106 protein-coding genes and 2 pseudogenes (2 of these 108 cut by a window edge) are annotated in these 114034 nt (G+C 71.8%); 37 read left to right on the plus strand and 71 right to left on the minus strand.

The genetic code is table 11. The features are described 5' to 3' along the window. A protein-coding gene (locus ACIBF8_RS10050) for a ThuA domain-containing protein (protein ID WP_396782079.1) crosses the window boundary here: on the plus strand, positions 1–329 show its end. It extends 3136 nt beyond the left edge of the window; 329 of the gene's 3465 nt are visible here — the last part of the coding sequence; its start codon lies beyond the left edge, outside the window; its stop codon occupies positions 327–329. Between the two features lie 270 nt (positions 330–599). Here ACIBF8_RS10050 and ACIBF8_RS10055 read toward each other — a convergent pair whose 3' ends face one another. The 4 genes from ACIBF8_RS10055 to ACIBF8_RS10070 all read right to left on the minus strand — a co-directional run bounded on the left by ACIBF8_RS10055 (position 600) and on the right by ACIBF8_RS10070 (position 6328). After that, positions 600–836, minus strand: a complete 237-nt coding sequence (locus tag ACIBF8_RS10055) for a hypothetical protein (protein ID WP_396782080.1) — start codon at positions 834–836, stop codon at positions 600–602. Between the two features lie 313 nt (positions 837–1149). Further along, positions 1150–1521, minus strand: coding sequence for a hypothetical protein (locus tag ACIBF8_RS10060; protein ID WP_396782081.1), 372 nt, complete (start codon positions 1519–1521; stop codon positions 1150–1152). A gap of 17 nt (positions 1522–1538) precedes the next feature. Continuing rightward, a complete protein-coding gene (locus ACIBF8_RS10065) occupies positions 1539–2873 on the minus strand; it encodes a transcriptional regulator (RefSeq protein WP_396782082.1) in 1335 nt (444 codons plus the stop codon). A 368-nt stretch (positions 2874–3241) separates the two neighbouring features. Next, on the minus strand, positions 3242–6328 hold the full coding sequence (locus ACIBF8_RS10070; RefSeq protein ID WP_396782083.1) for a S8 family serine peptidase: 3087 nt from the start codon (positions 6326–6328) through the stop codon (positions 3242–3244). Between the two features lie 250 nt (positions 6329–6578). Here ACIBF8_RS10070 and ACIBF8_RS10075 point away from each other — a divergent pair, with 250 nt between their 5' ends. Beyond that, a complete protein-coding gene (locus ACIBF8_RS10075) occupies positions 6579–6710 on the plus strand; it encodes a transposase (RefSeq protein ID WP_396782085.1) in 132 nt (43 codons plus the stop codon). 281 nt (positions 6711–6991) lie between these two features. On the opposite strand, the gene ACIBF8_RS10080 is transcribed toward ACIBF8_RS10075, so the two are convergent. Then, entirely contained in the window at positions 6992–7267 is a 276-nt protein-coding gene (locus ACIBF8_RS10080) for a hypothetical protein (RefSeq protein ID WP_396782087.1), read from the minus strand. An 87-nt stretch (positions 7268–7354) separates the two neighbouring features. Between ACIBF8_RS10080 and ACIBF8_RS10085 the strand changes: the two genes are divergently transcribed. Beyond that, entirely contained in the window at positions 7355–8155 is an 801-nt protein-coding gene (locus tag ACIBF8_RS10085) for a GntR family transcriptional regulator (RefSeq protein ID WP_396782476.1), read from the plus strand. Positions 8156–8157: 2 nt separating this feature from the next. Further along, on the plus strand, positions 8158–8877 hold the full coding sequence (locus ACIBF8_RS10090; protein WP_396782478.1) for a PP2C family protein-serine/threonine phosphatase: 720 nt from the start codon (positions 8158–8160) through the stop codon (positions 8875–8877). Between the two features lie 16 nt (positions 8878–8893). Here the strand turns inward: ACIBF8_RS10090 and ACIBF8_RS10095 are convergent, their stop codons facing one another. The 9 genes from ACIBF8_RS10095 to ACIBF8_RS10135 all read right to left on the minus strand — a co-directional run bounded on the left by ACIBF8_RS10095 (position 8894) and on the right by ACIBF8_RS10135 (position 17830). Continuing rightward, positions 8894–10426, minus strand: coding sequence for a hypothetical protein (locus ACIBF8_RS10095; protein WP_396782088.1), 1533 nt, complete (start codon positions 10424–10426; stop codon positions 8894–8896). Next, positions 10419–11222 (minus strand): sugar phosphate isomerase/epimerase family protein, encoded by an 804-nt coding sequence (locus ACIBF8_RS10100; protein ID WP_396782089.1) that lies wholly within the window; start codon positions 11220–11222, stop codon positions 10419–10421. The genes ACIBF8_RS10095 and ACIBF8_RS10100 overlap by 8 nt, the downstream gene beginning before the upstream one ends. Then, a complete protein-coding gene (locus tag ACIBF8_RS10105; protein ID WP_396782091.1) occupies positions 11219–12370 on the minus strand; it encodes a dihydrodipicolinate synthase family protein in 1152 nt (383 codons plus the stop codon). Before ACIBF8_RS10105 ends, ACIBF8_RS10100 begins: the two co-directional genes overlap by 4 nt. After that, positions 12367–13518, minus strand: a complete 1152-nt coding sequence (locus tag ACIBF8_RS10110; protein ID WP_396782092.1) for a Gfo/Idh/MocA family protein — start codon at positions 13516–13518, stop codon at positions 12367–12369. The genes ACIBF8_RS10105 and ACIBF8_RS10110 overlap by 4 nt, the downstream gene beginning before the upstream one ends. Positions 13519–13556: 38 nt before the next feature. Then, positions 13557–14312: an ABC transporter ATP-binding protein gene (locus ACIBF8_RS10115; RefSeq protein WP_396782480.1), complete on the minus strand. Its 756-nt coding sequence runs from the start codon at positions 14310–14312 to the stop codon at positions 13557–13559. 43 nt (positions 14313–14355) lie between these two features. After that, a complete protein-coding gene (locus ACIBF8_RS10120) occupies positions 14356–15360 on the minus strand; it encodes an ABC transporter substrate-binding protein (protein WP_396782094.1) in 1005 nt (334 codons plus the stop codon). Between the two features lie 23 nt (positions 15361–15383). Next, on the minus strand, positions 15384–16346 hold the full coding sequence (locus tag ACIBF8_RS10125; RefSeq protein WP_396782095.1) for an ABC transporter permease: 963 nt from the start codon (positions 16344–16346) through the stop codon (positions 15384–15386). Between the two features lie 430 nt (positions 16347–16776). Next, positions 16777–17493, minus strand: a complete 717-nt coding sequence (locus ACIBF8_RS10130; protein ID WP_396782097.1) for a cupin domain-containing protein — start codon at positions 17491–17493, stop codon at positions 16777–16779. Continuing rightward, positions 17486–17830 (minus strand): cupin domain-containing protein, encoded by a 345-nt coding sequence (locus ACIBF8_RS10135; protein WP_396782098.1) that lies wholly within the window; start codon positions 17828–17830, stop codon positions 17486–17488. Before ACIBF8_RS10135 ends, ACIBF8_RS10130 begins: the two co-directional genes overlap by 8 nt. A gap of 93 nt (positions 17831–17923) precedes the next feature. Here ACIBF8_RS10135 and ACIBF8_RS10140 point away from each other — a divergent pair, with 93 nt between their 5' ends. The 3 genes and pseudogenes from ACIBF8_RS10140 to ACIBF8_RS10150 form a co-directional block, all read left to right on the plus strand. After that, entirely contained in the window at positions 17924–18997 is a 1074-nt protein-coding gene (locus tag ACIBF8_RS10140) for a LacI family DNA-binding transcriptional regulator (RefSeq protein ID WP_396782100.1), read from the plus strand. Beyond that, positions 18994–20013, plus strand: a complete 1020-nt coding sequence (locus ACIBF8_RS10145; RefSeq protein ID WP_396782102.1) for a phosphotransferase family protein — start codon at positions 18994–18996, stop codon at positions 20011–20013. Before ACIBF8_RS10140 ends, ACIBF8_RS10145 begins: the two co-directional genes overlap by 4 nt. A gap of 72 nt (positions 20014–20085) precedes the next feature. Continuing rightward, positions 20086–20211 (plus strand): annotated as a pseudogene (locus ACIBF8_RS10150) (GNAT family N-acetyltransferase); the annotation flags it as partial. 48 nt (positions 20212–20259) lie between these two features. Here ACIBF8_RS10150 and ACIBF8_RS10155 read toward each other — a convergent pair. Continuing rightward, positions 20260–21543: an MFS transporter gene (locus tag ACIBF8_RS10155; protein WP_396782104.1), complete on the minus strand. Its 1284-nt coding sequence runs from the start codon at positions 21541–21543 to the stop codon at positions 20260–20262. A gap of 129 nt (positions 21544–21672) precedes the next feature. Continuing rightward, positions 21673–22233, minus strand: coding sequence for an NADPH-dependent FMN reductase (locus tag ACIBF8_RS10160; RefSeq protein ID WP_396782106.1), 561 nt, complete (start codon positions 22231–22233; stop codon positions 21673–21675). Between the two features lie 139 nt (positions 22234–22372). Here ACIBF8_RS10160 and ACIBF8_RS10165 point away from each other — a divergent pair, with 139 nt between their 5' ends. Then, positions 22373–22846, plus strand: a complete 474-nt coding sequence (locus tag ACIBF8_RS10165) for a MarR family winged helix-turn-helix transcriptional regulator (RefSeq protein ID WP_396782108.1) — start codon at positions 22373–22375, stop codon at positions 22844–22846. 11 nt (positions 22847–22857) lie between these two features. On the opposite strand, the gene ACIBF8_RS10170 is transcribed toward ACIBF8_RS10165, so the two are convergent. The 7 genes from ACIBF8_RS10170 to ACIBF8_RS10200 all read right to left on the minus strand — a co-directional run bounded on the left by ACIBF8_RS10170 (position 22858) and on the right by ACIBF8_RS10200 (position 30718). Next, positions 22858–23358 (minus strand): DUF1772 domain-containing protein, encoded by a 501-nt coding sequence (locus tag ACIBF8_RS10170; protein WP_396782110.1) that lies wholly within the window; start codon positions 23356–23358, stop codon positions 22858–22860. A 49-nt stretch (positions 23359–23407) separates the two neighbouring features. Next, positions 23408–25246: an IucA/IucC family protein gene (locus ACIBF8_RS10175; protein WP_396782112.1), complete on the minus strand. Its 1839-nt coding sequence runs from the start codon at positions 25244–25246 to the stop codon at positions 23408–23410. Beyond that, the gene (locus ACIBF8_RS10180) at positions 25243–25821 is read right to left on the minus strand and encodes a GNAT family N-acetyltransferase (protein WP_396782114.1); all 579 of its coding nucleotides are present in this window, start codon (positions 25819–25821) and stop codon (positions 25243–25245) included. Before ACIBF8_RS10180 ends, ACIBF8_RS10175 begins: the two co-directional genes overlap by 4 nt. Beyond that, positions 25818–27095: a lysine N(6)-hydroxylase/L-ornithine N(5)-oxygenase family protein gene (locus ACIBF8_RS10185; RefSeq protein ID WP_396782482.1), complete on the minus strand. Its 1278-nt coding sequence runs from the start codon at positions 27093–27095 to the stop codon at positions 25818–25820. The genes ACIBF8_RS10180 and ACIBF8_RS10185 overlap by 4 nt, the downstream gene beginning before the upstream one ends. 89 nt (positions 27096–27184) lie before the next feature. After that, the gene (locus ACIBF8_RS10190; protein WP_396782116.1) at positions 27185–28723 is read right to left on the minus strand and encodes a pyridoxal phosphate-dependent decarboxylase family protein; all 1539 of its coding nucleotides are present in this window, start codon (positions 28721–28723) and stop codon (positions 27185–27187) included. 98 nt (positions 28724–28821) lie between these two features. Next, positions 28822–29682 (minus strand): siderophore-interacting protein, encoded by an 861-nt coding sequence (locus ACIBF8_RS10195; protein WP_396782118.1) that lies wholly within the window; start codon positions 29680–29682, stop codon positions 28822–28824. Positions 29683–29686: 4 nt separating this feature from the next. Then, positions 29687–30718 carry an ABC transporter substrate-binding protein gene (locus ACIBF8_RS10200; protein WP_396782120.1) on the minus strand — a complete coding sequence of 344 codons (1032 nt, stop codon included), beginning with the start codon at positions 30716–30718 and terminating at the stop codon, positions 29687–29689. 73 nt (positions 30719–30791) lie between these two features. Between ACIBF8_RS10200 and ACIBF8_RS10205 the strand changes: the two genes are divergently transcribed. The 4 genes from ACIBF8_RS10205 (at position 30792) to ACIBF8_RS10220 (ending at position 35923) form a co-directional block, all read left to right on the plus strand. After that, positions 30792–31904: a FecCD family ABC transporter permease gene (locus ACIBF8_RS10205; RefSeq protein ID WP_396782122.1), complete on the plus strand. Its 1113-nt coding sequence runs from the start codon at positions 30792–30794 to the stop codon at positions 31902–31904. Positions 31905–31971: 67 nt separating this feature from the next. Next, a complete protein-coding gene (locus ACIBF8_RS10210; protein WP_396782124.1) occupies positions 31972–33000 on the plus strand; it encodes a FecCD family ABC transporter permease in 1029 nt (342 codons plus the stop codon). 29 nt (positions 33001–33029) lie between these two features. After that, positions 33030–33854, plus strand: coding sequence for an ABC transporter ATP-binding protein (locus ACIBF8_RS10215; protein WP_396782126.1), 825 nt, complete (start codon positions 33030–33032; stop codon positions 33852–33854). Beyond that, the gene (locus ACIBF8_RS10220; protein ID WP_396782128.1) at positions 33851–35923 is read left to right on the plus strand and encodes a penicillin acylase family protein; all 2073 of its coding nucleotides are present in this window, start codon (positions 33851–33853) and stop codon (positions 35921–35923) included. The genes ACIBF8_RS10215 and ACIBF8_RS10220 overlap by 4 nt, the downstream gene beginning before the upstream one ends. Positions 35924–35984: 61 nt before the next feature. Here ACIBF8_RS10220 and ACIBF8_RS10225 read toward each other — a convergent pair whose 3' ends face one another. The 4 genes from ACIBF8_RS10225 to ACIBF8_RS10240 all read right to left on the minus strand — a co-directional run bounded on the left by ACIBF8_RS10225 (position 35985) and on the right by ACIBF8_RS10240 (position 42715). Beyond that, positions 35985–39698, minus strand: coding sequence for a S8 family serine peptidase (locus ACIBF8_RS10225; protein WP_396782130.1), 3714 nt, complete (start codon positions 39696–39698; stop codon positions 35985–35987). A gap of 371 nt (positions 39699–40069) precedes the next feature. Next, entirely contained in the window at positions 40070–40678 is a 609-nt protein-coding gene (locus ACIBF8_RS10230; protein WP_396782132.1) for a bifunctional 4-hydroxy-2-oxoglutarate aldolase/2-dehydro-3-deoxy-phosphogluconate aldolase, read from the minus strand. Between the two features lie 67 nt (positions 40679–40745). Next, positions 40746–41771 carry a sugar kinase gene (locus ACIBF8_RS10235; protein ID WP_396782133.1) on the minus strand — a complete coding sequence of 342 codons (1026 nt, stop codon included), beginning with the start codon at positions 41769–41771 and terminating at the stop codon, positions 40746–40748. An 86-nt stretch (positions 41772–41857) separates the two neighbouring features. Then, complete coding sequence (locus ACIBF8_RS10240) at positions 41858–42715, minus strand: S1 family peptidase (protein WP_396782135.1); 858 nt, start codon at positions 42713–42715, stop codon at positions 41858–41860. A gap of 170 nt (positions 42716–42885) precedes the next feature. On the opposite strand from ACIBF8_RS10240, the gene ACIBF8_RS10245 reads away from it, so the two are divergent. Then, positions 42886–44073, plus strand: coding sequence for a low temperature requirement protein A (locus tag ACIBF8_RS10245; protein WP_396782136.1), 1188 nt, complete (start codon positions 42886–42888; stop codon positions 44071–44073). Between the two features lie 3 nt (positions 44074–44076). On the opposite strand, the gene ACIBF8_RS10250 is transcribed toward ACIBF8_RS10245, so the two are convergent. Further along, positions 44077–44649 (minus strand): nucleosidase, encoded by a 573-nt coding sequence (locus tag ACIBF8_RS10250; protein WP_396782137.1) that lies wholly within the window; start codon positions 44647–44649, stop codon positions 44077–44079. A 151-nt stretch (positions 44650–44800) separates the two neighbouring features. Here ACIBF8_RS10250 and ACIBF8_RS10255 point away from each other — a divergent pair, with 151 nt between their 5' ends. Then, the gene (locus ACIBF8_RS10255) at positions 44801–45232 is read left to right on the plus strand and encodes a Rieske (2Fe-2S) protein (protein ID WP_396782138.1); all 432 of its coding nucleotides are present in this window, start codon (positions 44801–44803) and stop codon (positions 45230–45232) included. A gap of 32 nt (positions 45233–45264) precedes the next feature. Here the strand turns inward: ACIBF8_RS10255 and ACIBF8_RS10260 are convergent, their stop codons facing one another. The 3 genes from ACIBF8_RS10260 to ACIBF8_RS10270 all read right to left on the minus strand — a co-directional run bounded on the left by ACIBF8_RS10260 (position 45265) and on the right by ACIBF8_RS10270 (position 49240). Then, a complete protein-coding gene (locus ACIBF8_RS10260; protein WP_396782140.1) occupies positions 45265–47838 on the minus strand; it encodes an Hsp70 family protein in 2574 nt (857 codons plus the stop codon). 102 nt (positions 47839–47940) lie between these two features. Then, on the minus strand, positions 47941–48399 hold the full coding sequence (locus tag ACIBF8_RS10265; RefSeq protein WP_396782141.1) for a GNAT family N-acetyltransferase: 459 nt from the start codon (positions 48397–48399) through the stop codon (positions 47941–47943). 10 nt (positions 48400–48409) lie between these two features. Further along, positions 48410–49240 (minus strand): TetR/AcrR family transcriptional regulator, encoded by an 831-nt coding sequence (locus ACIBF8_RS10270; RefSeq protein ID WP_396782143.1) that lies wholly within the window; start codon positions 49238–49240, stop codon positions 48410–48412. 63 nt (positions 49241–49303) lie between these two features. Here ACIBF8_RS10270 and ACIBF8_RS10275 point away from each other — a divergent pair, with 63 nt between their 5' ends. Further along, positions 49304–50833, plus strand: coding sequence for an FAD-binding oxidoreductase (locus tag ACIBF8_RS10275; protein WP_396782145.1), 1530 nt, complete (start codon positions 49304–49306; stop codon positions 50831–50833). 23 nt (positions 50834–50856) lie between these two features. Here ACIBF8_RS10275 and ACIBF8_RS10280 read toward each other — a convergent pair whose 3' ends face one another. The 11 genes from ACIBF8_RS10280 to ACIBF8_RS10330 all read right to left on the minus strand — a co-directional run bounded on the left by ACIBF8_RS10280 (position 50857) and on the right by ACIBF8_RS10330 (position 59170). Next, positions 50857–51408 (minus strand): DinB family protein, encoded by a 552-nt coding sequence (locus tag ACIBF8_RS10280; RefSeq protein ID WP_396782146.1) that lies wholly within the window; start codon positions 51406–51408, stop codon positions 50857–50859. Between the two features lie 74 nt (positions 51409–51482). After that, positions 51483–52193, minus strand: coding sequence for a RibD family protein (locus ACIBF8_RS10285; protein ID WP_396782147.1), 711 nt, complete (start codon positions 52191–52193; stop codon positions 51483–51485). Further along, a complete protein-coding gene (gene ribA / locus ACIBF8_RS10290) occupies positions 52190–52882 on the minus strand; it encodes a GTP cyclohydrolase II (RefSeq protein ID WP_396782149.1) in 693 nt (230 codons plus the stop codon). The genes ACIBF8_RS10285 and ribA overlap by 4 nt, the downstream gene beginning before the upstream one ends. 58 nt (positions 52883–52940) lie before the next feature. Beyond that, positions 52941–53879: a lysylphosphatidylglycerol synthase transmembrane domain-containing protein gene (locus ACIBF8_RS10295; RefSeq protein WP_396782150.1), complete on the minus strand. Its 939-nt coding sequence runs from the start codon at positions 53877–53879 to the stop codon at positions 52941–52943. Between the two features lie 66 nt (positions 53880–53945). After that, positions 53946–54764 carry a class I SAM-dependent methyltransferase gene (locus tag ACIBF8_RS10300; protein ID WP_396782152.1) on the minus strand — a complete coding sequence of 273 codons (819 nt, stop codon included), beginning with the start codon at positions 54762–54764 and terminating at the stop codon, positions 53946–53948. Next, positions 54761–55807: a glycosyltransferase family 4 protein gene (locus tag ACIBF8_RS10305; RefSeq protein WP_396782154.1), complete on the minus strand. Its 1047-nt coding sequence runs from the start codon at positions 55805–55807 to the stop codon at positions 54761–54763. The genes ACIBF8_RS10300 and ACIBF8_RS10305 overlap by 4 nt, the downstream gene beginning before the upstream one ends. Continuing rightward, positions 55804–56202, minus strand: a complete 399-nt coding sequence (locus tag ACIBF8_RS10310) for a 6-carboxytetrahydropterin synthase (protein ID WP_363613396.1) — start codon at positions 56200–56202, stop codon at positions 55804–55806. Before ACIBF8_RS10310 ends, ACIBF8_RS10305 begins: the two co-directional genes overlap by 4 nt. A gap of 2 nt (positions 56203–56204) precedes the next feature. Then, on the minus strand, positions 56205–57188 hold the full coding sequence (locus tag ACIBF8_RS10315; RefSeq protein ID WP_396782156.1) for a zinc-binding alcohol dehydrogenase: 984 nt from the start codon (positions 57186–57188) through the stop codon (positions 56205–56207). A 219-nt stretch (positions 57189–57407) separates the two neighbouring features. After that, the gene (locus tag ACIBF8_RS10320) at positions 57408–58253 is read right to left on the minus strand and encodes an alpha/beta hydrolase fold domain-containing protein (protein WP_396782157.1); all 846 of its coding nucleotides are present in this window, start codon (positions 58251–58253) and stop codon (positions 57408–57410) included. A 38-nt stretch (positions 58254–58291) separates the two neighbouring features. Continuing rightward, positions 58292–58474, minus strand: coding sequence for a DUF1905 domain-containing protein (locus ACIBF8_RS10325; RefSeq protein ID WP_396782158.1), 183 nt, complete (start codon positions 58472–58474; stop codon positions 58292–58294). A gap of 102 nt (positions 58475–58576) precedes the next feature. Next, positions 58577–59170, minus strand: coding sequence for a helix-turn-helix domain-containing protein (locus ACIBF8_RS10330; protein WP_396782159.1), 594 nt, complete (start codon positions 59168–59170; stop codon positions 58577–58579). Positions 59171–59246: 76 nt separating this feature from the next. Here ACIBF8_RS10330 and ACIBF8_RS10335 point away from each other — a divergent pair, with 76 nt between their 5' ends. From ACIBF8_RS10335 to ACIBF8_RS10370, 8 genes and pseudogenes are all read left to right on the plus strand, one after another. After that, positions 59247–60821, plus strand: a complete 1575-nt coding sequence (locus tag ACIBF8_RS10335; RefSeq protein WP_396782160.1) for an FAD-dependent oxidoreductase — start codon at positions 59247–59249, stop codon at positions 60819–60821. A 195-nt stretch (positions 60822–61016) separates the two neighbouring features. Continuing rightward, a complete protein-coding gene (locus ACIBF8_RS10340; protein ID WP_396782161.1) occupies positions 61017–61976 on the plus strand; it encodes a carbohydrate ABC transporter permease in 960 nt (319 codons plus the stop codon). Further along, entirely contained in the window at positions 61973–62818 is an 846-nt protein-coding gene (locus tag ACIBF8_RS10345; protein WP_396782163.1) for a carbohydrate ABC transporter permease, read from the plus strand. Before ACIBF8_RS10340 ends, ACIBF8_RS10345 begins: the two co-directional genes overlap by 4 nt. A gap of 29 nt (positions 62819–62847) precedes the next feature. Next, positions 62848–64254 (plus strand): ABC transporter substrate-binding protein, encoded by a 1407-nt coding sequence (locus ACIBF8_RS10350; protein WP_396782165.1) that lies wholly within the window; start codon positions 62848–62850, stop codon positions 64252–64254. A 486-nt stretch (positions 64255–64740) separates the two neighbouring features. Beyond that, positions 64741–66423 carry a hypothetical protein gene (locus ACIBF8_RS10355; RefSeq protein WP_396782167.1) on the plus strand — a complete coding sequence of 561 codons (1683 nt, stop codon included), beginning with the start codon at positions 64741–64743 and terminating at the stop codon, positions 66421–66423. 242 nt (positions 66424–66665) lie between these two features. Continuing rightward, complete coding sequence (locus tag ACIBF8_RS10360) at positions 66666–67229, plus strand: DinB family protein (RefSeq protein WP_396782169.1); 564 nt, start codon at positions 66666–66668, stop codon at positions 67227–67229. 469 nt (positions 67230–67698) lie between these two features. Then, positions 67699–68428 (plus strand): annotated as a pseudogene (locus ACIBF8_RS10365) (FAD-dependent oxidoreductase); the annotation flags it as partial. Next, positions 68319–68738: a hypothetical protein gene (locus tag ACIBF8_RS10370; RefSeq protein WP_396782484.1), complete on the plus strand. Its 420-nt coding sequence runs from the start codon at positions 68319–68321 to the stop codon at positions 68736–68738. The pseudogene ACIBF8_RS10365 and the gene ACIBF8_RS10370, both read left to right, overlap by 110 nt. Before the next feature lie 111 nt (positions 68739–68849). Here the strand turns inward: ACIBF8_RS10370 and ACIBF8_RS10375 are convergent, their stop codons facing one another. Genes ACIBF8_RS10375 through ACIBF8_RS10385 form a run of 3 tightly spaced genes read right to left on the minus strand, consistent with a single transcriptional unit; the run spans position 68850 to position 71476 of the window. After that, positions 68850–69617 (minus strand): nucleotidyltransferase domain-containing protein, encoded by a 768-nt coding sequence (locus ACIBF8_RS10375; protein WP_396782171.1) that lies wholly within the window; start codon positions 69615–69617, stop codon positions 68850–68852. A gap of 39 nt (positions 69618–69656) precedes the next feature. Beyond that, the gene (locus ACIBF8_RS10380) at positions 69657–70997 is read right to left on the minus strand and encodes a hypothetical protein (protein WP_396782173.1); all 1341 of its coding nucleotides are present in this window, start codon (positions 70995–70997) and stop codon (positions 69657–69659) included. A 5-nt stretch (positions 70998–71002) separates the two neighbouring features. After that, on the minus strand, positions 71003–71476 hold the full coding sequence (locus tag ACIBF8_RS10385; RefSeq protein WP_396782175.1) for a hypothetical protein: 474 nt from the start codon (positions 71474–71476) through the stop codon (positions 71003–71005). 124 nt (positions 71477–71600) lie between these two features. Here ACIBF8_RS10385 and ACIBF8_RS10390 point away from each other — a divergent pair, with 124 nt between their 5' ends. Both ACIBF8_RS10390 and ACIBF8_RS10395 read left to right on the plus strand, forming a co-directional pair. Then, positions 71601–72446 carry a copper resistance protein CopC gene (locus tag ACIBF8_RS10390; protein ID WP_396782177.1) on the plus strand — a complete coding sequence of 282 codons (846 nt, stop codon included), beginning with the start codon at positions 71601–71603 and terminating at the stop codon, positions 72444–72446. 247 nt (positions 72447–72693) lie between these two features. After that, positions 72694–75099: a ricin-type beta-trefoil lectin domain protein gene (locus tag ACIBF8_RS10395; protein ID WP_396782179.1), complete on the plus strand. Its 2406-nt coding sequence runs from the start codon at positions 72694–72696 to the stop codon at positions 75097–75099. A gap of 70 nt (positions 75100–75169) precedes the next feature. Here the strand turns inward: ACIBF8_RS10395 and ACIBF8_RS10400 are convergent, their stop codons facing one another. After that, the gene (locus tag ACIBF8_RS10400) at positions 75170–76138 is read right to left on the minus strand and encodes a hypothetical protein (protein WP_396782485.1); all 969 of its coding nucleotides are present in this window, start codon (positions 76136–76138) and stop codon (positions 75170–75172) included. A gap of 175 nt (positions 76139–76313) precedes the next feature. Beyond that, positions 76314–76700 (minus strand): DUF2267 domain-containing protein, encoded by a 387-nt coding sequence (locus ACIBF8_RS10405; RefSeq protein WP_396782181.1) that lies wholly within the window; start codon positions 76698–76700, stop codon positions 76314–76316. 181 nt (positions 76701–76881) lie between these two features. Between ACIBF8_RS10405 and ACIBF8_RS10410 the strand changes: the two genes are divergently transcribed. After that, positions 76882–77214, plus strand: a complete 333-nt coding sequence (locus ACIBF8_RS10410) for a nuclear transport factor 2 family protein (protein ID WP_396782183.1) — start codon at positions 76882–76884, stop codon at positions 77212–77214. A 244-nt stretch (positions 77215–77458) separates the two neighbouring features. Beyond that, positions 77459–77836, plus strand: coding sequence for a nuclear transport factor 2 family protein (locus ACIBF8_RS10415; RefSeq protein ID WP_396782185.1), 378 nt, complete (start codon positions 77459–77461; stop codon positions 77834–77836). Position 77837: 1 nt separating this feature from the next. On the opposite strand, the gene ACIBF8_RS10420 is transcribed toward ACIBF8_RS10415, so the two are convergent. The 4 genes from ACIBF8_RS10420 to ACIBF8_RS10435 all read right to left on the minus strand — a co-directional run bounded on the left by ACIBF8_RS10420 (position 77838) and on the right by ACIBF8_RS10435 (position 82075). Further along, positions 77838–78365, minus strand: a complete 528-nt coding sequence (locus ACIBF8_RS10420; RefSeq protein WP_396782187.1) for a hypothetical protein — start codon at positions 78363–78365, stop codon at positions 77838–77840. A 40-nt stretch (positions 78366–78405) separates the two neighbouring features. Continuing rightward, complete coding sequence (locus ACIBF8_RS10425) at positions 78406–78888, minus strand: molybdenum cofactor biosysynthesis protein (RefSeq protein WP_396782189.1); 483 nt, start codon at positions 78886–78888, stop codon at positions 78406–78408. A gap of 102 nt (positions 78889–78990) precedes the next feature. Then, positions 78991–81090, minus strand: a complete 2100-nt coding sequence (locus tag ACIBF8_RS10430) for a PQQ-dependent sugar dehydrogenase (protein ID WP_396782191.1) — start codon at positions 81088–81090, stop codon at positions 78991–78993. Between the two features lie 37 nt (positions 81091–81127). After that, positions 81128–82075: a LamG-like jellyroll fold domain-containing protein gene (locus ACIBF8_RS10435; protein WP_396782193.1), complete on the minus strand. Its 948-nt coding sequence runs from the start codon at positions 82073–82075 to the stop codon at positions 81128–81130. A gap of 132 nt (positions 82076–82207) precedes the next feature. On the opposite strand from ACIBF8_RS10435, the gene ACIBF8_RS10440 reads away from it, so the two are divergent. Next, positions 82208–83242, plus strand: a complete 1035-nt coding sequence (locus ACIBF8_RS10440; protein WP_396782195.1) for a LacI family DNA-binding transcriptional regulator — start codon at positions 82208–82210, stop codon at positions 83240–83242. Between the two features lie 86 nt (positions 83243–83328). Beyond that, complete coding sequence (locus ACIBF8_RS10445; protein ID WP_396782197.1) at positions 83329–84204, plus strand: alpha/beta fold hydrolase; 876 nt, start codon at positions 83329–83331, stop codon at positions 84202–84204. A gap of 15 nt (positions 84205–84219) precedes the next feature. On the opposite strand, the gene urtE is transcribed toward ACIBF8_RS10445, so the two are convergent. From urtE to ACIBF8_RS10475, 6 genes are all read right to left on the minus strand, one after another. Next, positions 84220–84912 carry an urea ABC transporter ATP-binding subunit UrtE gene (gene urtE, locus ACIBF8_RS10450; RefSeq protein WP_396782199.1) on the minus strand — a complete coding sequence of 231 codons (693 nt, stop codon included), beginning with the start codon at positions 84910–84912 and terminating at the stop codon, positions 84220–84222. Then, a complete protein-coding gene (gene urtD, locus ACIBF8_RS10455; RefSeq protein ID WP_396782200.1) occupies positions 84912–85802 on the minus strand; it encodes an urea ABC transporter ATP-binding protein UrtD in 891 nt (296 codons plus the stop codon). The genes urtE and urtD overlap by 1 nt, the downstream gene beginning before the upstream one ends. Further along, complete coding sequence (urtC, locus tag ACIBF8_RS10460; protein ID WP_396782202.1) at positions 85799–86986, minus strand: urea ABC transporter permease subunit UrtC; 1188 nt, start codon at positions 86984–86986, stop codon at positions 85799–85801. The genes urtD and urtC overlap by 4 nt, the downstream gene beginning before the upstream one ends. Next, the gene (gene urtB / locus ACIBF8_RS10465; protein ID WP_396782203.1) at positions 86983–87870 is read right to left on the minus strand and encodes an urea ABC transporter permease subunit UrtB; all 888 of its coding nucleotides are present in this window, start codon (positions 87868–87870) and stop codon (positions 86983–86985) included. The genes urtC and urtB overlap by 4 nt, the downstream gene beginning before the upstream one ends. 75 nt (positions 87871–87945) lie before the next feature. Next, positions 87946–89190: an urea ABC transporter substrate-binding protein gene (urtA, locus tag ACIBF8_RS10470; protein ID WP_396782205.1), complete on the minus strand. Its 1245-nt coding sequence runs from the start codon at positions 89188–89190 to the stop codon at positions 87946–87948. Between the two features lie 422 nt (positions 89191–89612). Then, positions 89613–90695, minus strand: coding sequence for a substrate-binding domain-containing protein (locus ACIBF8_RS10475; protein ID WP_396782206.1), 1083 nt, complete (start codon positions 90693–90695; stop codon positions 89613–89615). A 96-nt stretch (positions 90696–90791) separates the two neighbouring features. On the opposite strand from ACIBF8_RS10475, the gene ACIBF8_RS10480 reads away from it, so the two are divergent. Beyond that, positions 90792–91256, plus strand: a complete 465-nt coding sequence (locus tag ACIBF8_RS10480; protein WP_396782207.1) for a MarR family winged helix-turn-helix transcriptional regulator — start codon at positions 90792–90794, stop codon at positions 91254–91256. Between the two features lie 112 nt (positions 91257–91368). Here the strand turns inward: ACIBF8_RS10480 and ACIBF8_RS10485 are convergent, their stop codons facing one another. The 6 genes from ACIBF8_RS10485 to ACIBF8_RS10510 are packed head-to-tail and all read right to left on the minus strand — an operon-like array spanning position 91369 to position 95889. Then, entirely contained in the window at positions 91369–92085 is a 717-nt protein-coding gene (locus ACIBF8_RS10485; protein WP_396782209.1) for an urease accessory protein UreD, read from the minus strand. Further along, complete coding sequence (gene ureG, locus ACIBF8_RS10490) at positions 92085–92867, minus strand: urease accessory protein UreG (protein ID WP_396782210.1); 783 nt, start codon at positions 92865–92867, stop codon at positions 92085–92087. The genes ACIBF8_RS10485 and ureG overlap by 1 nt, the downstream gene beginning before the upstream one ends. Continuing rightward, positions 92857–93549 carry an urease accessory protein UreF gene (locus ACIBF8_RS10495; protein ID WP_396782211.1) on the minus strand — a complete coding sequence of 231 codons (693 nt, stop codon included), beginning with the start codon at positions 93547–93549 and terminating at the stop codon, positions 92857–92859. Before ACIBF8_RS10495 ends, ureG begins: the two co-directional genes overlap by 11 nt. Beyond that, positions 93549–95252 (minus strand): urease subunit alpha, encoded by a 1704-nt coding sequence (locus tag ACIBF8_RS10500; RefSeq protein WP_396782213.1) that lies wholly within the window; start codon positions 95250–95252, stop codon positions 93549–93551. The genes ACIBF8_RS10495 and ACIBF8_RS10500 overlap by 1 nt, the downstream gene beginning before the upstream one ends. Then, complete coding sequence (locus ACIBF8_RS10505; RefSeq protein ID WP_396782214.1) at positions 95249–95590, minus strand: urease subunit beta; 342 nt, start codon at positions 95588–95590, stop codon at positions 95249–95251. The genes ACIBF8_RS10500 and ACIBF8_RS10505 overlap by 4 nt, the downstream gene beginning before the upstream one ends. Beyond that, positions 95587–95889, minus strand: a complete 303-nt coding sequence (locus ACIBF8_RS10510) for an urease subunit gamma (protein ID WP_030335444.1) — start codon at positions 95887–95889, stop codon at positions 95587–95589. Before ACIBF8_RS10510 ends, ACIBF8_RS10505 begins: the two co-directional genes overlap by 4 nt. 318 nt (positions 95890–96207) lie before the next feature. Between ACIBF8_RS10510 and ACIBF8_RS10515 the strand changes: the two genes are divergently transcribed. Next, a complete protein-coding gene (locus ACIBF8_RS10515; protein WP_396782216.1) occupies positions 96208–96597 on the plus strand; it encodes a hypothetical protein in 390 nt (129 codons plus the stop codon). Between the two features lie 61 nt (positions 96598–96658). Then, positions 96659–97675, plus strand: coding sequence for a methyltransferase (locus ACIBF8_RS10520; protein WP_396782217.1), 1017 nt, complete (start codon positions 96659–96661; stop codon positions 97673–97675). Between the two features lie 90 nt (positions 97676–97765). On the opposite strand, the gene ACIBF8_RS10525 is transcribed toward ACIBF8_RS10520, so the two are convergent. Next, a complete protein-coding gene (locus ACIBF8_RS10525; protein WP_396782218.1) occupies positions 97766–98617 on the minus strand; it encodes an alpha/beta fold hydrolase in 852 nt (283 codons plus the stop codon). 174 nt (positions 98618–98791) lie between these two features. Between ACIBF8_RS10525 and ACIBF8_RS10530 the strand changes: the two genes are divergently transcribed. Genes ACIBF8_RS10530 through ACIBF8_RS10540 form a run of 3 tightly spaced genes read left to right on the plus strand, consistent with a single transcriptional unit; the run spans position 98792 to position 100316 of the window. Beyond that, positions 98792–99112, plus strand: a complete 321-nt coding sequence (locus ACIBF8_RS10530; RefSeq protein WP_396782219.1) for a hypothetical protein — start codon at positions 98792–98794, stop codon at positions 99110–99112. Further along, positions 99106–99393 carry a hypothetical protein gene (locus tag ACIBF8_RS10535; protein ID WP_396782220.1) on the plus strand — a complete coding sequence of 96 codons (288 nt, stop codon included), beginning with the start codon at positions 99106–99108 and terminating at the stop codon, positions 99391–99393. The genes ACIBF8_RS10530 and ACIBF8_RS10535 overlap by 7 nt, the downstream gene beginning before the upstream one ends. A gap of 56 nt (positions 99394–99449) precedes the next feature. Beyond that, positions 99450–100316, plus strand: coding sequence for a metallophosphoesterase family protein (locus tag ACIBF8_RS10540; RefSeq protein WP_396782221.1), 867 nt, complete (start codon positions 99450–99452; stop codon positions 100314–100316). Between the two features lie 249 nt (positions 100317–100565). Here ACIBF8_RS10540 and ACIBF8_RS10545 read toward each other — a convergent pair whose 3' ends face one another. Further along, positions 100566–102941, minus strand: coding sequence for a discoidin domain-containing protein (locus ACIBF8_RS10545; RefSeq protein ID WP_396782223.1), 2376 nt, complete (start codon positions 102939–102941; stop codon positions 100566–100568). Between the two features lie 372 nt (positions 102942–103313). Between ACIBF8_RS10545 and ACIBF8_RS10550 the strand changes: the two genes are divergently transcribed. Further along, positions 103314–104144 (plus strand): hypothetical protein, encoded by an 831-nt coding sequence (locus ACIBF8_RS10550; protein WP_396782225.1) that lies wholly within the window; start codon positions 103314–103316, stop codon positions 104142–104144. Positions 104145–104289: 145 nt separating this feature from the next. Here ACIBF8_RS10550 and ACIBF8_RS10555 read toward each other — a convergent pair whose 3' ends face one another. Further along, a complete protein-coding gene (locus ACIBF8_RS10555; protein WP_396782226.1) occupies positions 104290–106164 on the minus strand; it encodes an adenylyl cyclase in 1875 nt (624 codons plus the stop codon). Positions 106165–106475: 311 nt separating this feature from the next. Continuing rightward, positions 106476–107243, minus strand: coding sequence for an alpha/beta fold hydrolase (locus tag ACIBF8_RS10560; protein WP_396782228.1), 768 nt, complete (start codon positions 107241–107243; stop codon positions 106476–106478). 59 nt (positions 107244–107302) lie between these two features. On the opposite strand from ACIBF8_RS10560, the gene ACIBF8_RS10565 reads away from it, so the two are divergent. Next, complete coding sequence (locus ACIBF8_RS10565; RefSeq protein ID WP_396782230.1) at positions 107303–110341, plus strand: BTAD domain-containing putative transcriptional regulator; 3039 nt, start codon at positions 107303–107305, stop codon at positions 110339–110341. Between the two features lie 7 nt (positions 110342–110348). Here the strand turns inward: ACIBF8_RS10565 and ACIBF8_RS10570 are convergent, their stop codons facing one another. The 4 genes from ACIBF8_RS10570 to ACIBF8_RS10585 form a co-directional block, all read right to left on the minus strand. Further along, the gene (locus tag ACIBF8_RS10570; RefSeq protein ID WP_396782232.1) at positions 110349–110897 is read right to left on the minus strand and encodes a dihydrofolate reductase family protein; all 549 of its coding nucleotides are present in this window, start codon (positions 110895–110897) and stop codon (positions 110349–110351) included. A 73-nt stretch (positions 110898–110970) separates the two neighbouring features. Next, positions 110971–111525 carry a hypothetical protein gene (locus ACIBF8_RS10575; RefSeq protein WP_396782233.1) on the minus strand — a complete coding sequence of 185 codons (555 nt, stop codon included), beginning with the start codon at positions 111523–111525 and terminating at the stop codon, positions 110971–110973. 17 nt (positions 111526–111542) lie between these two features. Then, a complete protein-coding gene (locus ACIBF8_RS10580) occupies positions 111543–113390 on the minus strand; it encodes a S9 family peptidase (protein WP_396782235.1) in 1848 nt (615 codons plus the stop codon). After that, positions 113391–114034: the end of an N-acetylglutaminylglutamine amidotransferase gene (locus ACIBF8_RS10585; RefSeq protein ID WP_396782236.1), read on the minus strand. Its footprint extends 1135 nt past the window's final position; the window shows 644 of its 1779 coding nt (coding positions 1136–1779); its start codon lies beyond the right edge, outside the window; it ends in the stop codon at positions 113391–113393. It abuts the gene before it with no gap.

Here is a 114034-nt window from a genome sequence, read left to right on the forward strand (position 1 = left end):
CGCCGGACCTGCTCGCACTGGACTGGCTGCGCTTCAACGGTGCCGGGGTCAAACAGGAGCCGGGCGGGACGCTGTCCCTGGCCGCCAACCCGACCAGCGGCACCGGCACGCTGAACACCACGCTGACGGCTACCGCGACGGCGCCATCCGGGCAGAGCATCACCGACTACGCGTGGGACTTCGGCGACAACAGTGCCGTCGCCCACGGGGCGACACTGCGGTCGATCGCCCACACCTACCCGCGTAAGGGAACCTTCACCGCCCGAGTGACAACCACCTACACCAGCGGAGAGACCCGCTCGCTCAACCTCACCATCACGGTCACCTGACCGCCGCGCGGGTGGCGGGCGGAGATCCACCCGCCCGCCACCGGTCGGCGTCAAAGAACACCACGCCACACCACGCCACACCACGCCACGCCACGCCACGCCACGCCACACCACGCCACGCCACGCCACGCCGATCTTGCACTTTCGGTTGCCGAAAAGCGTGGAATGCACCCTATGCCGACGCCGTAAGTGCAAGATCGCGGAGGGCGCGGTCCGGCGATGTCGGGCAGGTTGACGAACCGCCGGTCCACCCGACTGATGGCGTTGCTTCTAGATGTCTTGCCGAACTCTCGCGATGTCCAGCTCCAATAAGGGGCCGAAGAACCTGGTGAACTCTTCCAGGGAGTCCGATCGGAAGATCTCCCTAGCACCGTCCAGGATGGCTACCGCACCCGAAGGAAGGTCGAACAGGTAGCCGACCGTCGCCTCTCCCCTGATGAGGACGAAGACCTGTGGCACTTGCGCCACGACAACCGTGGGGATCTCGGGCATTGGTGGCCCGGTCATCGCCGCAACTCCTCTGGTTCTCGAAGACAAGTAAGCACGTACACCCCTCCCTGAGGCACGGCCCTGGTGCCGCTCATCGGTCCCACGCTCGTGCCCGGTTGGGGTGGGATGGTGGCTGACAGGTGAGCGGGCCAGCACTCCTACGGATGCCGCCGCCCCGACACAACAAGACATCACCGACGGCGCTTCCATCATCACGAAACGTGAGGCGCGCTGGGAACGTCGCTTTAGAGGGAGCGTTATGGGGAGACCTGGGGGTTGGCGGGAGCGTCGCTAGCCCCGCCAACCAGACGACGTCGGCTACACCGCGTCCTCAGGAGGAGATGACAAGCCGCTCGATGTACTCGAAGATGTCCGCGTCTGTCTCGCGTTGCCATACCGGCATGTCCGGCCAGTCGGCGACGTAAGAGGGTTTAGGGCTTGGGAGGTGCCGGAAGATCTGCGCGATCCAGCACAGGGCGACGAAGCGGCCCTTCTGCTCCCGGGTCAGGTTTGTGGTAGCTCCCTCGGCCAGCTCAATGAAGTGGCGGACCTGCTCGAAGCAGGCTGCGGCACTCGCTCGTTCCCACTCGGGCGTATCAGCCCAGGGCGCGATGTAGCCCGGTTTCGGCTCGCCGGGGTAGTACCTCTGAACTCCAGCAACCCACGCCTCACGGAAGATCCGTCCCGCTTCCTCAACCTGCACCTGGTCCCCTTGATCGATCAATTCGATGCCCTTGTCAAGACACTGATCTGTCTGTCGAGGTGCTGCACATGACTGTCCTGGAGAAACGGCCGGAGGTGGCGCTGAAGCCGATTCAGCTTGGCGCCGACCACTCCTGAACGGCTTTGCCGTGCAACATCAAGGACGGCGCCACCGTAGAGCACTACCTGGTGCACGTCGCCTCGCTGGATTCCCACCAGGGCGAGGTCTGCCAGAACGGTTCCGCGCCGCCGAACGGAGAGTTCTTGCGACAGCGCAGCGGACAGAACTGGTTCGGCCAGGTCTGGGCGCCCCAGTTCGACGTAGCAGGCTCCACTCTCCTCGGCGAGGCGCGAGCCGTCGAAACGCAACCATCCGCCGTTCTGGACCCGCCCCGACAGGGCCTCGACTTCCTTGGCTTGGTCGAGTGCCCGCCGACAGTCACCGAGGTCACCGAGACCCGCGAGCGCCTGCGCCCGCACGGCATGCGCCCACTGCCGCGTCGACAACCCGCTGTCACCGTTCACGGCCAAGCCAGCAGCGGCCTCAAGCATCGGCACGGCCTGCCGGAAGGCGCGTTCGTAGACGCTGATGAAAGCGTGGCGGATCATCGCGCACGCCCAGAGGTCGTAGGCACCCGCCTCACGAGCGGCCGTCCCGGCCAGGGTGTAGCAGTGGGACGCCTCGCCATAATCGCTCTTGTCGAAGGCGATCTCACCGGCGAGCTGAAGCAGGTTTGCAGTGATCTCGCACAGCTGACGGTGTATTGCGCTCGTCTGGGCGCCGCGGAGGTTAGCCGTGAGCGTTGTGAGCTGACTGTTCACCAGCGGCGCCACCGCAGTCTTGGACCCGGCCGCGCCGAAAGCTGCCCACAGGTGGGCGTTCAACCCCTCATACTCCCGCAGAGTGGCAGAAGAAAGACGCTTGGATCCATCTCTGGAAGACTCGATGCGCGCCCAATCGAGTTGGCCGCCAGAGCCAGAAGCGGCGAGGAGCGTTCCCGTCAGGCTCAGCAGACGTAGCAACTCACGGCGGTTCATATCGCCAGTGTCCGTGATCTCTGCGCCGACCGGCGACCCCTCGCCGCAGTTTTCACCGCCGACGACCGCCGGACCCGGTGGCGCCCAGTTCGCGAAGCTGTCAACGTGACGTTCCCTGCGGGTGATGTAAAAGCCCAGGTCTGCATCGCGGGCTGCCTTCAACACCACGCGGAAGGCCTCGCGGGTCGCGGCTTGCGGCCATCGATATTGCCCGCGTTCAAGCTTCCCAACGTGGTTGCCGTTCAGACTGGTTCGAATGCCATGGGTAACCCACAGGTAGTTGTTGACCGCCTCGGCGACCTCCTGCCGAGACATCCGCCGTCCGGACCCACTCGGTGACAAAAGTCGGCGTCGGGCGTCGCTGAGCAGCGTGTTGGGGACAACCGGATCACCCAACCTCGGCATGTTCCCTCACCGCCTACCGAGCCTCATCACGGTCCACGTGGCAGCCCTGAAACCGCCCGTGCGCGCTACCCGCTCCGGCAGGTCTGCCGGACACGCGGTGGTCCGGAATGCCGGATTGTCACGCCATGATGCCAGCGCGCTTGGATGATCACAAGGCGCATCCTCGGCGCAACGGAGGGTCGACAGTTGAAACCCGACCGTCCTATGTCACCACCACCTGACTGATAAACGAGCGTGGGACGGTGCACATCGGCACCGCCCCACCTCGGTCAACGGGGTTACTGCCAGGAACTCTGTTGGGTGTAGACGAGGTTGCCAGGGATCACCGTGCCGTTGGTGCTGTACTCGGTGTACGCCCAGAAGTCGCCCTCGGCCAGCGGCTTCTTCGGCTTCAGCGTGAAGTTGAAGCCCTGACCGCGCTCTGCCGTGGAGGGCAGCGTCAGCGTGGCACCCGCATACTTGGCGTTACGGCCGATGATGGCGTAGCGCAGGTCGACATCGACCACCGGACCACCGGGCAGCTGCGCGAAGACGTAGGCGGTGTAGCGCCCCGGCTCGGGCAGGAACTTGTACGCCTGCTCCGCGCTGGTCCAGAACCTGTCACTGCTGTAGATCAGGGTGTCGCCCTTGTACAGGTAGAGATCGAGGTTCGTGTTCGGGTCGTCGGTGTTGGCTTCGACGACGATACCGGCGGTGTTCGCTGGCACGGTGAAGTCGACCTTCTTCACGCCGGATGCCTTCGGGTCGAACACCCCGCCGTAGACGCCGGCCGGAATCGAGTACGACTCCCGCTGCATCGGCGTGTAACCGGTGCTGCGACCGGCGAGCGGCCCGGTGAAGCCCGGCTGGACCAGACCGAAGGCGCCGTTGGCCATCCGGCCGAACTCCTCCCCGTCGTCACCGTACGGCCGGGCGGTGATCCCCCACGGACGGGCCGCGACCGGGATCCGGGCGGTGTGGGTCCGGCCGTGCCAGGTGATCGACCCGGTCACGAACCGGTCCCAGGGGGCGCTGCCCCGACGCACGGTGATGGTCACCGTCGCGGACTGGCCGGGCGCCAGCGTCACCGATGCCGGCGTGACGCTGACCTTCATGCCGGCGAGGCCGGACACCACCGAACGGTAGGTTTCCCGCGCGCCGCCCACGTTGGTCAGGGTGCGGGTGAGGGTCACCGGGCGGGTGCCGTCGTACTCCCGCAGTGAGATGGCCGGCAGGTTGAGTTCCTTGCCGTCGGGCTCGGCCGTCTCGCTGAAGGCGACCAGTTCAGCCGCGGTCGGCTCGATGACCAGTCCCGGGTCGGTGGCTCCGGCCAGGTTGATGAAGCCGCTGCCCTGGTCCAGGGGACTGGTGGTGCCAACGGTGTCGGTGGCGGTGGTCCGCAGCGCCGAGGCGACCCGGCCCGGCGACCAGTCCGGATGCGTGGCATGCAGGATCGCTGCCGCGCCGGCCACGTACGGCGACGCCATCGAGGTGCCCGAGTACGCGTCGTACTGCCGCCCGAAGTTGCCCGCCGGTGACACCGCGGCGATGATGTCCGACCCCGGCGCGACCAGGTCCGGCTTGAAGACGCCGTAGGTCACCTTGTCCGGGCCGGTGGAGGAGAAGTCGGCGACGCTGGGTATGCCCGGGACGCTCGAACCGTCACCGCCGGTGCGCACGGACGCCGTCGCGTCGGTGGGGTGGCGCATCAGGTAGTTGAACAACGTGCCGGCCTGCTTCTCGGTCGGCAGGTAGACCACCGGGAAGTTGTAGATGGAGTTGACCCGGTAATTGCCGACCGGGTCGAACAGCACCATGGCCACCCCGCCCTTCTCCTTCACCTCGGCCGCAGAAGCGAAGGTGTCGGACAGCGCGCAGGCAACAACCTTGCCCTTGATCTTGGCAGGGTCGAGGCTGCCCGGCTCGCAGTACACCGCGCCCAGGTCCAGCGATCCGGCCTGGTCGCCGAAAACCATCGGCCGTGCGTCGCCACCGGGCAACGCGTCCAGTGAACCGCCGACCAGCTTGGTGCCGTCACCGAGCTTGATGGTCGCCTCGTCGAGGTTCGTCACCGCCGCGCCGACCGTGGTCACCCAGGGCGCCGCGTTGCTGATGGCCCCGCTCACGATGCCGGTGTTGCCCGCCGACGCCGCCACGAACACCCCGGACAGGGTGGCGTTGAGGAACGCGATGCCGATGGGGGTGTTGGCCTCCCAGTCGCCGAGCTGCGAGCCGATCGAAAAGTTGATCACCTGCACGCCGTCGGCCACGGCCGCGTCGATGCCGGCGATGATGTCGGCGTCGTAGCCCATGCCACCCCAGAGCACCTTGTAGACGGCGATCTGAGCATCCGGCGCCACCCCGGAGACGGGACCGAACCGACGACCGTCGATCGTGACGTTCGAGATCGGCAGGCCGGCCGCCGTGGACGCGGTGTGCGTACCGTGCCCGCTCATGTCGCGGGGGGACAGCACCTCACCCTCGGGGACCGATCCGCCGCCGACGAGCCACGAGTCGGCGAAGTACCGGGCACCGACGATCTTGCCGTTGCAGTGCTCGGCCACGAAGCCCACACCGGTCTGGCAGGTGCCGTGCCAGTTCGCGGGAGCGGGCATCGTCTTGGCGAACGAGGCGCTCTCCGGCCAGATGCCGGTGTCCAGAACGCCGATCACCATGCCGGCGCCCGTCCCGGGGCCGGGCTTGGCCGGCCGGCCGGCGCGGTCCGTCGCCGCCGACTGGTCCGCTCCGGTCGGCTTGGCGGGCGTCGGGTTGGCGGGCGTTGACGTGACGGGCGCCGAAGTGGTCGCGGGGGGCGGCGTCGACGGGGTGCCGAGCGCCTGCGAGGCGGTGACGGCGCGGACGCGCTTGTCCGCTCGCAGCTTGGTCGCCTGCTGGGCGGTCAGCTTCGCCGAGAACCCGTTGAAGGCGGTCGTGTAGGCCGCGTTGACCTTGATCCCGGCCGCGGCGGCCACGGCGGTCCGCTGCGCGTCGAGGTGTCGGCGGTACGCCTGCGCCGGCGTGGACGACACGTCCAGCCGGTTGCCCGCGGCCGGCCGGGTTCGGGCCAGCCCGGACACCCCACCGGCGTACGTGGTCAACGGCTCCTCGGCCAGCTCGACGACGTACACACCGGAACCGGTCTCGTCGACGGCCGTCTTGGGGGTGGTCGCGCGCTTGCCGCCGGGCCGGCGGTCGGTGCCGTCGGTCAGGGTGACCTTCTGGTCGGACCCGGCGGTGAAGTAACCGGCGCCTGCGCCGGTGCCCGCCGGCCCCGTGGGTGCCGCCGACGCCGTTCCCGCCACCCCGGTGGTACCGGTGATCAGGGCGACGACCAGCGTCGGTATCGCTAGTCTTCGCAGCCTGTTTCCGCTCGTGCCTGTAGCCACGAGGCTCCTTTCGGTTGCTCCCTTGTGGAGCTTTTTCATCGATCGCGACCCGCGTATGGGAGCGCTCCCCCACCTAAGCCGCCGACGGTTAATCGATGGTTTGCACGGTGTTACGGATCGCCGGTGCGTATAAGATCACGTTCTGCCGCCCGCGCCTAGGCAGTGCCTTCAAAGGATGTCGCGGTATCTGCCGTGACCGATGGTCGGTGGTCGGGAGGCGGGTTGATGACCGGCGGGTGCTAACGGGATCGTGTGGAAGATCCGGGCCGGGGCGGCGTGGCAAGACGTGCCAGCGCGGGACGGGTCGTGGCAGTCGACCTACGCCCGTTTCCGCAGATGGGCCCCGAACGGCACGTTCGGGCGGATGCCCACCGGAGTCTAGGCCGACGCGGACGCGGCCGGGGATATCGACTAGCTGGTGTCGGTCGACTCCACGATCGTGCGGGCTCAAGCAGTGCCGCAGCGGCGCAACCGCCCGGCACCCAGACCACCACCGCGAGCAACTCGCGGAGCAGTTCCGCCCCGGCGCTGGCCCGGCCCGGCACACCTCATCGACGCCGCCGTCCCGCCCGCCGCCTGGGTCGCCGTCCAGCAGGACGATCCAAACGAGACCCGGGAGTACGCAGCGGACATCTCTGCCCCGCGAAGGCTGGAGGCGCCTGTTCAGGGGTCTTGCCTGACCTTCACGATGTCCAGATCCAGCAAGGGGCCGAAGAACCTGGTGAAGTCTTCCAGAGAGTCCGATCGGAAGATTTCCCGCGCACCATCCAGGATGGCCACGGCTCCGGATGGAAGGTCGAAGAGGTAGCCAACAGGCTCCTCGTCCCTGATGAGAACGAAGACCTGTGGCACTTCTGCCACGACAACCATTGGGATCTCTGGCATCGGCGGCTCGCTCACCAGCCGCAACTCTTCGGGCTCGCCACGAGTTTCAGTCATCTACATCTCTTCGAGATAGTGTGGGGACAATCTGGCTCCGAAGTCAAGGATTGTCATGGGACAATCGGGAGAGGTGTGGACGTGCCGGTGTACTCGCGCTACCTGGACATCGCGTCCAGGATCCGAGAGCGGATCGAAGCCGGGGAGTGGTTGCCCGGCGCGCGGCTGCCAACTCTCAACGACCTCGCCGCCGAGTACGACGCCAACCGCGACACCATCGGTCGGGCCATCGCCCTTCTTGAGACAGAGGGCTATGTGTGGGCCGTCCAAGGTCGGGGCATCGCCGTTCGGTACGGCACTATGCGCCCACGTCGACCCCGCGGTGACCTCGTCAAACGCAACGAGCAAGCAACCGGATACTCGTTCCCCTCGGCAAGCAGCCAGGAGGTATGGGTTCGCCACGGCGAGGCCGTCAGCGCGCCGGCCCGGCTGGACAATCCCCGCGTCGCCAAGCTTCTCGGCGTAGACCCTGGCACCGAAGTGCTTCGCCGGTTTCGGGTCACCGGGCCCGCGTCCGAAGCCCCATTCCAGATCAACGTCTCGTGGATTCACCCGCGTGTCGCCGACATCGTCGCCGACCTGGACGCGAAACCCGCTGCCGGCGAGTGGCTGCACCACATTGAAAACGCTGGCCACTGGCCCATCAGTTGGATGGAGATTCACCGCGCCCGGATGCCCAGCAAGGACGAAGCCGCTCTCCTGGAGATCCCCACAAACCTGCCCGTACTGGAGATCGTGCGGGTCGGGACCTCGGGGGCCGACAACAAGCCAGTCGAGGTGACCGAGTACGTCGTGGCGAGCGACCGGGTCGAGACGGTCCACGTCTTGCACCGCGCCGACAACGCCCAGCAGCCCTGGCCCGACTCCGGATCGAGAGGTGACTCGTGACCGTGGCCCTTGCGGTCGAAGCCGCAAGCCGAACACACCAGGGCCTCGTCCGTAGACGAAACGAGGACTCCCACAGCCAAGGGCAGTGGCTCTATGTCGTCGCGGACGGTCTCGGCGGCCACGTCGCCGGTGACATCGCCAGCAGCACGGTGACAAACGCCTTGGCGGAGTATGACCGTCCTGTGCAAGCGAAGGATCTTGCCAGCTTCTTGGGGCAGGCGATTTATGAGGCAAGCGAGGCGTTACGCCGGAAGATCCGCGCGGACCCGGAGTTGGCTGGAATGGGGACCACGTTGGTCGCTCTGCTGCGCTCCGGCGGCGAGGCGGTCGTGGCGAACGTCGGGGACTCCCGCGCCTACCTGATCCGACGGCACGGCTCCCGCGGCAACGCGATGCTCCTGATCAGCGAGGATCACACCTACGAACACCTCGTCGCCAACGCTGACAAGGTGCCGAACCTGGGCGAGAAGCTGGCCCGCTTTCTCGATGGCCGAAACGACGGCCGATCGCCCGACCTGACGCCTCTCCAACTCCATCCCGGCGACCGAATCCTGTTGTGCTCTGACGGTCTGAGTTCGTACGTACCACGCGAGCAGATACGAGCTGCACTCGATTCCGACGGTCGTCCAGGGGATATCGCCGACCAGCTCGTGGCCTTGGCGGTCAACCAGGGCGGGCACGACAACATCACTGTAATTGTCATTGACGTGGCCCAGCGCTAACGCTCCGCCTCACGCCTCATTGCTTCCTCGGCAACGCCTCGATCGAGGCAGCCAGCTCGTACGGGAGCCGCGACAGAAAGGGCTGTGCCGTTCGGCGGACGAGCCAGACTGCGGCGACGAGATCCGCCCCGGTCAGTCCGTCCTCAAGGGTTTGGCCGAGGATCCCCAACGTGGGCACCAGGGCGGCTTCGACGTCTTCCGGCAAGGAGTCGAGCAGTTCGTCGTCGCCTGGGAACACCAGGTCCAACAGTGCAGCTGCCTGGTCACGAAGGTCGTCGAGGTCGAGAGCAGTTGCCGCGTCGCTCGCGCCGTCCCAGTCTGGGAGCCAAGGCGGCAACAGGCTCGACGACATCGGACGCTCCCTTGCCGAGGGCTCATCGATGATCGGCATCAGCGCTGGTGTCAGGCGCCAGCTTATGGTGAGCACCCCGGCGAGAGCCAGCCCGAGCAGCGGGGCGACGCCCACCCCGGCGAGCGTGCAGGCCACCGCGAGCAACGCCGGCGGCACCCAACACCAGGCGGGAACGGTACGCGGGACACGACCGCGCCGACGAGCCGCCGCTTCCACGGCCATCGGCACCACCAGCACCGGCAACGCGGCGGCCAGCAGGGTCAGCCAGGGCAGCACCAGACGGTCGAACCGCGCCACGGCGAGGATCCCGCCGAGCACCGCGACGGCGAGCATCGCCACCCGGGCCGGCACCCGCGGCGCAAGGCCGCGGATCGCCAGCGCTCCGGAGTACGTGGTGGTCAGCGCCGCCGCGAAGACCGCCACCGCGACGAACAGATTGGCGTACGCGGCCAGCCCCGAGCCGGCGGCGAGCAACGCCACCACGTCGGCCGAGCCGGTCCGCAGCCACAGGCCGGCACCGGCGAGCACCCCGAGCAGCGCCGGCCCGACCAGCAGTCCCACGCACCAGGCCAGGTCCCGCCTCCGGGCAAGACCCACGCTGAAGTCCGGCGCGCGCAGCGCGAACACGGCCGCGTACCCGATCAGCGCGGCGGCGTCGGCGAGCCCACCCGCGGCCAGGCGGACCGGCGCGCCGGGCGGCGGCAGCACGGTCAGGCACCACCCGACCAGCACCACCGCGCTGAGGGTGGTGACCACCGCGACCCGGTTGCCGAGCCGGGCCGGCGCCCAGGAGACGGCGAGGACCGCCGCCTCCAGCAGCACCGGCCCGGCCCAACCTGGCAGGTGTGTCAACGCAGCCAGGGAGGCCCCACCGAGCCCGACGTTGAAACCGTTCCAGCCGACCATCGAGACGGCCAGCACCGCCGCCAACAGCAACCGCGAGGCGTCCCCCAGGTACGCGGGCAGCACCGCGGTCAACGTGCCGCCGTCGCCGAGCGGCCGGCGCAGACCGATCCGACCCTGCCCCCAGAGCAGCGCCGCCATCAGCGCCCCGCCGACCAGCAGCCCGGCCACCGGCACCGCGCCGCGGTGCCGGGCGGCCATCGCCGCGCCGAGCACCAGCGTGGCGGGTGCCGTGCCGATGCCCAACCAGGCGCCGACCGCAGCCGGCCACCGCCGCTCGGAGGCGTCAGACAACGTGCCGCAGGTAGCCGGCGATCGCCGCGTCGAGCACCTCCGCACCGGGACGCGCCCACACCTCGGCGGAGAAGATCTCCACCTCGATCGGGCCGACGTAACCGGCCGCGTCGACCGCCTCGCGCAGCCGGCGCAGCTCGATGCAGCCGTCACCGGGCAGCGCCCGGCCGAGCAGCACCCCCTCCGGCAGCGGGGTCACCCAGTCGCAGACCTGGAACGCGGCGATCCGGGTGCCGGCCCGCGCGATCTGCGCGTACACCGTGTCGTCCCACCAGACGTGGTACGCGTCCACGACCACGCCGACCACCGTGGGATCGAACCGCTCGGCGATGTCCAACGCCTGGCCGAGGGTGGCGATCACGCACCGGTCGGCGGCGAACATCGGGTGCAGCGGTTCGATGGCCAGCCGCACCCCGGCCGCCGCCGCGTGCGGGGCCAACTCGCCGATCGCGTCGGCGACCCGACGCCGGGCACCGTCGATGTCCCGGCTGCCGGCCGGCAGCCCACCGGACACCAACACCAACTCCGGGGCCCCGAGCGTGGCGGCCTCGTCGATGGCCCGCACGTTCTCCGCGCGCCAGTCGTCGGCGGAGAAGAACCCGCCCCGGCACAGCGACGTGACGGCGAGGCCGGCGTCGCGGACCAGTTTCGCCGAGCGGGCCAACCCGTAGTCGGCCACGGGCTCCCGCCACAACCCGACGCCCGGCACGCCGGCCGCCGCGCACCCGGCCACCACGTCGGGCAGCGGCCAGCGCTGGGCGGTGGCCTGGTTGAACGAAAACCGCGCGATGCTCATTGGGCCACACCGGCAACTGTGAAGAAGGCCCGGGCGCGGGCGGCGGCCAGGTCCGCGTCGGGCAGCAGACCGGCCGCGTCGGCCAGGGTGAGCAGGGTGGCCAGGTGCGCCGGCGACCGGCCGGACTGCGCGCCACCGACCATCGTGAAGTGGTCTTGGTGCCCGGCCAGCCAGGCCAGGAACACGATCCCCGTCTTGTAGTGCCAGGTCGGCGCCGCGAACAGGTGCCGGGCCAGCGGCACGGTAGGTGCGAAGACCTCGTCGTACGCCGTCAGGTCGCCCCGGTCCAGGGCGGCCAGCGCGGCGGCGGCGGCCGGCGCGATGGCCGCGAACACCCCGAGCAGCGCGTCCGAGTGACCCACCTCGTCACCGCGGATCAGCTCCGGGTAGTGGAAGTCGTCACCGGTGTAGAGGCGCACCCCGGCCGAAAGGCGGCGGCGCAACGCGATTTCCCGGTCGGCGTCCAGCAGCGACACCTTGATGCCGTCCACCCTGGACTGGTGCGCCTTGATCAGCTCGATGACCGTGTCGGCGGCCAGGTCCAGATCGGCCGCACCCCAGTAGCCGGTCAACGCCGGGTCGAACATCGGACCCAGCCAGTGCAGCACCACCGGTTCGTCGGCGGCGCGCAGCAGCTCGTCGTACACCCGCAGGTAGTCCTCCGGGCCGCGCGCGGCGGCGGCCAGGTGCCGGCTGCACATCAGCACCGGCCGGGCCCCGGCGGCGCGGACGTCGTCGAGCTGTTCGGCGTACGCGTCGGTGACCGCCGCCAGCGTGGCCGGTCCGGCCGGCAGCTGGTCGGTGCCGACCCCGGCGACGATTCGCCCGCCCACCGCGCGGGCCTCGGCGGCGCTGCGCCGGATCAGCTCCCGGGTGGCCGGGTAGTCCAGCCCCATCCCCCGCTGCGCGGTGTCCATCGCCTCGGCGACCCCCAGCCCGAACGACCAGAGGTGCCGCCGGAAGGCGAGAGTGGTGTCCCAGTCCACCGTCGCCGGGGCACCCGGCACGTTCTCCGCGCTCGGGTCGGCGACCACGTGGGCGGCGGCGTACGCGATCCGGCTGGTCGCCGGCGCGTCCGGTCGGGCGAACCCACTCCCTCCGACCAGCCGGTGCCGCCGTCCACCCGGCAACACCACCTCCGCGCTCATGAGCAGAGCTCCGGCACCTCGACCCGACCGCCCTCGCGGGCCGCGCGCAGCCCCAGTTCGGCGAGCTGCACGCCGCGCGCGCCGGCCAGGAAGTCCCACCGGAACGGCTCACCGGCCACGACGTGCCGCAGGTACGCCTCCCACTGCACCTTGAAGCCGTTGTCGAACTCCTCGTTGTCGGGCACCTCGGTCCACTGGGCGCGGAAGTCCTCGGTGATCGGCAGGTCCGGGTTCCACACCGGCTTCGGGGTGACCGCCCGGTGCTGCACCCGGCAGTTGCGCAGGCCGGCGATGGCGCTGCCCTCGACGCCGTCGACCTGGAACTCCACCAGCTCGTCTCGGTACACCCGCACGGCCCAGGAGGAGTTGATCTGCGCGATCACCCCGCCCTCGAGTTCGAAGACGGCGTACGCGGCGTCGTCAGCGGTGGCCAGGTATGCCTGACCGGCCTCATCGACCCGCTGCGGCAGGTGGGTGGCGATCACGCAGGACACCGCCGTGACCCGACCGAACAGCTCCTCCAGCACGTAGTGCCAGTGCGGGAACATGTCGACGACGATGCCGCCGCCGTCCTCGACCCGGTAGTTCCACGACGGCCGCTGAGCGGGCTGCCAGTCGCCCTCGAAGACCCAGTACCCGAACTCGCCGCGCACCGAGAGGATCCGGCCGAAGAAGCCGCCGTCGACGAGACGCTTGAGCTTGCGCAGACCGGGCAGGAAGAGCTTGTCCTGCACGACACCGGTGCGTACACCGGCCGCGTCCGCCGCCCGGGCCAGGTCGAGTGCGGCGGCGGTGTCCTCGGCCAGGGGCTTCTCGGTGTAGATGTGCTTGCCGGCCTCGATGGCCTGCCGGATCGCCTTCTCCCGCTGCTGGGTGACCTGAGCGTCGAAGTAGATCTCGACGTCGTCGCGCGCCAGCGCCGAGGTCAGGTCGGTGGTCCAGTCGGTCAGCCCGTGCCGCGCGGCGATTTCCCGGAGCTTCGTCTCGTTGCGCCCGACCAGGACCGGTTCCGGCCAGATGGTCGTGCCGTCGGCCAACGCCACGCCACCGGACTCACGGATGGCCAGCAGCGAGCGGACGAGGTGCTGCCGGTAGCCCATCCGTCCGGTCACGCCGTTGACGATGATGCCGATCGACCTGCGGGTCATGGTGTTCCTTCCGTCGTGCTGGTCGTGCCGATCCGCGCTCAGTGGTTGGCGGCCGCGCTGCCGAGCAACCCACGCAGATCGGTGGCGAGCCGGTCGAAGTGGGAATCCGACATCACCTGCGCGTAGTCGCGGTGCGTCGGCAGCTCGACCGGGAAGGTGCGGATGATCCGGCCGGGCCGGGGACTCATCACCACGACCCGGGTACCGAGGAAGACCGCCTCGGCGATGGAGTGGGTGACCAGCACCACCGTGGTGCCGGTCTCCCGCCAGATCCGGTGCAGCTCGGCGTTCATCTGCTCCCGGGTCAGCGCGTCCAGGGCGCCGAACGGTTCGTCCATGAGCAACACCGGCGGGGAGTGCAACAGCGCCCGGCAGAGCGCCACCCGCTGCTGCATGCCACCGGACAGCTCGTGCGGCAACGCCTTCTCGAAGCCGGTCAGGCCGGTCATCTCGATCAGCTCGTCGGCGCGGCGGGCCGCCTCAGCTCGATCCATTCCGCGCATCTCGGCCTGGAGCAGGATGTTGGCGCGGGCGCCGCGCCACTCCAGCAGCGCCGCCTTCTGGAAGACGAAGCCGATCTCCTTCTGCGGGCCACGCACCGGACGCCCCAACAGCGACACCGCACCGCTGGTCGGCGTGACCAACCCCGCGACGATCTTCAGCAGGGTGGACTTGCCGCAGCCGGACGGACCGACGATGGTGACGAACTCCCCGGGCTCGATGTCCAGCGACACGTCGTCCAGCGCGGTGGTCTGCGACCGTCGAGTGGTGAACCGGACGGTCAGCCCGGACATCCCGATGGCGGTGCCGGTCGCTGCCGGCGCGGCGGTCACCGGGTCACCCCTGGGCCGCGTACGAGGAGTCCCAGTACGCGTTCGGCGCGCCCGGGTCCTTCAGCTCCGCGTAGCGGGACATCAGGTCGATGGTCTCGGTCCACTGGGCCTCGGTGTTCACCCCGGGCGGGCCGTCCGCGCCGATCAGTGGCAGGTTGAGGGTGAGCTGCTTGGTGAGCACCTCGGGCGCCGGCTCGTTCTCGGCCAGGGCCGTCATCGCGCTCACCGCGCCGGCCGGATCCCGGGCGGCGTCGGCCCAGGACTTCTGGGTGGCCCGGACGAACTTGCGGGCCAGCTCCGGGTCCTTCTGCAGGGTCTGGGTGTTGGCGATCAGGCCGGTGCCGAGCAGGTTCATCCCGTAGTCGGCGAACAGCAGCACGTCGACCTTCTTGCCGGTCTTGCTCTCGATGGTGGGCGCCTGGTCGTGGAAGAAGCCCATGATGGCGTCGACCTTGCCCTCGGCCAGGGCGGCGATCTTGCCGGCGGCGTCCACGTTGACCACCTTGACGTCGTCCTTCTTCAGGCCGTTCTTCTCCAACCACGCCGGGAAGGTCGCGTAGAGGGCGTCGCCGGGGGTGCCACCGACGGTCTTGCCCTTGAGGTCGGCCGGGGTCTTGATGTTCTCCTCGGTGAAGAACTCCACCGAGGATGGACCCTTCTCCAGGTACGCGCCGAGGCTGCGCACCGGCATTCCGCTGGCCACCGACTTGAGCAGCACCGGGCTGTCCGCCCAGCCGAAGTCGGTCTGTTTCTGGGCGACCTGTTTGACCGTGTTGCCCGAGCCGTTGCCGGGCAGGATCTTCAGGTCGATGCCCTCGGCGGAGTAGTAGCCCTTCTGCAGGCCGTAGTAGAAGGGGGCGTGCTCGCCGTAGGGCACCCAGTTGAGGGTGAGCGTGACCTGCTTCTTGCCGTCGGCACCGGTCTTGCCGGCGGGGTCGTCCCCACCGCAGCCGGTGGTGGCGAGCAGCAGAGCGGCGGTGGCCAGGATGGTGGTGGCGGTGCGTTTCATCGGTGCCTCCGTGATGGGGTCGGTCAGGAGGTGGTGAGGGACACGCCGGCCCGGCGGCTGGCGTGCCACGGGATGAGCAGTGCCTCGGCGATCTCGACCAGGACGAACAGGACGATGCCGATGGCGGACATCAGGATCAGGTCGGCGAACAGCAACGGGGCGTCGAGGTTGCCATTGGCCAGCAACAGCACGTAGCCGAGCCCTTCGCTGGCGCCGACGAACTCACCGACCACGGCACCGACCACCGCGAGGGTGACGGCCACCTTCAGACCGGCCATCAGGTGCGGCAACGCGTTCGGGAAGCGGATCTTGCGGAAGGTACGCCACGGCCCGGCGCCCATCGTGGCGGAGAGGTCGAGCAGCTCCGGGTCGGTGGAGCGCAGCCCGGCCACCCCGGAGATGACCACCGGGAAGAAGGCGATGAGCACCGCCAGGATGATCTTCGGGGTGAGGCCGAGGCCGAACCAGACCACCAGCAGCGGCGCGATGGCGATCTTCGGGATGACCTGTGCGAACAGGACGATCGGGTAGAGCGCCTTGTCCAGGGTGCGGGAGTAGGCGATGGCGACCGCGGTGACCAGACCCAGAGCGGCGGCCAGCACGAAGCCGAGCACCGTCTCGTAGAGGGTGACCAGGGTGTGCCGGGCCAGCTCGGACCACTGACCGGTCATCGTCTCCCAGACCTGGCCGGGTGTGGGCACCAGGTAGTTCGGGACGTATTCGCGGGCCGCCACGAACCACCAGGCGGCGAAGAAGACGGCCAGCACCAGCGCCGGGCGCCAGAGCGAGTCGGCGAAGGCCGCGGCCCGGCGACCGAGCGTCGGTCGGGGTGGGCGGCTGCCGCTGCCGGGTGGTGGACCCACCATGGTGGACGGAATCGAGCTGTCGGCGACGCCCGGCGCGGGCGCGGAGACGGCTGACCGCTCACCACCCACCGCCTCGGCGGCGGCCTGCCGGCCCGCCGTGTCCAAAGAGTTCTCGGTCACGCGGAACCTCCTCGGGGCCCGGCACGGCACTAGTGGAGCGGGCCGGTCGGCGGATCAGGCAAACGCTTTCCTGGAGCGTAGGCGGCGCCTCGATGCCGGGCAAGGCCTTTCCTCGATCTATTCGTCGATAGCCGGCGCCGGAGGTGCCGCGCCGCGCCGGAGGTGCCGTGCCGCCGGAGGTGCCGTGCCGCGCGCGCTGGAGGTGCCGCGCCGCGCCGCCGGTGTCATGCCGCGCCGGACGTGCCGTGCCGCGCCGCCGGTGTCATGCCGCGCCGGACGTGCCGCGCCGCGCCGCCGGTGTCATGCCGCGCCGCGATCAACTCGGCATCCTGAAAACCGGGCTGTCGGCGGCCGTCGGACACCCCGGCGTCAATGAACCCGAGTCGATCAACCGACGGTCCAACCGGGACCGACGGGGCAATGCGCGTCGTCAGCCGACGGCCGGATAGGTGTCGAGGAGGCCGCACATGCCCAGCCGGCCGCGCTCGACCGGCTCGTGCACCGCGTACACCCCGGCGTCGCCCAGGTGCCCGGGATCCCCTCGCTCCAGGGCGTCGAGCTGGGCGGCGGTGGCGGCGGCAGCCCGGCCCGCCCCGGCTTCCCAGCGCCGCCGCCACCGCGCCAGCAACGGCTGACGCAGAGCGATCGCGGCGGCGTGGAACGCGGCCAGCGCCGTCGGCCCACCGGACCGCAACGCCTGGAAGCCGCTCACCGCCAGATCCCGCCGGCGGTACGCGGCGTGCACGTCCGCGCCCGGCGCTCCCCCGCCGGGCAGGGCCGCCGCGGCATCGTAGGCGGCCGGGTCGGCCAGCACCTCGGGTGGAAAGGTCAGCACCGCGTCGCCGGCCTCGGGCAGGCCGCTGTTCTGCATGAGCACCACAATGTCCAGCCCACCGCCGTTGACCAGCCGGTGCACGGTGCCCGGTTCGAACCAGACCACCACCCCCGGGCGCAGCGGCGTCTCCTGGTAACCGGCCGTCGTCAAGGTCTGCACCGCGCCCTCGCCGTCGGTCACCACGTACCCCTCGGTGCAGCACAGGTGCACGTGCGGAGTGCCGCCGACCAGGCCGTCCGGGGCCACGGTGTCGTAGACGCGCAGCCGGGACACCCCGATCCCGCCGGGCAGCGGCACCGGCCGATCAGGCATCGAAGTACTCGTCGGTGTCGTCGGCAGCGGGCAGGGACACCAGCAGCACGGTGAGGTCGCCGATGGCCCGGTGCCGGCAGCCCGGCTTGATCAGGAACGCGGACATCGGCCGGGCCGGGTGACGTACGCCGTCCAGCTCGATCTCGCCCTCACCGGCGAGCACCACGTAGTACTCGGTGGCGATCCGATGGTGGTGGGTCACCGCGTCCTGCACCTGGAGCAGATGCACACTGGCCTGGCCATCGCTCTCGGCGATGAAACCCCGGCGGGTGGTCCCACACGAGCAGCGCCTGGCGGGCAGCTCGTCGAGTTGAAGTACCGCGAAGCGATCGGACACGGCCGGGCCTCCCTGCGGGAAAGGGCTTTCTCTGCGGTACGGTGACGCTAGCCGGCACGACGAAACGCCGTCAACAGATCGAGGGGGCGGGCCATGGCGACCCTGTCCGATGTGGCCCGCCGGGCGGGCGTCTCACCCGCCACCGCCTCCCGCGTCATCAACGGCAGCAGCAAGCCGGTCACCGACGAGCTGCGTGAGCGGGTGCTCGCCGCCGTCGCCGAGTTGCAGTACGTGCCGAACGCGCACGCCCAACTGCTGGCCCGCTCGCACCGCAGCGCGGTCGGCGTGATCGTGCACGACGTCTCCGACCCGTACTTCGCCGAGATCACCCGTGGCCTGCAACGGGTCGCCACCGACCAGGGTCGGCTGCTGATGATCTGCAACAGCTACCGGGACCCGGACCGCGAGTTGGAGTACGTGGAGCTGTTGCGCGGCCACCAGGTGGCGGCGCTCATCCTGGCCGGCTCCGGCTACCACGACGAGGCGTTCACCCGGCAGCTCAACGAGAAGCTCGCCGCGTACGAGGCCACCGGCGGGCGGGTGGCGGTGATCGGCCGACACGAGCACTCGGGCGATGCGGTGATGCCGGACAACCGGGCCGGCGGCTACCTCGCCGGGCGGGAGCTGTGCGGTCTGGGGCACCGGGCGATCGGCGTGGTCGCCGGCCCGCGCATCCTGACCACCACCACCGACCGGCTCGCCGGCCTCCGGCAGGCCCTCACCGAGCAGGGCCGTGAGCTGCCCGAACGGCGCATCCGGTACGCGGAGTTCGACCGCGACGGTGGCGCCGAGGCGACCACCCGACTCCTCGACGCCGACCCGGATCTGACCGCGATCGTGGCGCTCAACGACTCGATGGCCATCGGCGCGCTCGCCACCCTGCGTACGCGTGGGCTGGCCGTGCCGCAGCAGATCTCGGTGCTGGGTTTCGACGACATGCCGATCGCCCGGGACGTGACCCCTGCGCTGACCACCGTGCGACTACCCTTGGTCGACATGGGAGTGCGGGCGATGTCCCTGGTGCTCGGCGTCGGTGCCCCGACGCCCCGGGTCGAGGTGCTCCCCGCCGAGCTGGTCCGCCGCGACACCGCCGGCCCCGTCGCACAGCCCACCCGCGCCACCGCGGGCTCCGCGCCGCGCGCCCGGCGAGGTGACACCTCGTCATGACCGGCGCCAGCCCGACCCAACGGCCCCTCACCGGCGCCGATGTGGCGTACCTGGTGGGCGCGTCGTTCGGTTCGCACACCCGGGTCCGGGACGCCGGCCCGCTGGCCGGCGGCGGGTTCGCGACGGTCTGGTGGGTGCTGCTCGACGACGACCGTCGGGTGGTGCTGAAGCTGGCTCCGCCGGCCGGTACGCCGCTGTTGCGCTACGAGCGCGGGCTCTGCGCCGCCGAGGAGCGGTACTTCCGGCTCGTCGCGGAGCGGGCGCCGCAGGTGCCCGTCCCCCCGGTGCTGTGGCACGGCACCGACCCGGCGTACGGCGAGTGGTTGATCACGGCGATGCTGCCCGGCCGGTCGCTGTTCGACCTGGCCGAGGCCGGTGTCGCGGTCGACGACGGTCCGGCGCGCTACGACCTCGGGGTGGCCCTCGCCACCGTGCACCAGGTGACCGGTGACCGGTTCGGGTACGACGGCGACCGGGCCGCCGGGCCGACCTGGCGGGCGGCGTTCACGGCGATGCTCGACGAACTGCTGGCCGACGCGGCCGACTGGGACGTCCGACTGCCGGTGACCTCGGACCACCTGCACGCGCTGGTGGGGCGACACGCCGATGTGCTGGACGAGGTTCGCCGCCCGGCGCTGCTGCACTTCGACTGCTGGGACGGCAACGTGCTGGCGGCGCCCGACCCGGACGGCCGGCTGCGGCTCTGCGGCCTGGTGGACGGCGAACGGTTCTTCTACGGCGACCCACTGCTGGATCTGGTGTCACCGCTGCTCTTCCGGCGCGTCGAGGACGAGCCGGAGCACCCACTGCTGCGCGGCTACCAGTCCGCCGCCGCCGAGCCGCTGGTGCTGGACGCGTCGGCACGCCGCCGGCTCGGTCTCTACCGGTTGCACCTGTACCTGCTGATGACGGTGGAGATGCCCAGCCGCGGCATGACCACACAGACCCACCCCGGGCGGTACGCCCGGCTGGCCGCCCTGCTCGACGAGGAGATCGCCGCCCTCGGGGCTGGCTGACACCGAATCTCCGTTGCCGGTGGGCGGCCACCGTTCGTAGCCTGCCCTGCGTGCGGATTCGGGAGTTCGTCGAGCAACCGGTTCGCGGTGCGGTTGTACCGGCGGGAGGGCTTCGAAGTGGTCGGCACCGTGCCGGGCGCGTTCCGTCACCCCACCCTCGGCCGGGTCGGCCTGCACGTCATGTACCAGGAGTTCTGACCGCGCCGATCCGCCCAGTCAGGATGCCCTGGTGGTCGCCGGCGCGCCTCAACCACCGACGGTGCCGCCGGCGGGGGCCGCGTGCAGCCCGGGCCGCGCAGCGGAGGGCTCGGAGCCGGCGCGGCGGATCGGGGTGAAGAGGCCACCGGCCGCGACGAGTAGGCAGCCCGCGCCCGCCACCAGCATCACCGCCTGCGCGCCGTAGCGGCTGGCGGCCCAGGTCAGCACGACGGCACCGGCCGGACCGAGGGCGTAGTGCGTGCTCCAGAACGCCGACGTGACCCGACCCAGCAGGTGATCGGGGGTGATCTCCTGGCGCAGCGACATCGAACAGATCCCACCGACGCTGAGGCAGCACAGGTACACGGCGGTCAACACGGTGAGCGCCGGCACGCTCGTGGCGAGCCCGACGCCCGCCACCGCGAAACCGCAGATCGTGTGTGCGCCGATCCAGGTGGCGCCGAAGCCGCGACGGCGACGCAGCGGGGCCACCAGCAGCGCGCCGGCGACCGTGCCCAGCGCCGCCACGCCGAGAACCGCGCCGACGGTGCCCTCGGATCCGCCGAGGTCGTGCGTGACGTGGTAGATCAGCACGTCGGTAAAGCCGTAGGTGAGGAAGATGAAGACCGACAACAGGACGGTCAGCGCGCGCAACACCGGCTGTCGCCACAGGAACCGCGCTCCGGCCAGGAACTCGGCCACCGGGCGCTGCCGGGCCACCCCCTCGTCGACCTGGACAGGGCGCAGTCGGATCAACCACAGGCCGGCCGCGGAGAGCACGAAGCTCGCCGCGTTGACGGCGACCGCGGTCGCCGGGCCGAAGCGGGCCGCCACCACACCGGCGAGCAGCGGCCCGAGGACTGCCGCCGCCGCGTACGTCGCCTGCAACCGGCCGTTGGCCTCGGTGATCCGGTCGGCGTCGACGAGGTTGCGCACCGCGGTCACGGCGGCGACCTGGAACACCATGCCGGCCGCCTCGCAGATCGGCAGTACGACGAAGAGCAACCAGACCTGCGGGCCGGCGAGCCACGCCAGTGGCACCAGGCCGTAGAGCACCAGCCGGGTCAGGTCCGCGACGATCATCAGCGTCCGGCGGTCGTACCGGTCGACGAGCACCCCGCCGAAGATCCCGGCGACGACGGACGCCGCACCCGCGACGGCGGTGAGCAGCCCCATCTGTGCCACCGACCCGGTCGCCTGGAGCACGAGCAGCGGCACCGCCAGGTAGGCGAACGAGTCGCCGGCCGCCGAGAGCGACTGCGCGACCCAGTACGTGGCGAAGCTGCGGTCCCGCCAGAGCCGCGCTCGACCAGCGGTGGCAGATCGGCTCATCGCGCCAAGGGTAGTGAACGCGCCCGTCCGACGCTGGCCGTGGCGCGTCGACCGCACCATCCGGGCTGCCTGGACACCCGGAAACGGCCGCGGGAATCCCCGCGACCGTTTCCAGAAAGTGCGAGACGCTCAGCCCTTGCGCAGCGGCGCGAGCGCGGTGCTCCAGGCGACCACCTGGTCGAGCGTGGTGGTCAGCGAGTCCTGGTGGAACTGGTTGGGCTTGAAGACGCTGAAGTTCTCGAAGTCGGTGAAGAGCGACAGCGCGACCTGCGAGCGCACGTCGGCCATCTGCAGCTCGCCGGAGATCAGACGCAGGTGCTCCACGGCGCGCGTACCGCCGACCGAGCCGTAGCTGACGAAGCCGACGGCCTTGTTGTTCCACTCGCCGTAGAGGAAGTCGATCGCGTTCTTCAGGGCGCCCGAGGTCGAGTGGTTGTACTCGGGGGTGACCATGACGAACCCGTCGAACGAGGCGATCGTGTCGGCCCACCGCTTGGTGTGCGGCTGGGTGTACTGGCCCATCGAGGGCGGGTACGCCTCGTCGAGGTGCGGCAACTGGTAGTCGAGCAGGTCGATCAGCTCGTACTCCGCGTCGGAGCGCTGCTTGGCGATCTCGAGCACCCAGCGCGCGACGGCCTCGCCGTTACGCCCCGGGCGGGTGCTTCCGAGGATGATCCCGATCCTGGTCATGTGTGTGGCGCCTTTCAGAGGTCCCTGCCTTGACGCCGGAACGCTAACCGGAGCTTGATTGGTCAAGCAAATATCTGCCCTATGGGCGTGATCACACAGGGGGTAAGCATTTGCTCGGTCAAACAAGTATGATATGAGGATGTCCATGCCCTCCGCAGCGACTCCGCAACCGCTCACCCCGGATGAGGAAGCCCTGGTCCGCGCCCTGGGCCAGGTGATGCACATCCTGCCCCGCGCGATCGACGCCGACATGGTCGCTGACCGTCAGCTCCCACTCACCGAGTACACCGCGCTGATGAACCTCTCCGAGGCACCGACCCGGCGGATGCGCATGAACGAACTCGCCGCGCTCTGCCACCTCTCGCTGAGCGGCATGACCCGCACGATCATCCGGCTGGAGACGCAGGGTCTGGTCCGGCGGGAACGGTGTGCGGAGGACGCCCGCGGCTGGAACGCCGTCCTCACCGACGCGGGCTTCGCCCGCCTGGAGGAGTCCTGGCCCAGTCACCTGGCTGCCGTCCGCCGCCGCTTCCTCCAGCACTTCGCGGGCTTCGACCTCGCCCAGTTGGCCCGCGCGTTCCAGCGGGCCGGCACGGCAGAGACGACCGACTGAGCCGCGACCGCTCAGCCGGAGTGCCGTCCGGCCACCACCAGGGCCCAGGCCAGCAGCCCGAACGCGCCTGTCGACGCGACGGCCCGGACCACGTTGGCGCGTACCCAGGTGGCCTCGAAGCGCTCCCGCAGGGCCGCGAGGTCGGTGACCCCGTCCACGTCGCCAGCGCGGGCCAACACGTTGTTGAGCGGCACGTTGACCACCCCGGTGACACCGAGCACCACCAGGTAGAGCAGTAGCGCGGCGACGACCCACGGCAGCGCCGCCCGGCGGTCGCCGCTCAGGTGCAGCCCCGCCGCCAGCACCGTGAACAGCAGCGCACCCCCGAAGCAGACCGCGAACCACCCGTTGAGGATGGATTCGTTGATCCGTTGCATGGCGAGCACCAACGTCCGGTCGTCGGCGCGGCCCAGCCCTGGCATGACCGCGTACGCGAATGCGGCGAACAGCCCGGCGGTCAGGCCGGTGGTCAGGGTGGCGGCGAGCAGGCTCACCGTACTCAGCAATCCCATGGCCCCCATTGCACCCGCTGGCGCATCTCCTGACCAGACCCGAGAACGATCACCGGGCCGGGGCGTGGGCGGCGAGGGGGTTGGTGAGGGTGCCGACGAACTGCAGAGCCGCCGACGGGTCGGCCAGGTCGATCATCTGCTGGTTGTCCCGCAGCTGCAGCCGGTTGAGGCAGGACAGGGTGAACTCCGGGGCGAACAGGTCGTAGTGGCGGACCCGCTCGGCCAGGTGCGGGACCCGGTCGAAGTAGTCGGCGGCGCAGGCCGCGACCGTACGCCAGAAGTCGTCCTCGGCGAGCACATCGGCCTCGACCAGGACCGCGTTGAGGTGCCGCAGGAAGCAGTCCACCACGTCGGTGAAGATGGTCAGCAGCTTGGTGTCGTCGGGCACCTCGACGCGGATCCGCTCCACCGCCGCCGGCAGCTCGACCTCGTCGCTCATCACCGCGATCTCCTCGGCGATGTCCTTGAAGATCACCCGCTGGACCGTGTCCTGCTCGTCGAGGACCAGGATGACGTTCTCGCCGTGCGGCATGAAGGCCAGGTCGTGGGCGTAGAAGCTGTGCAGCAACGGAGTCAGGTAGGCGTCCAGGTAGCGGCGCAGCCACACCTCGGGTGCCAGGCCGGACCGGGCGATCAGCGCCGCCGCCAGTGAGCTGCCGTCGCTGTCGACATGCAGCAGCGCGGCCATGGTGGACAGTCGCTGCCCCGGCGCCAGGTCGGGCACCGGGCTCTCCCGCCACAGGGCGGCCAACATCTTCCGGTACGGGGAGGTGCGGTCGGTCGCCGCCTCGTACTGCCGGTGCCGGTAACCCACCGCGGCCCGCTCCCGGATGACGGTCAGGCCGGTGCCGGTCAGCACCTCGTCGCCGGCGATCAGGTCGGCCAACCAGTCGTTGATCGCCGGGGTGGCCGCCATGTACGCGGCCGACAGCCCCCGCATGAAGCCCATGTTCAGCACCGACAGCGCGGTCTTGACGTAGTGCCGACCCGGCTCGCTGACGTTGAAGAAGGTGCGGATGGACTGCTGGGCGAGGTACACGTCCGGCCCAGGGCCGAGGTGCACCAGTCGGCGCTCGGCCAACTCCCCGGCGAAGGTGACCGCCAGCTTGTTCCACCACTGCCACGGGTGCGCCGGGATCAGGTGGTAGTCGGCGAGGTCCAGCCCGAGATCGGCCATCGTGGACGCGAACCGGGCCCGGGTCTCGGCGTCCAGCTCGCTCTCGATGAGCGCGTCGTAGTCGAGGTCGGCGGCGCTGCTGAACGTCGAGTGGTCCCGGTGCGCGGCCAACCACTCCAGCCGCACCGGCGCGGCGGCCTCCGGGGCGTACCGGTGGTACTCGTCGACACCGAAGCCGAGCCGGCCGTTGTTGGCCACGAAGCAGGGGTGCCCCTCGGTCATCGAGGTCTCGATGGTCTGGAAGTCCGCCTCGGCCAGCTCGGCGGCGCTCGGCGCGGCCTGGGCCAGCTTGTACGCCGTACCCGCCAGCGTCGAGGTGATCTCCTCCAGGTAGACCGGGAGCACCCGCGCGGAGAGCCCGAGGGTGTCGCGCAGTTCGACGATGAGATCAACCGCGTCCGGCGCCAGCGACGTGCCGTCGCAGTGTCGGGTGATGCTGTCCGCGTCGATCTGCCAGTGCGCCAGGGCGAGCACCCGCGCCGCGAACCGGTAGCTGACCGTTCCGTCGTCGCTGCGGACCTCGTACCACTGCCGGTCGTCGGGGCCGGACACGGCCTGCGGGGCGAGCAGCCGCTCGTGGGTGAACTCCGCGAGCGCCTTGCGGACCAGCAGCCGGTTGGCCCGGGCCCACCGCTGCGGGGTGAGGTGGCCGACCGGGTCGCCGGAGGCGGCGGGAACGGACGTCGTGGGGGAAACGGCGGTGGCGGTCACGCCTGGGCTCCTTCAGAAACGGTGGCGGCGGCCTGGAACTGGGCTCGGGTGCAGACGCTGAGCAGCGCGTCCTTCTCCGGTTTGGCGATCGGGCCGACGACCTCGAACCCGACGGCGGCGTTCAGCGCGTGCACGGCGGTGTTGCGCACGTCCGGTTCGACCACCACCCGTCGGGTCGTCGGGTCGTCGAAGAGCCACGCCATGACGGCGCCGATCACCGCCCGGGTGAAGCCGTGCACGGGCGTGTCGACCGGTGCGCAGAGGAAGTGCATGCCCACGTCGCCGGGCTGGTGGTCGTACAGGCCGACCAGCTCGACGTGGGCCGGGTCGTAGCGTTCGGCGAGGAAGGCGGGTCTCCCCCGCCACAGCCCGAGGTACGCGTCGTGGTGCGGGTGCTCGGCGATCCGCCGGTACTCCTCGGCCACCTGGGCCTCGTCGGCGTCCTGCATCAGCCAGAACGCCGCCTTCGGGTGGGTCACCCAGGTGTGCAGCAGCGCGGCGTCGGCGGCCGGGTCGAGCGGCCGCAGTGCGAACTCGCCGAGCCGGTCGTCGACGCGGGTGAAGACGGTGGTCACGACGACACCCCGAACTCCTGGAAGGTGATGCTCTTCTCGATCGGGTAGTGCTCCCGGCCGAGCAGCTCGCGGATGATCCAGGAGTTGCGGTAGGCGCCCATGCCCAGGTCCGGGGAGGTGATGCTGTGCGTGTGAGTGCCGGCGTTCTGCAGGAAGATGCCCCGCCCACTGTGGTCGATGCTGTAGTTGCGGGCCACGTCGAAGCGGCCGTGCGCGTCCCAGCGGATCCGGTCCCGCACCGGGCTGAGGAACTCCGGCACCCGGTAGTGGTAGCCGGTGGCCAGGACGAGGCCCTCGGTACGCAGGGTGAGGTCTCGCTCCTGCTCCACCTGCCGCAGCCCCAGCGTGTACTCGCCGTCCTGGTAGCCGGCGCTGACCAGTTCGGTGTTGGTGAGCAGGCGGGTGTTGACCGGCCCGTCGACGCTGTGCGCGTAGAGCAGGTCGAAGATGTCGTTGATCAGGTCGGCGTTGATCCCCTTGAACAGGCCCTTCTGCTCGGACTCCAGCCGGTAGCGGGTCGCCTCCGGCAGCGCGTGGAAGTAGTCCACGTAGTCCGGTGAGGTCATCTCCAGCGTCAGCTTGGTGTACTCGAGTGGGAAGAACCGTGGTGAGCGGGTCACCCAGTTGAGTTGGTAGCCGTACCGGTCGATGTCACCGAGCAGGTCGTGGTAGATCTCGGCGGCGCTCTGCCCGCTGCCCACCACGGTGATGCTGCGCTTGGTGCGCAGCGCTGTGCGGTGCTCCAGGTAGTGCGAGTTGTGTACGGCGTCGCCGGGCAACTCGGCGACGGCCGGCGGCAGGTGCGGCGGGGTCCCGGTGCCGAGCACCAGGTGCCGGGCTCGGTATTCGACGGTCTCCCCCGCGCCCGCGCTGGCCCGCACCACGTACCGCTCGTCCGCGGGGTCGTACTCCACGCTGGTCACGGTCTGACCGAAGCGCAGGTTCGGCAGTTTCGCCGCCGCCCACCGGCAGTACGCGTCGTACTCGCTGCGCAGTGGGTAGAAGCTCTCCCGGATGTAGAACGGATAGAGCCGGCCGATCTCCTTGAGGTAGTTGAGGAAGGAGTACGGCGATGTCGGGTCGGCGAGGCTGACCAGGTCGGCGATGAACGGGGTCTGCAACCGGGCCGACTCCAGCAGCATGCCGGGGTGCCAGGCCAGGCTGGGCCGGGCCTCCAGGAACACCCCGTCCAGCTCGTCGATGGGCGCGGTGAGGCAGGCCAGGCCCAGGTTGTACGGGCCCAACCCGATGGCGATGAAGTCGTGGGTGGACATCGGGGTCTCCAGGCGCGGGTTCGTGGTCACCGGCGTCAGCCGACGGGGCAGGTTCATCGGCGTCAGCCGACGGGGCAGGTTCATCGGCGTCAGCCGACGGGGCAGGTCAGGTCGGCGGCGACGTGGTCGTGCACGTACCGGCCGGCGTGGGTGGCGATCAGGTCCAGCACGTAGCCGACGTCGTCGACGGTGGTGGCCGGATTGAGCAGGGTGAACTTCAGGAAGTGCCGACCGTCCACCCGGGTCCCGGCGACCACGGCGAGACCGGATGCCGCGAGGGCCTCCCGGGCGTGCAGGTTGGCGGCGTCGGCCAGCTCCCGACCGGAGCCGGTGGGCAGGTAGCGGAACACCACGGTGCTCAGCTCGGAGCGCGTCACCACCTCGAAGCGCGGGTCCTCGCTGACCAGTTGCCAGGCGTCGGCGGCCCGGTCGACGACCTCGTCGAAGAGCGTGCCGAGCGCGTCCGGGCCCATCACCCGCAGGGTGAGCCAGAGCTTCAGCGCGTCGAAGCGGCGGGTGGTCTGCAGGCTCTTGTCGACCTGGTTGGGGATGCGCTGCTCCACCATCCGGGCCGGGTTGAGGTAGTCGGCGTGGTAGGTGACGTGCCGCAGCGTCCGCCGGTCGCGGACCAGCAGCGCGCTGGAGCTGACCGGCTGGAAGAACGACTTGTGGAAGTCGACGGTCACCGAGTCGGCCCGCTCGATGCCGTCGAGCAGGTGCCGGCGCGTCGGTGAGACGAGCAGCCCGCAGCCGTACGCGGCGTCCACGTGCAGCCAGACGCCGGCCGCCGCGCAGATCCCGGCCAGCTCCGTGAGCGGGTCGATCGAGCCGAAGTCGGTGGTGCCGGCGGTGCCGACGACGGCCATCACCACCAGTCCGGCCTGGTGGCACCGGGCGATCTCCTCGCGGACGGCGGCCGGACGAAGCCGTCGCCGGGCGTCGGTGGGCACCGCGATCACCGCGTCCGGGGCGAGGCCGAGCAGCTTGGCCGACTTCTGGACGCTGAAGTGGCCGGCGGCGGAGGTGAGCACGCGCAGCCGGGGCAGCAGCTCCGCGCGCGCCGCCGGGCCGATCGCGTCGACGCACGCCTCCTCCCGGGCCAGCAGCAGCGCCTGGAGGTTGGACTGGCTGCCGCCGCTGGTGAAGATGCCGTCCGCGTCGGGGCCGAGGCCGATCCGTTCGGCGGTCCAGTCGATCAGCCGGCGCTCGATGAGGGTGGCCCCGGCGCTCTGGTCCCAGGTGTCCAGTGAGGAGTTCACGGCGGTGAGCACCGCCTCGCCGAGCAGCGCCGGAATGGCCACCGGGCAGTTGAGGTGGGCGAGGTAGCGCGGGTGGTGGAACCAGACGGCGTCGCGCAGGTAGACGTTCTCCAGCTCGTCCAGTGCGGCGCCGGTGTCGCCCAGCGGCCGGTCCAGGTCGACCCGGTCGACCAGGGGCGCCAGCTCGGCAGGGGTGATTCCGGTGCCGGGACGATCCACGGCGGCGACCCGGCGGGCAACCCGGTCGACGCCGTCGGCGATCGTCCGGCGGTACTGCTCGACCGAGCCGCCGTGCAGCAGCTGGGCCCGCGCGGCGGTGGACGCCGGTGGCGGCGCGATGGTCTCGACGGGGTACGTCGGCACGGTCACGGGATGTCCTTCCACGTTCTCGACGAGGGCAGCCGGAACCCGGCCCCGGCGCGGCGGTGCGCCTCGGGGCAGTGCTGCCGATCGGATGGGGTCGCCAGTCAGGCGGTGGCGCCGGCCAGCGCCTCGGCGCGCAGATCCTCCTCGGAGAGTCCGCGTCGCCAGTAGCCGGCGAAGGTCACGCGGCGTCGGTCGAAGCCGCGCTCACCGAGGAGGTGCCGCCGCAGCGCCCGCACCACGCCGGACTCGCCGGCGATCCAGGCGTACGGGGTGCCGCCCGTGGGGAGCCGGGCGGCACGCAGGGCGCTGACCAGCAGGTCACTGCCGGGCGGGGTGCTGCCCCGTACGATCCACCTGATCTCGGCGTCGGCCGAGGTCGGCAGGTCGGTGATGTCGGCGGCGTCGGGCACCTCGATCCAGGCGCGGACCCGGGTGCCGGCGGGGAGCCAGGCCAGGATGCCCTCGGTGGCCGGCAGGGCGGTCTCGTCGGCGGCGAGCACCACGAGGTCGGTGCCCTCCGGCGGGCGGAAGCAGACGCTGCGGTTGTCGAGCACCGCCGGGCCGAGCAGCAGCACCCGGTCGCCGGGCCCGGCGAGGGCCGCCCAGCGGGAGGCGGGGCCGCCCTCGCCGTGGCTGACGAAGTCGATGTCGACCTCGGTGTCGGCCGGGCGGTGCTCCCGGATGGTGTACGAGCGCATGACCGCCCGGACGTCGGCCGGCAGTGCCCGCCAGCTGCCGAACCAGTCCTCGCCCTGCTCGACCGGGACCACCGGGGCGTCCTGCCCGGGGTGCGGCAGGAACAGCGACACGCTCTGGTCCCGGCCGCCACCGGCGAAGTCGGCCAGCTGCGCGCCGCCGAAGGTGACTCGGATCAGCGAGGCGCCGACCCGGCGGGCCCGGACGACGTGCGCGGCGTAGAAGCGGTACTGCAAGGCGATCGGTGCGGTGGCGCTCGTCCTCATGGCGTCAGCTGACCTTCTTCGCGTTCCGGATGGCGGCGGCGAGGTTCTCCAGCAGCGGCGCGGAGCCGGCGTACGAGAAGCGGGGTACCGCGTCCCAGGGGCTCACCTGGTTGGCCTTGACCGCCGGCAGTTGCTGCCAGGTCGGCTTGGCGGTGAGGTCCTTGGCCTGCAAGGCGGTGCTGCGGTTGTCCAGCAGGATCAGGTCGGCCGGGAACTTGCCGGCGCTCTCCCAGCTCAGCGCCTCGAAGTAGTCGCCGGCTTCGAGCTTGGTGGGGACCACGATGTCGACGCCCAACTCGGCGAAGTACATCAGGTCGGTGCTGACCTTCGGGTTGGAGACGTAGAAGAGGTCGGGGCTGCCGGAGCAGGCCATCACCTTGATGCCGGGGTTGGCCTTGACCGCCTGGCGGACCGCGTCGGCGGCGGCGTCGAAGCGGGCCTTCGCGTCGGTGACCTTCTTGGCGGACAGGTCCGCGCCGAGCGATTCGGCCAGTGCCGCGTACCGCTCGATGGGCTTGATCATCGGCACCCGGGCGGTGGTGATCGCCACACTGGGCGCGAGCGGGAGGATCTTGGCCTTGCTCTCGTCCGGGACGTACCAGAGCGCGTCCGGGTCGTACATGTGGGTGACCAGCAGTTCGGGGCGCAGGGCCGCGTACTTCTCCAGGCTGAACTCGCCCCACACGTTGCCGAGGATCTCGACCGCCTCGACGTTCAGGTCGCCGGCCTGTGGGTCGGCCGTACCGTCCGTGCGCTTGGTCTCCCCGAACACGCCCACCAGCTGCTTGTCGAGACCGAAATCGATCAGAGCCGCCGCCACGCCGGTGAAGGCCACCACGCGGGTCGGACGGGCCGCCGCCTCGACCTTCGTGCCACGGTCGTCGGTGAACGACCAGGGGCCGCTTCCGTTGCCGGCGGCGGGCTTCTTGGTGTCGTCCTGGCCACAGGCGGCGAGCAGGGTGGCCAGCGTGGCGGCGCCACCGGCGGCCAGGAGGCCACGGCGGGAGAGGCGACGAGCGGACAGGGCATCGGGCATGGTGTTGTCTTTCGATCAGGGGTTGGCCGGTGTCGACCGGGGCAGCGGGGTTAGGTTAGCCTAACCTCGGTCATTGTCAACAGCGGTTCGCCGTGTCGCCACCACCCCGGAGCCCACACTGGACGCCACACCCACCGTCACCCGACCGGCACGGCCCGCGCCGGCGAGGGGCACGGCCGCACCCCCGAGCCGGCGTGGCCGTCGGGCGGCCCGCGCCGCCGGCCTGGTCATCGCCGTGGCACTGCTCGCGGTGATCGTGGTGCTCAGCATCGCGGTCGGCGCGAAGGCCATGCCGCTCCCCGACGTCTGGTCCGGGTTGCTACACCGCGACGCCAGCGAGTACGCCGTGGTGCACCGGATGCGCCTGCCCCGCACCCTGCTCGGGCTGCTCGCCGGGGCCGCCCTCGGGGTGGCCGGCGCGGTCATGCAGGCCCTCACCCGCAACCCGCTCGCCGATCCCGGCCTGCTCGGCATCAACGCCGGCGCGTCCGCGGCCGTCGCCACCGCCGCCGCGTTCCTGGGCGTCACCGCCGTCGGCGGGTACGTCTGGTTCGCGCTGCTCGGCGCGGCGGTCGTCACCGCCCTCGTCTACGCCATCGGCGGCGGACGGGGCGCCACCCCGGCCCGACTCGCGCTGGCCGGCGCGGCGCTCAACGCCACCCTCTACTCGTACGTGAGCGCGGTGATGCTGCTGGACACCGCCTCGCTGGAGCGGCTGCGATTCTGGACGGTCGGCTCACTCGCCAGCGCGGACTCCGCGACCGTGAGCCGCGTACTGCCGTTCATCCTCCTCGGGCTGCTGGTCGCGCTCGGCGCCGCCCGCCCGCTGAACGCGCTCGCGCTCGGCGATGACGCGGCGCGGGCCCTCGGCGCTCGACCCGCGCTGATCCGCGCCGCCGTGATCATCGCGGTCACCCTGCTCTGCGGTGCGGCGACCGCCGCGTGCGGCCCGATCGTCTTCGTCGGGTTGCTGGTGCCGCACCTGGTCCGCGCCCTGACCGGCCCGGACCTGCGCTGGCTGCTGCCATACTGCGCGGTGCTCGCGCCCGCCCTGCTGCTCGGCGCCGACGTGCTCGGCCGGGTGCTGGGGCGGCCCGGGGAACTCCAGGTCGGCATGGTGACCGCCGTGCTGGGCGGTCCGCTCTTCCTGTGGCTGGTCACCCGTCGACGGGTGGCCCAACCGTGAGCGAGCGAACCAACAAGCTCAGCAGCGTGGCCGGTCGCGCCGGCGCGGAGCGAAGCGGAGCGGTGGCATGACTGTTCTGCGTACTCCTGGCGGGTTGTCGGTGCGGTTCCGCCCCCGCGCGTTGGGCGTCGGGGCCGGTGCGGCGCTGCTCGCGGCCGGGCTCGGCCTGGTGGCCCTGGGCAGCGGTGACTACCCGATGGGGCCGGCCGACGTGCTACGCACGCTGACCGGCGGCGGCACCGCGGCGGAGCAGTTCATCGTGCACGAGCTACGCCTGCCCCGGCTGGTCACCGCCCTGTTGGTCGGTGCCGCGCTGGCCCTCGCCGGCACGGTGTTCCAGTCGCTGGTCCGCAACCCGCTGGGCAGCCCGGACATCCTCGGCTTCACCCAGGGCGCGTCGACCGGCGCACTGGTGGTGGTCGTCCTCGGCGGCAGCAGCCTGGCCCTCGCGGGCGCGGCGGTCGTCGGTGGGCTCGGCACCGGCCTGATGATCTACGCGCTCGCCTGGCGGCGCGGAGTGCACGGCTACCGGCTCATCCTGGTCGGCATCGGCGTGGCCGCGATCCTGACCGGCGTCAACGGCTACCTGCTCACCCGGGCGCCCCTGATGGACGCCGCCCGCGCGGTGCTCTGGCTCACCGGCAGCCTGGACGGGCGGGGCTGGGCCAACGCCGGGCCGCTGCTCGCCGTCCTGGTCGTGTTGGCGCCGCTGGTGCTCGTCGTCTGCGCCCCGGCGCTGCGCACGATGGAGCTGGGCGACGACGCGGCCAGCGCCCTGGGCGTGCCGGTACGCCGGCTGCGCCTGGTGCTGCTCGCCGCCGCCGTGCTGCTGGTCTCGTTCGCCGCGGCGGCCGCCGGACCGGTGTCCTTCGTGGCGCTGGTCGCCCCGCACCTGGCGAAGCGGTTGACCCGGGCACCGGGGCCGAACCTGCTGCCGTCGATGACCGTCGGCGCGGCGCTGCTGGTCGGGGCCGACCTGCTGGCGCAACGCGCGTTCGCCGGGCACCAGCTTCCGGTCGGCGTGGTGACCGGCGTGATCGGCGGCGGCTACCTCGTCTGGCTGCTGGCGATGGAACGCCGGGCGGGCCGGCTGTGAACACTCGTGACGCCTTCGAAGGAGCACCCATGCGACCCGGCGATTCCCGGCTCGGCGGCACCGCGCTGACCCTCGCCTACGATCAGCGCACCATCGCCGAGAACCTGACCGTGGCGGTGCCCGACAACTCGTTCACCGTGATCATCGGCCCGAACGCGTGTGGCAAGTCGACGCTGTTGCGTGCGCTGTCGCGGATGCTGCGCCCCAGCATCGGCGCGGTGCTGCTGGACGGACGGGACATCCACGACCAGCCAGCCCGCAAGGTGGCCCGTACGCTCGGCCTGCTGCCGCAGTCGTCGATCGCACCGGACGGCATCAGCGTCGCCGAGCTGGTCGCCCGGGGCCGCTACCCGCACCAGGGGCTGCTGCGGCAGTGGTCGCGCGAGGACGAGCGGGTGGTCGAGGAGTCGATGGCCGCAACCGGCGTCGACGACCTCGCCGATCGGCCGGTGGACGAGCTGTCCGGCGGGCAGCGGCAGCGGGTCTGGATCGCCATGGCGCTGGCCCAGCAGACGCCCCTGCTGCTGCTCGACGAGCCGACCACGTACCTCGACATCGCCCACCAGATCGAAATCCTGGACCTGTGCGCGCGGCTGCACGAGGAGCAGGGCCGGACGCTGGTCGCGGTGCTGCACGACCTGAACCACGCGGCCCGCTACGCCACCCACCTGATCGCCATGCGCGACGGCCGGGTGGTGGCCGCCGGGGAGCCGGCGTCGGTGGTCACCGCCGACCTGGTGGCGGAGGTGTTCGGGCTGCCCTGCCGGGTGATCGACGACCCGGAGACCGGCACCCCGCTGGTCGTCCCCGCCGCCCGACGCCGCGCCACCACCCTGGCCCCGGAGCCGGTGTGAGTAAGCGCAGCGAGCCAACCGGCACCGCCCAGCGTTTCCGGGACCCGTGGGGGGTGCCGCACCTGCGGGCCGACGACCCGCTCGCGCTGGCGGCGGCGCAGGGCCGGGTGACCGCGTACGACCGGGCCTGGCAGATCGAGGTGGAACGGCATCGCGCCCGAGGCACCAGCGCGGCGTTCCTCGGTCCCGACGCGCTCGGCTGGGACCGGCTCGTCCGGCAGGTCCGGCTCGACGACACCGCCCGCCGCTGCCACGCCGCGCTCGACCCGGCGACCGCCGAATGGGTGGGTGCCTACGTGGACGGGGTCAACGCCGCTCTCGCCGCCGGGGCGGCCCGGTCGCCGGAGTTCACCGCCACCGGGCTGCGCCCGGGCCGGTGGGAGCCGTGGACGCCGCTCGCGGTCTGGCTGGGCCACCACATCCTGTTCGCGGGCTTCCCCGGCAAGCTCTGGCGCGAGCACGTGGCACAGCGACTCGGCCCGGACGCGGTCGAGGCGTTCGCCACCGACGGCCCGGCCGTCGCCGGCAGCAACGGGTGGCTGCTCGCCGCCGAGCGCACCGGCACCGGGGCCGCGCTGCTCGCCGGCGACCCGCACCGGTTCATCGAGGATCCCGGCGTCTACCAGCAGATCCGGCTGGCCTGCCCGGAGTACGACGTGGTCGGCCTGGCGGTGCCGGGAGTGCCGGGCATCGCGCACTTCGGGCACACCGGCGCGGTGGCCTGGGCGATCACCAACGCGATGGCCGACTACCAGGACGTGTACGCCGAGCGGCTGCGCCGCGACGGCCCCCGGGTGCAGGCGCTCGGTCCGGACGGCTGGCGGCCGGCGCACCGCCACGTCGAGACGATCGAGGTGGCCGGGGCGGACCCGGTCGAGATCGAGGTGGTGGAGACCGACCGCGGTCCGGTGATCGCCGGAGGGCCGGACGACGACACGGCGCTCAGCCTGCGCTACCCACCCCGGGTCCGTGGCGACCTCGGCTTCGCGACCCTGCCGGAGCTCCTGCGCGCCCGCACCGTGGCCGATGTGGACCACGCGCTGCGGCACTGGGTGGAACCGGTCAACGTGGTGCAGGCGGCGGACACCGCCGGAGGACTGCTGCACCGGGTCGCCGGGGCGGTGCCGGTGCGGCACCCGGACAACGGCCGACGGGTGGTCCCCGGGTGGGACGCCGCGCACGCCTGGCAGGGCTGGTACGCGCCGATGCCGCGCGCCGAGGTGACCGGTCGGGCGGTGATGGCCAACGAGCGCGGACTGGCGGCGCCGCTCGGGGTGGAGTTCGCCCCACCGCACCGGGCGCACCGCATCGCCGAGCTGCTCGACGCCGGGTCGGGCTGGACGGCCGACGAGATGGCCACCGTGCACACCGACACGTACCTGGCCGCGGCCGGGCCGCTGCTGGCGGTGCTGGCCGAGTCGACGGGGCTCGGCCCGGCCGCCTCCGCGCTGCGCGAACAGCTGCTGAGCTGGGATCGCCGGATGGCCGCCGACAGCACGGACGCGGCGGCCTTCGCCATCCTGCGGGCCGCCGTCGTACGCCGGATCGCCGCCCACCCGGCGCTGGCCGCGCTGGACGAGCCGCCCGCGTACCCCGAGGTGTTCGCGCCCTGGCTGGCGCTGACGCCACGCGTCGGCTACGCGCTGGAGCACCTGCTCGGCGCGACCGGACTGCCCGGTGTGGACATCGCCGCGCTGGTCGGCGCGGCGGCCGAGGAGGTCGCCGACGCGACGGCCGGGCAGGTGCCCTGGGGGGACCTGCACCGGCTGACGCCGTGGCGGGCCCTACCCGACCCGGACGCCGGCCCCGGCCCCCGACTCGACGGTGACCACGACTGCGTGCTGGCCACCTCCAGCGTGCCCGGGGTCACCCACCGGTGCTTCCGGGGGCCGGCGGCGCGTTTCGTCTGGGACCTGGCGCGACGGGAGGACAGCCGCTGGGTGGTCCCGCTGGGCGCCTGCGGGGTGCCCGGCGACCCGCACCACGACGACCAGAGCCCCGCCTGGCTGGCCGGACAGCTGCTTCCGGTGATCACGGACTGGGAGCAGCTGACCGAGGAACGGGACTGACGCGAGCCGGCCGCCGCCGGGATGCCCGAGGCACCCCGAACGGCGGCCGGCCACGGTGGCGTCAGCGCAGGCCGAACGCCCGGTTGATGCGCTGGCTCACCGTGTTGCCGGCGGTGTCCCGTGCGGTGGTGCGCAGGCTCACGAAGCTGGCCTTCGCCGGTGCGGCGAGCGAGGTACGCCAACCGTCGCCGTGCCGGGCCAGCCGCTGCTTCTGCCAGGTCTTGCCGTCGTCGTAGGACACCTCGACGGTCACCGCGCCGACCGACGTCGTGACACCGGGCAGCTGGGAGGCGACCACGGTGAGTGGCGCGCGCCGCGACGCCCTGCCCTCGCGGTCGATGTCCAGGTGGTAGTCCAGCTGGATCATCGGCAGCACCTCCGACGACTCCTCCCCCGTGGCCGCCGAGCTGAAGCCCCACTCGGTGCGGGTCTGCCGGGAGTACGGGTTGGTCCAGGCCGCCCGGTCGTTCTCCACCACCAGCCGGTACGGCAACCGCTGCTCCGCCAGGCCGGAAACCTGGAGGTACTCGGCGTTGCCCCAGTTCAGCTCCTTGTCCCCCTGGTAGAGGGTGGTCCGGTTGACCATGTCGAAGTTGGCGTACGCCTCACCGATGTGCCCGCCCCCGTCGCCCCACCCGGGTGCGGGAAGGTAGACGGTGTCCAGGTACCGGACCGGCACGTAACTCCCACCCATCCGGGGGCGTTGGATCGGCCCGAACCAGGTGACGCTGCTCGGCTTGCCCGCCGGGTACGTGGTCACCGCCTGCAGGTGCTGACCGGTCTCACCGGCGATGAACGCGTCGTCGATCCACCGCTGGTCGGCGCTCACCCAGTCGGTTCGCCGGCCCTGCGCCGGGGCCGACTCCTGGTTGCTCGACGCCCAGCCGCGCCAGATGTCGGTGCGGAACTCCAGCGCCTTGCCCTGCCGGTAGTTGCGGAACTCCACGTCGACCCGGGCCAGCTGCCGCTTCGTGGGCCGGTAGGTGGGGTCGGCGGGCACCGTGCCGGTCCAGTGGTGCGCCACGTCGTACAGGTAGGTGGTCTCCGGGTGCGACTCGACCGACAGCCGCACCGGGCCGCGCTCCACCGCGGCGATGAGCTGCGCGCCCTCGTCGGCCGTGAGGGTCGCGACGGTCACCGGGGCCGGGCTCTCCGGGCCCCACACATACTCGTCCCACGGCTGGAGCCGACCGACGCCGTCGTTGACCACGAGCAGCAGCTTCGCCCCGGCCGCCGCGGCGGCCTGCGCCTGGGCGGCGATGTCCACGCTGTCACTGCGCCGCACCACCACGGCCCGGTCCCGGACCGGCCGCTTGGTCAGCGCCGCCGCCGAGGCGTCGGCGACGTAGACCGCGTCCAGCTGGCGACGACCCGCCGGCAGCGCCGGGGTCGCCCGCTTCACCAGCAGATCGTCGTACGACCGGTCGCCCGTCGAGACGGTCAGCGCCGGCTGCTCCAGCCGCCACCGGGCGCCGAACTCGAACTCGCCGTCGGTGACCGCACGGCTCGTCGGCAACGCCCACATGCTGTCGTACGAGTCGTCGGGCAGCACCTGACTCTCGGTGAGGCTGGCCCCGAAGGACCGGTGGATGTCCATCCGCAGCGACGTGGCGGTGGCCTCCTGCGGCACCTTGGCCTGCACCTGCCGGGCGGCCCGGGCGTCCAAGGTGACGGTCCGGTCCCGGTCCAGGTGGACGTCGGTGAAGCTGAGCATCGCCATGCCCTTGGAGTGCGGCCCGTGCGTTCCACGCACATCCGCGGAGATCCAGCCGTTCCAGCTCGCCACCGGCAGCCGCAGCGTCGCGGTGCCACTCTCGGGCAGGTCCACGGCGGTGAACAGGCCGTCGGCGGTGAGGATGACCTTGCCGACGAGCGGCTTGCCGTCCCGGTCCTTGGCGACCATGGTCAGGTTCTGCCGCTGGCCCTCCTTGGCGGCACCGATCAGGGTGCGACCACGCACCGCACCGGCGTCATCGGTGGCGACGATCATGCCGCTGACCTGCTTCTCCACCGGCAGCTTGTCGTACGCCGCGGTCACCGTCACGGTGGCGGTGCCGCCCGCCGGCACGGTGACCCGGTCGGCGGAGAGGGCGAAGAGGCCGGCCGGCGCGCTGGCCGCGTCGAGGGCCAGTTTCAGGGCGACCGGCGCGCCGCCGACGTTGGTGTAGGTGACGGTCCGGTCGACGGTCATGCCCGGCTGCTGCGGCCACGCCTGGAAACCGGAGTAGGCGCTCGGGGTGGCGAAGACGGTGGCGTGCGCGGCGGCGACGGCGTCGACCCGGCCAGCCCCCGCCTGGTACGGGGTGTACTCAGGGGTGGCCTTGACCGTGCTGACCAGCGCCTCCTTGATGCGCTGACCGGTCCAGTCGGGGTGCGCGGCGGCGACCAGCGCGGCCGTGCCGGCCACGTGCGGGGTGGCCATCGACGTGCCGCTCATCAGCGTGTAGTCACCGGAGCCGCCACGCACCAGGTGGGAGCGGGCGGCCAGGATGTCCACGCCGGGCGCGGTGATCTCGGGCTTGAGCCCGCCGTCGCCGGCCCGCGGGCCCTGGCTCGAGAAGTCGGCCAGGTGATCGGTGGCGTCGACAGCGCCCACGGTGAGCGCGGAGTTGGCGGCCCCCGGGCTACCGATGCTGGCCGGGCCGCCGTTGCCGGCGGCGATCACGAAGAGGGCGCCGGTCTCGGCGCTGAGCCGGTCGACCGCCTGGCTCATCGGGTCACTGCCGTCGGTGGACTCGCCACCCAGGCTCATGCTGACCACCCGGGCCTTCTGCTCGCGGGTCGCCCACTCCATGCCGGCGATGATCCAGGAGTCCTGCCCGCTGCCCTCGCTGTTGAGCACCTTGCCGATGTGCAGCCGGGCGCCGGGGGCAACACCCCGCTCGGCACCACCGGACGCGGCGCCTGTGCCGGCGATCGTCGAGGCGACGTGCGTGCCATGCCCCTTGTAGTCGAGGATGTCGGGCTCTTCGGGCACGAAGCTGCTCGACGCGGCGATCTGCCCGGCGAGGTCCGGATGCTCCTCGTCCGCCCCCGAGTCGAGCACCGCGACGTCGACACCGGCGGCGGTGTTGCCCTCGGCCCACAGCTTCGGCGCGCCGATCTGCGCGGTGGACTCGGCCAGGTCGGCGTGCACCCGGCCGTCCAACCAGACCTTGGCGATGCCGTTGGCCAGGGTCGGGGCGTCGCCCGTCCGGCGGCTCGAGCCGGCGGTGAGCGCGGTCCAGAACCGCTCGGCGGTGGCACGCTGACGGGTCAGCGCCGCGCCCTGCACGCTGTCCAACGGTCGGACCAGCTGGGCGCCGTCCACCGCCGGGCGGGTGCGGTTGCGAGCCGCCGCGTCGGTCATCGTGACGATCAGCGGAAGCACGTCGGTGTGCGCGTCGTCGTAGCCGTCGGCGATGAGGTCGGTGACGTTGAACAGTTGCCGGTCCAGCAGACCGCTGGTGACATAGGACAGCGCCGCGTCCGGGTAGACGTAGGTGTCGCCGTCGCGCACGGTGCGGTGGAAGCTCGGGGTGCTGCCGTCCGGCCGGCGCACGGTCGACACCGTACTCCCGTCGGCCGCGGTGGTGACCGTGACCGTGTCACCGGTGATCAGGGTGACGGTGGACGCACGTCCGGCGGCGGCCGGGGGTTGGCCCGCCGAGCGGTCGGGGCTGTTCGGCGGGGCGGCGGCCGCGCCCGCACCGGGTGGGGTGAACCCGGCCGCCAGGGTGAGGGCGGCGCCGAGGGCGATCAGCCCGGATCGGCGGCGCCGGTGGGACAAAGCCACGATGACCTCTTTGTGTCGAGAAGTGGTACGCAGCACAGCATCGACGCAAAGCCCACCCCAACCACACTCCGCACCCCCGACGCACTTACGCCATGGCACAAACCCGCCACCCCACCCCCCGCCTACGCCCCACCCGCCCTCCCCGCCCCTCCCTCCCGCCCGCCCTCCCTCCCGCCCGCCGATCTTGCACTTACGGATGCCGATGCATCCGGATCCGCGACTTTTGTCGGGACAGGAAGTGCAAGATCGACGGCGGAGGATGGGGGCGGGGGGCAGAGGGGCGGGGGGAGGGCGTGGGGTGGGTGGGTTAGTCCCTGTCGCTCCGCTGCGCGAAGCGGCCCTAATCGGGAGGAAGTAGGTCTATCTCCGAGTTAGGGGGTGGGGCGGGTCAGGTCGGCCAGGGCGTCGAGTTGGGTGGGGTCGGAGAGGGCTGAGCCCACCGCCACCACGCGTACGCCTGCCTGGAGGAACGCGCCCGCGTTGCTGGCGTCCAGACCGCCGGTCGCGACGAAGCGCAACTGTGGCAGCGGGCCGGCCACGGCCTTGAACCAGGCCGGCCCGAGGGAGATCGCGGGGAATGCCTTGAGCCAGGTGAGGCCGTGCCGCAGCGCCTGCTGCGCCTCGGTGGGGGTGGCCACGCCGGGCAGGTGCGGCAGACCACGCGCCGCGGCGGCGTCGGCGACCGCGAGGTCCAGGCCGGGCGCGACGGTGAACCGGGCGCCCGCGTCGGCCGCTGCGGCGACCTGTTCGACGTCGAGCACGGTGCCGGCACCGACGATCCGGTCGCGTTCGGCCCCCGCCTCGACGGCGGCCCGCAGCGCCGGCACCGCGTCGGCGGTGGCCACCGGAACCTCCACCACGTCGATGCCGAGGTCCCAGGCACGCTCGGCGAGCCGAACGGTTTCGTCGACCGGCAGGCCGCGCAGGATCGCCATCACCCGGGCGCCGCCGAAGATGTGGTCGAAGTCCGGTGTGGTCATGGTGCACTCCATCCGAGATCGCGGTGAAACTGTTGCTGGTGGCCGGATCGGAACCCGCCGGCCCGACTCAGGTCGTCGCCCCCGGGTCGGTCAGGTCGAGCGGTGACCAGGCGTCGGCGGGGGCGTCGATCAGCTTCTCGAACCAGGCCCACGGCGGCACCGGGGCGTTGTCGCCGCTACTGGCCAACGCCTGCGCGGCGACGAGGTGGCCGAGGCGCAACCGTCGTACGGAGTCGAGGCCGCGCAGCAGCCCGGCCAGGTAACCGGCGGCGAACGCGTCTCCGGCACCGACCGGCTCCACCACCGTCACCCGAGGGGCCGGCACGAAGACCGGTTCGGCGTCGCGGTCCAGTGCGGTGGCACCCACCGCGCCGTCCTTGACCACCACCGTCGCCGGCTCCGGTAACAGCTCGCGTACGGACGTCGGGTCGGTGACGCCCCACAGGGTCTCCGCCTCGTCCTGCCCGACGAAGACGAGGTCGCAGCGGTTGGCGAGGTCGCGCAGCACCGGCGCGGCCTGCGCAGCGGGCCACAGTCGGGCCCGGTGGTTGACGTCGAAGCTGACCAGCGCCCCCGCCAGCGGCCGGTCGGTCACGGCGTGCTCGACCAGCGCCCGGCAGGAGGGCGACAGCGCCGGGGTGATCCCGGACAGGTGCAGCACCCGGGCGCCGACCAGCCCCGGGTCGGCCAGCGTGGCGGGGTCCATCCGGGCCGCCGCCGACCCGGCCCGGTAGTAGTGCACGGCGGTCCCCTCCGGGCCCGGGTCCTTGACGTACAGGCCGGTGGGGGCGGCCGGGTCCACGCGCACCTGGTCGACACCGACGCCGGGGGCTGCGACGTGCCGGACCACGGCCCGACCGAAGGGGTCGTCGCCGACGCGGCTCACCCAGGTCACCTCGTGCCCCAGTCGGGCCAGGTAACCGGCCACGTTGGACTCGGCACCGCCGACCGAGATGGCGACCCGTTCGGCCTGCTCCAGCGACTCACCCGGCGCGGGGCAGAGCACCACCATCGTCTCCCCCACCGCGACCACCTCGATCGGCGGGATGCCGGCCGGGACACTCGTCGGGTCGGGTCGCGGGTCGGTCGGCATCGGGCACACGTCCTCGCGGTGGGGGTGCTGGGGCGCCGACGAGCCTAGGTGTCCCGCGCGGGGCGGGCAACCCGGTGTCCCGCCGGTCAGGGCAGCGTCAGCCCATACGCGGCCAACACCTCCGCGATCGGCTGGTAGTAGGTGGTGCCGCCGGCCGTGCAGTTGCCGGTGCCGCCGGAGAGGATGCCGAGGATGGTGCCGGTGGAGGCCACGTAGAGCGGCCCGCCGCTGTCCCCCGGTTCGGCGCAGATGTTGGTGCGGATCAGGCCGTAGATCACGCCGGTGGCGTAGTTGACGGTCTGGTTGAGGCCGGTGACGGTGCCGCAGCGCACCCCGGTGGTGCTCCCACTGCGGCACACCGCCTGACCGATGTACGCGTTGCCGGGGCCGTTGATGGTCAGCAGGCCGGGATAGGTGTAGACCGCGCTCGGATGGGCGATCGGGCCGGTGTAGCGGATCAACCCGTAGTCGTTGGTGGGGTAGCTGGTAGCGGTGCGGGTGCCGAGCACGGTGGTCTGGGCACTGTCGGTGTACCAGGTGGTGGCGGCGGTGGTGCAGTGCCCGGCGGTGATCACGTAGTAGGTGCTGCCGCTGCGCGCGTTCGCGCCGAGCGAGCAGCGCGCGCCGGCGCCGTAGATGCCCTGCCCGCCGGCGATCAGGGGGCGCAGCGTTCCGGGTTCGCGGCGCAGCAGCACGCCGGCCCGGTCGGCCACCGCCCGCAGTGCGGTCAGTTCGATGCGGGCCACGGTGTCGTCGACGGTGAGGGTCATCCGGCCGGTGGCGGGGTCGAGGCCCCAGGCGGTGCCCGGGGTGCGTACCCCGGCCAGCACGGCCGCCGGATCGGCGGCGGGCCCGGCGGCCCGGTCGGGGACGGCGGCCTGCGCCGCGCCGGGCGCGACGAGCAGCAGGATGGTCAGGCTGAGGACCAGCGGCGAGCGGCGCATCCGAACCTCCGAAGAGATCGAGATTGATGGATGCAGTTAAGCATCGCCCGGCGTCCGATGCCGTGACAACCTCCGGCCGTCCTCTTCCCCGACCGGCGGGAATCGTCGATCCGGGGACGGGCCGCGCCGCTGCCACCGATAATCCTCGGAGACACAGCGGGAGGCCGGCCATGACCACCGGAGGCACCTCGGCGCTGGTACGCCGGATGGAGGGGTCGACCCGGGCCACGCTGCTGGAGTTGCTCTTCGACGTGGTCTTCGTGGCCGCCCTCGCGCTGACGTCGGCACTGTTGACCGAAGAGCACTCCTGGTCCGGCGGCGCCAAGGTGCTGCTGATGCTGACAGCCATCTGGTGGACCTGGTCGCTCACCGCGATCACTACCGAGTTCTACGACCCGCAGCAGCGCCCGATCCAGGCCATCCTGATGATCGCCATGGTCGGTTCGGTGGGGATGGCGGTAGCGCTGCCGATGGTCACCATCTCGCACCTGCTGCTCTTCGTGATCTCGTACGTCGGCACGCACCTGATTCGCTGCATCATCCTGGTCGCCGCCCTGCGCCGGCAGGGGCACCAGACGGCCAGGGAGCGGGCCACCCGGTTCCTCTTCTGGTTCACGGTGTCCGGCTTCTTCTGGATCGCCGGTGCGCTGATGGGCACCCCGAACTGGGGGTTCTGGACCGCCGCCATCACGATCGACCTGGTCGCTTCGGCGGCCCGCTACCCCACGCCCCGGCTGGGCCAGGTGCCCATCGCCCAGTACACGCAGATCACCGAGCACCTGGGCGAGAGGTACCAGCAGTTCCTCATCCTGGCCCTCGGCGACATCATCCTGTTACCGACCCTGCAGGTCAGCCGGAGCGGGCTCGACTCTTTCCGGGTCGCCGCCCTGCTCTGCGCGTTCGCCACCATGCTGCTGCTCTGGCAGGTCTACGCCTTCCACGCCAGCGAGTTGTTGCGGGCTGCCGGGTCCAACAGGGGTCGGCCGGCGCGGCTGGCTCCGTACACCCATCTGGTGCTACTGGCTGGTGTGGTCGCCACGGCGGCCTCGTTCGAGATGGTCGTCGAACATCCGACCGGAACGACGCCGGCGCGGTGGCTCGTGCTGATCATCGGCGGCCCGGCGCTGTTCGTGTTCGGCCGCGTCCTGTTCGTTCTGCTGGTGTCCTGGGCCGTGACATGGCGGCGAGTGGCCTGGCAGCTCACGCCACTGCTGGTGCTGCCGTGGGCCGGCGGCTGGCCACCACTGCTGGTCACCGCCGTCGTGGCGCTCGGGCTGGCCGGTCACGTCCTGGTCCCCCCCGGCACCGACCGGGAGACCACGCCGGGGCTGGACGTGCGGCGAACCGACGACGACTGACCCTCAGGCGAGGTGTCGTCCGGCCCACTCGGCGAGATCCCGGGCGCACGCGTCCACCGACTCCTGCCAGGTCCGGGCCGCGCCGTCGCCGGCCTCGTCGCTGACCTGCTTGACCAACCGACACGGCACGCCAGCCTGCGCGGCGGCCCACGCCACCGCGTACCCCTCCATGTCGACCAGGTCGGCGCGCTGCGCCAACCGGTCCCGCTGCTCGTCGTCGGCCACGAACGTGTCGCCGGTGGCCAGCACCGCGCCCTCGGCGGCCAACGCCAGCGGCGCCCCGTACGTCTCGCCGGTGAGCGTGCGCAGCAGGTCGGTGTCCAGGTCGTGCTGGAGCACGGTGGCGACCTCGTGGATGCCGGCCAACCCGGGGCGCAACGCGCCGGCCGTACCCAGGTTGAGCAGCAGGGCGGGGCGCGGTCCGGCGGCCAGCACCGCGGCCACCGCGCTGGCGGCGTTCACCTTGCCCATGCCGGTCAGCAGGACCGGCAGCTCGGGCGGCAGGTAGCGGGCCTCCTCCCCGACGGCGAGCACCACCAGCGGACGATCGGGGCGGACCGTACCTCGAAGATTCACCGGAGCATCGTACGAGCCGGCCTCTCCCCCCACCGACCGCACCCAGCGATCGTTCAGCGCGGTCGCATGGCGCGTTCAGGCACATGGGGCAGGCTGGTCGGGCGAGCCACCGGACGCCGCGGTCCGGGGCCGCGACGAAAGAGGTGACGAGGTGTACGACGGGCAGGAGTTCCTCCGCGACAACCGCTGGTGCCTGAGCCGGCGTGCCCTGCTGACCGGGGCCGGCGCGGTCGGCGCCGCCGGTCTGCTGAGCGCCTGCGGCGCCGGTGACAGCCCAGCCGGTCAGGCGGCCGCGACGCCCGGCAGCGTGCTGGCCAGCACCGCTGACGTACCGGTAGGCGGGGGCACGGTGACCGGCGGCGTGCTGGTCGTCCAACCGGAGGCCGGCACGTTCAAGGCGTACGACGCGACCTGCCCACACCAGGGCGTACGCGTCGGCGTGCCCCGCGACGGCGTGATCACCTGCCCCGCGCACAACTCCACCTTCGCGGTCAGCGACGGCTCCCGCCAGGGCGGCCCCGCCACGAACGGCCTGACGGAGATCCCCATCAGGGTCGACAACACAACGATCACCCGAGCTTGACCCGCCGCCCCTGCCCGCAAGATCGCGGATCGTCAGTCGTCGGTGAAGCGGTACAGCACGAAGTCCTTCTCGGCACCGCAGGCGATGACGTGGGTGTTCCACGAGCAGGACGAGCTGCGCACATCCTTCAGCTCGCCCAACTCGTCGACCTCGCCGGACTCGGCCCACACCCCGGCCAGCACCCGGTTGTCCGCGACCACGCTGGGCGTCTTGGCGAACACCAGCAGGTTGCCCTCGTCCAGGCGGACCGCCACCCCGCCCCGATCCCGCAGCACCGGCTTGCCGGCGGCGTCGAAGACGGTGACGGTCGGCTCCGGGGACTCCCGCTGGGCGAGCACCTGCTCACCCAACGGGACCAGGTCGGTCACGCCCGGCGCCGACCACTGGATCGCCCGCTCACCCTCGGTGGCCGCCACCACCTCGGTGCGCTCGACATTATGGTCCGGCACCTGCAACAGGCAGGCCCGGCGCGCACCGCAGGCCACCAGCTCCGACGGGCGGTACTCGTCGTTCCCGGACCGGTGCAGCACCACCGGCTCGGCGTCGGAACCGAGGTCGTAGGCCAGCAACTGGTAACCCCCCTCGTTGGCGGCCACGTACAGGCGGTCCTCGTGGGCGACCACCAGGTCGTCGAGATCGGCGACGCTGCCCCACTGGCGCAGCACCGCGCCGGTTGCCATGTCGAGCAGCCGCACCGACCGGTCCGCACCCACCTGGACGAGTCGCCGCCCCTTGCTCGTCCACGGGTTGCGGGGCGTGCCGTCGAGGAAGGCCGGCCCGCCCGCCGCCGCGTCGGTGCCGACCGGCCGGACCACGGTACGGCCCCCGGCGTACTGGTCGCGGGGATTGGGCTGGGTCCACTTCGGCGAGCCGTCGGTCAGGCGCAGGCCGACCAGCTCGTCCGCAGCCCGATCCACCAGCACCGCCGTGTCGTCGGCGAAGTAGACGTCGTCACCACGCAGAACGCGCTGCCAACGCTGCTCGCCGGTACGACCGTCGAGGACGGCCAGTGGTCGGGGGTTGCTGCCGCCCGGTGGGTCGGCGAGGACCGCGACCGCCCCGGGGACAGCGATGATCGCCTCCCACTTGTCGGCCCGCACGTCGGTCGGCTTGCGCCATAGCTCGTCACCGGTGCTGGCGTCGACGGCCACCACTTCCAGCCGGTCGTCCGGCAGTGGGAACGCGAGGTAGGCCCGGTCGTCGAGCACCGCCGTCCACATGTCGACCGGCCGTTCGGCGCCGGCCGACGGCCGGGACAGCTCGTGCAGCGATGCGAACTCCAGATCCGGGTAGCGGTCCCGGGTCAGGTAGAGCGTCGCCGCGGTGGCCATCCCGACCAGGGCGAGCACCGCACCGAGCACCATCCAGCGCGCCCGCCGCCAGCGGGTCGCGCCTGCCGCCGCGCGGACGGGCCTCGGCGCGGGCGGTACGAGTGGCGGTCCCGCATACGCCGGGGCGGACAGCGGTTTGCGCAGCGGCAGGTCGGTCAGGGCACCCTCGGCCACCGGTAACTCCGGCTGGTCCAGCACCGTCGGCGCGATCCCCAGCTCGGCGTGCAGCATGCGGGCCACCAGCGGGATCCGTGACGACCCGCCCACGAGGAACAGCCCGGCGAGCTGATCAGGCGTACGGCCGGCGACGGCGATGACCTCCCGGGTTTGCTGCACCGCCCGGCGCAGCAGCGGTGTGGCCACCCGCTCGACGTCCGCCCGGGTCAACTGGATCGTCTCGGCGACTCCCGGCACCGCGACCGGGGCGACCGCAGACCGGGACAGGGTCTCCTTCGCACCTCGTACCTCGTCCCAGAGCCGGAGCTGGTCGCGGCGCTGCGCCGGATCCGCCGGTCGGGTGAGCCGGGCCCACTGCGCGGCGTGCCGCTCACCGACCAACTCGCCGACCCGGCGCACCAGCGCGGCGTCGAGGTCCAGGCCGCCCAGGTCGGGCAGGCCACCGTCGGCGACCACGCTGAAGCCGGAGTCACCCCAGGGGTCCGCGCCCTCGTTGCGCAGCACCGCGACGTCGAGCGTCCCGCCACCGAAGTCGAACACCGCGATCGTCCCGCCGACCGGCACCGGACGGTGCAGCACCTGCGTGTAGTAGCGGGCGGCGGCCACCGGCTCCCGCAGCAGCCGGGTGCCCGGCGGCGTCGGCCCGGCGAGGGTGTGCTCGGCCGCCTGCGGCCAGCCCGCGCGCAGCAGCGCTTCGGCGAGGACCTGCCGCCGCGTCGCGTCCCAGGCCGCCGGGCAGGTGACCACCGCCGGTGGCAGGAAACCCACCGCCCCCACCGCGGCCCGTGCGACCGCCGCCAGCACCGCGGCGAGCAGGTCGGCCGGCGGGTACGCGCGGTCGCCGAGCCGCACGGTCGGCTCGTCCACCCGACGCTTCGGGTTCGGCTCGAACCGGGCCGGGTCGGCTTGCGCCAACCGGCGGGCGTCCCAGCCGGTGTGCAGGGTGCCGTCCGGGTCGGCGTAGACGGCGGACGGACTGAGCGGTTGACCGTCCATCAGCAGCGGGCGGGTCCGCCCGTCCGGCCAGCGCAGCACCGCGACGGTGTTCGACGTGCCGAGGTCGACGCCGAGGGCGAAACCCTCGTGCTGGCCTGCCATTGCCCGGTACCTCCGCCGCGACGAGGGGAACTCGACCCCGCATCGTACGCAGGCCCCGCCGCACTGCTGATCACTCGGTCCGGGGTGGTCGGTGGCGTCCGGTCAGTGGGTGGAGTGGACGCCCACCACCTCGTCCTCGCTGGTCTCCCCGGTCAGCTGGAAGCCGAGCTTCAGGTAGAACCGCTCCGGGCCGTCCGGCCCCGGCTTCCACGTCGTGTAGATCCGGTCGTGCCCGCGTCGACGGGCCTCGTCGCGGACGGCCTGCACCGCGAAGCGGCCGTACCCCCGGCCCTGGTGCTCGGCGGCGATGTTCAACCGCCACAGGCCCGAGCGCAGGTCGTCCGGGTGGGCCGGGTCCCACACGATGTCGAAGAAGCCCATCAGGAAGCCGACGATCTCGTCATCCTCGACGATCAGACGCGGCCACGCGATCTCGGGCTGCGCGTACGCCTCGGCGAGGGACCAGGCAACCGGCGACGAGAACTTCTCCTGGTCGGGCCGCACGCTCAACCGGCACGCGGCCTCCACATTGTCCTGGGTGATTGTCACCAGTCGCGGCACGCTGGCCACCTTACCGAGCGGGCCACCCCAACAGGCCGTCGAGCAGCCCGCGCAGGCCGAACTGGAACCAGGTGTCGAGGTCGGTGTCGGGCCGGGTCTGGCCGGCCGCGGCCAGCCACTGTCGTTCCCGGGTACGGCCGGTCCGCTCCAACCGGTTGCGGGTCGCCGACCACCAGGCGTGGTAGGTGCTGTCGGCGGGATCGCGCGAAATGAGCAGGGCCATGCCCTGGATGTAGCCGCTGAGCGCCAGGTAGGCGCGGAACGCCTCGGCGGGGTCGTACCCGGCGCTGGTGAACGCCGCCACGACCCGGTCGACCATGGCGAGGACCGCCGGCCCCGTCGGCGGCCGGTCGGTGGCGAGGACGGCCAGCAGCCAGGGGTGGCGGCGGTACATCGCCCACTCGTCCCCGGCCAGCCGTTCGAGCCGTTGACGCGGCTCACCCGACAGTGGCGCGGTGCCGGGCGCGCGGGTGGAGGTGATCTGCTCGGCCATTGCGCCGAGGAGGTCGGCCCGGTTGCGCACGTGCCGGTACACGGCGTGCGCGGGCATGCCGGCGCGCTGGGCGAGGACCCGCATGGAGACGGCGTCCAGACCCCCGGAGTCCGCCAATTCGACCGCGACGGCGACCAGCCGGTCGCGCGGGTCGCCGCCGGTGGGCGCGGGCAGGTCGGGGACGCGGCGCGGTGCCGCGCCGGGGCCGTGCTCGCGACGCCTGCGGTACGCACGGGCCTGGCAGCGCCGTGAGCAGTAGCGGCGCGGGCGCCCCCGGCCGGAGCCGGCAGGTAACTCCGCCGCGCACTCGACGCACCGGACGCTGAGCAGGGCTGCCTCCACTTTCATCACGGCACATCGTGTGACGAAACTACTGCACGCCGCCTGCCCGTCGGCGACAGCATCGAGGGCATGAATCCGCCCAGTCGCAGAGATGTGCTTCGCGGCGGCGCAGTCGCCTCCGCAGCCGTCCTCTATCCGTCACCGGTCTCCGCCGCCGCACCACCGGGGACCGGCGCGCCCCCACTCGGCCCGGTCCGCGTGCGGCCGAACGACCCCCGGTACCCGGACCTGGTCCGCCGTGGCAACCAACGGTTCGTGGGCACGCCGGACGAGGTGCGGGTGGTGGGCTCGACCGACCAGGTCGTCGCGGCCGTCCAGGACGCCGTCCGCACCGGCCGGCGGGTGGCGGTTCGCGGCGGTGGGCACTGCTTCGAGGGATTCGTGGACGACCCCGCGGTCCGGATGGTGATCGACCTGTCCGGGTTGACCCAGGTCTACCACGACCCCCGACGGTTCGGTTTCGCGGTCGAGGCGGGCGCCACCCTCGGCGAGACGTACCGCAGGCTCTTTCTGGGGTGGGGGCTGACCCTCCCCGGTGGATCCTGCCCGGGAGTCGGCGTCGGCGGTCACATCGCGGGTGGCGGCTACGGTCGGCTTTCCCGCCGGCACGGACTCGTGGTCGACCACCTGTACGCGGTGGAGGTGGTCGTGGTCGACCGCGGTGGTACCGCCCGTGCGGTGCTCGCCACCCGGGAGCCGACGGACCCGCACCGCGACCTGTGGTGGGCGCACACCGGTGGCGGCGGGGGCACCTTCGGCGTCGTCACGCGCTACTGGTTCCGCTCGCTCCCCACACCACCCGCGCGGGTGCTCGACTTCACCGTCAGCTGGCCCTGGGCCGACCTGGACGAGACGGGCTTTCGCCTGCTCGCCGGCAACTTCGGCCGCTGGTGTGCCCGCAACAGCGCACCCGACTCCCGGGGCAGCCACCTGTACGCCGAGCTGATCCTGTCCCGCCCGCAGGCCGGCGGTCACACCCTCGCTGGTCAGGTCCCGCACGGCAGTCGACACCTGCTCGACGACCTCGTCGGGGCGCTCGGCGACGGCGTCGACGTCACCCCGACCGTCGCGTCGGAGACGCTGCCCTGGCTGGCCGCGACCCTCGGCGGCGACAGCGACGACGGCAAGGGCTGGCGGTTGAAGGTCAAGTCGGCCTTTCATCGTGCGCCCCTGACCGAGCGGCAGTTGCACGTGGCCTACCGCCACCTGACCCGCGACGGTGACCTGCCCGCCGGCTCGCTGAGCCTCAACACCTACGGCGGGGCGATTAACGCCGTGCGACCCACCGCCACCGCCGCCGTCCACCGGGACGCGTCCATGCTGCTGTTCTACCTCGCCGGCTGGGGCGATCCGGCCGCGGACCCCCGGCACCTGGCCTGGATCCGCGAGTTCTACCGGGACATGTACGCCGACACCGGCGGCGTCCCGCCGGACGGCGCCTACATCAACTATCCCGACGTCGACCTCACCACCGCGACCCGACGGTGGTCGGAGGTCTACTTCGGGCCCAACTACCGACGGCTGCAACAGGTCAAGGCCCGCTGGGACCCCCGCAACGTCTTCCACCACGACCTGTCGGTGCGACCACCCGGCCACTGACCCGGCACCTTCCTCGCGTTGGCCTAGGGTCGAGCGGCCGGGCCGTCCCGTTCGGTCCGTGCGGCGCGGAGCAGTCGGAGCTGACCGATCTCCGCGACGTTCTTCATCAGCTCGGAGTTGACCCAACCGATCGTGTGCGTGACGGTGTGGTCGGTCTCGTCCGGCCAGGGGAACGTCGCGATGCGGTCGAGGTCGCGGTCGCTGAGCTGGTCGAGAAGACCCAGCCATTCGGTACGCAGGCCACGCAGCCAGGCGACACTCGGTTCGCCCGCGCCCGGCCAGACAACCGCCGTGCGCTGCCGCGCTGATCCACCCCGGAGATGATCCATCGCCACGGTCCACCACCAGCCGACGTGCCAGGTGAGCCAGCCGATCGTCGGCACCGGGACCGGGTCGGGTTCGGTGTCGGCCCAGTCCGGGGTCCAGGTGCCGTCGGTGCCCTGCCGCACCGACCAGCAGTGGGTCGCCGGCTCCCAGAGGAAGTCCGCAGGATCGAGTCGCTCAAGGTGGTACTCGAACAGCGACCAGGTCAGGTCGAACTGCCAGCGCAAGAGGGCAAGAGGTGCTACGGACATCCGGGAATCCTGTCGGAACGCGACCCCCACCGTCCACAAATTAACCCACCCGCCCAGCCTCCCAAACGGGGTGATCATGAGTTGGCGGGGCAGCGGGTGGAGAGCGCGTAGCGGAGCAAAACCACGTCGCCGATCTGGCGGGCCTCGGCCAGGCGCGCGCGGCGGCCCGGGTGCCAGGGGAAACGACCCTCCCCGACGAACCGGGGCGCCCGACCGTCACCGACGAAGAACGGGGCGACCACCAGGTGCAACTCGTCGGCGAGACCGGCGGCGAGGAACTGGGCGTGCACCGTCCCGCCGCCCTCCACCATCAACCGCTGGACGCCCCGCGCGGCCAGGTCGGTCAGCAGCCACCCCGGGTCGACGGGCTCACCCGCGTCGATCACGGTGGCCAGGTGGCCGACCCGCTCCCGGGTCTTCTCCAGCGCGCCCGAGGCGCAGTAGACGAGCCGGACCGAATCACCGGCGGTGAAGAAGCGGGCGGTCGGGTCGAGGTCACCGCGGGCGGTCAGGGTGACCTTGGTGGGCGAGGCGGGCCGACCGGCCGCCACCCGCTCGGCGCGGCGGCTCGGGGAACGCACCAGCAGCCGAGGGTCGTCGCGGCGGACGGTGGCGGCACCGACCAGGATCGCGTCGCAGCCGGCCCGAACCGCGTCGACGCGGTCCAGGTCGTCGTCATTGGACAGCAGCAACCGCTGCTCGGTGGCGTCGTCGATGTACCCGTCGATGGAGGTGGCGCAACTCAGCAGCACGTACGGCCGCGTCGTCTCCGGCGGGCAGCTCATCGGGGGCCAGGCCACTCGGGAGTACGACCTGCGAGCACATCCATCGCCTCGGCTGCCTCGATCTCCGCCGCCTTGGCCGCCTTGGCCGCCAGGTAGTCGGCGTTGGCCGGCGAGAGAAAGACGCTGGTGAGCACGCGTTCGGCGACGTCCACGCCCAGCCGGGTCAACTGTTCGGCCTTGTCCGGGTTGCTGCTCAGCAGTCGGATGCGTGGCACACCCAGCGTGGCCAGCATCTGCGCGGCGGCGGTGTAGTCCCGCTCGTCCTCGCCCCGGCCCAGCGCGACGTTGGCCTGGTAGGTGTCCAACCCGGCGTCCTGCAGCGCGTACGCGTCGAGTTTGGCGTACAGGCCGATGCCACGACCCTCCTGGCGGAGGTAGAGCAGGAAACCGCCGGTCTCGGCGATCCGCTGCACCGCCTCGCGCAGCTGCGGCCCGCAGTCACAGCGTTGGCTGCCGAACACGTCGCCGGTCAGGCATTCGCTGTGCGGACGGACCAGTGGGGCTTCTCCCCCGGCGGCGAGCCGATCCAGCGCACCCGCCCAGTCGCCGAGGCCGAGGGCCAGGTGCTCTCGACCGTCCACCAGGCCCTTGAACGTGAACACCCGCACGGTCGTGGTGTAGCCGTCCGGAAACGCCAGCGGCACCGTGACCTGGGTGCGGATCGTGGCAACCGGCAATGCTTCGGGCATGGGACTCCTTTGTCCAGCGCCACCACTCTCCGGCGGCGGGTACCGTCTCACAACCGACTCAACAGCCGCCGCCGGACGCGGCTTCCCGGGCGGCCACCGGAATCCGCCGCCGACGGGCCAGCAGCACCGCGGCGCCGGGCAGGCTGGCCACCAGGATCAGTGCACCATAGACGGTGGCGGTGGCGACGCCCTCGGCCGCGCTGAGCCCGGCCGCACCGAACACCCACGCCGCCACACCCTCGCGGGGCCCGAAGCCGGCGACGTTCAACGGCAGGCCCATGGCGAGCAGGGCGAGCAGCGTCAACGGCAGCAGTCGGGACAGCGGGGCGTCCGACCCGGCGGTGCGCGCCGCCACCAGGAAGGTGGCCAGGTGGCCGGCGACCATCACGGCCGAGGCGACCAGCACACCGAACCAGGTACGCCGCGCCAGCAGGCCCGACCGCACGTCCGCCACCGCGGTACGCAGCGGCGTCGCCCAGCGTGACCCGCCGGCGTTCGGCAGGCCCCTGGCCACCAGCACGGCGACCAGCCCGGCTGCGACGAGCAGCGCGGCGGCCACCGGCAGGTACGGCCGCACCGGGGACGGGAAGGCCGCGAGCACCACCAGGGCGACTGCCAGCAGGACGACCTGCCCGGCGGTACGCTCCCAGACCACCGCACGGATGCCCCGGCTGACGTCACCGGCGTCGCGGCCGTGACGGACCGCCCGGTGCACGTCGCCGAGCACACCGCCGGGCAGGGTGGCGTTGAGGAACACGGCCCGGTAGCAGTGCGCCACCGCGGTCGCCAGCGGCAGGCGTACGCCGAGGCCACCGGCGACCAGGCTCCACCGCCACGCCGCGCAGACCGTGGTGAGCACCCCGATGACCAGCGCCGCGGCCAACGCGGGCGCGTCGATCAGTCGTACTCCGGCGAGGAACGGGCCACTGCCCACCTGCCACAGCAGGACGGCGAGCAGACCCACCCCGCCGACCACTCGTGCCCAGGCCCAGAACATCGGCGCCGGCCCTCCCGTTGAAGATCGTCCACTTGCCCTAGTGCACGTACCCAGGGCGTGAACGGTTCATCCACCGGCGAAGAGGTCAGTGTGTTCGACCAGCACGGTGAGCCGGCCGGCCGCCGCGTCGGCCAGCCGGTGCCGGGCGTACGCCTCGGCGGGGCCGGCCAGGTCGGGACGCTGCTCGCAGGCCGCCGCGAGCCAACCCCGCAACCACTCGGCGGTCAGGTCGGCCTGCTCCGGGCCGAGTCGCCACGGGCTGGGCCGTTCCCGCACGTCGACGCCGTGTCGGGCGAACGCGGCGGCGGTGGCGGCGGCGGCGTCCGGGCCGAGCAGCCGCCGGCCGTCGACGGTACGCCGCTGGTGGTCGTTGAACGCGGCCTCGACCGCCTCGTCGAGCGGGTCGGCCGGGGTGAGCCGGACCCGGCCGGTCACCGAGATGGCGAACAGGGCGGGCCGGCCGACGCAGGCGGCCACCACCCGTTCGATCTCCTCGGCGCTGAGCATGTCCAGCAGCGCGGACGCGGTGATCAGGGCGCCGTCGGCGAGGTCGGCGGCGGTCAGCCGGGTGAGGTCACCGCAGCGGGTGCGGACGGTGACCGGGGCGCCGTCGGCGGCTCTCACCCCCGTCATGCCCTCGGCGGCGCGGGCCAGCAGGTCGGCGTCCCGGTCGTGCAGCACCCAGTGCTGTGGCCCGGGCAGTCGGGCGGCCAACCAGCGGCTCATCGAGCCGGTGCCGCTGCCCAGGTCGTGGATCACCGTCGGGACGTCGCCGGTCAGCCGGGGGCGGACGGCGTCCAACAGGTCCTCGGCGCGCGCCGCCGCGTCGGCCGGTTCGCGCAACCGCAGCCAGTCGGCGAACGGCAGGGTCTCCTCGGCGGTCACTCCGCCACCTCCTCCAGCACGGCGGCCAGCAACGCGGTGGTCACCGGCCAGTCGGTCAGGGTGTCGCGCCGGGCGAGGGCCGCACGCCGCAGTCGGGCCCGCAACTCGTCGTCGCCCAACCACCAACTCAGTGCGCCGGCCAGGGCGGCCGGGTCGTCCGGTGGAACCAGCAACCCGGGCAGCTCACCGTCCGGGGTACGGCCGAGCGCCTCCGGTACGCCGCCCACCTCGGTCGCCAGCACCGGCAGGCCGCGGGCCAGCGCCTCGGTGACGACCATGCCGTACGTCTCGCCTCTCGACGGCAGCACCAGCAGGTCGGCGGCGGCGTACGCGTCGTCCAACGCCGTACCGGTCAGCGGGCCGGCCAGCCGCACCCGGTCGGCGAGACCCGCGCCGGCGAGCCGGACGCGCAGCCGGTGTACCAGCTCGGGCTCCCGGGTCAGCGTGCCCGCGCAGACCATCGTCCAGGGCCGGCCGACCAGCGTGGCCAACGCGTCGACCAGCACGTCGTACCCCTTGTGGTGGGTGACCGCCGCGACGCAGAGCAACCGGTCGCCGGCCGCGGAGCCGACAGCGGGCGGCGCGGGCCGCACCCCGGGCGGCGCGGCCGAGATCCGCTCGACGAGCGTCGGGTGCCGAGCCATCAGGGTGCGACGGGTCCACTCGCTGGTGGTGACGACGGCCCGCGCGGTGGCCAACGCACGGGCCTCCACCTCGTCGTCGAACGGCAGATGCACCAGGACCACCAGGCGCAGCCGACGGGCGTGCGGGGCGAGCAGATCCGGCACGGTCGAGGCGATCAGGCCGTCGATCAGCACCACGGCGTCGTCGGGCACGGCGGCGAGCACCCCGGCCAGCGTCGCCAGGTCGGCCGGGTCGGCGTGCGGCCACGCGCCGGGCACCGGATGCTCGTGGACCGACCAGCCCCGCTCACCGAGCCCGGCGCAGATCCGCCGGTCGTAGGAGTTGCCGCCGCTGGGCGTTGCCGGGTCGTCGATGTCACCGGGCAGAACGACGTGCGCCGCCCGGCCCGCATCGGTCACAGCGACCGCTCGTAGCTCGCCCAGGCGATGTGCGACTCGTGCAGGGTGACCGTGATGCCGGTCAGGTCGCGCGCCCCCGCGCCCAGCTCACCGGCGTGCACCCGGTCGACCAGCCGGTCCGCGACCGTACGGGCCAGCACCTCGGTGGTGGTGTTCACCCCGGCGAAGGCCGCCTCGTCGTCAAGGTTGCGGTAGGTCAGCTCGGCCAGCACGGCCCGCAGTTGCTCGGTGGCCAGGCCGATGTCCACCACGATGCCGTCGGCGTCCAGGTCGGGCCGGCGGAACGTCGCGTCCACCACGAACGTCGCGCCGTGCAGGCGTTGGGCGGGCCCGAACACCTCGCCCCGGAAACTGTGGGCGATCATCATGTGATCCCGAACGGTCACGCTGAACACGGTCACTCCCCGTCGTCATAGGTGATGAGGTGGCAGAGGGCGGGCAGGTCACCCGAACTCAGTCGGGCGAGCACGTCGGGCAGCTCCGCGAACCGGGACGCGCCGGTGATCAGCGCGTCGAAGGCCGGGTCGTCGAGCAGATCCAGGGCGAGCGCCAGCCGATCGGCGTAACTGCGCCGCCCCCGTCGGGCGGGGGCCACCGTGCCGACCTGACTGCTGCGCACGGTGAGTCGACCGGAGTGGAACGCGCCGCCCAGCGACACCTGCACCGCGCGGTCGCCGTACCAGCTCAGCTCGATGACCGTGCCCTCCGGCGCGAGCAGGTCCAGCGCCTGTTGCAGGCCAGCGGCCGTGGCGCTGGCGTGCACGACCAGGTCCCGGTCACCGCGGGCGTCGGCCGGGCTCGCGAAGTCGACGCCGAGCGCCCCGGCCACGCCGGCCCGGCGGGCGTCGGTGTCGACCAACTCGACGTGCACGCCGGGGAACCGGGCGAGCAGCGTCGCGACGCAGCAGCCCACCATGCCCGCGCCGATCACGGTGACCCGGTCACCGACCAGCGGCGCTGCGTCCCACAACGCGTTGACGGCGGTCTCCACCGTGCCGGCGAGCACCGCTCGGGCGGCCGGCACTCCGTCCGGCACCGGCACCACGGCGCTCACCGGCACGACGTACGCGCTCTGGTGTGGGTGCAGGCAGAACACCGTCCGTCCGCGCAACTCCGACGGGCCCTGCTCGACCACGCCGACGCTGAGGTAGCCGTACTTCACCGGGCCGGGGAAGTCGCCCTCCTGGAACGGGGCGCGCATGGCGGCGTACTGGTCGGCGGGCACCCGGCCGGCGAAGACCAGCGTCTCGGTGCCCCGGCTGACCCCGGAGTAACTGGCTCGGACCAGCACCTCGTCCGGCCCCGGTTGGGGCAGTGACACCGGCCGGATCTCGGCCGCGCCGGGCTCACGCACCCAGCAGGCGTACGCCTCGCGGATCACCGTCGCGCACCTCACCTCTGCTCCGGGCCAAGCCGATCGGCCATGTCGGGGTCCCCCGGTCGGGGTCGTCGATCATAAACACGGACGTACGGCACCCACGGTTCGACGTGGTTCGGTGCTCGGGCGGTAGCGCCCCGGCACCAGCCCCTGACCCGTCTCGGGCACCTGGCGCGACGCCACCATCAGCCAAGACCACCCGGCCGCAATCGCGTCGTTCCGCTAACGCCCAGGGGCGAGGAACCGGGTGAAGAACGCCAGAGTGTCCCGGATCAGGGGCTCCAGCGGCGCTCCGGTGAAACAGTGGTCGGCGCCCGGCACCACCGACAACTCGACCTCGGCACCCACCGCGGCCAGTGCTACGGCCAACTCCTCGCTCTGCCCGACCGGGACGACCAGGTCCTGATCGCCGTGGATCAGCAGCATGGGTGGGGCCTGGTCGGTGACGTAGGTGATCGGACTGGCCGCCCGACCGAGTCCCGGGTTCTCGGCCAGTGGGCCGCCGATCAGCAGGGACTCGGGTGAGTCGGCCGCCTCGTGGTCGATCGTTGCGGCCGGATGGGCCTGCGGCTGCATGGTCAGCAGGTTCGACGGTGCGTACCAGCAGACCGCCGCCCGGACGCGGCTGTCGTCCTCGTCGCTGCCGGTCAGCGCGACCAGCGCGGCCAGATGCCCGCCGGCCGACTCGCCCCACACCCCGATCCGCTCCCGGTCCACGCCCACCGTGTGACCCTCCCGGCGGAGCCAGCGCACCGCAGCCCTGACGTCGTCGAGTTGCGCGGGGAAGTGCGCCTCACCGCTGAGCCGGTACTGCGCGGAGGCGACCGCGAATCCGGCACGGATCGCGGCGGTGAACGGATCCGCCTGCATGAGCCAGTCCGCCGGGTGCTTGGGCGAGCCGAACAGCCACGCACCGCCGTGGACCCACACCAGAACCGGGACCGGATGGGCAGCGTCGACCGGCACGACAAGGTCCAGCGTCAGCGGGCGGAAGCCCGGGACTTCGTGCACGACGATGTCGCGGTGCGCTGTCCGGTCGCTGCTGCCCTGGGCTGCCACATCGATCATCGGGCCATCCTCGCACCGCCGGTCCCCGGAGCGCCCGCTCATGAGCGCACCGGTCGACACATATCGATGATTTCGACGGTCACGGTCTCGATGTCGCCCACGTCGAACGCTTCGGCCTTGCGGACGGCACGCTTGATCGGCAGCACGAAGGCTCCGCCACCACTGCCTGGGAAGATCGAGGTCGCCCACGTGCTGCCACCGACGGTTGCCCGGACCCGCACCGCACCGAACCCACGGCGCGATCCGCCCGTCAGCTCACGGATCTCCTGGGATGCCGCTCGGTGGCGAGTGGCCGAACAGCGGCCTCACGTGCGCCACCGCGACTACCCCTTGTCGGGTGCGGCCGGGCGGGCGCGGACGTGCAGCCGCTCCCCCTGCGGCCCGAACAGACTGAGCGCTTCGGCGGTGCCGGGGCCCGGGTTGAAGAAGAGGTGCGGTATTCGGGTGTCGAACTCGGCCACCTCGCCCGGGGTCAGCGTCAGATCACGGTCACCGAGCAACAGGCGCAGCCGGCCGGAGAGCACGTAGAGCCACTCGTACCCCTCATGGGCCTGCGGGATCCGACCCCCGGCGGACGGGTCCGGCGGGAAGATCTGCTTGAACGCCTGGACACCGCCCGGTCGGCGGGTCAGCGGCAGGTACGTCACGCCGTGGATGACGATCGGTTTGGGACGGACCCGTGGGTCGCCGGTGGCGGGGGCGTCGACCAGTTCGTCGAGCGCCACCTGGTAGGCCCTCGCCAATGGGAGCAGCAGCTCCAGGGTGGGCCGGCGGCTACCGGACTCCAGCCGGGACAGGGTGCTCACCGAGATGCCGGTCAGGTCGGCGAGCTGGGTCAGCGTGGTCCCGCGTTGGTGACGTAGGGCACGCAGCCGGGGGCCGACGGCCGCCAGCGCGGCGCTGTCCTCGTTTGCCATAACGGCAAGGATAGTTGCCACTTCGCCGACGGCGACGGATGGTGGGCGCAGCCGACGAAGCAAGAGGGAGAGACCGGTGGACGAGACGTACGACGTGGTAGTGGTGGGCGGCGGCGCCGCGGGGCTCAGCGGAGCCCTGGCGTTGAGCCGGGCCCGACGGTCGGTGCTGGTGATCGACTCCGGTGAGCCGCGCAACGCGCCGGCCGACCGGGTACACAACTACCTGGGCCGGGAGGGGACGCCGCCGGGCGAGCTGCTGGCCGTCGGCCGGGCCGAGGTGGCCGGGTACGGCGGGCAGTTCCGGACCGGGCGGGTGCAGGCCGCGACCCGGGATGACGACGGGTTCCGACTCAGCCTCGGCGACGGGGAGTCGGTGCGGGCTCGACGACTGCTGGTGACCACCGGTCTGACCGATGAACTGCCCGACGTGCCCGGCCTGGCGCAGCGGTGGGGTCGCGACGTGCTGCACTGCCCGTACTGCCACGGTTGGGAGGTTCGGGACCGACGGATCGGCATCCTGGCGACCGGGCCGTTGGCCGTGCACCAAGCCGAGATGTGGCGACAGTGGAGCTCGGACGTGCTGCTCCTGCTGCACGACGCCCCGGCGCCGGACGCGGAGACCGCCGAGCGACTCGCCGCTCGCAGCATCGCGGTCGTGCCGGGCCCGGTCGCGGCGGTGGAGGTGAACGACGACGCGCTGACCGGGGTACGGCTCGCCGACGGCCGGGTGGTGGCGCTCGACGCGATCGTGGTGGCGACGCGGCTGACTGCCCGCGCCGACGTGCTGGTGGGACTGGGTCTGACCCCGGAGGAGGTGACGATGGGTGAGCACGTCATCGGCGCCCAGATCCCGGCCGACGCCACCGGCGCCACGGCTGTCCCGGGTGTCTGGGTGGCCGGCAACGTGGCCGACCTCCGTGGTCAGGTGATCACGTCCGCCGGGGCCGGCCTGAACGCCGCCGCGGCGATCAACGCCGATCTCATCGCCGAGGACACCCGCGCCGCGGTCGCCGCGTATCGGCAGTTGCGGGCCACGGCGTTCGAGGAGCCGGCGTGGGAGGAGCGCTACCAGTCCCGGCCCTCGGTGTGGAGTGGACGGCCGAACCCGCAGTTGGTCGCCGAGGTCGCGGACCTGACCCCGGGACGCGCGCTGGACGTGGGCAGCGGCGAAGGCGCGGACGCGGTGTGGCTGGCCGAGCGCGGCTGGCGGGTGACGGCGGTGGACATCTCCACTACCGCACTGACCCGGGCCGCCGCGCACGCCGAGACCGCCGGCGTCGGCGACCGGATCGAGTTCACGCACGCCGACCTGCGCGACAAGCCGCCCACCGAGGCGGCGTACGACCTGGTGTCCGCGCAGTTCATGCACCTGCCCCCGGAGCAGCGGCGGGAGTTGTTCGGCCGGCTGGCGGCGGCGGTGGTACCGGGTGGCGTCCTGCTGATCGTCGGACACCACCCGTCCGATCTGTGGGGGTCGGCGCACCGGATGCACATGCCGGACATGATGTACACCGCCGAGGACGTGGCCGCCGACCTGGACCCGGCCGACTGGGAGGTGCTGACGGCGGAGGAACGCTCCCGCCTCGCCACCGACCCGGACGGTGAGCAGATCACTTTGCACGACGCGGTGCTGCTCGCCAAGCGACGCTGAGCGCGGTGCCGGTGGCGGCTCGCCCGCCACCGGCACGCACAGTCACGATGGTTCGGGCAGGGACGGGGCATTGAGCTGCGCATTCAGGTTGATCTTTGCCTGATGTGACGCTGAGTAGGCACTGTCATTGCCACGTCAACCATCCGCCACCTAAATCACCCCAGCCGGACGTACGGCCTGTGCAGGCTGCCCGATGTGACAGCTCCAACTCTGCCCGCGGCCAGCCGCGCCGCGCCCACCGACCGGCCGCTCAGCCGGACCCGCCGGGCCGCCGCCCGGGGGCGGACGCGGGAGACGGCACTTGGCCTGCTCTTCGTCCTTCCCGGCCTGGCGGGCCTGGGCATCTTCGTCATCTTCCCGCTGTTCCAGGCGGTGTATCTGGCCACCCGGGGCAACGACATCCTCGGCAACCCGACCAGGTCGGTGGGGTTGGCGCACTTCCAGGAGCTGCTCACGCCGGAATTCGGCACGGTGCTCTGGCAGACGCTGGTCTTCACCGTGCTGGTCGTGGTGCCCGGCGTGCTGCTGCCGCTCGCGCTCGCCGCGCCGATGACCCAGCGCCTGCCCGGCATGCGGATCTTCCGGACCGCCTTCGCCCTGCCGTTCGCCTACTCGGTCTCGGCGGCCAGCGTGGTCTGGCTGATCATGCTGAACCCTGGAATCTCGCCGGTGAACTGGGCGCTGGGTCTGATCGGCGTACCCGCGCCGAACTGGACCACCGAGCCGGGCTGGGCGATGGCCACCGTCGTCGGCGTCACCGTGTGGATGGTTTCCGGGTTCAACCTGCTCGTGCTCGCCGCCGGCCTGGCCGGCGTCGACGAGGAGGTGTTGGAGGCGGCCCGGATGGACGGTGCCACCGGCCCTCGGCAGTTCGTCAGCATCGTGCTGCCGATGATCTCGCCGAGCCTGTTCTTCGCCGTGGTGACCACCACGCTGGCCGCACTCCAGGCGCTCGGCCAGGTGCAGATCATGACCGACGGTGGACCGAACGGGCACACCCGCACGCTGGTCTATTCGATCTTCGACAACGCGTTCCACAACAACAACAGCAACTTCGGGCTGGCCAGCGCGCAGGGCCTGGTGCTGCTGGTGATCGGCGTGCTGATCGCCGTGGTGCAGTTCGGCGTCCTCGAGAGGCGGGTGCACTACCGGTGAGCAGGAGCGTGAACCGACCCGGTCCGGTACCGACCGTCCTGACCTACCTGTGGCTGGGCATCGCCGCGGTGGTGCTGCTCTTCCCGGTGCTGCTCACCGTGCTCGGTGGCTTCCTGCCGTCGAACGCGCTGCTGCACCAGCCGCCGCAACTCTTCGACGGCGGCTGGACGCTGGAGAACTACCGGGCCGCCTGGCGACAACCAGTGGTGCCGCTGGCCCCGGCCTTCCTGAACTCACTCTTCGTCGGGCTCAGCGTGATGCTCGGACACCTGATCACGTCCTGCCTCGCGGCGTACGCCCTGGTCTTCATGCGCAGTCCGTTGCGCAGGCCGGTCTTCTGGCTGTTCCTCGCCACGATCATGGTGCCGTACGAGTCGATCGTGGTGCCGAACGCGCTCTTCATCCGCTCGCTGGGCATCAACGACAGCCGACTCAGCCTGATCCTGCCGTTCCTGGCCACCGGCTTCGGCGTCTTCATGCTGCGTCAGGCGTTCGCCCAGTTTCCCCGGGAACTGCGCGAGGCGGCCGTCATCGACGGCTGCGGTCACCTGCGGTTCCTGGTCACCATCCTGTTGCCGGCGAGCCGGCCGGCACTGATCGGGATCGCCGTGTGGTCGTTCCTGCAGGGCTGGAACATGTACTTCTGGCCCTTGATCATCTCGTCCAGCAACAACTCGCTGAACACCCTGCAAACCGCGGTCTTCGCCCTCAAGGACAACGAGGGCGGCAGCCCCGCCGTGCTCCTGGCCGGCATCACCATCACGCTGGTGCCGACGCTGCTGCTGGTCATTTTCGGTCAGCGCTGGCTCGTCCGGGGCTTCACGGCCGGCGCGGTCAAGTAACTCCCTCAACCCAGTAGTAGGAGGAAACAGTGCGTACCACTCTGCGCCGAGTGGCGGTCGGGCTCTCGCTCGCCGCCCTCACGGCCACCGCCGCGGCCTGCGGTTCGGCCACGGCGAACAGCAGCGACGCCAGCAGCGGCACGGATGCCCCGGCCGCCAGCGCGCTGGACGGCAAGGGCGAGGTGTCGATCGACTTCTGGCACGCGATGACCGGCAAGAATGGTGAGGCGCTCACGCAGCTCACCGAACAGTTCAACGCGAAGAACAAGGGTCGCGTCAAGGTCAACCTCCAGTTCAAGAACACCTACGACGACACGCTGTCGGCGTACAAGGCCGCGCTGAACAGCGGTCAGGCGCCAGACGTGGTGCAGGTGTACGACATCGGCACCCGCTTCATGATCGACTCCAAGTCGACGGTGCCGGTGCAGTCGTTCGTGGACGCCGACAAGACCACGACCGCGGACATCCAGCCGAACATCGCCGGCTACTACTCGGTCGACAACAAGCTCTACTCGATGCCGTTCAACACGTCGATGCCGCTGCTCTACCTGAACAAGACGGCGTTCACCAAGGCGGGCCTCGACCCGGCGAACCCGCCGAAGACGCTCGACGAGATCACTGAGGCGGCCCGCAAGCTGACCGTGAAGGACGCCAACGGCCGGGTCACCCAGTACGGCTTCGGCGCCGCGCTCTACGGCTGGTTCCTGGAGCAGTGGACCGCCGTCGGAAACCAGGAGTACTGCGACCAGGGCAACGGCCGTGACGGCCGGGGCACCACCGTCAAGCTGGCCACCGACGACCACGTCAAGCTGCTCGCCTGGTGGAAGAAGATGGTTGACGAGGGCCTGGCGCCCAAGCTGGACAGCAACACCACCACGGCGGACAACGCGTTCACCGCCGGCACGGTCGCGATGACCCTGGAGTCGACCGGCTCGCTGAGCGGCTTCCTGAAGAGCTCCGAGGGCAAGTTCGACATCGCCACCGGCAACTACCCGAAGATCAACGCCACCGACGCGGGCGGCCCGATCATCGGCGGCGCTTCGCTCTGGGTGGTCGGCAAGGGCAAGGACGACGCGCACAAGCGCGCTTCCTGGGAGTTCGTGAAGTTCCTGTCGGACAAGGACTCGCAGGCCACCTGGCACACCTCGACCGGGTACTTCCCGATCAGCAAGGGTGCCCTGGAGACCGAGGTCGACAAGCAGTGGGTGGCCCAGCGGCCGCAGTTTCAGACCGCGATCACCCAGCTGCAGAACACCCCGTTGAGCAAGGCCACCCAGGGTTGCCTGCTCGGTGCGATGCCGCAGGCCCGTAAGGCCGCAGAGCAGGCCATGCAGGCAGCTGTGCTCAGTGGCAGCGACCCGCGCGCCGCGCTGGAGCAGCAGCAGTCAACCCTCGCCGGCCCCATCAAGGACTACAACCAGTCCGTAACAGGCTGACCCCGTACCCCACACCACGTCGGGGGGGGGGCCCCCCCCCCCCCCCCCCCGGGGGGGTAGCCCCCCCCCCCCCCCCCCCCCCCCCCCCGCCCGGGGGGGGGGGGGGGGGGCCCCCCCCCCCCCGGCCGAACCCGCCCCCCCCCCCCCCCCCCCCCCCCCCCCCCCCCGCCCCCCCCCCCCCCCCCCCCCCGCCCCCCCCCCGCCGCCCCCCCCCCCCCCCCCCCCCCCCCCGACGTGGTGTATCCCCGCCCCGCCCCCACCCACCCGCGTCGATCATGCAGTTGTGCGGGGGGACAAGAGCCGCGGATCGGAATCACCCGGGCACCACGACTACATGATCGACATAAGCCCTGGGGGTTTGCGCGGACGGCGGTGGGAGGGGCCTACGCTCGGCGCGGGCTCGGCGGTAGCGTTGCGCCACACTGACGGCCCGCGGGGCAGGCGACCGCCGCTCCCTGACGCCCCCGATCGTACGGAGGATGGTGCATGTCCATCGGCGCTGAGCCGCACGCAGCACGCGACGATGCGGCCTCGCGGCCGAGCTTCGAGCTCGCCCTGCGCGGCTACGACAAACGCCAGGTGGACCGGCACCTGGAGCAGCTCGACGGTCAGATCGCGATGCTCAGCGGGGAGCACGGACGCTCCGCCGTCCGCGTCCGTGAACTGACCGCGGAGGTACAGCGGCTGCGCGCCGAGTTGGCCGAACTTCAGGAGCAACCCGTGCAGGTGGACCGCGCCTCGTTCCACGATCTGGGCCCGATGGTCGGCGAAATCATGGCACTCGCCGAGAAGCAGGCCGCGATGATCACCGAGTCGGCCACCGACCGGGCCAACGAGCTGCGCAGCGAAGCGGAGCGGATCCTCGCCGACACCCGTGAGCGGTCCGCGCAGGCACGTCAGGACCTGGCCGAGGAGCTGGCCGCCCGGCGGGCCGAACAGGAGCAGGCCCACGAGGAGCGGCGCACCCTGGCCGAGGCCGAGTTGACCGCGATCCGCGAGCACGCCGAGCAGCTACGGGCCGACGGTGAGGCCGCGCACGAGCGCGCCCAGCACGAGGCCAAGCGGATCACCGAGCAGAGCGCGCAGCAGCTCAACCAGACCCGGGTCGCCGCCGACGCGCTGATGAAGTCGGCCCGTACCCAGATCCAGCAGGAACTCCAGTCGGCCCGCGCCAAGAACCAGCAGGAGATGGCCCAGTGGCAGGCCAACGTGGAGCGAGAGGTCAACGAACGGCGTACCGCCGCCGAGCAGGACATCGCCGAGCAGCAGGCCGCCGCCGAGCAGGAGCTGGCCGAGCAGCGCAGCGCGACCGAGCAGCAGATCGCCGCCCTGCTGGCCGAGGCGCAGCAGCACGTGACCGAGCTGCGCAACCGCGCCGACGAGCAGGCCGCCAGCCAGCAGCAGCAGCTCGCCGCCCTGCAGAAGGAGCTTGAGGAGCGCCGGCAGGAGGCCGCGGAGCTGCACGCCGAGCTGGACACCGGCCGCCAGCAGCTCGCCGAGATCCGCCAGGAGGGCGAGGCGCTGGAGAACGAGCTGTCCCGGATGCAGCAGCGGCTCAGTGAGGTTCGCCGGGATCTCACCGCCGAGAACGCCCGGTTGGATGAGGCCCGCCGGGCCGGGGACTCCGCCGAGCGGCACGCCAAGGAGGTTCGGGCCCGCGTGCAGCGGGAAGCGAAGCGGGTCGCCGACCTCGCCGCCGCCGCGGTGATGGCCGCGGCAGCCGGCGGTACGGAGACCGCCGAGTACCCGATGGTCGGCTCCCGCTCCAGCGCCGACCGACCCGCCCCCGAGCGGGCGACCGTCGAGCGGCTCACCCTGGATCGTGCCAGCGTCGACCGGCCGGTCACGGAGCGAGCCACCCTGGACGATGCGGACGCCGACCGACCCGCTCTCGACCACGCCCCGGTCGACAGTGGCCCTGCCGACCGCACCCCGACCGAGCAGGCGAACGGCGACCGGACCCCGACCGAGCAGGCGAACGGCGAGCACGGTGGCACACCGGCGATGGCGGACGAGCCGGCCCCGGCCGACCGTACGACGACCGGGGACGTAAGCGCCGACGACGCCGAGCCCACCTTCCCTCGGCACATTGGCACGGACGCACCGACGCCCGTGCCGTTCCTGGCCTTCGGACAGCCGGTCAGTGAGAACGGCGCCGCCCGACACTGACCGCCGCAGCGGTTGCACCCGGGCCCGGAGCGAAACCGCGCGGGCCCGGGTCGACCGCCCGGTCGTCGTTCAACGAGTCTTCGCCATCCTCGAAATGCAGGTCCGAGGCTCGCGGCGGCGCGGCCCGAAGAACACATCAGCCCCTGGAGTCATCTCCCGGTTCGCTGCGCTTTCGCGGCCCCCGGCTGGCGAGGCGTCCGCGAGGGTCGCCGCCAGGTCTCCGTTGTACGTAGGGTGCGGAAGTGACAAGAAGCGAGCGACTCGCCGACCAGTTGGACCGGCACTGGCGCAAGAACCTGCGGCCGCGGCTGGCTGGTCTTACGGATGAGGAGTACTTCTGGGAGCCGGTGCGCGACTGCTGGAGCATCCGCCCACGGGGCACGTCGGCCGCACCGATGTCGGCAGGTTCGGGGGAATGGACGGTGGACCACGCGTCCCCTGACCCGGCGCCGGCGCCGGTGACCACGATTGCCTGGCGGCTGGCGCACATCATCGTCTCCTGCCTGGGCTACCGGGTCGGCTGGCACTTCGGCGGCCAGGACGTCGACTCCCAGACGTTCGCCTACGCGGGGACCGCTGACGAGGCGCTGAAACAGCTCGATGAGATGTATGGCAGATGGAACGCGGGGGTCCGCGAGCTCTCGGACGCTGACCTGGAGAATCCGCCCGCGGTGGGTCCCGAGCGGTTTCCCATGGAGGGCATCGTCCTGCACGTCAACAGGGAGCTGATCCATCACGGCGCCGAGATTTCCCTGCTGCGCGACCTCTACCGCTGGCAGGACGAAGCCCTACCGCGCCGGATATGACGCTCCGGTGACCGGCGATCGCGCCTCGGAAACCTACCTGGACTCCGTGACGCTCCGGGGTGGCGAGCTTCAGTGCAGCTGCGCCCTCTTGACGTAGCTGGTCCCCAGGCCGCCGAGGAACCCGCTCGCTGGGGTAGATGACGGTGCCAGAGCCGGCCACCGTGACGTGCCACCCTGCCCACCTCCATCAGCGGTACGCGAACGACAGCACGGACCCGGGCCGGCCGGCGGTGATCAAGTGATGAAAAATAGGTCGTAGAAGGTCCGGAGACCTACTTCTCATCACCTGATCAAGGTACGGGCGGTGGCCGGGGCGGATTCTGGGTGGAACCAGGTCACCGCTGCCGTCTGAGCTGGCAGGCTGGGCTGGCCGCCGCGCACCAGCGGTGGCCGCCGGCCTGGCCGGTGACCGAGAGGAGCGCCCGGCGGCAGTTGCATCAACGTCGCGTGCATCCCGACGAAGGCGTTGGTGACCAGCGCGCGGGCGGCGCGTCAACTGCGGGACGCCTCGGCGCTCGGCCTCGTGGTGGAGGGCGGTCGGGTCGACGTGGACCTGGTGCGCGCGCACAAGCAGGACGTGGTCGAGGGGATGGTCTCCGCGAACCGGCAGCAGTTCCTCGACTCCGGCCTGCACCTGGTGATCGGCGAGGCCCGGTTCGTCGGTCCACGGACCGTACGGGTGGCCCTCGCCGACGGCGGTGAGCGGCTGCTGCGCGGCGCCGACGTCGTGATCAACACCGGTACCCGCCCCCATCTGCCGTCGGTCCCCGGGATGGCGGAGGCCGGGATGCTCACCAGCGACGACTTGCTGCGCCTGGACCAGCTGCCGGCCCGGCTGGTGGTGCTCGGCGGCGGCACCGTCGGCGTGGAGTTCGCGCAGATGTTCGCGTCGTTCGGCAGCGGTGACGCTGGTCGAGGGGGGTCCACGGCTGCTCACCCGGGAGGATCCCGACGTGAGCGACGCGGTGATGCGGATCTTCCTCGACGACGGCATCGACGTACGCGTGGGTGTCGCGGTCGCACGGGTCGACCGGGACGCCGACGGCTCGCTCCGGGTGACGCTGGACGACGGCAACGCGGTGATCGGGGATGACGTGCTGGTGGCGGCCGGCCGGGAGCCGGTCACCGACGGGCTCGGCCTGGACGTGGCCGGGGTACGGCTCAGCGACCGGGGCTTCGTGCAGGTCGACGAGCACCTGCGCACCAGCGCGGAGCGGACCTGGGCGGCCGGAGACGTCGCCGGCAGCCCGCAGTTCACCCCACGTTTCGCTGGACGACTACCGGATCATCCCGGCGAATCTCGCGGGAGGCCAGCGCAGCACCGCCGACCGGCTGATCCCGTACACCGTCTTCACCACCCCGGAGCCGGCCCGGGTCGGGCTGACCGAGACCGAGGCGCGCCGCGCCGGGTACGACGTCCAGGTCGCCCAGCTGCCGGTCGCCGCCATCCCCCGGGGCCGCACCCTGCGCCCGACCCAAGGCATGTGGGGGGCAGCCACCCGACCATGACCGAGGGGCTCAACCTGCTCTTCGCCTCGCTGCGATCCCGCCCGGTCCGCTGAGCGCCGCAAGCCCGCGAACCCACAAGCCCGCAAGCCCCCAAAAGCAACGGCGCGACACCTACCCGACGATCTCGTCGCGTACCCGTTGTTGGAAGGCGCGGGCCTGCGCCCCGGTGGGCGGCGGCCCGCCGTGGCGCGCGGCGACCGCCCGAGCGATCACCTCGGCCCGATCACCGGTGTCGATGAGCCGCTGGCCGGCGGCCACCTTCGCGAGCCAGACGCCGTCGCGGTGGCGCACCAGCGACCGGCAGGCGCCGAGTACCGCGTCCTCCGTGCCGGCCGCGGGTTGGTCGTCCGGCGGTGTCGGCAGGGCCAGCCACCAGGTCAGCGCCTCGACGAGCAGCCGGCGCAGGTCTTCCGGGGCGAGGTCGGCGAAGGCCTCCCCCGCTGGCGGCCCGAGCAGCGGCAGCCCGCTCTGGTGCAGGATGCTACGGTCGAGGCCGTACCAGAACCGGCCGTCGGCGGCCGGGCGGTCGGCGGGGTCGAGGGTACGGCGGAACGGCATGCCGGCCCCCGTGTTCAGTTCGACCTCGAAGCCGGGCTCCGGCGAGCCGGAGGCGGCCACCTTCCGGTCGTAGGCGACCAGCTCCAGCCCGCGCGCCGGGCAGGGCAGCGCCTCGTGCCGCAGTCGCGCTACCAGCGCCCGCTTGGCCGCGTCGGTGAGCGGCCCGGCGCTGACCAGCGCCACGTCCACGTCGCTGCGGCCGGCCTGGTACGCCCCCAGCGCCACCGAGCCGGCCGCGTACGCGCCGACCAGGTCCGCGCCGAGCACGCCCTGGGCGGCGGTGACCAGGTCGTCGAGGTAATGCCGAAGATGGGAGTCCACGACGGGCCATCATGACGTACGGGTCGCGACCAGGCGGGACTACCCCGCGTAGAGCAGCAGCAGACCGGCGACGGTGTACACGACCATCAGTGCCAACAGGGGAAGTTGGCCGGCCACCGCCCGAGCCCGGGGGAACAGGTACAGGGCGCGGTCGTGGGCGAGCAGTGTGCCGAGCAGGTGCCCGAGGATGATGACGGTGATCTGGAGGGTGGCCACCCCGGACGGTGTGACCAGCCCGGTGTGCGGTTCCCAGTCGGCGGTGCCGAGCCAGTTGGCGCCGGTGCCCAGCGGGTCGGAGAGCAACGCGACGGTGCGTTGGCCCTCCAGGATCAGCAGCGAGTAGTAGTGCGCCGCCACGTACCCCACGGCGATCGGCACGATCGAGTGGGCGATCTCGCCCGGTACCCGACGGGCGCCGACCCCGTCGGTGCGCCCGATGCGCGCCGCGGCGCCAGTGGCGGCGAGGTACGCCACGGCGACGGCGGCGATGACGAGGCTCAGACCGGCGCTGCCGGTGACCGCCGGATGCAGGCCGTTCTCCTGGCTGAAGCGCAACCAGCCCGGCGCGTTGGAGAGGCTGTCGTACATGGTCGAGCCGAGCAGCACGATCACCACGGCGACCAGCCCGGGGCGGGGCCGCAGGCCGGCGATCCCGTCGAGCGGGTTGCGCCACACCAGCACGCCGTCGGCGGCTCGGCCGAGCGGGGCGAGCTGACCGACCAGGGTGCTGTACGCCTCGAACGGGTCGGCCCGGTCGAACCAGCCGGCGCCGAACACCACCGCCCCGGCCAGCAGGACCACCGCGTACGCGGCCAGCCAGGTGGCGATGACCGGCAGGGTGGCCCGGTCCGGGGCGACCAGTTCCAGCCAGACGAAGCCGAACAGGGTGACGGCGGCCGGCCACCATCCGACACCGTCGGGCAGCGCACGCAGCCCTCGGTTCGGATCGCGTCGCGCGGCCAGCGTCGCGAGCAGGTGCACCGTCCGCAGCGGGTTGACCGCCCTCCAGACCGGGCCGAGCAGCAGCGACAGCGGGGCCAGCCCGACCCAGAGCAGAACGTAGAACGCACCGGCGGTCGGGTTGTCGGGGGTGTCCGGCCCGCCCAGCAGACCGAGGCAGAACCAGGCGGCGGCGAGCAGGCCGAGCCCGCGCAGCGCCCACCGGAACGTGGGCGCGTCGACGAGTCGGGCGAGCCAGCGCGGCACCGGGCGACCGCCGGTCGCGTCCCGGTCGAGTCGGGGTTCGCGCCAGAGCAGGCCGAGGGCGAGGAACGTGACGACGAGGGTCAGCGCGGCGGCGACAACGAGCTGCGGCAGCGTGATCGGCAGGTCCTGGCGGCCACCGACGCCGTGTGCCAGCAGCGTGGGAGCGGTCGTCATGCCGCTCAGCGGACGACGAGCTGGAACAGCACCAGCTCGGTCTCGTGCGTCTCCACCTCGAACAGTCCGGTCTTGTCGGCCCGGAACTCCACCGAGCCGGGCGTGCCGGCCGGCAGTCGCGCGCCCAGGTCGTAGCCGTGGACGTGCAGCTCGTCGGCCACGTCGGAGGTGACCGTGATCCGGACCAGCTCGCCCTTACTGACGGTGACCCGCCCGGTCGGCGGATCGACCCGCCGTTTGGCGATCGTCACGGTGATCTGCTGGTCGACGGCCGGGGTGCTGGCGGCGGCGCTGGGGGTACCGGTGGCCGTCGGGGTCGGCGCGGTGGCGGCGCTCGACGAGGCGGCGGACGTCGGCACCGCCGAGGGGGTGGCCACCGAGGGGTCGTCGTCCTGCCCACATCCGCTGAGGAGCAGGGCGGCGAGGGCGGCGGAGGCGAGGGTGGCGCCGGTGCGGGCGGCGGGGGTACGGACGAACACGGGCGGACTCCGAACGACGCGAGGGGGACGGGTGTCGAGTTGATCGTCGGGGAGGAGAACTCTACGTCTTGTTCGGCGACGGGGAAATGACCATGATGAACGAATGCGATCGAGGCTGGTCACTGTGCGTAAGGTGCTGAGTCGCGGCGTGGTGGCGCTGGCGGCGACCCTGGTGGTGTCGCTGTTGCTGCCGGTCGCGCCGGCGTCCGCGCACGGTCAGCTGGCGACGTCCACCCCGCTGACCGGCACCGTCGTACGCGAGCCGTTGACCCAGCTGGCGTTGTACTTCACCGAGAAGCCGGCCGCGAACGCGCACTTCGCCATCACCGGGCCGAACGGGTCGCGAGTGGACAATGGCTGGTCCTTCGGGGAGCCGAAGCGACTGGACAAGCCGGTCACCGAGTACTTCATGGTCAACGGTGTGTTCGAGCCCCGGCTGTACCACACCGGCTTCCCGGCCATGGTGACCGTCGCACACTGGCCGGCGAAGGGCCGCTACACCGCCAGCTACCTCTCGGTGGCCTCCGACGGCGAGGCGGTGCGGGGCACCGTCACCTTCGACTACCAGGGGCCGGGCACGGCGGCGCCGGCCGGCTGGTCGGCGCCCACGGCGGGGCCGGATCCGGCTCTGCTGGCCCAGGCCGAGGGCGAGGGCACGGCGAACCCGGGCGCCACCGGCAGCCCGGTCGGCCCTACCGGCGCTCCGGCGAGCGGCCCGGCGGACGCCACGAAGGAGCAGGGTGACGGCGGTTTCCCGGCCTGGCTGCTGCCGGCCCTGATCGTCGTCGTGGTCTCCGCGATCGTGCTGGTGGCGGCCCGCCGTCGGCCCCCGGCGCGGGGGGCCACCCCGGCGAGCCGCCGGCCCGCCGACGCGGCGGGCAGGGGCGGCGCTGCGGCCCGCAAGGCCGCCATCCCGACGCGGAAGACGGGCAATCGGGCCGGTGGTCCAGCGCGGCGCGGACGGCGGTAAGCCGCCGCAGCATCCGGCATTCTTCGCGTACCGTCCCGAACTTTCGCACGGACATCGGGAACTTTTGATGTATCGAGGCGAAGCCATGGACAGCTCAATCGAAACGCCTTAATGTCTCGACCCATCCACCCGGTGTTTCCGCACTGTCACTCGTCGGCGTCGAGGACGTTACGGAGCCGGGCCGACGGCCATCCTCACCGCTGCTCCACGCCGGCCGTCGGACACTCCACTGCCTCCTGGAGGAACGATGGGCACACGCCTGCTACGCCGACTCCACCATCCCGTCCTGGGTGCGCTGGCACTCGTCCTCGCCGCCGGCATCTGGGCCGTCCCCGCCACCGCCGCCCCCGCCCAAGAACCGGGCGTCACGCTGCGAGTCTTCGACGTGCAGGTGCCGCTCTCCGAGCTGTGCACCCTCAAGCCCGCGCAGACCCCGAACGTGGACAAGCTGATGTCCACCATCAACTGGACCTCGGCGGCCGACTTCGGCTTCGAGGACAACTTCGTCTCGCAGGTACTCGGCAACATCACCACCACCCAAGCCGGCAGCTACACGTTCCGGCTCAGCAGCGACGACGGATCCAAGCTGTCGATCGACAACGCCGTCGTGATCAACCATGACGGTCTGCACGGCGCGACCCCGCCCAAGGAGGGCACGGTCACCCTCACCGCCGGCCTGCACCCGCTGCGCATCGATCACTTCGAGCGCGGCGGCGGTCAGCAGATCACCCTGGAGTGGAAGACCCCCGGTTCGTCGACCTTCGTGGTCGTGCCGAACTCGGCACTGAGCACCGATGCCGGCGTGGTCCGGGTGACCGCACCCGGACGCAAGGAGTGCGAGGGGGTCGCCGACTCCCCCGGCGACGGCCTGCCGCTGACCGGCGTGCACCCCGGTTACACCCTGACCAACCTGCGGCCCAGCGGCTTCCAGCCGAAGGTCACCGGCATGGACTGGCTGGCCGACGGCCGGCTGGTCATCTGCACCTGGGGCGGCAGCGACCAGTCCGGCACCTCCCAGGACGGTGAGGTCTGGATCCTCGGCAACACCGGCGGCTCGACGAGCCCGGGCACCGTGACCACCAAGAAGATCGCCGGTGGGCTGAAGGAGCCGATGGGGCTCAAGGTCGTCGACGGCGTGGTCTACGTGACCGAGAAGCAGCGGTTGACCCGGCTGGTGAACACCGGCGGTGACGAGGTGGCCGAGCGCCTGGAGACCGTCGCCACCTGGCCGTATGGTGGCAACTTCCACGAGTTCGCGTTCGGCCTGCTCTACCAGGACGGGTTCTTCTATCTGAACCTGTCGGTGTCGATCAACTCCGGCGGCGCCACCACCAACCCGCAGCCCGCCACCAACCGGGGCACCACCCTCAAGGTCAACAAGGACACCGGCGCGGTCAGTTACGTCGCCGGCGGCCTGCGTACGCCGCACGGCATCGGCTGGGGCCCGGAGGGCGGCATCTTCGTCACCGACAACCAGGGCGGCTGGCTGCCCTCGTCGAAGTTGGTGCACATCAAGCAGGGGCGGTTCTTCAACCACTACACGAACCCGGCCGGTCCGTTCGACACCGCCCTGGTGACGCAGCCGGTGCTCTGGATGCCGCAGAACGAGATCGCCAACTCGCCCAGCACGCCGATGTACCTGACCAGCGGCCGTTACGCCGGCCAGTTCGTCATCGGTGACGTGACGTACGGCGGCCTGCAACGGGCGAATGTGGAGAAGGTCAACGGCGAGTACCAGGGCGCCCTGTTCCGGCTCACCCAGGGACTCGAGGCGGGCGTCTCCGAGGTCAACGTCGGCCCGGACGGCGCGATCTACGTCGGCGGGCTCGGCGCGGGCGGCAACTGGGGCCAGACCGGCAAGCTGTCGTACGGCCTGCAGAAGCTCACCCCGAACACCTCCACGACGTTCGAGATGCTCGCGATGCGGGCCACCACGACCGGCTTCGAGGTGGAGTACACGCAGCCCGTCTCCACGGCGACCGCCGCCGACCTGGCCGCCCGCTACAAGATCAAGCAGTGGCGGTACGTGGCGACGTCGAACTACGGCGGACCGAAGGTCGACGAGGAAACGCTGACCGTCACCTCGGCCACCCTCTCGGCGGACGGCAAGAAGGTCACCCTCGCGGTGGCCGGCCGCAAGGCCGGCCGGGTGGTGCACCTGCGTTCGCCGCGCCCGTTCACCTCGGCCAGCGGCCAGTCACTGTGGAGCACCGAGGCGTGGTACACGCTCAACTCCATCCCGGGTAGCCCACCGCCGCCGGCCGGCGGCACCATCACCGGCGTCGGCGGCAAGTGCCTGGACGTCGACAACGCGGGCACCGCCGACGGCACGAAGATCCAGCTCTGGACCTGCAACGGCACCGCCGCGCAGTCCTGGACCCGGGTCGGCGACACCTACCGGGTGCTCGGCAAGTGCCTGGACGTGGACAACGGCGGCACCGCCAACGGCACGAAGGTGCAGCTCTGGACCTGCAACGGCACCGGCGCGCAGGTCTGGCAGCCGCAGTCCGACGGGTCGATCCGCAATCCGCAGTCCGGCAAGATCCTGGAGGCAGCCGGCGGCAGCACCGGTGACGGCACCCAGATCCAGCTCGGCACGTACGCGGGTGGCGCGCACCAGAAGTGGGTGGTCAGTAGCGGGGTAACCGGCTGACCTCGGACGAGGGGGCGTGGTCTGACCGGCGGGTCAGGCCACGCCCCGGCCGCCGTGCGAAGCTCGCCGGTCAGCGGAACATCACCGGCCGACTTCCCCGGGCGCCGACGAGCTGACCCCAGATGTTGATGTCCTCGATCGAGTCGGTCTCGCGCACACCCCGGGTGGTCAGGTCGGTCAGCACCCCGTCGCGCCACAGGAACGGGCGCCACTGGGCGGTGGTGCTGCTACTGCTGAAGCCCAGCACCACGCCCCGGTCGTTGATCGCGGTGGCCCGGCTCCAGCTGCCGGCGGGCGTGCCCAGGTCGGTCAGCGTTCCGTTCTGCCACCGGAACGCCCGCCCGTTCGCCGAGCCCACCACCTGGCCCCGGTTGTTGACCCCGAGGGCCTCGCTGCCGATCTGGGTGAGCACCCCGTCGCGCAACCGGCCGCCGACGCAGGTGCAGGGGTAGTCCTGCGGCGGCACGTTGAAACCGCCCACCACGTCGCCCGCGTTGTTGAAGTCGCTGGTGAACTCGTAGAAGTACTCGCGGCCCAGGTCGGTGAAGACGCCGTTGCGCCACAGGAAGCGATGCGGCATGTCGCCGGCCGGCTCGCTGGTGCCGAGCACCTGACGCCGGTCGTTGACGCCGATCGCCACGCTGTTCTCCCCGCCAAGCGTTCCCAGGTCGTGAAGCTGACCGTCGCGCCAGAGCACCGCACGGGCCAGGAAGTCCGAGCCGAAGGAGGTGATGGCCACGTCGCCGAACTCGTTGACGTCCACGGCGACGGAATCCGTGTCGCCCGGCAGCACGCCCAGGTCGGTGATGACACCGTGGCGCCAGCGCACGGCGTGCCGGGCACCGCTGGCGACGGTGCTCCAACCGACGACGTCGCCGCGGTCGTTCATCGCCGTGGCGGCACCGGCACCTCCGCTCAGGGTGCCGAGGTCGACGACCCGGTAGCTGCGCGGGGACGCGACGGCGGGAGCGGAGGTGAGGGTGATCAGCGCGACGACGCTCGTCGCCGCGGCGGTCAGCGGGAGGCGCGGGAACACCATGGACGCCAAGGGGGACGCTCCTCGGATTGGAGCGGCGACGACCCGGCGGGCGGGCACGGCAGGTCGACACCACTGCGCGTTCGATCGGTAACGCACAGTAGACCCGGTGTCGCGGCGGTACGCCAGGGACCGAACGGTCATCGATGCCCCGGCGTTCCGTCGGCGCAGGTGTCGGTCAGGGACCGTGCGGCAGCGGTTGCGCCAGTTCCCGCAGGTCCGCCGGAAGCTGGGCCAGGGCGTCCTCGAACTCCCGGTGCCCGACCACCCGGTGCATGGTCTGGAGCACCGCGCGGGCGCCCCGCTCGGCGGCCGGTCGATCGATCCCGGCGCGGTCGGCCACCCGCCGCAGGAACTCGTCGTAGCCGAACGCCTCCGGCGGCTCGGCGGCCTTGACCAGCAGCGGGCTCAGCTCGTCGGCCAGGTGAGGGGCCAACGCGCCCGCCTCGCCGCCGGAGAGCCGCTCGCTGAGGGTCCGCAGAACCGCCTCGGTCAGTGGACGCGCCTGCTCCGGCGGCACACCCGCCCGTGCCGCAACCTTGTCGACGAACCCCAGCTCGGCCATGCCCCCCGCCCTTCGCCTTCGGAAACGCGTGGCTACCCGGGGCCACCGGCAGCAAACCCGGCAGCCGGAGCGGGATGGTTCTGCTGGTTGCTCCGCGCGGTGCGGTTCGCTTCTCGTACGGTGAGGTCGGACCGGGAACCCGACGGCTGCCCGACGGCGGCCCGTGCCGCAGGAGGAGCAGATGGCCCTCGACCTGCCCGACGTGATCGACCGGTACTTCCGGGCCGTCAACGACCGGGACCTGGACGCCTTCGTCGCCTGCTTCGCGGACACCGCGAGCGTCGCCGACGAGGACCGGCTGTACGACGGGCGGCCCTCGATCCGGGCCTGGCGGCAGAAGACGATGGACGCCTACTCGTACACCGCCGAGCCGGTCCGGGTGACCCCGCAGGCAGGCGACTCGTACCTGGCTCTCACCCGGGTGTCCGGCGACTTTCCCGGCAGCCCGATCGAGCTGCGGTACCGGTTCACGCTGCGCGACGGCCTGATCGGCGCCCTGGACATCCGCCCCTGAGCCGTGACGGCCGAGGCCCTCGCCGCGTCGGACGCGCGGTGGCGGCAGTTGAGCGAGTTCGGCGCTGCGTCCTGACCGGCTCTCCGCCGCCGGTTTCGACGAGGTGTGGTCCGTCGTGCGGATCCGACTGGGCCTGTGACGGTCGGCGGCGATCCGCGCCCGCACAGGCCACGCTGGCTGCCACAATGCGGACAGCCCGGGGCGACGGTGACACCGGGTCGGACCCGACCGGGAGGACGGCACGATGCCGGACAGCGCACGCGAGGCAGAGCTGCTCGACGCCGAACGCACCCTGCAGGCCGCCCAGCGGGCCGGTGACGTCGCCGCCCTCGACCAACTGCTGGTCGACCAGCTGCTCGCCATCGGCCCGGACGGCCGGACGTACACCAAGCAGGATGACCTGGCCGCGCACCGGGACCGCCGGTCGGTCGTGGAGGAGTTGGTGGAGGAGGAGCTGGACCTGCTCGTCGTCGGCACGACGGGGGTGACGTTCTTCCTGGGTCGGGTGTCCGGTGTCTTCGAGGGGGCGCCGTTCGCGGCGCGACTGCGCTACACCCGGACCTGGGTCCACGACGACCCGCACGGTTGGCGGGTCCTGGCCGCACACGTCAGCCCGGTCTGACTCAACTCTCATCCTCGTCGTCCTCGTCGAGCAGGCCCTGCTCGTCGAGGAACGCGAACCACCGGTCGTCCGCCGGGGTCAGATCGGCGTAGCCCGGCCCGAGCAGGTAGTAGTCCACGAAGGATTCCAGGTCGGGGGCGAGCTCCTCGAACGCGTCGGACATGAACCACTCGGTGCCGTTCGGTGGGAAGTACCAGATCGCGCCGGTGCCCCGGTCCATGAAGATCGGCTCGTCGCTACGGGTGCCGACCACCAGCCAGCCGGCCCGGTCCTGCGGGATGGACGAGAAGTCCGGCGCGTAGTCGAGGTGATATTGCACCCCGGGGAGAGTCGACGAGGACGCCAGCTCGATCCGACCGGCCCGCAGCCCGTCGGCCACCAGCAGGAGATCCCGCAGGTCGGCCGGGAGTCCCGGCGGTACGGCGTCGATGGCCGCGCCCTCGCCGAACTCGGCGTACGCCAGGCTCTCCGGCAGATCGGCCAGATCGGCCCGCAGCTCCTCGATGAGCTGCCGCAGCTCGGGGTTCACCGCCCACCTCCGCACGGACGTGGACCGCCCACGGCCGGCCTCATGCGGGCACCCGCTCGACGCTGACCTCGATCGGGCCGACGCGCAGGGTGCCGTCGTTGAGGGGGGTGCAGCGGATGCCGCCGGTGGTGCGCAGCGCCTTCCACGCCCCGGGGCCGACCGTGACGTCCATCCAGGCGCACGGCCGGGCCGCCCGGTTGACCCGCAGGCTGACCGGGCCCGTGCCGGAGTCCAGCACGAGAACCCTGCCGATCAACTCGTCCACGGCGATCCCGGTGGTGAGGATGTTGCGCCGCACCTCCGCCAGGCCGATGCCGACCGGCAGGGACTCCTGGGCGATGACCGTGACGCTGGCGTCGCGGTGCGCCTGCTGGCCGAAGTACCGGTCACCGACGATGCCGAGATCGGCCCGGATCCGGACGGTGTCGACCAGCTCACCAGGTGGCGCCGGTGCCGGGCCGTCGGCGGGCCGGCCCAGGAAGCGGTGCACGGGCGAGGCCAGTAACTCGACGATCTCCGGCATGGCAGGAATTCTACGAAGTGGACAGGGTCCTCCGGGGCAGGTCGGCGGATGACCCGGTGGGGACGGCGGCGCGACCGTCGCCGTCCCCACCGCTACACCGACTCAGGCCGGCGCGCCGGTGACGGTCAGGTGGCGCAGTCGGCCCACATTGTCGAACGAGCCGAAGCCGACCCGTCCCGAGCCGAACGTGGTGTCCTTCGCCGTGAGCAACGGGTCCCGGTTTCCGTCGACATAGACGGCGATCTCGCCGGTGGCCGGCAGGTGCACCACCCGGACGCGATGCCAGTTGGCGTCGGTGATCGCCGGGTTGGCGCCGCGGGACCGGCCGTTCCACTGGTGGTCGATGCGCTCCCGGTCGGCGTTGTCGACCTTGAAGATGCCGTTGTGCGGATAGATGGTGTTGTCGGTGGAGAGGTGGGCGTAGTAGAACTCGGTGTCCGAGCGCCAGCCGAAGACGATGATCACGTCCCGGTTGCTGACCTCCACCGGTGTGTCGAGGCGTACCTGAGCGTCGACCTGCACCGACGACCAGGCCGGGCCGTTGGTCAGCACGGCGTATTCGAAGGGCCGGCGCGGACCCGGCCGGCTCTCCCCGGCCTCGGCGAGGATGACCTGGTCGCGGGTGAACTGCCACTTCGCCGGGGTCACCGGCGACCAGTTGGCGGCCCCGGCGGTGCGACGCAGGGTGACGTCCCCGACGTCACCGTTGGCGAACTCCCTGGTGCCGGTGACCTTCCAGACCTTCCCGTTGGCCTTCGCGACGAGGTAGAGCTCCCCGGCCGCGTCCGTGCCGAAGCGCAGGTCCACCCGGTTGGGGTCGCCGGGTGCGCCCGGCGCGGACAGGTCCCGCATCCGAACCGGGGTGCCGGCCGCGTCGAAGAGCGCGAGCTGGTGGATCGTGGCCAACTCCCGGCCCCGGCGCATCTCGTTCGCCTCGGTGTAGAGCACCCGGCCGTCGACCAGGTCACCGAAGACGTACTTGCCGCGCAGCGCGGGCAACGCCCGACCCCGGTAGACGAACCCGCCGGCCACCGCGACACCGACGTCGTCGGTGCAGTTCCAGCCGGCGGCCGGGTCGTGGTCGTACGCGGCGACCGGGTAGGTGTAGCCGTACCGGTCGTCGTCGGCGGGCAACGGGAGCAGTCGGTCGCAGGGGTTCGTGGCCGTCTTGTCGAAGACGAACGATCCCTCGCGCTCGCTCCAGCCGAAGTTGTCCCCGGCGCGGACCTCGTAGATCGCCTCGACGGCGTGTTCGCCGATGTGCCCGAGGTACATCCGGCCGGTCGCCCGGTCCCAGCTGAACCGGTGCGGGTCCCGGAGGCCGACGGCGTAGATCTCGCCGAGCGCGCCGGCCCGGCCGACGAACGGGCCCGCCGACGGGATGCCGTAGTGCCCGTTGGCGGAGTTGGTGCCCCGGGGGTCGATCCGCAGCAGCTTGCCGTGCGGCAGGGCGAGGTTCTGCGGGTCGGTGTTGCGGGCGCCCTGGCCACCGTCGCCGACGGCGAGGTACAGCAGGCCGTAGTCGCGGTCGTGACGTTTGGCCGTGGGATTGAAGTTGATCTCCTGGATGCCGTGCACCTGGCCGCCGAAGCCGATGCGCAGCACCTCGCGGCGCGTACCGGCGAAGGTGGCAGCGCCCGGGTCGGTCGCCGTCCACTCGGTGATGACGCCGTGGAAGAGCGTGTTGGGCTGGGCGAAGTCCGGTGTGGCGGTCGTCGTCGACGCCAACTCGGTGTGGATGGTGTAGAACCGGCCGTTCACCCCGAACTCCGGGTGGAAGGCGACGTAGCCGAAGCCCTGGCCGAGCCCGCGACCGGAGAAGAACTGCGGCGCGAACGTCGCCGCCACGTCCAGGTAGACGTGCGGTACGCCGTCCTCGACCAGGTAGAGGCTGCCGTTGAGGTCGGGCACCGCCCGCCGGCCGGAGCCGTCGGGCAGTTCCATGATGGTGTTGATCCGCGCGGTACGCATGAGCCGCGGATCGGTCGGCGCCGGCGTGGGGTACGACTGCGGGAAGCTGGCGTACTCGCTGAGGACCAGCCCGAGTCGGGACTGGACCGGCATCTCGGGGATCGGGTCGTCGACCGCCTCGGCGGCCCGCGCGGGCGCGGCGACCATGGACAGGATCAGCACGAGGGCGGTGAGGCCGGCGCTCAGGGCGGGCCGGCGGATTCCGCCGGCGCGGCGGTGCAGGGTGCGCACGCGTGTCTCCTTCTCGGTGGGACGGTGCCGAGGGTGGTCAGCGGGCAAGGTGGCGGTACTGCCTCCGCACGTCGTTCGCGGAGACCACACTGTCGAGGAACATCAGGCCGTCCATCCGGCAGTCGCACGGGTTGCGCTCCAGGGTGTCCTGGGGGAAGCTGCCGCCGATCTTGATACCCCGGGGGTCGGACGCGGTGGTCAGGTGCGGGCCGGGCCCGGACACCAGCCAGGGGTCGTCGGTACGGGTGTAGAAGCCGTCCACCGGTTCGCCGTTGCGGTAGAGGGCGAGCGCTCCGGTGTCGAAGTCGAAGGTGGCGGCCAGGTGCACCCACTCCCCCGCCGGCAGCAGCTCGCGCCAGTCCCGGCTGGCGGCGAAGGTCTGCGAGTTGCCGCCGTCGAGCCGCCGGCCGAGCGCGACCAGGCGCAACTCCCCGTCGACGTCGATCAGCTCCAGCAGGGCGCGCACGCCGTGGCCGTCGGAGTCGCCGGTCAAGACTCCCGCCAGACCGATGGCGTTGTACCGGTCGTCCGGGTCGGCGGTGGTGGAGTTGGGCAACGGGCTGTCCATGTTCAGCTTGAACCAGCCCAGCACGCTGGTGCCCGCGGTGGCGCTGAACGCGCGCAGCGTCCGCACCCCGCTGGCCGACCAGGTGCCGGCCTTCCAGTCGTCGTTGCCGGCGACGGTGGGAGCCACCTGCCGGGTCTGCACCGCGTTGCGGCTGCCCCGGTAGGCATGGTCCGGCACCCGCATCGCGGCAGCACCGTTGATCAGCTCGATCTCGGTGCCGGAGCGGCCCTGGTCGCGTTCCAGGGCGGGGTCGCCGGGCACCGGATGGTCGAAGTCGTACGCGGCGATCAGGTGCGCGCGGAGCGCCGGGTGGACGTCGCGAGCGACGCTCCGATCCGCCTGCGCCGGTGGCACGCCTGCGCCGCTCAGTGCGCCGATCGCCAGGAGGGAGACGGCGACTCGTCGGGCCCTGGACATGGCTGTCACCTCGTTTCGCGGCACATTGGTGCCGGTCACGTAAGCGCTTACGTAAGCGCTTACGTACCCTAGGCTTCGATCAACGTCGCTAGCAATAGATCAGGTGACGTAAATGTTTCCAGGGGGTTGCGGATGCCCAGGGCCAGCCAGCGGCCGCGCCTCGTGGACGTCGCCGAACACGCCGCCGTCTCGCTGGCGACCGCCTCCCGAGCCCTCGCCGGCCGCGAGGGGGTCAGCGCCGAGGTGGCCGACCGGATCCGGCAGATCGCGCGGGAGCTGGGCTACGTGGCCAACCCGTACGCCCGCACCCTCGCCGGCGGGGCCAGTTCCACCGTCGGACTGATCGTCCACCAGATCGACGACCCGTACTTCGCCGAGATCGCCGCCGGCGTCATCCAACTCGCCGCCGAGCAGGGGCTGCTCGTGCAGATCTGCCAGTCCGGCCGCGGCCCCAGCTACGAGTTGCAACAGCTACGCCACCTGATCGCCCAGCGGGTCGGCATCGTTCTGATCAGCGGTTCCGGCTACGACGACCCACGGATGGAGGTCGCCGCCCGCGCCGAGTTGGCCGCGTTCCAGGACCACGGCGGCCGGGCCGCGGCCATCGGACGGCACGCGCTCGGCATCGACGCCGTCCTACCGGACAACGAGGCCGGCGGCTTCGCGCTCGCCCAGCATCTGATGGATCTCGGGCACCGACGGCTCGCGGTCGCCGCCGGCAGCGCCGGCCTCACCACGGTCGCCGACCGGCTGGCCGGAGTGTCGTCGGCCCTGCGGCAGCGCGGGCGGTCCCGCACCGACCTCGCCGTCGTGCACAGCGACTTCACCCGAGCCGGCGGGCGTGCCGCCGCCGAGCAGATCCTCAACGATCACCCCGAGACGACGGCCATCATCGCGCTCAACGACGCGATGGCCATGGGCGTGCTGTCGACGCTGCGAGCCCGGCGCGTGCCGGTGCCCGACCGGATGTCCGTCGTCGGCTTCGACGATGTCTCGGTGGCGGCCGACCTCGCACCCAGCCTCACCACCATCCGCCTGCCGCTGACCGAGATGGGGCGTACGGCACTCACCCTCGCGCTGAAGCCGCGCACGACCCGCCCGCGCCGCCGCCCCACCGGGCACCTGCTGGTCGTCCGCGACTCGACCGGACCCGCCCCGAAGACCTGACCGGCCGCGGCGATGCCCCGTCACGGCGGCCCGACTTCTGGCACGGTCAAGGGAGCCCACCAACCCGGGACGTGTCAGGAGAGGTCATGGCCGAGATCGCTGTGCGGCACCGGACGGTCGAGATCGACGGCATCACGATCTTCTACCGCGAGGCCGGTCCCGCCGACGCGCCGGTCGTGCTCCTGCCACACGGGTACCCGTCGTCGTCGTTCCAGTTCCGCCACCTGCTGCCCGCGCTGGCCGACCGGTGGCGCGCCATCGCCCCCGACTACCCCGGCTTCGGCTACAGCGACCTGCCCGACCCCAACCGGTTCGCGTACACCTTCGACGCGCACGCCGACCTGCTCCAGCGCTTCGTCGACACGCTGGGGCTCACCCGCTACGTGGTCTACCTCCAGGACTACGGCAGCCAGTTCGGGTTGCGGCTGGCGATGGCCGCACCGCAGCGAGTCGCCGGCCTCATCATCCAGAACGGCGACATCTACCCCGACCAGCACGGCCCCAAGTACGAGCCGCTGAAGCGATTCTGGCGTGACCCGACCGACGAGGGCCGGGAGCAGTTGGCCGCCGCGATCAGCGAGGAGGGTTTCCGGGGTGAGTTCCTGGGCGAGCTGCCGGACCGGCTGACCGACCGGGTCAGCCCCGACCTGTGGCGGCTCTCCGGCGCGCTGATCACGGACCCCCGGCGGCGCGACGCCTGGCTGCGCCTGCTCGCCGACCAGGGCAGCACCGTCGCGTGGTTCCCCCGCCAGCAGGAGTACCTGCGGACCCACCGGCCGCCCACCCTGATCGTGTGGGGACCGCACGACGGCTACATGCCGGAGGGCGCGGCCCGCGCGTACCTGCGGGACCTGCCCGACGCGGACCTGCACCTGCTCGACGGCGGGCACTGGCTGCTCGAGACGCACCTCGACGAGGTCGTCCGGCTGGCCCGTGCCTTCCTCGACCGGGTCCAGCCGTGACCGGCGGAACGCCGATCAGACCGCCAGGGCCGCCCGGACCTCCCGTTCCGCCGTGACACCCCCGTCGCCGTGCGAGGTGACCCGGCCGGACTCCAGCACGTGGTAGCGATCCGCCACCCGCAGCGCGAAGCCCAGGTGCTGCTCGACCAGCAGCACGCTGAACCCGGACTGCCGGGTCAGCTCGACGATCCGCTCCTGGATCTCCGCGACCACCGACGGTTGGATGCCCTCGGTCGGCTCGTCGAGCATCAGCAGCCTCGGCCGGGTGATCAGGGCACGGGCGATGGCGAGCTGCTGACGTTGCCCTCCGGAGAGCAGCCCGGCCCGTCGCCGCAGCAACGGGCGCAGCGCCGGAAACAGGTCCAGCGCCTCCGCCGTGGCCACCGCACCGTCGCGCCGGCCGTCGGCGACCAGCCGCAGGTTCTCCGCGGCGGTCAGGTGCGGGAAACACTGCTGACCCTGCGGGACGTACGCCATCCCCCGCGCCACCCGCTCGTGCGGCCCGGCGCGGGTGACGTCCTCGCCGTCCAGCTCGACGGTGCCGGCGCTCGGACGCAGCAGCCCGGCCGCGACCCGCAGCAGGGTGCTCTTGCCGGCGCCGTTGTGCCCGAGCACGGCGGCCACCCCGTCGGGCGGGACCGCGAGATCGACCCCGTGCAGCACGCGAGAGCGCCCGTACCCGGCGTGCACCCCGCGCAGCGTCAACATCATGCCTCCTCAGGGGTGCGGGCCGCCCCGGCGTCGACCGGGTGGCCAAGGTAGACCTCCTGCACGCGCGGGTCCGCCTGGACCTGCGCCACGGTGCCCTCGCTGAGCACCCGGCCGGCGTGCAGCACGGTGACGCTGCGCGCGAACCGGCGCAGGAAGTCCATGTCGTGCTCGATCACGACGACCGTGCGATCCCGGCTCACCGTCTCCAACAGGGCGCCGGTGGCGTCGCGTTCCTCGTGGCTCATCCCGGCGACCGGCTCGTCCAGCAGCAGCAGCCGCGCGTCCTGCACCAGCAGCATGCCGATCTCCAGCCACTGCTTCTGGCCGTGCGCGAGTGTCCCGGCGAGGTGCGCGGCCCGCTCGGCCAGACCGATGGTCTCCAGCGCGGCGGCGACCTCGTCGGGGACACCCCGGCGGCGGCGGGCCAGGGTCGCCCAGCTGCGCCGGGCGCCGGCCGCGATGTCGAGGTTCTGCAGCACCGACAGCTCCTCGAAGACCGTCGAGGTCTGGAAGGTCCGCCCGATGCCGAGCCGGCTGATCCGGTGCACCGGCCGGCCGAGCAGCTCGTCGTCACCGAACCGGACCGAGCCGGTGGCCCGGACCAGGCCGGTGATCGCGTCGACCAGGGTGGTCTTGCCGGCGCCGTTCGGCCCGATCAGGAACCGGATGTCCCCGGCGGGCACGTCCAGGGAGACGCCGTCGACGGCGGTGAACCCGTCGAAGCTGACCCGCACGTCCCGGACGGACAACCCGTCCAACCGCTCGCCGCTCATGCCGTGCTGGCTGGGCATGCGCTCACGGCCCTCGCTGCGCTCGGTGCGTTCGCTCATGCCGTGCGGGCTGGGCATGCGCTCACGGCCCTCGCTGCGCTCGGTGCGTTCGCTCATGCCGCCGGCACCTCCGTTCGCTCGGTGCGTCGTCGCGACAGCGGCGACCACCAGTGCCGGACCGGTTCCCCGCCGTCGTCGCGGCGGCGGGCCAGCGCCCACAGCGATGCCAGACCGCCGGGCAGGAAGGCCACCACGACCACGAAGAGCAACCCCTGCAGGTACGTCCAGGTGCCCGGGAAACGCTCGGAGAGGGCGGTACGCGCCCAGGCCACCGCCACCGCGCCGAGTACCGGGCCGAGCAGGGTCGCCCGGCCACCCACCGCGACACCGATGACGAACTCGATCGACGGGACGATGCCGATCAGCGCCGGCGAGATGATGCCCACCGCCGGCACGAACAGCGCCCCGGCCAGCCCGGCCATACCCGCCGCGACGACGTACGCCACCAGCTTGACCGACGCCGGGTCGTAGCCCAGGAAGCGGACCCGCTCCTCACCGTCGCGGACCGCCACCAGCAGTTCGCCGTAGCGGCTGTGGATGAGTTGACGGGTCAGCGCGAGCAGCGCCAACAGCGTGCCGGCGATGATGAAGTACACCATCCGCTGGTTGACCGGGTCGTCCAGGTCGTAGCCGAAGAAGCCCTTGATGTCGGTGAGCCCGTTGGTGCCGCCCGTGGTGCCCTGCTGGCCGATCAGCAGGATCACCATCGCGGCGGCGAGCGCCTGGCTGAGGATGGCGAAGTACGCGCCCCGGACCCGGCGGCGGAAGACCAGTGAGCCGAGCCCGAAGGCGACCGCCATCGGCAGCAGCACCGTGGCGGGCAGCGCGAACCACGGGCTGGCGAACGGTCGCCACCACAGCGGCAGCTCGTCGAGTTGCCCGTACAGCTGCATGAAGTCGGGCATCCCACCCGGGCCCGCGTCGGCGAGCTTGAGGTGCATGGCCATCGCGTAGCCGCCGAGGCCGAAGAAGACGCCCTGGCCGAGGGTGAGCATCCCGCCCCGGCCCCAGGCGATCCCGATGCCGACCGCGACCATGGCGACACAGAGGTACTTGGCGAGCAGGGCCAGCCGGAAGTCCGACAGCACCAGCGGCGCGACAGCGAACAGCAACGCCGCGCCGAAGGCGAAGCCGGCCGCCGTCCGCAGCCGCGAGCGGCCGGCGGGCCGGCCCGGTGGTACGGCGCCGGCGGGCGCCGGTGCGACGGCGGTGTCGGGCGGCGCGGGGGTGACGGCGGTCATGCGAGGCTCCTGGTCCGCAGGGTGAACAGGCCCTGTGGCCGCCACTGGAGGAACGCGACGATCGCCACGAACACGATCACCTTGGCGACGCTGAGGGTGGTCAGGTACTCCCCGGTGGCCTGGAGCACGCCGAGGGCGAAGGCGACGATCACACTGCCCTTGAGCTGGCCGATCCCGCCGACCACGACGACCAGGAAGGCGTCGATGATCAGGTTGGTGCCCATGGTCGGGCCGATCGGGCCGAGCAGGGTGAGGGCCACTCCGGCCAGCCCGGCCAGGCCGGAACCGATGAAGAACGTCGTCCGGTCGACCCGGGAGGTGGCGATGCCGGACACCGCGGCGAGGTCGCGGTTCTGCACCACCGCGCGGATGCGGCGCCCGAGCGGGGTCAGTCGCAGCGCCAGGGTGAGCGCCGCGACGGCGGCCAGCGCCAGGGCGAGGATGAACAGCCGGTTGTTGGCGATGGTCAGCCCCCCGGGCAGTGCCACGTTGCCGGTGAGCAGCTCCGGCGCGCGGGTCTGCACGTTCGGGCTGCCGAAGATGTCCCGGGCCAGTTGTTGCAACATCAGCGACACCCCCCAGGTGACCAGCAGGGTGTCCAGCGGCCGGGCGTAGAGCCGCCGGATGAGCAACACCTCCAGCAGCACGCCCATGGCGCCGGCGACCACGAACGCCACCGGCAGCGCGACCACCAGCGACAGACCGGCACCGGTGATGCTCTGCTGCAGAACGTAGGTGGTGTACGCGCCGGCCATGATGAACTCACCGTGCGCCATGTTGATCACGTTCATCTGGCCGAAGGTCAGCGCGAGGCCGAGCGCGATGAGCAGCAGCACCGCGCCGATGCTGATGCCGGTGAAGAGTTGACCGAAGAGGACTGTCACGGTGGGTACTCCGAACTGCTGGTCGGGTGGCCCGGGCGGGGCGCGTCGCCGCGCAGCCCGCCCGGGCCGGCGTCGTCAGCTCAGGCCGCTCGCCCACGGGTAGGTCTTGAGGTACGGGTCCGGCGCCACCGGCTTGCCGGAGTTCCACACCTCGGTGATCAGACCGTCCGCGCCGATCTTGCCGATCCGGGCGGTCTTGGCGATGTGCTGGGTCTTGCCGTCGACGGTGACCAGGCCCTCCGGCGCATCGAAGGTGATCCCGTCCGAGGCGGACCGGACCTTCTCCACGTCGAAGGCGCCGGCCTTCTCGACCATCGCCTTCCACAGGTACACGCCGACGTACGCGGCCTCCATCGGATCGCTCGTCGGCTTGTCCGCGCCGTACTTCGCCTTGTACGCGGCCACGAACTTCGAGTTCGCCGCGCCCGGAGTCGTCTGGTAGTAGTTCCAGGCGGTCAGCTGGCCCTCCAGGTACTGGGTGCCGATGCCCTTCACCTCTTCCTCGGCGATCGACACCGACACCACCGGCATCGCGGCAGCGGTCAGACCGGCCGACTTGTATTCCTTGAAGAAGGCCACGTTGCTGTCACCGTTGAGCGTGTTGAACACCGCGTCCGCGCCGGACGATTTGACCTTGTTGACGATGGTTCCGAACTCGGTGGAGCCGAGGGGTGCGTAATCCTCGCCCAGCACGGTCATCCCGTTCGCGGCGGCGTACGCCTTGATGATTTTGTTGGCGGTGCGGGGAAAGACATAGTCGCTACCGACCAGATAGACCGACTTCGCACCCTGGGACTTGAGGTAGTCGAGCCCGGGAACGATCTGCTGGTTGGTCGTCGCCCCGGTGTAGAAGATGTAGGGCGACTGTTCCAGGCCCTCGTACTGCACCGGGTAGAACAGCAACGCCTTGTTCTTCTCGAACACCGGCTTGACCGCCTTGCGGCTGGCCGAGGTCCAGCAGCCGAAGACGGCGGCCACCCGGTCCTCGGAGATCAGCTTCTCGGCTTTCTCCGCGAAGGTGGGCCAGTCGGAGGCGCCGTCCTCACCGACCGGCTGGATCTTCTTGCCGAGGACGCCGCCGGCCGCGTTGATCTCCTCGACGGCGAGCATGATGGAGTCGCGGACGGTGACCTCGCTGATCGCCATGGTCCCGGAGAGCGAGTTGAGCAGGCCCACCTTGACGGTGTCGCCGGAGACGTCGGCGGTGACGCCGGTCGCGCCGCCCTCGTCGGTGGTCTTGCTGCCGCACGCGGTCATCGCGGCCGCGGCGACCAGGGTCATGGCACCCGCCAGGATGCGGCGGCCCCGGAATAGTGACATCTACTCTCCCTGCGGTGCACTCAAGTAGCGAAAAAGGACGGTCGGTGCGGTCCGAGATGGAGCTGATGAGGGCGGCGCCGAGGCCGACGGGTGGACGCCGGACAGGGCACCAGATCGGATATGGGCACCGAAAGCGTCGACCGGCATGATTGCGCCGGTGTTTCCCAGTCCTTAATTGACTGTTTCCGAGAGACCGAATCGCGCGCACGAGAAAACGGCCGGCACCGTTGGGAGGAAACGATGCCGGCCGTTCGGAAAGACGCAAAATAAGTGCCACCACAATGGCCGGCGGACGAATCAGCCGACGGTGGGCACACAATGGTGACATCTGACCGGGGATCAGATACTTCACGCAGGAAGCATCTTAGGACGGGATCGGGTGGCGCTGTCAAGGGTTCGCGGGCCGGCTGCGGGCCCCGGGCTCAGAGCTGGGCGAGGACGGTGAAGTCGAGCCCGTCGGCCTCGGCCAGGTAGATGCGCTGACGCACGTGCCGCTGACGCAGCCGCAACCGACCCCGCGGCCCGTGGTAGGCCACCGTGTCAGCGGCCGTCTCGATGGCCCGTACGTCGAGGGTGCGGGCCTGGCCGATCAGCGCCGCGAGCAGCATGACGCCCTCGTAGCAGGACTCCCCCAGGCTGCCCAGCGGCGGCGCCTCCACCCCGAACCGCCGAGCGAACTCGCCGTGGAAGTCGAGATTCTCCTGCGTTACCAAGCCGGCGAAGAAGCCCGCCGTGCTGTACAGTCTCCGGGTCGCACCGGCACCACTGGCCAGCAGCATGTTCTCGTCCATCAGGGTGCTCAGCCGCAGGCAGCGCTGGTCCAGGCCGGATCGGGCGAACGCCCGGTTGAACCGCACCGCGTCGGCACCGACCAGCAGCATCAACACCGCGTCCGCGTCACTGTGCTCGATGCGGCGCAACACCTCGGTGAAGTCGTGCGCGTCCAGGGGGAGGAAGTGCCGGCCCACCACCTGCCCACCACCGCGCAGCGCGTACCGCTGCGCCGCCCGCGACGTACGGCGCGGCCACACGTAGTCGTTGCCGACCACGAACCAGCGCCGCACCCCCTGCTCGTCGGCGAGCAACCGCATCGCCGGCCACAGTTGGGCGTCCGGCGTCTCGCTGGTCAGGAAGACCCCTTCGGTACGCTCACCGCCCTCGTAGAGTGCGGTGTAGACGTACGGCACCCGGTGCGCGACGCGGGGTGCCAACGCCTGGCGCACCGAGGAGATGTGCCACCCCGTCACCCCCTGCACGGCCCCCACCGACACCAACGCCTCGACCTCGGCGGCCACCTCGGCCGGTGGTGCGCCACCGTCGACCGGCACCAGCCGCACCTCCCGGCCCAGCACGCCACCGCACCGATTGATCTCCTCCACCGCGAGTTGCGCGCAGAGCTCGCAGGTGGGGCCGAACATGCCGGCCGGCCCGCGCATCGGGTAGACCAGCGCGATGCTGACCACGGCACGGTCGACGGTCAGCCACGGCGGTGCCGGCGCGGACATGTGCACATGATTGCCCGGCCCACGACGGAAGACCAGCGTTCACCACGGACCGGGACGACTCGCTACCATGACAGGGCCACCGGACCAGGGAGTTTCATGTCAGACGTGCCCGGGGCGCCAGCCGACCTGCTGCGCTCGCTCACCCGCGCCGAACGGCTGCTCTCCCGCCGGCTGGGCGCCGTCCTGGCCGACGACGCACTGAGCATCGAGGCGTGGCGCGTGCTGTGCCTGCTCGCCGACGGTCAGGGGCACCCGATGAGCGAGGTGTCCGCCGAGGCGTCGCTGCCGCCGGGCACCCTCACCAAGCTGGTCGACCAACTCGTCGACCGCAACCTCGTGTTCCGCCGGATCGATCCGATCGACCGCCGGCGGATTCGGGCGTACCTGACCGCTCGGGGCCGCCGCGAGCACGCCCGCCTGGACGAGCGGGTCCGGGCCAGCCTCGCCGAGCTGGGTGTGCCGCAGGCGGCTGACCTGGTGAGTCAGCTCGACGACCTGATCGGTCGGCTCGACCCGGCCCGTCAACGGGAGCACGCCGACGCGGTCGGTCCACACCGCTGACCTGCCTCCCGGCTCTCCCGGCGCGACCTTCACGCTCAACAGCAGTGCCCCGCCGCACGCGCAGCGCGGGTGGCCGAGGCCAGCGCCCCAGCACGACGCCGGACCAGGCTTCCTAGACGGTGAGGTGGGCGCGCAGGGTGTGCGCGTCCGGGGCGGTGGCGGTCCACAGTGTCGCCGGGCCCCCGGCCAGTGGCAGCCGGGCAACGCCGCCCTCGGCCGTCGCCGGCTCGGCGGGCCGGGACGGGTCGACCACCAGCAGCGAGCCGGTGGCCGACGCGCCGTCGAGCACGGCGGGCCCGGCCCAGCCGGGCGCCTGCGGGCCGACCGCCAGGGACTGCCGCAGCAACGGCCGACCCGCGTAGTCGACCTGGGTGTGCACGACGGCCCCGCCGGGCGCCTCGCCGTACCGGCCGCAGATCAGCTCGTCGCGCCAGCACAGGCTCGCCCCCGCGGCCAGGTCGATCCGGGATTCGGCGAGGTGCGCGCAGCCGGCCGCCGCGACCAACTGTTCGGGCAGCCAGTGCAACGTGGCCCCGGTGCGCACCACGGCCCGCACCGCCATCCGGGACACGGCTCCCGGCCGGCCCGGTAGGGCGACCGACGCGGCGACGGTGTGCACCCGGACCGCCGCGCCCGGCCCCACGTCGATCTCCAGCCGCAGATCGTCTCCGGCGATCGGGCCGGCCGCCCCGCCGACGAGGTGCACGGTGGCGACACCACCGTCGGTCGGGGTCTGACGCAGCAGCAGCGGCGTCTCACCGTGCAGCTCGACCAGGACCGTCCCGCCCCGACCGTCGGCCCGCGCGACCAGCCGGGCGAGCGCTCGCATCAGGCCGGACCGACCGGTACAGCGATCGGGTGCGTGCTGGCGTGGTGGGTCAGCTCGTGCCGGATCCAGTCCGCGACCGACGTGGCCATGGGGTCTGCCACGATGGACAGGAAGAGGGTCGGGAGGTCACCACGTCGGGCCCGCGCGTCGCGGTCCATCACGGCGAGGTCGGCGCCCACCATCGGTGCCAGATCGGTCTTGTTGATCACGAGGAGGTCGGCGGAGGTGACCCCCGGCCCGCCCTTGCGCGGCACCTTGTCGCCTCCCGCCACGTCGACCACGAAGATCTGCCGGTCGACCAGACCCCGGCTGAAGGTCGCGGTCAGATTGTCCCCGCCGCTCTCCACCAGGACCAGGTCCAACGGGCCGACCGCCTCGGCCAGCTCGTCGACGGCGTCCAGGTTGGCGCCGATGTCGTCGCGGATCGCGGTGTGCGGGCAGCAGCCGGTCTCCACCGCGCGGATCCGGGCGGGGTCCAGCACTCCGGCCCGCCGCAGGAAGTCGGCGTCCTCGGTGGTGTAGATGTCGTTGGTCACCACACCGAGCCGCAACTCGTCGGCGAACGCCCGGCAGAGCGCGGCCACCAGGGCGGTCTTGCCGGACCCGACCGGGCCGCCGATGCCGACCCGCAGGGCCCGGCCCGCGCGCGCCAACGGTGGATGGGGATCCACCCCCGGCTCCGGGTGGGTGTGCGGAACGGTCTCGTCGTGGGGTGGGGCGGCCGGTGGCGTGGTCGGTTCGACGGCGGGCACAGCGCTCGGCACAACGGTGTCAGGACGCAAAGAGACGCACCTCCCAGGTGGCATGGATTTCGGCATGGATGTCGGCTAGTGGAGCGGCGGCGGCCGGCAGCCGCTCCGGTGGGTCGTCGGCGGCCCGCGCCGCCTCGGCGGCCGTGCCGTCACAGGCGTCGGCGAGGCCGACCAGCAGGGCCTGGACCTGGTACGGGTCGAGGCCGAGCAGACGTACGCCGGCGCTGGCCGCCCCGGTCACCGTCCCGTACGCGGAGACCGTCGCGGTTTCGACGCGGGACATCCCGGCCGCCGCGCAGAGCAGCCCGAGCACCAGCGGCTGGTGTGCGCCGCCGGGCGTGGCGGGCAGGTCGCCGAACGGGGCATCCGGCCAGATGGCCCGTCCGGCACGCAGCAGCGCCCGACCCTGCCGGCGGGAGACCGCCCGCAACGCCGGAGCCGCGGTACGCGCGTCCAACTCCGCGTCCAGCCGGGCCAGCGCACCCGACCGGACCGCGGACTCAGCCAGCGCCGCCGCCCGGTGTGCGGCCGCCGCGAACGCCGCGCCGACCAGACCGGCGGTGGCCAACCGCCCGGTCAGGAACGCCTCCAACGTGGCCAGGTCGGTGACCCGCCCGGCCGCGACGGCCGCCTCCAGACCACCGGAGTGCGCGTGCGCCCCGGCCGGGAAGCGCCCGTCGGCCAGCAGCAACAGCAGGCTCGGTGTCGCCATCAGAAGAGGAAGTACCGCTGGGCCATCGGCAGTCGGGTCACCGGGTCCGGCTCCACCACCTGACCGTCGATCCGGACGGTGAAGGTGTCCGGGTCCACCTCGATGCGCGGCATCGCGTTGTTCTCCGGCAGGTCGGCCTTGCCCCGCGACCGCACGTCGCGCACCGGCACCACCCGGCGTCGTACGTCCAGGCGGAGACCGGCGTCCAGCGCCGCCGGGGCCACGAAGGCCAGGCTGGTGGCCGCCGCCGCCGCGCCGTACGCCCCGAACATCGGCCGCGGCAGCATCGGCTGCGGCGTCGGAATGGAGGCGTTGGCGTCACCCATCTGGGCGTATGCGATCATGCCGCCCTTGAGCACCAGGTGCGGTCGGACGCCGAAGAACGCCGGGTCCCAGAGCACCAGGTCGGCGAGTTTGCCCGGCTCGACCGAGCCGATCTCCCCTTCCAACCCGTTGGCCATCGCCGCGCAGATGGTGTACTTCGCCACGTACCGTCGGGCCCGGTGGTTGTCGGCGGCCCCGTCGCCGGGCAGCGCGCCGACCCGGTCCTTCATCACGTGCGCGCTCTGCCAGGTCCGCGTGATCACCTCGCCGACCCGGCCCATCGCCTGCGCGTCGGAGCCGATGACGGAGATCGCGCCGAGGTCGTGCAGCAGGTCCTCGGCGGCCATCGTGGACGGCCGGATCCGGCTCTCGGCGAAGGCCAGGTCCTCCGGCACGGACGGGTTGAGATGGTGACAGACCATCAACATGTCCAGGTGCTCGGCGAGGGTGTTGGCGGTGTACGGCCGGGTCGGGTTGGTCGACGACGGCAACACGTTCGGCTCACTGGCCACCGTGATGATGTCCGGCGCGTGCCCGCCGCCGGCGCCCTCGGTGTGGTACGAGTGGATCGCCCGCCCACCGATCGCCCGCAGGGTGTCGGCGACGAAACCGGCCTCGTTGAGCGTGTCGGTGTGGATCGACACCTGAACCCCGGATTCGTCCGCCACCCGCAGGCAGGCGTCGATCGCCGCCGGCGTGGTGCCCCAGTCCTCGTGCAGCTTGAAACCGCCCGCACCGGCCCGCAACTGTTCCCACAGCGCCTCGCTGGAGACGGTGTTGCCCTTGCCGAGCAGCAGCACGTTGACCGGCATGGTGTCCAGCGCCTCGTGCATCCGGGCCAGGTGCCAGGCGTTCGGGGTGACCGTCGTCGCGCGGGTCCCCTCGGCCGGCCCGGTGCCGCCGCCGACCAGCGTGGTGACGCCGCTGGCCAGCGCCTCGGTGACGATCTGCGGGCAGATGAAGTGCACATGCGTGTCGACCGCGCCAGCGGTGAGGATCCGCCCGTTGCCCGCGATCACCTCGGTGGCCGGGCCGATGACCAGGTCGGGGTGGACACCGGGCATGGTGTCCGGGTTTCCGGCCCGGCCGAGCGCCACGATGCGCCCGTCGCGCAGCCCCACGTCGGCCTTGACCACGCCCCAGTGGTCGAGCACCACCGCGCCGGTGATGACGGTGTCCAGTGCCCCCTGGGCGCGGGTGGCACGGGACTGCCCCATCGACTCGCGGATCACCTTGCCGCCGCCGAAGACCGCCTCGTCGCCGCCTACGCAGTGGTCGGTCTCCACCTCGATCAGCAGGTTGGTGTCGGCCAGCCGGATCCGGTCGCCGGTGGTGGGCCCGTACAGGTCGATGTAGCGGTCCCGCCGCACGGCACTCACCGCGACGACCCGTCGACCGCGTCCGGCGACGGGTCCAACGGCCCGGCGCACTCGCCGCGCAGACCCGGCACGACACGCGCCCCGCCGAGCGGAACGAGGTCGACGCTGCGGCTGATGCCCGGCTCGAACCGGACCGAGGTGCCGGCCGCAACCGCGAGCCGCTGCCCCCAGGCCGCGCCCCGGTCGAACGACAGCGCCGGGTTGGCTTCGGCGAAGTGGTAGTGCGAGCCCACCTGCACCGGGCGGTCGGCGGTGTTGACCACGAGCAGGGTGGTCACCGGACGACAGGCGTTGATCTCGACCGGACCGGCCGCCGGCAGGATCTCCCCCGGGATCACGGGATCGGGTGGTGCACCGTCACCAGCTTGGTGCCGTCCGGGAACGTCGCCTCCACCTGCACCTCCCTCAGCAGCTCGGGGATGCCGTCCTGGACGTCGTCGCGACCGAGCACCGCCCGGCCGGCCGACATCAGGTCGACCACCGACCGGCCGTCGCGGGCCCCTTCGAGGAGGAACGCGGTGATCACCGCAACGGCTTCGGGGTAGTTGAGGCGCAGACCGCGCTCGCGGCGGGCGCGGGCGACGTCGGCCGCGACGTGCACGAGCAGGCGGTCCTGTTCGTGTGGGCTGAGAAACACGGGCTCTCCCGGTGGGTCGGCGTGCCCCGGCTCGCCGTCGGCCCCATGCGGAGCCGCCCCGGGCCGAACCCGGGGACGAGCTGGGAGTCACACGACCGCCGGGGCACCGCCGCCGGGGCGACCCGGGACTCCACCATCCCGGCCCGCACGACGGGCAACCGGCGGTGTCGGGTCGGATGCGGACCGCACCGCCCACCGCTGAGCAGACCGTAGAGGATCGCCACCGACCGAGGCAACAGTCCAATGCAAAGGGTGTCGATCCGCGGCTGGGTACCGGTGCTTATTCCCGTCGAGGGGTTCGCAGGGCATGATCGCCGGATGACGGCGACGAGGGGTACGCGCGCACTGCTCGGTGTGCTGTTCCTGACGGCGGCCACGGTCGGGGTGTGGTTGCTCTGGCTGGGCTGGGACGACGAGTACGTGGTCGACGCGCGGACCGGCGCGAGCAGCGGCCCGTACGAGCCGTGGCAGGTGATCGGCTGCGTGCTGACGCTGGTGCTGCTGGCCGCGCTCGCCGGGACGCGGCTCAGTCCGTGGCTGGTGGCACCGGTGATGACGGTGGCGTTCACGGCGGCCTGGTCGTGGCGGGCCGCGTCCACCGACGACAGCGGGTTGTGGGCGGTCGGAGGGATTCTGGTGCTGGTCGGGATGGCGGTCGGCAGCACGCTGGTGAGTCTCGCCGCGCGGCGGATCGGCCGGCGGTGGTGACGTTGCCGCGCGGTCGTGACCGTCCATCGTGGAGAGAAGGGATCTGTGATCTCATGTCGGCATGATCACTCCCACTCCCCTCATGCGCCTGGTGGCCGGTGTGTGGGGGTTCAAGACCCTCGCGGTCGGCGTCGAGCTCGGCCTGTTCACGCGGTTGGCCGGTGGGCGGACGATGACCGTCGAGGAGGCCGCCGCCGAGTTCGGGCTGCCCGACCGGCCGGCGGACCTGTTGCTGGCCGCCAGCGCCTCGCTCGGTCTGCTGGAGAAGTCCGGTGACGGTTACCGCAACTCCGAGTTGGCCGAGCAGTTCCTGGTCGAGGGCCGCCCCTACTACTTCGGCGCGCAGGTCCGCTACTCGGACCTGCGCACCTACCTGCCCTGGCACCGCATCGGTGAGGCGCTGCGCACAGATCGGCCATTGACCTGGGACCCGGAGGCCCAACAGTCGATGTTCGACACCGCCGACCCGGAGATGCTGACGCAGTTCTGGGACGCGATGTTCTCCACGTCCAGCTTCACCGCCAGCGCGTTGGCGGACGCCTACGACTTCTCCGCGCACCGCCGGCTGCTCGACGTGGGCGGCGGGGCCGGCGCGTTCCCGATCGAGTTCTGCCGCCGCCTGTCGGACCTGCGGGCGACGGTCCTGGACCTGCCGCACGTCTGCGTCCGGGCCCGGGAGCGGATCGCGGAGGCTGGCCTGACCGGGCGGATCGACGCGGTGGCCGGTGACTTCCTCGCCGACCCGGCGTTACCGGGTGGGCACGACGTCATCCTGCTCAGCATGATCCTGCACGACTGGGACGAGCCGACGAACCGGGCGTTGCTGGCCCGGTGCCACGCGGCGTTGCCGCCCGACGGGGTGATCGTCGTCTGCGAACTGCTGCTCAACGACGAACGCACCGGGCCGCCGGAGGCGGCCCTGATGGGGATGAACATGCTGGTCGAGACCGAGGGTGGCCGCAACTACTCCGGCGCCGAGTACGCGGCCTGGCTCACCGACGCCGGCTTCGTCGACGTGCGGACGGTGCCGTTCGACGCGCCCGGCGCCAACGGCGCGGTGGTGGCTCGCCGGGCCTGACCGCCGACGACACCCGGCCCCGGTGCGAACCGTGGGCCGGGTGTCGCGGCGCCGTGCTGGCGCTGGCGTCCGATCGGCTACCGGTACGGATCAGGCGCGAGCCTTGGCCGGCTGCTTCATGAAGTCCATGACCGCCTTGTTGATCTCGTCGGCGTGGGTCCACGGGATGCCGTGCGGTGCGCCCTTGAGCGTGATGAGCTGGGCGGTCGGCATCATCGGCGCGAGCCGCTGACCGGTCACCGGGTACGGCAGCACCCGGTCCTGGTCACCCTGCACGATCAGCACCGGAATGTTGATCTTCGGCAGGTCCGGCCGGAAGTCCTCCTGCCAGGCGTCCACACTGTCGTGGGTGGCCTTGGCGGAGGCCATCGCGCCGATCTGCCAGTGCGCCCGGTACGCCTCCTCGCTGACCCGCTTGCCCATGTTCTGGTCCGGGTTGAAGAACGCGTCGCAGAAGGACGTCAGATAGGCGAAGCGGTCCTTCGTGATGGCGTCCTGGAAGCCCTTGAACAGGCTCCGCTCGACGCCCTCCGGGTTGTCCTTCGCCTTGGCCAGCATCGGTTGCAGCGGGCTGATCAGCACCGCGCGGCTGACCCGTTGCGAGCCGTAGTTACCGAGGTAACGGACCACCTCGCCGGTGCCCATCGAGTGACCGATCAGGGTCACCTCGTTCAGGTCCAGCTCGGTCATCAGCACGTCCAGGTCCGCCGCGAACGTGTTGTAGTCGTACCCGAACGCCGGCTGCGCGGAGTTGCCGTTTCCGCGCCGATCGTAGGTGATCGTCCGATATCCGGCGTTGAGCAGCGCGGCGGTCTCCTTCTCCCAGGTTGCGCCGTTGAACGGGAAGCCGTGGATCAGCACCACCGGCTTACCGGAACCGTGATCCTCGTAGTACAGGTCGATGGGCGCGGAGTTTTCCGTCCCCACGGTAATGAAAGGCATGTCTTTCTCCTGCTCCGGTTTCGGGCTGTCGGACGTCCCGCGCTTTCCCGCCGGGTCGACGGATATGCGGGCCACCGAAGGCCCGCCCGCCCGCAAACCGCCGCACCCCATCGACATTTATCGACGTCGAAACTACGCTCGCCGGTAGGAAGTTTCGGCGTACGGGAGGTGGGCATGTCTCGACGACGGGGCGCGAGGGTCGCCGCGTTGGCCATCGGAGTGGCAACGGTCGCGCTGGGTGCCACGCCGGCGCACGCCGACCCGGTGGTGCCCCGGCACGCCATCGTGGTCTGCCAGAGCGCCAGCTTCTACGCCAACTACGACTCGGCCGGCGGGCCCACCGGCCTCAAGCGCACCCTGGCCTACGGCAACAAGATCGGCCACACCCCGGGAGCGCACCCGGTCTACAACGGGTGGGCGGCATCGTTCGACTTCGGCCCCAACGACTGGGGCTATCTGCGCGCCGAGTGCATCGGCGGGTACGACTCATGGTGACCCCACGTCGGGCACTCGCCGGCCTGCTCGCCGGGATCGTCGCCGCAACAGTCGCGCTGCCGGCCCCAGCCCAGGCCGCCAACGGCACGATCGGCGAACGCGAGACGGTGTGCGCGAGCGACCTGTTCGTCCGCACCCAACCCAACGGCGCCTGGATGGGCACCCTCTACCAGGGTCAGACGTTCCTGGTCGAGGGTCCCCGCAGCGGCGGCTACGTCTACGGCTTCGCGTACGGGTACATCAACCGGCGCGGCTGGGTGCAGGACGGCTGGTTTTGCTGACCGTGCCCGCGGGACAGGGGTGTTCTGATCGGCCCGCGACGGCCTAGCCTCGGGTGGTGAGCCTTCCGCCGCGCCTGCGGGCTGTCAGCGACCTGCACGTCGGGCACCCGCAAAACCGGGCGTTCGTCCAGCAGCTACGCCCCGACAACGACGGCGACTGGTTACTCGTCGCCGGTGACGTCGCCGACCGGTTCGCCGACGTCGAGTGGGCGCTCGGGCTGCTGAGCAGTCGGTTCGCACGCGTCGTCTGGGCGCCCGGCAACCACGAGCTGTGGACGCCACCCCGCGACCCGGTCACCCTGCGCGGCGAGGAGCGCTACCGCGAGCTGGTACGGATGTGCCAGCGGCTGGGGGTGGTCACCCCGGAGGACCCGTACCCGGTGTGGGACGGCGACGGCGGCCCGGCCACCATCGCCCCGCTCTTCCTGCTCTACGACTACACGTTCCGAGTGCCGGAGGCACGCACCCAGCAGGAATCACTCGACCTGGCGTACGCGGCCGGGGTCGTGTGCACCGACGAGGCGCTGCTGCACCCCGACCCGTACCCGAGCCGGGAGGCGTGGTGCGCGGCCCGGGTCGCCGAGACCGAACGCCGGCTGGCCGAGCGCGACCCGGCGCTGCCGACGGTGCTGGTCAACCACTACCCGCTGGTGCGCGACCCCACCGACATCCTGCGATACCCGCTCTTCGCCCAGTGGTGCGGCACCGTCCGCACCAGCGACTGGCACCTGCGCTTCGACGCGGCCACGGTCGTGTACGGCCACCTGCACATCCCCCGCACCACGTTTTACGACGGAGTGCGCTTCGAGGAGGTCTCCCTCGGCTACCCCCGCGAGTGGCAACGCCGAGGACCGGTGCCCGACCCGGTGCGCACCATCCACCCGGCCGACGACCTGCGCCGGCGCTCGTCCGTCAGCGGGTAGGGCCGACTACCGTCGCCAATCGCGGTCGGGGTGCCACGCGGCGAGATCAACACGGGTTTGGCGAAGTCGCGCTATCCCGCCAACGTGGATACCCCGCTTTCACCTAAACCGAGTCGATCATCAATGCCATCCCAGTCGGCAGGAGACATTGTCTGAATAATGAGATGGCCGCCCGGTCAGACCGCGCTTCGGGCACCAGAAGACGGCGGTTGGGCGGCCACCGCTCCCCGGTGACCGCCCCACGCCCGGTCAGCTGGCGTAGACCTCCAGGGTCGACAACTGCCCAGCCGGCCAGCCGGTGTTGCCGGTGACGGTGATCCGCACGTAGCGCGCCTGGGCAGCGCTGAAGGTAAGCGTCACCTGGTTACCGCTGGCCGGGTCGAAGGTGCGCCCCGCCGATCCGACAAGCGTGCCGAAGCTGCCCCCATCGGTGCTGCCCTGCACGGCGAGGGCCTGCGTCCGGCTGCCCCAGGTCGAGGAGGGCGGCAGCTTCAGCACCACCCGTCCGACCGTGCGCGTCGCGCCCAGGTCGACCTGCACCCACTGCGGGAACGCGTTGTTGGCGCTCTCCCAGTAGCTGTTCGCGTCCCCGTCGACCACGTTGCCGGAGGCGTAGCTCTGCACGTGGCTGCTCTCCGACGTGGGTCGGCCGCGGGCAAGGTCCGCGTTGGCTGCCGCGTCCGTGGTGACGGTGACCGCGTTGGACGCCGCCGAGGTGTTGCCGGCGGCGTCGCGGGCGGTGACCGTGAAGGTGTACGCGGTGGACGGGCTGAGCCCGTTCACCGTCGCCGTGGTGCCCGTGACGGTGGCGACGACGTTGCCGCCCTGGCGTACCTGGTAACCGGTCACCCCGGTGTCGTCGGTGGCGGCCGTCCAGGACAGGGACACGCTCGTCGACGTCCTGCCGGTCACGGTGAGGCCGCTCGGCGCGGTCGGCGGGTTGTCCGGGACGGTGCTGCCCGCGTACACCTCGACCTGGGCGAGTTGGGCGGCCGGCCAGCCGGTGTTGCCGCTGATGCTGAGGCGGACGTAGCGGGCCGTGGTGGTCGGCAGCGTGCGGGTGACGGTGTTGCCGGTGGCCGGGTCGAACGTGAACCCGGCAGCCGGGGTGATGGTGCTGAACGACCCACCGTCGACGCTGCCCTGCACGGTGATGGTCTGGGTACGCGCGCCCCAGCCGGCGGGAAGCCGCAGCACGAGCTTGTTGACCTGATGGCTGGCGCCGAGGTCGACCTGCCACCACTGGGGGAACGCGCCGTTGGCGCTCTCCCAGTAGCTGCCGACGTTCGAGTCCACCGCGTTGCCGGACGGGAACCCGCCGCCCTGGCTGCTGGCCGAGGTGGGCCGGCCGGCGGCCAGGTTCCCGCCGGTCGGGGGCGGGGTGCCGACCATCGGTGGGGTGGGGCGTACCGGAGTGAGGGCGAGCTGCCCCTTGAGCATCCGGCCGCCGTCGGCGGTGATCCGCAGGTAGTAGTCGGAGGAGCAGGCCACGCCGTCCTCGTCCAGGGCCCGGATGTTCGCGCCGGCCGGGGTGGTGGCCTGGGTCTCGGACGTCTTGGCGATCTGGTTGCCCTCGTTGTACTCGTCGAACATGGACACGTAGAGGCCCTGGGAGCCGAGGCGGACCATGTTGTAGATGTGCCGCCAGTAGAAGTCGCCGTGCTTGCGGTGGCCTCCGGCGAGATCGCCGGGCATCACGCAGGGCAGGTAGTCGATGCCGCGCGCCGCGCAGTCGGCCATGTCGCCGACGTTGACGTTGTGGTAGTACGAGTCCAACTCCTCGACCGTCCGGGCCCGGTAGACCATCCACGGCGAGATCGCGTGGAACGCGTGGTAGACGTCGAGGAAGCCGGGGCGGGAGTCCTCGATGCCCTGCCGCCACCAGGTGGGCACGCCCCCGATGACGTAGCAGCCCTGCGCCTTGAACCAGTTGATGACCTCCAGGCAGGGCCCGGGGGTGAAGGGCCGGCTGGGCTCGCTGAAGCCGAAACCCCAGATGCAGACGACCGGCTTGCCGTTCTGTCGGGCGTACGCGGAGGACGCGGTGTGCGCCGACATCTTGCTGGTCCAGTCGGTCTTGATGTCCGCCTGGAAGCTCAACCAGTCGGTGACGTCGTACATGATGTAGAACTTGCGGTGGTAGCGCTCGGCGGCCGAGCGGACCTTCTGCGTCATGGCGTCGCGGGTCGGGCCCTCGTCACCCATCGGGTTGAACCGTTGCAGCGCGGCGGTGTCGCAGCCGTACTCCTGCATCCAGCGGAAGTGGGTGTCCACCGTCTGCTGGTCGTACGACGAGAAGAGGGTGGCCGGCTGGCCGTTGCCGAGATTGGGGTACGCGGTGGGATAGCTGCGCGTGTACTCGCGCATGTCCGGCCAGGACACGATGGTGGTGTTCGCGGGCGAGGGCGGCTGGAACCGGTCGCGACTCCAGTGCCACCACCCGCCGATCGGTGCCCCGTCACCGGGTGCACTGAACCAGCCCTGGTAGCCGACGGTCACCTTGCCGACCACGTCCCCGGGAGGACTGGCGGCGTGCGCGGGGGTGGCGAGCAGTTTGGTGGTGGAGGCGGCGAGGGCGGATCCCGCCAACACCGACGTGACGAACCTGCGGCGGGAGACCGCCATGACGACCACTCCTTCGGGACGGAAGGCATTGACGGCCATCGTGGCAGCAGTGGTCGCAACCCCGCAAGAGTCAGACTGATCGATGGAATTTTTGCTCAACGCATCGGAAAGGTGAGCTTGTGAATTGCGAGCGCCTCTCGAGCCCTGGCCTTTTTCGCGATACCATGCCATTCAGGACTAAACGGACATAGCCTCAGCATTGCCTTCTCGACGGTCGGGAAGGGCTGACTGATCAGAGGCGACAACGTGAGATTTTCCCAGCGACTTTCAGCTACTGGAGCGGTCGCGGTGGCGGCCGCGGGAGTGATGCTCCTATCCGGAGGAGGCCCGGCTGCTGCGGCACCCGGTGACGCCAGCGCCCGGGGAGTTGTGGTGGACCTGTCCGCGTCGGTGCTCGGCGTTCCGGTGATCACCGCCGATGCCGTCATTGGCACCGCGACGGCCCCTGCGGGCGGTGGTACGGACAGTGACACCGCTCTGGCGATCACCATCCCCGGTGCTCTGGGGGTCACCGCCTCCGGCACCGTGGTGGAGGTCAGCGCCACTCGTGGCGACACGGCCTCCTCCGCCAACGCCGAAATCGCCGACCTCGCGCTGGGCATCCTCGGCACGTCGGTGATCGACGCCGACGTGATCACGGCGGCGGTGAACTGCCCCCAGGTCGGCGCCCAGACCGCAGACACCACCTTCGTCGGGCTGGAACTGTTCGGCGAGCCGGTCGAGCTACTGCCGAACACCCCCGGCGTCACGGCCAGCGCCGCCGTCACGGTCCCCGGACTGACGGGCGCCAGCTTGAACGTCACGCTCACCAACGTGGAGACGACCACCGCCGATGGCGCCACGGCCATCGCTGTCCAGGCCACCATCAGGCTCACCGGCACCATCGTGGGTGGACCGCTGCTGGACATCCCCGTCGGCTCCGTCATCCTGGCCGAGGCCCGCTGCGAGCGTCCTCTGCAGTCCTCGCCGACGCCGACCGCCACGCCGACGCAGCCCACACCGTCACCGACCCAGCCGACGGCACCCCCAACCGGTGACCCCACACAGCCCCCGCCGGCCCCCACGGCCAGCCCAACCCTGCCCGTCACCGGCGACAGCGCCGCCAACCTCTGGTGGTTCTTCGGCACCGGTCTCGTCATGGTCATCGCCGGCACAACGGCACGGCTGATCTCCCGCCGGTCCCGCGCGTCGATCGAGGCGTGACGCGCGCCACCTGAGCTGAACCGGTGTGGAGAGGGCCCGGACCCTCGATCGGGACCCTCTCCACACGGTGCGGCACATCGTCGAAGCACGGACGACGGGGCCGGAGCCATCGCCGGCTCCGGCCCCGTCGATACGCGTGGAACCCCTACGAAATCGGGTACTGGTTCAGGTAGACCGGGGCGCCGACCTTGGTCATGTCGGCCGCTTCGCCGACGCCGTTGACCACGTGGTCGATCGTTCCGGCGCTGAGGTTGACGGTCATGATGTGGTGCAGCCGAACGCCGGGCCGGTTCGGCACCTCGAAGCCGTTCTCGGTGTGGATCGACGGGTTGTTCTGGTTGAAGACGTACACCCCGCCGCCGTACAGGGTGTGCTGGCGCACCCGGTCACCGACCTTGTACCCGGCCCAGCCCTCGACCGCGCCGTTCATCCAGTCGGCCTGCGTCGGCGGGTCGTACGGCAGCTCGTTCTGGTAGAGGATCGTGGTGCCGTGCTCGCCATTCCAGACCGTGTTGTAGCGCTGGAAGTGCTCGACGAACAGCCCGGTCGCGGTCACGTGGTCGCCGTTGATGACGGCACCGTAGCGACCGGTGTTGGTGCGCCAGCGGTCGGTGTCACCGTTGACGCCCTCGGTGAAGCCCTCGACACCGTGATCGCCGCGCCACACCCAGGTGTGATCGATGAGCACGTTGTCGCTGTTGATCTCCAGCGCGGTGTTCGTCCGCCCGATGTGCGGGCCGCCGACCCGGAAGTACACGTCGGACAGCGTGGTCGGGTTGTGCGGGCTGCTGGCGTTGTGGCCGTGCTGGCGTCCGACCCGCAGCAGCACCGGCGACTCGACGAGGCCGGCGTCGATCGTGACACCGGCGACGATCACCCCGGGGACGCCGGCGACGTCCAGTGGGATCGCGCCGTTCACGGCGGTGAGCGTGGCGTGTCCGATACCGAGCACCACGGTGCCCGGCCGGCGGACCTCGATGCTGCGCGCGACGTCGTACGTGCCCGGGGTGAGCAGCAGGTGCTTGCCGCGCGCCAGCTGGCTGTTGATGACCCGCACCGAGTCGGACGGCTTCGCGATGAAGAAGTCGTCGATCCCGATGGTCCGCCCCGGCGTCATGCCGTCGGCCCAGGAGACGCCCCGGCTGTCCCGCTGGGCGGCGGGCACCCGCACCTGGTAGCGGCCCTTGCCGTCGACGAAGAGGTACGGCTTCTCCCGGCTGATCGGAGTGGTCTCCAGGGTGGTGTACGGCGGGTCGGGGAACGTGGCGTCGTCCGGCGCGCCCTCGACCCCCGCGAACACCTGGTTCCACACCGCGTTGGACCAGCCAGCGACCTCGCTGTTGCGGGTGAGCCACTGTTGCTGCGAGCCGTTCGTCGTCGCCGGCAGCCGTGAGTCGGCGATGAACCCGCCGCTGGCGTACTGCGGACCGGCCGTGCAGTAGTCCATCAGCGACAGACCACCGCCGCCGATGTTCAGTCGACGCATCGACACCGCCTGGGAGACCGCCCAGAAGTTCGCCGACGACCGACAGCCGTCCTGGCCGGCCGCGTTGATGGTGAGCGAGAGGTTGGACAGGGTGCGCCAGAAATTGACCAGCGCCAGGCAGTTGCCGGTGCCGCCGTCGGCCAGGCAGCGGTTGTAGACCTCGATCTTGCCGTTGACCGTGACGTCGGTGGGCGAGGCGCCCAGGCCGGACACCTCGGTGTAGTAGCCGACCTTGGCCTGCAACGGCTGCTCGGCCGTGCCGTACGTGCCCGGCTTGAACAGATAGGCGTGCCGCGTGGTGCCCATCTCGTTGTCGACCTGCCGGGCGTGCGCCGCGTCGAGGGTCTGCTGGATCTCGCTGACCGGCATGGCCGGGTCGAAGATCGTCACGTTCGGGCCGAAGTCGGGGGCGCCGTGCGTCGGCCGGCCGGCGGTGGCCGCCGTGCTGGTCATCGTGGTGGCGGTGATCAACACCAGAGCGAGAAGAAGGGTACGACCGGTTCGCCGGCCTACGCGTCGGGACGGGGCTGTCATGTGGTTCGTCCTCTCCGCTGACCGGACCTGATCCCGGCGCAGCTGGGGCGGTGAGAGCGCTCTCTGGCCCGTACGGTCGGAGGTTGGGCCGGGCCATAGGGGTTGACATGTTTCTACCCGTTAATTCGGCCGGTCGCCATGACCGAGACGGCGAACTTCGCGCCAGGCGGAGAGCCCTCCAGCCCTCAACCCCCCGCGATCTTGCACTTTGTGTTGGCGTAATGCGGCTTTCGCACCTTACGTCGCCACAGAAAGTGCAAGATCGCGGGAGGCGGGGCGGGGGTCGGGGGCGGGGGCGGGGGGCGAGCGCTTTAGAGGTTCGGATCGGGTTCGGTCAGGAACTCGTCGATCATCGGGGCCAGCCAGTCGGCGCGCTGCGGGATCGACGTGTGCGTCGTGCCGGGCAGGATGGCCAGCCGGCAGGCCGGCAGGCCGGTCAGGTCACCGGCCACCGCGCCGCCGAGCAACCGGAACATCCGCACCGCGTGCTCCGGTTGGACGATGTCCGCGTCGGCCAGCACGATCATGGTGGGTGCGGCCAGAGCGCGGATCTGCTCAGGCGTCCACCGCGGCAGGTTTGCGTCCAACACCTTCATCTTGGTGACCAGGTTGGCCCAGCCCGCCGGGTCCGGCGCGGTCCGCAGGTACTCCTCGTGGAACTCCGAGCCGTGCAGATGCTCCGGTTGCAGGTCCTGGATCCCGTCGAGCAGCCCGGGGTGCAGGCCGTCCTCGTCGAAGCTCACCGAGGCGAGCACGAGGCGGCCCACCCGGTCGGCGTGGTGGGTGCCGAGGCGCAACGCCACCGCCGCGCCCATGCTCCAGCCGTACACGTCCGCCCGCCCGATGCCCAACCGGTCGAGCAGCTCGACGACGTCGGCGGCGAAGTGCTCCACGGTCAGCGGACGGTCCACGTCGGGAGTGTGGCCGTGGGCCTGCAACTCGACGGCGATCACCCGCCGGGTCTTCGCCAGGAACGGCAGGATCGCGCCGAACGACGTGCCGATGCCGGAGAGTGCGCCGTGGATCAGCACCAGCGGGCGACCCTCACCACTGCCATGCGCTTCGGAGTAGATGTCCATGTCCACACGGTGCGCCCACGCGCTTACGGTCTGCTTCACGTCTCCTTACCGACGCTAAGATGACCGCCGTGCAGTTCGGGGTGCTCGGGCCGCTCGCCGTGACGACGGACGCCGGCGAGCCGGTGGTGGTGCCCGGCACGAAGGTGCGGGCGTTGCTGGCCGACCTGTTGACCAACCGCAACCAGGTGGTCTCGGCGGACCGCCTCATCGACGACCTGTGGGGTGACGACTCCCCCGCCAACCCGGCCGGCGCCCTCCAGGTGCGGGTGTCGCAGCTGCGCAAGGCCCTCAACGACGCCGAGCCGGGCGCCCGCGACCTGATCGAGTCCCGGCCACCCGGCTACCTGCTGCGGGCCGACGACGTCGACGCGGACCAGTTCGCCGACCTGAGCCGCAGCACCGACGTCGAGCGGCTGACCGAGGCGCTCGCATTGTGGCGCGGCGACGCGTACGCCGACGTGGCCGACGCCGAGTTCGTCCGTGCGGAGGCGGCCCGCCTCGCCGAGCAACGGCTCGTCGTGCAGGAGCGGTTGGCCCAGGCCCGGCTGGCCCGGGGTGAGCACGACCTGGTGGCCGCGGACCTGACCGAGTTGGTCGCCCGGCATCCGCTGCGCGAGGGTCTGCGGGCGGTGCAGCTCCGGGCGCTGTACGCGGCCGGCCGCCAGTCCGAGGCGTTGGACAGTTACGCCGACCTGCGGGAACGGCTCGCCGAGGAGTTGGGCCTCGACCCCGGCCCAGAGCTGGTCGCCCTGCACCGCAAGATCCTCGAACAGGACGCCGGCCTCAGCGCCCCGCCGAAGGCGGCGATCATCCGCAACAGCCTGCCGGCCCAGCTCGACGAGTTGGTCGGCCGGGCCGAGGCGCTGGCCGACCTGCGCGCTCTGCTGCCCCGGCAGCGGCTGGTCACGCTGGTCGGCCCGGGTGGTGTCGGTAAGACCCGACTGGCCACCGAGACGGCTCGCGCGCAGTCCTTTCCGGACGGCGTCCACCTGGTCGAGCTGGCGCCGCTGCCGGCCGGTGACGCCCGCGTAGCCGAACAGGTGCTCGGCGCTCTGGGCGTCTACGAGACCGCCGGCACGAGCCTGTCCCTCGCCGACCGCGTGGTGACGGCCCTGCGGCACCGGCAACTGCTGCTCGTACTCGACAACTGCGAACACGTCGTCGAGCCGGTCGCCGAGCTGGTCACCCGGCTGCTGCGCGACGTGCCCGGGGTGCGCGTGCTGGCCACCAGCAGGGAACCACTGGGGTTGACCGGTGAGCACCTCTGGGAGGTACCCCCGCTGCCCGTGCCGGACGACGGCGACCTGGACGCGGTCCGGCGCTCGGCGGCGGCGCGGTTGTTCGTCGCCCGCGCCGCCGCGCAGCAGCGCGGTTTCCGCCTCGACGGGCAGACCGCGGCGGCGGTGGCCCAGCTCTGCCGTCGCCTCGACGGTCTGCCGCTGGCGCTGGAGCTGGCCGCGACCCGGGTCCGTGCGCTGGGTGTGCGCGGGGTGGTGGACCGGCTCGACGACCGGTTCCGGTTGCTCACCACCGCGCAGCGGGACGTGCCATCCCGACAGCGGACGCTCACCGCGGTGATCGCCTGGAGCTGGGATCTCCTGGACGAGACCGACCGGGTGGTGTTGGCCCGACTGGCGGTGTTTCCGGGCGGGTGCACCCCGCAGGCCGCCGAACACGTCTGCCGCACCGACCTGGACACCCTGGCTCGACTGGTGGATCGATCGCTGGTGGTGCTCGATGACTCCGGCGCGGCCCCGCGCTACCGGCTGCTCGAATCGGTGGCCGCGTTCTGCCTGGAGCGCCTGACCGACGCCGACGAGGTCCGCGCGCGGCACGCCGCCTACTACACCGAGCTGGCCGAGCGCGCCGACGCCGGGCTGCGCGGGGCTGACCAGCGACGCTGGCTGGCACACCTGGACGCCGAGACGGAGAACCTGCGCGCCGCGCTGGCCCACGGTGGCGGGCTGCGGCTGGCCGTCGCACTGAGCTGGTACTGGTTTCTGCGGGGCCGGCTCACCCAGGCACGGCAGGCGCTGTCGGCGCACGGCGACGCGGCGCAGGAGTCCCGCGCGGCGGCGTGGCGGGTGGGCTTCGCGCTGTTGCGGGGCGACGCCGTCGCTCCGGCGGAGGTGCGCGCCGCGGTGGCCGGCGACCCGGACGGCCGGGGCGCCTGGTTCGCGGCCAACGCGGTGACCGACCACAGTGACCTGGCCCTGGCTGCGGAGCTGTTGCCCACCCCCACCGACCCGTGGACCGAGGCCGCGGTGCTCACCACCCGGGCCAAGATCGCGCACGTGCTGGGCGACCAGGCGGCGCTGGAGTACGCGGCGACCCGCAGCGCCGCGCTCTTCGCCGACCTCGGCGACCAGTGGGGAAGGCTTCAGGCGACCGAGTGGTTGGGGGCGTTGGCGGAGATGCGCGGTGCGCACGAACGCGCCGCCGCACTGCACCGCGACGGGCTGCGTTGGGCCGAGGAGCTGGGGCTGTGGCCGCAGGTCGGCGCCGAGCTGTCCTGGCTGGCCTGGATCGCGGTGCAGACCCGCGACTACCCGCAGGCCCGGGAGTTGGCCGAACGCGCGTACCAGCTGGCGCTGGAGCACGACTCGCCCAACGCGCTGGTCTTCGCGGAGCTGAGCCTCGGGTTGGCCGCCCGCCGAGACGGCAAACTCGACCTGGCCATCACCCACCTCACCAACCTCGCCGAGCGGGGGCGGGCCGAGGCCCAGCCGGCGCTCTACCTGCCGCCGGTCCTGGTCGAGCTGGGCCACGCGGTCGAGCAGGGCGGTGACCCGGACACCGCGCTGGCCCTGCACGTCGAGGCGTTCGAGGTCGCCGAGGCGATGGCCGCGCCACGGGACGCGAACTACGCCCTGGAGGGGATGGCGTCGGCGGTGCGTGCCCCGGAGGCCGCTGCCCGGTTGCTCGGTGCGGCGGCCGCCGCACGGGTCGCCACGCAGGCCCCGCCCGCCCCCGCCGAACACGACGAGATCGAGCGGGTGACCGATCGCGTTCGCGCCGCGCTCGGTCGGGAACGCTTCGAGGCGCTGCTCGCCGAGGGCGCGCGGCTGAGCCCGGGCGAGGCCCGGGCTCAGCTCTGACCTTCGGTCAGGCCTTCGGCCGGTACGAGGCGACGATCACGCCGCTCTTGTGCACCCGGGTGTCGACCAGGTCGAACGACGCCTTGAAGTCGGCCAGCGGTGCCGTCACGCTGGCCGCGCCCTCCAGCACCGGGTGGATCCAGAACCGGACCTCGTCCACCAGGCCCGCCCGGATCAGCTGCGCGGTGACCGAACCGAAGCCGTACTGGATGATGTTCTTGCCCTCCTGGGCCTTGAGGGCGGTGACCGCCTCGACCAGATCGCCCTGGAGCACCTCCGTGTTGTTCCAGGTGGGGTTGGTCAGCGTGGTGGAGGCGACGTACTTCTTGACGTTGTTGAAGTACGCGGCACCGGTGTTCGGGTCGCTCTCGTCCTGCTGCGGCCAGGCGACGGACATGCCGTCGTAGGTGACCCGGCCCAGCAACATCGCGTCCGCCTCGTCGGTCTGCTCGCCGGCGAGGCTCCGGGCCTCCTCGTCGAAGTACGGCGCGGTCCACATCGGGTTCTCGATGACGCCGTCGAGGGTGATGTAGGTCGAGTTGACGAGCTTGCGCATCGGTATCTCCTGGGTGTCGGTCGTGCTCTCCGGTGACACCCAGAACTCTGCCGGCCCCCGCTTACGATTCGCTTCAGGTGCCCTTGCGAGGGTCCGAAAGCGGGTCGTCCAACGGGATCGGAAGCGCCTGCGGGGTCACCGTGCCGCCGCCGGTCGAGTGGGCCGGGGCGGGACGGTCACCGACTCGGCTGTGCAGACGCCCGCGCCCCGCCGGCCCGGCCCGGCGGGTCACCTCGACGGTCACCATCCGCACCGGCGCTGCCGGCGCGCTGAACCGCCCGACGCCCCACCGCACCCAGATCGGGATCCGGCCGGCGTCCGCCTCCGCGCGCAGCTTCTGCACCGTACGGGCCCGGTCGGTGTGGTCGACCTCCACCACCACCGGCGGGCCGTCCGGGCGGGCGCACGCCACGTCGAGGACCGAGTGCCGCTGCGCAAGCGGCGGCGGCAACGGCAGCACGCTGGGCGCGCGCCGGTAGACCCGCCAACCCTGGGCCTCGGCCCACCGCACCACCGAATCGATCACCCGGGCGGTGACCTCGTCGGTGTCCAGGTCGACGAAGGTCAGCTCGGCCAGCCAGCGACCCAGGTCGGCGGCCAACCGCTCGCCCTGCGCCGCGACCTCCACCGGCGCAGGATAACGCCTCAGCCGACGACGGTCGCGGTCGCGGCGAGGTGCCGGGTCAGCCAGTCGGTGGTGGCCGTACGGGCCGCCTCGGCGTTGGCCCGCCCGAGGAAGTCGTGCCCCTCCCCCGCGAGCACCAGGTGCCCGTGCGGCACACCGCGGGCGGCGAGGGCCTGCGCGACCTGCGTCGACTCGCCCGCCGGCACGTTGGTGTCGTTGGCCCCGTGGATCAGCAGCACCGGCACGTCCAGCCGGTCGATGTGGGTCAGCGGCGAGAGGTCGCGCAGCAGGTCCGCGTCCCGCTGCGGGTCGCCGTACTTGCTGACGGCGGCGGCGGCGATCCACGGCTCGGTGCCGGCGAAGAAGGTCCGGAAGTCGGAGATGCCGCACTCGGCGACCCCGGCGGCGAACAGCCCGGGGAAGTTCACCAGCACCGCCAGGACCAGGTAACCGCCGTAGGAACGGCCGAGGCAGCCGAGCTGACCGGGCCGGGCGACACCACTGTCGACGAGGAAGTCGGCGCAGGTCGCCACGTCGGCGATCGCACCGTACCGGCCGGCGAGGTTGTCGGCGGCGACGAACGACCGGCCGAAACCGGACGACCCCCGGACGTTGGGCGCGAAGACCGCGACGCCCTGCGCCACGAGCGCCTGGAACAGCGGGTGGTAGCCCGGACGCTCCTGCGCCTCCGGGCCGCCGTGCAGACTGATCGCCGTCGGCCAGGGGCCCGGCCCGGCCGGGCGGTAGAGCCAGCCGGAGAGCGGTAGCCCGTCACGGGCCCGCAGGTCGACCAGTTGCGGCGCGACACCGGCGTCGTCGGTACGCGGAGCGACGGCGTCCGACCGCAGCGGGCGCGGCGCCCCGGTCGACGGGTCGACCAGCCACACCTCCCGGGGCTGGACCGGCCCCTGGGCGGTAAGGCAGAGCAGGCCGCCGTCGGCGGCGAAGACGGCATCACCGAGCACCTCGCCGGGAGCCGGGACGGCCCGCTGCACACCGCTGACGAAGTCGAGCAGGCTCAGCTCGCTGCGCCCGCCGTAGGTGTTCCACAGCAGCGCCCCACGGCGCCCGTCCGCGCTCGGTGCGACGTGCTCCAGCTCGGCGTCCGGTCGCCCGGCGAGCCGGGACGGCGGCTGCTCCGGTCGGGTCAGGTCGACCCGTACCAGCGCGGCCAACTCGGAGAACACGTCGGTGCGGGCCAGCACGCTCGTGCCGTCCGGGCCGAACCACCCCTGGTCGGTGCTGCCGCGCCCGGTGTCCGGGAGCAGTCTCCGTCGAACGCCGGTCGCCACGTCCAGCAGCTCCAGCCAGCGGGCGTTGCGTGGCCCGCGGCGCAGCAGCGCCGCACCGGCGTCCGGGGTGACGTCCAGGAGCGTGAGCAGGTCACCCTCGGCGAGGACCCGCCGGCGGCCGGTGGCCGCGTCGACCAGGAGGGCCTGCCCGTGCTCGTCGGTCTCGGTGACCGCCATCAGCGCGCCGTCGGGCAACCAGCCGGCCAACGCGGCGCTGCGGCGGCCGAACCCGGCGACCTGGTGGCGTCGCGTGCCGTCCGGGCGCAGCACCCACAGCTCGGTGCGGGGCGCGCCACCGGGGGCGACGACGCAGGCCAGCCACTGGCCGTCCGGCGACCAGCTCAGCGCGAGCACCGGCTCGTCGCCGACCGGCAGCGCGACGGCCGCGCCCGCGCCGGCCTCGCGGACCCAGACGCCGGGCGTCCCGGCCCGGTCGGAGAGGAACGCCACCCGGCGGCCGTCCGGGGACGGCGCGGGAGCGAACTCCTCGCTCACCGGCGCCGGCGACGACACCGGCCGGTGGTTCGCGAGTCGGGCCCGCCGGGTGGTGCGCGGAGCCTCGGTCCGTACGCTCATCTAAACCCCGATCCGCTGCAACCAGAGCTCCAGCAGCCCAAGCTGCCAGAGCGCGTTGGAACCCAACGTGGTCCGCCGGGCGTTCGGCGCGTCCAGCAACTCCTCCAGGTAGTCCTTGCGGAACAGGCCCCGCTCGCGCGCCGGTCGGGCGGTCAACGCGTCCCGCACGTCGTCGAGCAGCGGCCCGGAGAGGTGCCGGATGGCGGGCACCGGGAAGTAGCCCTTCGGCCGGTCGATCACCTCGTCCGGGACGATCCCCCGACTCGCCGCCTTCAGCACGCCCTTGCCGCCCTGCGCCAGCTTCAACCCGGGTGGGCAGGCGGCGGCCAACTCGACCACCTCGTGGTCGAGGAACGGCACCCGGGCCTCCAGCCCCCAGGCCATCGTCATGTTGTCGACCCGCTTGACCGGGTCGTCGACCAGCATCACCAGGCTGTCCAGGCGCAGCGCCGCGTCCAGCGCGGTGTCCGCGCCGGGCGCGCCGAAGTGCGCCGCGACGAACTCCAGGCTGGCGTCGTGGTCGAGCATCCACTCGGGCGCCAGGTGCCCGCCGAGCGCGTCGTGGCGACGGTCGAAGAACACCCGGGCGTACGCCTCGACGGCGTCTGCGCGGGCCACGTTGGCCATCGGCGGGTACCAGTCGT

The organism is Micromonospora sp. NPDC050276 (genome assembly GCF_044459545.1).
Taxonomy (GTDB): Bacteria; Actinomycetota; Actinomycetes; order Mycobacteriales; family Micromonosporaceae; genus Micromonospora.

Bases quoted from the DNA above. Each gene is read 5' to 3' on its own strand.
- ACIBF8_RS10055 (WP_396782080.1), bottom strand. From the start codon at position 836: ATGACCGGGCCACCAATGCCCGAGATCCCCACGGTTGTCGTGGCGCAA.
- ACIBF8_RS10065 (WP_396782082.1), bottom strand. From the start codon at position 2,873: ATGTCTCGGCAGGAGGTCGCCGAGGCGGTCAACAACTACCTGTGGGTT.
- ACIBF8_RS10080 (WP_396782087.1), bottom strand. From the start codon at position 7,267: ATGACTGAAACTCGTGGCGAGCCCGAAGAGTTGCGGCTGGTGAGCGAG.
- ACIBF8_RS10100 (WP_396782089.1), bottom strand. From the start codon at position 11,222: ATGAGCATCGCGCGGTTTTCGTTCAACCAGGCCACCGCCCAGCGCTGG.
- ACIBF8_RS10105 (WP_396782091.1), bottom strand. From the start codon at position 12,370: ATGAGCGCGGAGGTGGTGTTGCCGGGTGGACGGCGGCACCGGCTGGTC.
- ACIBF8_RS10110 (WP_396782092.1), bottom strand. From the start codon at position 13,518: ATGACCCGCAGGTCGATCGGCATCATCGTCAACGGCGTGACCGGACGG.
- ACIBF8_RS10115 (WP_396782480.1), bottom strand. From the start codon at position 14,312: ATGTCCGGGCTGACCGTCCGGTTCACCACTCGACGGTCGCAGACCACC.
- ACIBF8_RS10120 (WP_396782094.1), bottom strand. From the start codon at position 15,360: ATGAAACGCACCGCCACCACCATCCTGGCCACCGCCGCTCTGCTGCTC.
- ACIBF8_RS10130 (WP_396782097.1), bottom strand. From the start codon at position 17,493: ATGCCTGATCGGCCGGTGCCGCTGCCCGGCGGGATCGGGGTGTCCCGG.
- ACIBF8_RS10140 (WP_396782100.1), top strand. From the start codon at position 17,924: ATGGCGACCCTGTCCGATGTGGCCCGCCGGGCGGGCGTCTCACCCGCC.
- ACIBF8_RS10145 (WP_396782102.1), top strand. From the start codon at position 18,994: ATGACCGGCGCCAGCCCGACCCAACGGCCCCTCACCGGCGCCGATGTG.
- ACIBF8_RS10155 (WP_396782104.1), bottom strand. From the start codon at position 21,543: ATGAGCCGATCTGCCACCGCTGGTCGAGCGCGGCTCTGGCGGGACCGC.
- ACIBF8_RS10160 (WP_396782106.1), bottom strand. From the start codon at position 22,233: ATGACCAGGATCGGGATCATCCTCGGAAGCACCCGCCCGGGGCGTAAC.
- ACIBF8_RS10165 (WP_396782108.1), top strand. From the start codon at position 22,373: ATGTCCATGCCCTCCGCAGCGACTCCGCAACCGCTCACCCCGGATGAG.
- ACIBF8_RS10170 (WP_396782110.1), bottom strand. From the start codon at position 23,358: ATGGGATTGCTGAGTACGGTGAGCCTGCTCGCCGCCACCCTGACCACC.
- ACIBF8_RS10185 (WP_396782482.1), bottom strand. From the start codon at position 27,095: ATGTCCACCCACGACTTCATCGCCATCGGGTTGGGCCCGTACAACCTG.
- ACIBF8_RS10195 (WP_396782118.1), bottom strand. From the start codon at position 29,682: ATGAGGACGAGCGCCACCGCACCGATCGCCTTGCAGTACCGCTTCTAC.
- ACIBF8_RS10200 (WP_396782120.1), bottom strand. From the start codon at position 30,718: ATGCCCGATGCCCTGTCCGCTCGTCGCCTCTCCCGCCGTGGCCTCCTG.
- ACIBF8_RS10210 (WP_396782124.1), top strand. From the start codon at position 31,972: ATGACTGTTCTGCGTACTCCTGGCGGGTTGTCGGTGCGGTTCCGCCCC.
- ACIBF8_RS10215 (WP_396782126.1), top strand. From the start codon at position 33,030: ATGCGACCCGGCGATTCCCGGCTCGGCGGCACCGCGCTGACCCTCGCC.
- ACIBF8_RS10230 (WP_396782132.1), bottom strand. From the start codon at position 40,678: ATGACCACACCGGACTTCGACCACATCTTCGGCGGCGCCCGGGTGATG.
- ACIBF8_RS10235 (WP_396782133.1), bottom strand. From the start codon at position 41,771: ATGCCGACCGACCCGCGACCCGACCCGACGAGTGTCCCGGCCGGCATC.
- ACIBF8_RS10240 (WP_396782135.1), bottom strand. From the start codon at position 42,715: ATGCGCCGCTCGCCGCTGGTCCTCAGCCTGACCATCCTGCTGCTCGTC.
- ACIBF8_RS10245 (WP_396782136.1), top strand. From the start codon at position 42,886: ATGACCACCGGAGGCACCTCGGCGCTGGTACGCCGGATGGAGGGGTCG.
- ACIBF8_RS10260 (WP_396782140.1), bottom strand. From the start codon at position 47,838: ATGGCAGGCCAGCACGAGGGTTTCGCCCTCGGCGTCGACCTCGGCACG.
- ACIBF8_RS10270 (WP_396782143.1), bottom strand. From the start codon at position 49,240: ATGAAAGTGGAGGCAGCCCTGCTCAGCGTCCGGTGCGTCGAGTGCGCG.
- ACIBF8_RS10275 (WP_396782145.1), top strand. From the start codon at position 49,304: ATGAATCCGCCCAGTCGCAGAGATGTGCTTCGCGGCGGCGCAGTCGCC.
- ACIBF8_RS10280 (WP_396782146.1), bottom strand. From the start codon at position 51,408: ATGTCCGTAGCACCTCTTGCCCTCTTGCGCTGGCAGTTCGACCTGACC.
- ACIBF8_RS10285 (WP_396782147.1), bottom strand. From the start codon at position 52,193: ATGAGCTGCCCGCCGGAGACGACGCGGCCGTACGTGCTGCTGAGTTGC.
- ribA (WP_396782149.1), bottom strand. From the start codon at position 52,882: ATGCCCGAAGCATTGCCGGTTGCCACGATCCGCACCCAGGTCACGGTG.
- ACIBF8_RS10295 (WP_396782150.1), bottom strand. From the start codon at position 53,879: ATGTTCTGGGCCTGGGCACGAGTGGTCGGCGGGGTGGGTCTGCTCGCC.
- ACIBF8_RS10320 (WP_396782157.1), bottom strand. From the start codon at position 58,253: ATGATCGATGTGGCAGCCCAGGGCAGCAGCGACCGGACAGCGCACCGC.
- ACIBF8_RS10330 (WP_396782159.1), bottom strand. From the start codon at position 59,170: ATGGCAAACGAGGACAGCGCCGCGCTGGCGGCCGTCGGCCCCCGGCTG.
- ACIBF8_RS10355 (WP_396782167.1), top strand. From the start codon at position 64,741: ATGTCCATCGGCGCTGAGCCGCACGCAGCACGCGACGATGCGGCCTCG.
- ACIBF8_RS10370 (WP_396782484.1), top strand. From the start codon at position 68,319: ATGACGTGCTGGTGGCGGCCGGCCGGGAGCCGGTCACCGACGGGCTCG.
- ACIBF8_RS10380 (WP_396782173.1), bottom strand. From the start codon at position 70,997: ATGACGACCGCTCCCACGCTGCTGGCACACGGCGTCGGTGGCCGCCAG.
- ACIBF8_RS10395 (WP_396782179.1), top strand. From the start codon at position 72,694: ATGGGCACACGCCTGCTACGCCGACTCCACCATCCCGTCCTGGGTGCG.
- ACIBF8_RS10400 (WP_396782485.1), bottom strand. From the start codon at position 76,138: ATGGTGTTCCCGCGCCTCCCGCTGACCGCCGCGGCGACGAGCGTCGTC.
- ACIBF8_RS10405 (WP_396782181.1), bottom strand. From the start codon at position 76,700: ATGGCCGAGCTGGGGTTCGTCGACAAGGTTGCGGCACGGGCGGGTGTG.
- ACIBF8_RS10410 (WP_396782183.1), top strand. From the start codon at position 76,882: ATGGCCCTCGACCTGCCCGACGTGATCGACCGGTACTTCCGGGCCGTC.
- ACIBF8_RS10415 (WP_396782185.1), top strand. From the start codon at position 77,459: ATGCCGGACAGCGCACGCGAGGCAGAGCTGCTCGACGCCGAACGCACC.
- ACIBF8_RS10425 (WP_396782189.1), bottom strand. From the start codon at position 78,888: ATGCCGGAGATCGTCGAGTTACTGGCCTCGCCCGTGCACCGCTTCCTG.
- ACIBF8_RS10435 (WP_396782193.1), bottom strand. From the start codon at position 82,075: ATGTCCAGGGCCCGACGAGTCGCCGTCTCCCTCCTGGCGATCGGCGCA.
- ACIBF8_RS10440 (WP_396782195.1), top strand. From the start codon at position 82,208: ATGCCCAGGGCCAGCCAGCGGCCGCGCCTCGTGGACGTCGCCGAACAC.
- ACIBF8_RS10445 (WP_396782197.1), top strand. From the start codon at position 83,329: ATGGCCGAGATCGCTGTGCGGCACCGGACGGTCGAGATCGACGGCATC.
- urtE (WP_396782199.1), bottom strand. From the start codon at position 84,912: ATGTTGACGCTGCGCGGGGTGCACGCCGGGTACGGGCGCTCTCGCGTG.
- urtD (WP_396782200.1), bottom strand. From the start codon at position 85,802: ATGAGCGAACGCACCGAGCGCAGCGAGGGCCGTGAGCGCATGCCCAGC.
- urtC (WP_396782202.1), bottom strand. From the start codon at position 86,986: ATGACCGCCGTCACCCCCGCGCCGCCCGACACCGCCGTCGCACCGGCG.
- urtA (WP_396782205.1), bottom strand. From the start codon at position 89,190: ATGTCACTATTCCGGGGCCGCCGCATCCTGGCGGGTGCCATGACCCTG.
- ACIBF8_RS10475 (WP_396782206.1), bottom strand. From the start codon at position 90,695: ATGTCCGCGCCGGCACCGCCGTGGCTGACCGTCGACCGTGCCGTGGTC.
- ACIBF8_RS10480 (WP_396782207.1), top strand. From the start codon at position 90,792: ATGTCAGACGTGCCCGGGGCGCCAGCCGACCTGCTGCGCTCGCTCACC.
- ACIBF8_RS10485 (WP_396782209.1), bottom strand. From the start codon at position 92,085: ATGCGAGCGCTCGCCCGGCTGGTCGCGCGGGCCGACGGTCGGGGCGGG.
- ACIBF8_RS10495 (WP_396782211.1), bottom strand. From the start codon at position 93,549: ATGGCGACACCGAGCCTGCTGTTGCTGCTGGCCGACGGGCGCTTCCCG.
- ACIBF8_RS10515 (WP_396782216.1), top strand. From the start codon at position 96,208: ATGACGGCGACGAGGGGTACGCGCGCACTGCTCGGTGTGCTGTTCCTG.
- ACIBF8_RS10520 (WP_396782217.1), top strand. From the start codon at position 96,659: ATGATCACTCCCACTCCCCTCATGCGCCTGGTGGCCGGTGTGTGGGGG.
- ACIBF8_RS10525 (WP_396782218.1), bottom strand. From the start codon at position 98,617: ATGCCTTTCATTACCGTGGGGACGGAAAACTCCGCGCCCATCGACCTG.
- ACIBF8_RS10530 (WP_396782219.1), top strand. From the start codon at position 98,792: ATGTCTCGACGACGGGGCGCGAGGGTCGCCGCGTTGGCCATCGGAGTG.
- ACIBF8_RS10535 (WP_396782220.1), top strand. From the start codon at position 99,106: ATGGTGACCCCACGTCGGGCACTCGCCGGCCTGCTCGCCGGGATCGTC.
- ACIBF8_RS10545 (WP_396782223.1), bottom strand. From the start codon at position 102,941: ATGGCGGTCTCCCGCCGCAGGTTCGTCACGTCGGTGTTGGCGGGATCC.
- ACIBF8_RS10555 (WP_396782226.1), bottom strand. From the start codon at position 106,164: ATGACAGCCCCGTCCCGACGCGTAGGCCGGCGAACCGGTCGTACCCTT.
- ACIBF8_RS10560 (WP_396782228.1), bottom strand. From the start codon at position 107,243: ATGGACATCTACTCCGAAGCGCATGGCAGTGGTGAGGGTCGCCCGCTG.
- ACIBF8_RS10565 (WP_396782230.1), top strand. From the start codon at position 107,303: ATGACCGCCGTGCAGTTCGGGGTGCTCGGGCCGCTCGCCGTGACGACG.
- ACIBF8_RS10570 (WP_396782232.1), bottom strand. From the start codon at position 110,897: ATGCGCAAGCTCGTCAACTCGACCTACATCACCCTCGACGGCGTCATC.
- ACIBF8_RS10580 (WP_396782235.1), bottom strand. From the start codon at position 113,390: ATGAGCGTACGGACCGAGGCTCCGCGCACCACCCGGCGGGCCCGACTC.